The sequence below is a fragment of the Bradyrhizobium yuanmingense genome (assembly GCF_029167105.1).
Taxonomy (GTDB): domain Bacteria; phylum Pseudomonadota; class Alphaproteobacteria; order Rhizobiales; family Xanthobacteraceae; genus Bradyrhizobium; species Bradyrhizobium yuanmingense_A.
The window spans coordinates 1-111,608 of the sequence record NZ_JARFML010000008.1 but is presented as its reverse complement, the minus strand read 5'-3'; the positions used below and the strand labels follow the sequence as shown (position 1 = coordinate 111,608).

Annotated in this window: 108 protein-coding genes and 3 pseudogenes (1 of these 111 running past the window's edge); 51 read left to right on the top strand and 60 right to left on the bottom strand. The window is 63.6% G+C overall.

Annotated elements, in window-relative coordinates:
• From P0R31_RS12740 to P0R31_RS12695, 10 genes are all read left to right on the top strand, one after another.
• Positions 1–479: the 3' portion of an acylneuraminate cytidylyltransferase family protein gene (locus tag P0R31_RS12740; protein WP_275514367.1), read on the top strand. Its footprint begins 223 nt before the window's first position; the window shows 479 of its 702 coding nt (coding positions 224–702); its start codon lies off the left edge, out of view; the stop codon is at positions 477–479.
• Between the two features lie 13 nt (positions 480–492).
• Positions 493–1,314, top strand: a complete 822-nt coding sequence (locus P0R31_RS12735; protein ID WP_275514366.1) for an SDR family oxidoreductase — start codon at positions 493–495, stop codon at positions 1,312–1,314.
• 10 nt (positions 1,315–1,324) lie between these two features.
• The gene (locus tag P0R31_RS12730) at positions 1,325–2,851 is read left to right on the top strand and encodes a hypothetical protein (protein ID WP_275514365.1); all 1,527 of its coding nucleotides are present in this window, start codon (positions 1,325–1,327) and stop codon (positions 2,849–2,851) included.
• Complete coding sequence (locus P0R31_RS12725; RefSeq protein WP_275514364.1) at positions 2,848–3,738, top strand: class I SAM-dependent methyltransferase; 891 nt, start codon at positions 2,848–2,850, stop codon at positions 3,736–3,738. The genes P0R31_RS12730 and P0R31_RS12725 overlap by 4 nt, the downstream gene beginning before the upstream one ends.
• Positions 3,735–4,667, top strand: coding sequence for a hypothetical protein (locus P0R31_RS12720; protein WP_275514363.1), 933 nt, complete (start codon positions 3,735–3,737; stop codon positions 4,665–4,667). The genes P0R31_RS12725 and P0R31_RS12720 overlap by 4 nt, the downstream gene beginning before the upstream one ends.
• A gap of 25 nt (positions 4,668–4,692) precedes the next feature.
• A complete protein-coding gene (locus P0R31_RS12715; RefSeq protein WP_275514362.1) occupies positions 4,693–6,081 on the top strand; it encodes a surface carbohydrate biosynthesis protein in 1,389 nt (462 codons plus the stop codon).
• A 4-nt stretch (positions 6,082–6,085) separates the two neighbouring features.
• On the top strand, positions 6,086–7,489 hold the full coding sequence (locus P0R31_RS12710) for a capsule biosynthesis protein (RefSeq protein WP_275514361.1): 1,404 nt from the start codon (positions 6,086–6,088) through the stop codon (positions 7,487–7,489).
• Positions 7,490–7,500: 11 nt separating this feature from the next.
• A complete protein-coding gene (locus P0R31_RS12705) occupies positions 7,501–8,250 on the top strand; it encodes a glycosyltransferase family 2 protein (protein ID WP_275514360.1) in 750 nt (249 codons plus the stop codon).
• 155 nt (positions 8,251–8,405) lie between these two features.
• On the top strand, positions 8,406–9,368 hold the full coding sequence (locus P0R31_RS12700) for a UDP-glucuronic acid decarboxylase family protein (protein WP_036007439.1): 963 nt from the start codon (positions 8,406–8,408) through the stop codon (positions 9,366–9,368).
• A 117-nt stretch (positions 9,369–9,485) separates the two neighbouring features.
• Complete coding sequence (locus P0R31_RS12695; protein WP_275514482.1) at positions 9,486–9,812, top strand: hypothetical protein; 327 nt, start codon at positions 9,486–9,488, stop codon at positions 9,810–9,812.
• Here P0R31_RS12695 and P0R31_RS12690 read toward each other — a convergent pair.
• The gene (locus P0R31_RS12690) at positions 9,743–9,958 is read right to left on the bottom strand and encodes a GspMb/PilO family protein (RefSeq protein ID WP_275514359.1); all 216 of its coding nucleotides are present in this window, start codon (positions 9,956–9,958) and stop codon (positions 9,743–9,745) included. The two genes, P0R31_RS12695 and P0R31_RS12690, sit on opposite strands and share 70 nt — an antisense overlap.
• Positions 9,959–10,580: 622 nt before the next feature.
• Between P0R31_RS12690 and P0R31_RS12685 the strand changes: the two genes are divergently transcribed.
• On the top strand, positions 10,581–11,288 hold the full coding sequence (locus P0R31_RS12685) for an FkbM family methyltransferase (protein WP_275514358.1): 708 nt from the start codon (positions 10,581–10,583) through the stop codon (positions 11,286–11,288).
• 63 nt (positions 11,289–11,351) lie between these two features.
• Here P0R31_RS12685 and P0R31_RS12680 read toward each other — a convergent pair.
• Both P0R31_RS12680 and P0R31_RS12675 read right to left on the bottom strand, forming a co-directional pair.
• A pseudogene (locus tag P0R31_RS12680) lies at positions 11,352–11,552 on the bottom strand (hypothetical protein); the annotation flags it as partial.
• Positions 11,553–11,773: 221 nt separating this feature from the next.
• Positions 11,774–14,737 (bottom strand): M10 family metallopeptidase C-terminal domain-containing protein, encoded by a 2,964-nt coding sequence (locus P0R31_RS12675; protein ID WP_275514357.1) that lies wholly within the window; start codon positions 14,735–14,737, stop codon positions 11,774–11,776.
• 197 nt (positions 14,738–14,934) lie between these two features.
• Here P0R31_RS12675 and P0R31_RS12670 point away from each other — a divergent pair, with 197 nt between their 5' ends.
• Together P0R31_RS12670 and P0R31_RS12665 are read left to right on the top strand one after the other, a co-directional pair.
• Complete coding sequence (locus tag P0R31_RS12670; protein ID WP_275514356.1) at positions 14,935–15,237, top strand: hypothetical protein; 303 nt, start codon at positions 14,935–14,937, stop codon at positions 15,235–15,237.
• A 119-nt stretch (positions 15,238–15,356) separates the two neighbouring features.
• Entirely contained in the window at positions 15,357–16,550 is a 1,194-nt protein-coding gene (locus P0R31_RS12665) for a CaiB/BaiF CoA transferase family protein (RefSeq protein WP_275514355.1), read from the top strand.
• A 66-nt stretch (positions 16,551–16,616) separates the two neighbouring features.
• Here P0R31_RS12665 and P0R31_RS12660 read toward each other — a convergent pair whose 3' ends face one another.
• The 7 genes from P0R31_RS12660 to P0R31_RS12630 all read right to left on the bottom strand — a co-directional run bounded on the left by P0R31_RS12660 (position 16,617) and on the right by P0R31_RS12630 (position 24,317).
• Positions 16,617–17,489, bottom strand: a complete 873-nt coding sequence (locus P0R31_RS12660; protein WP_275514354.1) for an outer membrane protein — start codon at positions 17,487–17,489, stop codon at positions 16,617–16,619.
• 151 nt (positions 17,490–17,640) lie between these two features.
• Positions 17,641–19,167, bottom strand: a complete 1,527-nt coding sequence (locus tag P0R31_RS12655; protein ID WP_275514353.1) for a tripartite tricarboxylate transporter permease — start codon at positions 19,165–19,167, stop codon at positions 17,641–17,643.
• Positions 19,168–19,183: 16 nt separating this feature from the next.
• Positions 19,184–19,726, bottom strand: coding sequence for a tripartite tricarboxylate transporter TctB family protein (locus tag P0R31_RS12650; RefSeq protein ID WP_275514352.1), 543 nt, complete (start codon positions 19,724–19,726; stop codon positions 19,184–19,186).
• Between the two features lie 74 nt (positions 19,727–19,800).
• Positions 19,801–20,775, bottom strand: coding sequence for a Bug family tripartite tricarboxylate transporter substrate binding protein (locus P0R31_RS12645; RefSeq protein WP_244941565.1), 975 nt, complete (start codon positions 20,773–20,775; stop codon positions 19,801–19,803).
• A gap of 155 nt (positions 20,776–20,930) precedes the next feature.
• On the bottom strand, positions 20,931–21,728 hold the full coding sequence (locus P0R31_RS12640; RefSeq protein ID WP_275514351.1) for an enoyl-CoA hydratase/isomerase family protein: 798 nt from the start codon (positions 21,726–21,728) through the stop codon (positions 20,931–20,933).
• 56 nt (positions 21,729–21,784) lie between these two features.
• Complete coding sequence (locus P0R31_RS12635) at positions 21,785–22,984, bottom strand: pyridoxal-phosphate-dependent aminotransferase family protein (RefSeq protein WP_275514350.1); 1,200 nt, start codon at positions 22,982–22,984, stop codon at positions 21,785–21,787.
• Between the two features lie 130 nt (positions 22,985–23,114).
• Positions 23,115–24,317, bottom strand: a complete 1,203-nt coding sequence (locus P0R31_RS12630; RefSeq protein ID WP_275514349.1) for a pyridoxal-phosphate-dependent aminotransferase family protein — start codon at positions 24,315–24,317, stop codon at positions 23,115–23,117.
• A gap of 133 nt (positions 24,318–24,450) precedes the next feature.
• Between P0R31_RS12630 and P0R31_RS12625 the strand changes: the two genes are divergently transcribed.
• The 3 genes from P0R31_RS12625 (at position 24,451) to P0R31_RS12615 (ending at position 28,715) form a co-directional block, all read left to right on the top strand.
• Positions 24,451–25,197 (top strand): GntR family transcriptional regulator, encoded by a 747-nt coding sequence (locus P0R31_RS12625; RefSeq protein WP_275514348.1) that lies wholly within the window; start codon positions 24,451–24,453, stop codon positions 25,195–25,197.
• A 103-nt stretch (positions 25,198–25,300) separates the two neighbouring features.
• Positions 25,301–28,294, top strand: coding sequence for an FAD-binding and (Fe-S)-binding domain-containing protein (locus P0R31_RS12620; RefSeq protein ID WP_275514347.1), 2,994 nt, complete (start codon positions 25,301–25,303; stop codon positions 28,292–28,294).
• Complete coding sequence (locus tag P0R31_RS12615) at positions 28,287–28,715, top strand: GlcG/HbpS family heme-binding protein (RefSeq protein WP_036043888.1); 429 nt, start codon at positions 28,287–28,289, stop codon at positions 28,713–28,715. Before P0R31_RS12620 ends, P0R31_RS12615 begins: the two co-directional genes overlap by 8 nt.
• Before the next feature lie 133 nt (positions 28,716–28,848).
• On the opposite strand, the gene P0R31_RS12610 is transcribed toward P0R31_RS12615, so the two are convergent.
• Positions 28,849–29,631 carry an enoyl-CoA hydratase/isomerase family protein gene (locus P0R31_RS12610; RefSeq protein ID WP_275514346.1) on the bottom strand — a complete coding sequence of 261 codons (783 nt, stop codon included), beginning with the start codon at positions 29,629–29,631 and terminating at the stop codon, positions 28,849–28,851.
• Between the two features lie 166 nt (positions 29,632–29,797).
• On the opposite strand from P0R31_RS12610, the gene P0R31_RS12605 reads away from it, so the two are divergent.
• Entirely contained in the window at positions 29,798–31,177 is a 1,380-nt protein-coding gene (locus P0R31_RS12605; protein WP_275514345.1) for a caspase family protein, read from the top strand.
• Here P0R31_RS12605 and P0R31_RS12600 read toward each other — a convergent pair.
• The 5 genes from P0R31_RS12600 to P0R31_RS12580 form a co-directional block, all read right to left on the bottom strand.
• On the bottom strand, positions 31,150–33,276 hold the full coding sequence (locus P0R31_RS12600; RefSeq protein WP_275514344.1) for a molybdopterin oxidoreductase family protein: 2,127 nt from the start codon (positions 33,274–33,276) through the stop codon (positions 31,150–31,152). The genes P0R31_RS12605 and P0R31_RS12600 overlap by 28 nt on opposite strands.
• Before the next feature lie 162 nt (positions 33,277–33,438).
• A complete protein-coding gene (locus P0R31_RS12595; RefSeq protein ID WP_275514343.1) occupies positions 33,439–34,245 on the bottom strand; it encodes an SDR family NAD(P)-dependent oxidoreductase in 807 nt (268 codons plus the stop codon).
• A gap of 22 nt (positions 34,246–34,267) precedes the next feature.
• Positions 34,268–35,560: a TRAP transporter large permease gene (locus P0R31_RS12590; RefSeq protein ID WP_275514342.1), complete on the bottom strand. Its 1,293-nt coding sequence runs from the start codon at positions 35,558–35,560 to the stop codon at positions 34,268–34,270.
• Complete coding sequence (locus tag P0R31_RS12585; RefSeq protein WP_275514341.1) at positions 35,551–36,102, bottom strand: TRAP transporter small permease; 552 nt, start codon at positions 36,100–36,102, stop codon at positions 35,551–35,553. The genes P0R31_RS12590 and P0R31_RS12585 overlap by 10 nt, the downstream gene beginning before the upstream one ends.
• A 65-nt stretch (positions 36,103–36,167) precedes the next feature.
• Entirely contained in the window at positions 36,168–37,139 is a 972-nt protein-coding gene (locus tag P0R31_RS12580) for a TRAP transporter substrate-binding protein (RefSeq protein WP_271537246.1), read from the bottom strand.
• Positions 37,140–37,444: 305 nt separating this feature from the next.
• Between P0R31_RS12580 and P0R31_RS12575 the strand changes: the two are divergent.
• A pseudogene (locus P0R31_RS12575) lies at positions 37,445–38,222 on the top strand (cyclase family protein).
• Between the two features lie 10 nt (positions 38,223–38,232).
• Here the strand turns inward: P0R31_RS12575 and P0R31_RS12570 are convergent.
• The 3 genes from P0R31_RS12570 to P0R31_RS12560 form a co-directional block, all read right to left on the bottom strand.
• A complete protein-coding gene (locus tag P0R31_RS12570; protein WP_275514340.1) occupies positions 38,233–38,961 on the bottom strand; it encodes a Crp/Fnr family transcriptional regulator in 729 nt (242 codons plus the stop codon).
• 303 nt (positions 38,962–39,264) lie between these two features.
• On the bottom strand, positions 39,265–39,393 hold the full coding sequence (locus P0R31_RS12565) for a hypothetical protein (protein WP_275514481.1): 129 nt from the start codon (positions 39,391–39,393) through the stop codon (positions 39,265–39,267).
• A gap of 92 nt (positions 39,394–39,485) precedes the next feature.
• Positions 39,486–40,199 (bottom strand): helix-turn-helix domain-containing protein, encoded by a 714-nt coding sequence (locus P0R31_RS12560; RefSeq protein ID WP_275514339.1) that lies wholly within the window; start codon positions 40,197–40,199, stop codon positions 39,486–39,488.
• 151 nt (positions 40,200–40,350) lie between these two features.
• Here P0R31_RS12560 and P0R31_RS12555 point away from each other — a divergent pair, with 151 nt between their 5' ends.
• On the top strand, positions 40,351–40,668 hold the full coding sequence (locus P0R31_RS12555) for a c-type cytochrome (RefSeq protein ID WP_275514338.1): 318 nt from the start codon (positions 40,351–40,353) through the stop codon (positions 40,666–40,668).
• A 6-nt stretch (positions 40,669–40,674) separates the two neighbouring features.
• Here the strand turns inward: P0R31_RS12555 and P0R31_RS12550 are convergent, their stop codons facing one another.
• Genes P0R31_RS12550 through P0R31_RS12540 form a run of 3 tightly spaced genes read right to left on the bottom strand, consistent with a single transcriptional unit; the run spans position 40,675 to position 43,688 of the window.
• Positions 40,675–41,778 (bottom strand): ABC-type transport auxiliary lipoprotein family protein, encoded by a 1,104-nt coding sequence (locus P0R31_RS12550; RefSeq protein WP_036029008.1) that lies wholly within the window; start codon positions 41,776–41,778, stop codon positions 40,675–40,677.
• Between the two features lie 3 nt (positions 41,779–41,781).
• Positions 41,782–42,549: an ABC transporter ATP-binding protein gene (locus P0R31_RS12545; RefSeq protein WP_275514337.1), complete on the bottom strand. Its 768-nt coding sequence runs from the start codon at positions 42,547–42,549 to the stop codon at positions 41,782–41,784.
• A gap of 2 nt (positions 42,550–42,551) precedes the next feature.
• On the bottom strand, positions 42,552–43,688 hold the full coding sequence (locus P0R31_RS12540) for an ABC transporter permease (protein ID WP_275514336.1): 1,137 nt from the start codon (positions 43,686–43,688) through the stop codon (positions 42,552–42,554).
• 178 nt (positions 43,689–43,866) lie between these two features.
• Between P0R31_RS12540 and P0R31_RS12535 the strand changes: the two genes are divergently transcribed.
• Positions 43,867–44,142 carry a hypothetical protein gene (locus P0R31_RS12535; RefSeq protein ID WP_275514335.1) on the top strand — a complete coding sequence of 92 codons (276 nt, stop codon included), beginning with the start codon at positions 43,867–43,869 and terminating at the stop codon, positions 44,140–44,142.
• The gene (locus P0R31_RS12530; protein WP_275514334.1) at positions 44,143–44,631 is read left to right on the top strand and encodes a phage holin family protein; all 489 of its coding nucleotides are present in this window, start codon (positions 44,143–44,145) and stop codon (positions 44,629–44,631) included. It abuts the gene before it with no gap.
• A 9-nt stretch (positions 44,632–44,640) separates the two neighbouring features.
• Here P0R31_RS12530 and P0R31_RS12525 read toward each other — a convergent pair whose 3' ends face one another.
• Entirely contained in the window at positions 44,641–47,334 is a 2,694-nt protein-coding gene (locus P0R31_RS12525) for a bifunctional acetate--CoA ligase family protein/GNAT family N-acetyltransferase (RefSeq protein ID WP_275514333.1), read from the bottom strand.
• A gap of 63 nt (positions 47,335–47,397) precedes the next feature.
• Complete coding sequence (locus tag P0R31_RS12520) at positions 47,398–48,231, bottom strand: universal stress protein (protein WP_275514332.1); 834 nt, start codon at positions 48,229–48,231, stop codon at positions 47,398–47,400.
• A 178-nt stretch (positions 48,232–48,409) separates the two neighbouring features.
• Between P0R31_RS12520 and P0R31_RS12515 the strand changes: the two genes are divergently transcribed.
• From P0R31_RS12515 to P0R31_RS12505, 3 genes are read left to right on the top strand one after another with little or no spacing between them, the layout of a single operon-like run.
• A complete protein-coding gene (locus tag P0R31_RS12515) occupies positions 48,410–49,393 on the top strand; it encodes a zinc-dependent alcohol dehydrogenase family protein (RefSeq protein WP_275514331.1) in 984 nt (327 codons plus the stop codon).
• An 11-nt stretch (positions 49,394–49,404) separates the two neighbouring features.
• Positions 49,405–50,955 carry an AAA family ATPase gene (locus P0R31_RS12510; protein WP_275514330.1) on the top strand — a complete coding sequence of 517 codons (1,551 nt, stop codon included), beginning with the start codon at positions 49,405–49,407 and terminating at the stop codon, positions 50,953–50,955.
• Positions 50,955–51,938: a CHAD domain-containing protein gene (locus tag P0R31_RS12505; protein WP_275514329.1), complete on the top strand. Its 984-nt coding sequence runs from the start codon at positions 50,955–50,957 to the stop codon at positions 51,936–51,938. The genes P0R31_RS12510 and P0R31_RS12505 overlap by 1 nt, the downstream gene beginning before the upstream one ends.
• On the opposite strand, the gene P0R31_RS12500 is transcribed toward P0R31_RS12505, so the two are convergent.
• A complete protein-coding gene (locus P0R31_RS12500; protein ID WP_275514328.1) occupies positions 51,935–53,761 on the bottom strand; it encodes a PHA/PHB synthase family protein in 1,827 nt (608 codons plus the stop codon). The two genes, P0R31_RS12505 and P0R31_RS12500, sit on opposite strands and share 4 nt — an antisense overlap.
• Positions 53,762–53,981: 220 nt before the next feature.
• On the opposite strand from P0R31_RS12500, the gene P0R31_RS12495 reads away from it, so the two are divergent.
• On the top strand, positions 53,982–54,710 hold the full coding sequence (locus tag P0R31_RS12495) for a CBS domain-containing protein (RefSeq protein WP_275514327.1): 729 nt from the start codon (positions 53,982–53,984) through the stop codon (positions 54,708–54,710).
• Positions 54,711–54,722: 12 nt separating this feature from the next.
• Here P0R31_RS12495 and P0R31_RS12490 read toward each other — a convergent pair whose 3' ends face one another.
• From P0R31_RS12490 to P0R31_RS12480, 3 genes are all read right to left on the bottom strand, one after another.
• Positions 54,723–55,181, bottom strand: coding sequence for a RidA family protein (locus P0R31_RS12490; RefSeq protein ID WP_430516829.1), 459 nt, complete (start codon positions 55,179–55,181; stop codon positions 54,723–54,725).
• Between the two features lie 21 nt (positions 55,182–55,202).
• On the bottom strand, positions 55,203–56,894 hold the full coding sequence (locus tag P0R31_RS12485) for a benzoate-CoA ligase family protein (protein ID WP_275514325.1): 1,692 nt from the start codon (positions 56,892–56,894) through the stop codon (positions 55,203–55,205).
• A gap of 147 nt (positions 56,895–57,041) precedes the next feature.
• Complete coding sequence (locus tag P0R31_RS12480) at positions 57,042–57,560, bottom strand: MarR family winged helix-turn-helix transcriptional regulator (RefSeq protein ID WP_275514324.1); 519 nt, start codon at positions 57,558–57,560, stop codon at positions 57,042–57,044.
• A gap of 251 nt (positions 57,561–57,811) precedes the next feature.
• Here P0R31_RS12480 and P0R31_RS12475 point away from each other — a divergent pair, with 251 nt between their 5' ends.
• Both P0R31_RS12475 and P0R31_RS12470 read left to right on the top strand, forming a co-directional pair.
• Entirely contained in the window at positions 57,812–58,987 is a 1,176-nt protein-coding gene (locus tag P0R31_RS12475; RefSeq protein WP_275514323.1) for an ABC transporter substrate-binding protein, read from the top strand.
• 106 nt (positions 58,988–59,093) lie between these two features.
• A complete protein-coding gene (locus P0R31_RS12470) occupies positions 59,094–59,549 on the top strand; it encodes a cupin domain-containing protein (protein WP_197948733.1) in 456 nt (151 codons plus the stop codon).
• Positions 59,550–59,558: 9 nt separating this feature from the next.
• On the opposite strand, the gene P0R31_RS12465 is transcribed toward P0R31_RS12470, so the two are convergent.
• The 4 genes from P0R31_RS12465 to P0R31_RS12450 form a co-directional block, all read right to left on the bottom strand.
• Entirely contained in the window at positions 59,559–60,809 is a 1,251-nt protein-coding gene (locus P0R31_RS12465) for a flavin-dependent oxidoreductase (RefSeq protein ID WP_275514322.1), read from the bottom strand.
• 51 nt (positions 60,810–60,860) lie between these two features.
• On the bottom strand, positions 60,861–63,212 hold the full coding sequence (locus P0R31_RS12460; protein WP_275514321.1) for a bifunctional salicylyl-CoA 5-hydroxylase/oxidoreductase: 2,352 nt from the start codon (positions 63,210–63,212) through the stop codon (positions 60,861–60,863).
• Positions 63,213–63,314: 102 nt separating this feature from the next.
• On the bottom strand, positions 63,315–64,151 hold the full coding sequence (locus P0R31_RS12455) for an enoyl-CoA hydratase family protein (RefSeq protein WP_275514320.1): 837 nt from the start codon (positions 64,149–64,151) through the stop codon (positions 63,315–63,317).
• A 43-nt stretch (positions 64,152–64,194) separates the two neighbouring features.
• Positions 64,195–64,956 (bottom strand): SDR family NAD(P)-dependent oxidoreductase, encoded by a 762-nt coding sequence (locus P0R31_RS12450; RefSeq protein ID WP_275514319.1) that lies wholly within the window; start codon positions 64,954–64,956, stop codon positions 64,195–64,197.
• A gap of 211 nt (positions 64,957–65,167) precedes the next feature.
• On the opposite strand from P0R31_RS12450, the gene P0R31_RS12445 reads away from it, so the two are divergent.
• The 5 genes from P0R31_RS12445 to P0R31_RS12425 are packed head-to-tail and all read left to right on the top strand — an operon-like array spanning position 65,168 to position 70,886.
• Positions 65,168–65,965, top strand: a complete 798-nt coding sequence (locus tag P0R31_RS12445; protein WP_275514318.1) for an alpha/beta fold hydrolase — start codon at positions 65,168–65,170, stop codon at positions 65,963–65,965.
• 12 nt (positions 65,966–65,977) lie between these two features.
• Positions 65,978–67,267 (top strand): acyl-CoA dehydrogenase family protein, encoded by a 1,290-nt coding sequence (locus tag P0R31_RS12440; RefSeq protein WP_275514317.1) that lies wholly within the window; start codon positions 65,978–65,980, stop codon positions 67,265–67,267.
• A gap of 2 nt (positions 67,268–67,269) precedes the next feature.
• Positions 67,270–68,805 (top strand): class I adenylate-forming enzyme family protein, encoded by a 1,536-nt coding sequence (locus P0R31_RS12435; protein ID WP_275514316.1) that lies wholly within the window; start codon positions 67,270–67,272, stop codon positions 68,803–68,805.
• On the top strand, positions 68,802–69,890 hold the full coding sequence (locus P0R31_RS12430) for an NAD/NADP-dependent octopine/nopaline dehydrogenase family protein (protein WP_275514315.1): 1,089 nt from the start codon (positions 68,802–68,804) through the stop codon (positions 69,888–69,890). The genes P0R31_RS12435 and P0R31_RS12430 overlap by 4 nt, the downstream gene beginning before the upstream one ends.
• 3 nt (positions 69,891–69,893) lie before the next feature.
• Positions 69,894–70,886, top strand: a complete 993-nt coding sequence (locus tag P0R31_RS12425; protein WP_275514314.1) for a 3-hydroxybutyryl-CoA dehydrogenase — start codon at positions 69,894–69,896, stop codon at positions 70,884–70,886.
• Here P0R31_RS12425 and P0R31_RS12420 read toward each other — a convergent pair.
• The 6 genes from P0R31_RS12420 to P0R31_RS12395 all read right to left on the bottom strand — a co-directional run bounded on the left by P0R31_RS12420 (position 70,883) and on the right by P0R31_RS12395 (position 77,200).
• Positions 70,883–71,929 carry a peptidase M29 gene (locus P0R31_RS12420; RefSeq protein ID WP_275514313.1) on the bottom strand — a complete coding sequence of 349 codons (1,047 nt, stop codon included), beginning with the start codon at positions 71,927–71,929 and terminating at the stop codon, positions 70,883–70,885. The two genes, P0R31_RS12425 and P0R31_RS12420, sit on opposite strands and share 4 nt — an antisense overlap.
• Before the next feature lie 32 nt (positions 71,930–71,961).
• Positions 71,962–72,729: an ABC transporter permease gene (locus P0R31_RS12415; protein ID WP_275514312.1), complete on the bottom strand. Its 768-nt coding sequence runs from the start codon at positions 72,727–72,729 to the stop codon at positions 71,962–71,964.
• Positions 72,726–73,508 (bottom strand): ABC transporter permease, encoded by a 783-nt coding sequence (locus P0R31_RS12410; RefSeq protein ID WP_430516828.1) that lies wholly within the window; start codon positions 73,506–73,508, stop codon positions 72,726–72,728. The genes P0R31_RS12415 and P0R31_RS12410 overlap by 4 nt, the downstream gene beginning before the upstream one ends.
• Positions 73,508–74,353, bottom strand: coding sequence for an ABC transporter ATP-binding protein (locus P0R31_RS12405; RefSeq protein ID WP_275514310.1), 846 nt, complete (start codon positions 74,351–74,353; stop codon positions 73,508–73,510). Before P0R31_RS12405 ends, P0R31_RS12410 begins: the two co-directional genes overlap by 1 nt.
• Before the next feature lie 94 nt (positions 74,354–74,447).
• Complete coding sequence (gene ilvD, locus P0R31_RS12400; RefSeq protein ID WP_275514309.1) at positions 74,448–76,142, bottom strand: dihydroxy-acid dehydratase; 1,695 nt, start codon at positions 76,140–76,142, stop codon at positions 74,448–74,450.
• A gap of 74 nt (positions 76,143–76,216) precedes the next feature.
• Positions 76,217–77,200 (bottom strand): ABC transporter substrate-binding protein, encoded by a 984-nt coding sequence (locus P0R31_RS12395; protein ID WP_275514308.1) that lies wholly within the window; start codon positions 77,198–77,200, stop codon positions 76,217–76,219.
• A 160-nt stretch (positions 77,201–77,360) separates the two neighbouring features.
• Between P0R31_RS12395 and P0R31_RS12390 the strand changes: the two genes are divergently transcribed.
• Positions 77,361–78,278: an NAD(P)-dependent oxidoreductase gene (locus tag P0R31_RS12390; protein ID WP_275514307.1), complete on the top strand. Its 918-nt coding sequence runs from the start codon at positions 77,361–77,363 to the stop codon at positions 78,276–78,278.
• Positions 78,279–78,286: 8 nt separating this feature from the next.
• Here the strand turns inward: P0R31_RS12390 and P0R31_RS12385 are convergent, their stop codons facing one another.
• From P0R31_RS12385 to P0R31_RS12350, 8 genes and pseudogenes are all read right to left on the bottom strand, one after another.
• Entirely contained in the window at positions 78,287–78,850 is a 564-nt protein-coding gene (locus P0R31_RS12385) for a flavin reductase family protein (RefSeq protein ID WP_275514306.1), read from the bottom strand.
• 9 nt (positions 78,851–78,859) lie between these two features.
• Entirely contained in the window at positions 78,860–80,089 is a 1,230-nt protein-coding gene (locus P0R31_RS12380; RefSeq protein ID WP_430516827.1) for an acyl-CoA dehydrogenase family protein, read from the bottom strand.
• Positions 80,090–80,153: 64 nt separating this feature from the next.
• Complete coding sequence (locus P0R31_RS12375) at positions 80,154–81,422, bottom strand: CaiB/BaiF CoA transferase family protein (RefSeq protein WP_275514304.1); 1,269 nt, start codon at positions 81,420–81,422, stop codon at positions 80,154–80,156.
• Positions 81,423–81,639: 217 nt separating this feature from the next.
• Complete coding sequence (locus P0R31_RS12370; protein WP_275514303.1) at positions 81,640–82,068, bottom strand: GNAT family N-acetyltransferase; 429 nt, start codon at positions 82,066–82,068, stop codon at positions 81,640–81,642.
• Positions 82,069–82,133: 65 nt separating this feature from the next.
• Positions 82,134–82,433 (bottom strand): hypothetical protein, encoded by a 300-nt coding sequence (locus tag P0R31_RS12365; RefSeq protein WP_275514302.1) that lies wholly within the window; start codon positions 82,431–82,433, stop codon positions 82,134–82,136.
• Positions 82,430–82,639: pseudogene (locus tag P0R31_RS12360) on the bottom strand (hypothetical protein); the annotation flags it as partial. The gene P0R31_RS12365 and the pseudogene P0R31_RS12360, both read right to left, overlap by 4 nt.
• Entirely contained in the window at positions 82,635–83,456 is an 822-nt protein-coding gene (locus P0R31_RS12355) for a PBSX family phage terminase large subunit (protein WP_275514301.1), read from the bottom strand. The pseudogene P0R31_RS12360 and the gene P0R31_RS12355, both read right to left, overlap by 5 nt.
• Before the next feature lie 146 nt (positions 83,457–83,602).
• The gene (locus P0R31_RS12350; RefSeq protein WP_430516826.1) at positions 83,603–83,989 is read right to left on the bottom strand and encodes a hypothetical protein; all 387 of its coding nucleotides are present in this window, start codon (positions 83,987–83,989) and stop codon (positions 83,603–83,605) included.
• A gap of 281 nt (positions 83,990–84,270) precedes the next feature.
• Here P0R31_RS12350 and P0R31_RS12345 point away from each other — a divergent pair, with 281 nt between their 5' ends.
• Together P0R31_RS12345 and P0R31_RS12340 are read left to right on the top strand one after the other, a co-directional pair.
• The gene (locus P0R31_RS12345; RefSeq protein ID WP_275514300.1) at positions 84,271–84,765 is read left to right on the top strand and encodes a hypothetical protein; all 495 of its coding nucleotides are present in this window, start codon (positions 84,271–84,273) and stop codon (positions 84,763–84,765) included.
• A gap of 194 nt (positions 84,766–84,959) precedes the next feature.
• Positions 84,960–86,480, top strand: a complete 1,521-nt coding sequence (locus P0R31_RS12340; protein WP_275514299.1) for an FAD-dependent monooxygenase — start codon at positions 84,960–84,962, stop codon at positions 86,478–86,480.
• 137 nt (positions 86,481–86,617) lie between these two features.
• Here P0R31_RS12340 and P0R31_RS12335 read toward each other — a convergent pair whose 3' ends face one another.
• From P0R31_RS12335 to P0R31_RS12330, 3 genes are all read right to left on the bottom strand, one after another.
• Positions 86,618–88,318: an AHH domain-containing protein gene (locus P0R31_RS12335; protein ID WP_275514298.1), complete on the bottom strand. Its 1,701-nt coding sequence runs from the start codon at positions 88,316–88,318 to the stop codon at positions 86,618–86,620.
• 316 nt (positions 88,319–88,634) lie between these two features.
• The gene (locus tag P0R31_RS41060; protein ID WP_430516825.1) at positions 88,635–89,222 is read right to left on the bottom strand and encodes an imm11 family protein; all 588 of its coding nucleotides are present in this window, start codon (positions 89,220–89,222) and stop codon (positions 88,635–88,637) included.
• Between the two features lie 341 nt (positions 89,223–89,563).
• The gene (locus P0R31_RS12330) at positions 89,564–90,289 is read right to left on the bottom strand and encodes a DUF4261 domain-containing protein (RefSeq protein ID WP_275514297.1); all 726 of its coding nucleotides are present in this window, start codon (positions 90,287–90,289) and stop codon (positions 89,564–89,566) included.
• Between the two features lie 421 nt (positions 90,290–90,710).
• On the opposite strand from P0R31_RS12330, the gene P0R31_RS12325 reads away from it, so the two are divergent.
• The 3 genes from P0R31_RS12325 (at position 90,711) to P0R31_RS12315 (ending at position 91,779) form a co-directional block, all read left to right on the top strand.
• On the top strand, positions 90,711–90,875 hold the full coding sequence (locus P0R31_RS12325) for a hypothetical protein (RefSeq protein WP_275514296.1): 165 nt from the start codon (positions 90,711–90,713) through the stop codon (positions 90,873–90,875).
• Between the two features lie 482 nt (positions 90,876–91,357).
• Positions 91,358–91,558 carry a hypothetical protein gene (locus P0R31_RS12320; RefSeq protein WP_275514295.1) on the top strand — a complete coding sequence of 67 codons (201 nt, stop codon included), beginning with the start codon at positions 91,358–91,360 and terminating at the stop codon, positions 91,556–91,558.
• On the top strand, positions 91,555–91,779 hold the full coding sequence (locus P0R31_RS12315) for a hypothetical protein (protein ID WP_275514294.1): 225 nt from the start codon (positions 91,555–91,557) through the stop codon (positions 91,777–91,779). The genes P0R31_RS12320 and P0R31_RS12315 overlap by 4 nt, the downstream gene beginning before the upstream one ends.
• A 27-nt stretch (positions 91,780–91,806) precedes the next feature.
• On the opposite strand, the gene P0R31_RS12310 is transcribed toward P0R31_RS12315, so the two are convergent.
• Positions 91,807–92,055: a hypothetical protein gene (locus P0R31_RS12310; protein WP_109142991.1), complete on the bottom strand. Its 249-nt coding sequence runs from the start codon at positions 92,053–92,055 to the stop codon at positions 91,807–91,809.
• A gap of 337 nt (positions 92,056–92,392) precedes the next feature.
• On the opposite strand from P0R31_RS12310, the gene P0R31_RS12305 reads away from it, so the two are divergent.
• The 3 genes from P0R31_RS12305 (at position 92,393) to P0R31_RS12295 (ending at position 94,033) form a co-directional block, all read left to right on the top strand.
• The gene (locus P0R31_RS12305; RefSeq protein WP_275514293.1) at positions 92,393–93,163 is read left to right on the top strand and encodes an EAL domain-containing protein; all 771 of its coding nucleotides are present in this window, start codon (positions 92,393–92,395) and stop codon (positions 93,161–93,163) included.
• Positions 93,164–93,319: 156 nt separating this feature from the next.
• Positions 93,320–93,574, top strand: coding sequence for a DUF3551 domain-containing protein (locus P0R31_RS12300; protein WP_275514292.1), 255 nt, complete (start codon positions 93,320–93,322; stop codon positions 93,572–93,574).
• 114 nt (positions 93,575–93,688) lie between these two features.
• A complete protein-coding gene (locus P0R31_RS12295; protein WP_275514291.1) occupies positions 93,689–94,033 on the top strand; it encodes a response regulator in 345 nt (114 codons plus the stop codon).
• 34 nt (positions 94,034–94,067) lie between these two features.
• Here P0R31_RS12295 and P0R31_RS12290 read toward each other — a convergent pair whose 3' ends face one another.
• Both P0R31_RS12290 and P0R31_RS12285 read right to left on the bottom strand, forming a co-directional pair.
• Complete coding sequence (locus tag P0R31_RS12290) at positions 94,068–94,259, bottom strand: SANT/Myb-like DNA-binding domain-containing protein (protein WP_275514290.1); 192 nt, start codon at positions 94,257–94,259, stop codon at positions 94,068–94,070.
• Positions 94,260–94,460: 201 nt separating this feature from the next.
• A complete protein-coding gene (locus P0R31_RS12285; protein ID WP_024343260.1) occupies positions 94,461–94,688 on the bottom strand; it encodes a hypothetical protein in 228 nt (75 codons plus the stop codon).
• Between the two features lie 128 nt (positions 94,689–94,816).
• Here P0R31_RS12285 and P0R31_RS12280 point away from each other — a divergent pair, with 128 nt between their 5' ends.
• From P0R31_RS12280 to P0R31_RS12255, 6 genes are all read left to right on the top strand, one after another.
• The gene (locus tag P0R31_RS12280; RefSeq protein ID WP_275514289.1) at positions 94,817–95,014 is read left to right on the top strand and encodes a hypothetical protein; all 198 of its coding nucleotides are present in this window, start codon (positions 94,817–94,819) and stop codon (positions 95,012–95,014) included.
• 151 nt (positions 95,015–95,165) lie between these two features.
• Entirely contained in the window at positions 95,166–95,486 is a 321-nt protein-coding gene (locus P0R31_RS12275) for a hypothetical protein (protein ID WP_225175191.1), read from the top strand.
• A gap of 37 nt (positions 95,487–95,523) precedes the next feature.
• Positions 95,524–96,144, top strand: a complete 621-nt coding sequence (locus P0R31_RS12270) for a hypothetical protein (RefSeq protein WP_275514288.1) — start codon at positions 95,524–95,526, stop codon at positions 96,142–96,144.
• A gap of 220 nt (positions 96,145–96,364) precedes the next feature.
• Positions 96,365–96,550: a hypothetical protein gene (locus P0R31_RS12265; protein WP_036007759.1), complete on the top strand. Its 186-nt coding sequence runs from the start codon at positions 96,365–96,367 to the stop codon at positions 96,548–96,550.
• A 148-nt stretch (positions 96,551–96,698) separates the two neighbouring features.
• Positions 96,699–97,985 carry an NRAMP family divalent metal transporter gene (locus P0R31_RS12260; RefSeq protein ID WP_275514287.1) on the top strand — a complete coding sequence of 429 codons (1,287 nt, stop codon included), beginning with the start codon at positions 96,699–96,701 and terminating at the stop codon, positions 97,983–97,985.
• Positions 97,986–98,123: 138 nt separating this feature from the next.
• A complete protein-coding gene (locus tag P0R31_RS12255) occupies positions 98,124–99,338 on the top strand; it encodes a mandelate racemase/muconate lactonizing enzyme family protein (RefSeq protein WP_275514286.1) in 1,215 nt (404 codons plus the stop codon).
• Between the two features lie 298 nt (positions 99,339–99,636).
• Here the strand turns inward: P0R31_RS12255 and P0R31_RS12250 are convergent, their stop codons facing one another.
• The 3 genes from P0R31_RS12250 to P0R31_RS12240 all read right to left on the bottom strand — a co-directional run bounded on the left by P0R31_RS12250 (position 99,637) and on the right by P0R31_RS12240 (position 100,420).
• Positions 99,637–99,915 carry a hypothetical protein gene (locus tag P0R31_RS12250; protein ID WP_036028856.1) on the bottom strand — a complete coding sequence of 93 codons (279 nt, stop codon included), beginning with the start codon at positions 99,913–99,915 and terminating at the stop codon, positions 99,637–99,639.
• Between the two features lie 167 nt (positions 99,916–100,082).
• Positions 100,083–100,205: a hypothetical protein gene (locus tag P0R31_RS12245; RefSeq protein ID WP_275514285.1), complete on the bottom strand. Its 123-nt coding sequence runs from the start codon at positions 100,203–100,205 to the stop codon at positions 100,083–100,085.
• A 5-nt stretch (positions 100,206–100,210) separates the two neighbouring features.
• A complete protein-coding gene (locus P0R31_RS12240) occupies positions 100,211–100,420 on the bottom strand; it encodes a hypothetical protein (RefSeq protein WP_275514284.1) in 210 nt (69 codons plus the stop codon).
• 246 nt (positions 100,421–100,666) lie between these two features.
• Here P0R31_RS12240 and P0R31_RS12235 point away from each other — a divergent pair, with 246 nt between their 5' ends.
• Complete coding sequence (locus P0R31_RS12235) at positions 100,667–101,083, top strand: hypothetical protein (RefSeq protein ID WP_275514283.1); 417 nt, start codon at positions 100,667–100,669, stop codon at positions 101,081–101,083.
• A 259-nt stretch (positions 101,084–101,342) separates the two neighbouring features.
• Here P0R31_RS12235 and rocF read toward each other — a convergent pair whose 3' ends face one another.
• Complete coding sequence (gene rocF, locus P0R31_RS12230; protein ID WP_275514282.1) at positions 101,343–102,320, bottom strand: arginase; 978 nt, start codon at positions 102,318–102,320, stop codon at positions 101,343–101,345.
• 261 nt (positions 102,321–102,581) lie between these two features.
• Here rocF and P0R31_RS12225 point away from each other — a divergent pair, with 261 nt between their 5' ends.
• The gene (locus P0R31_RS12225) at positions 102,582–102,842 is read left to right on the top strand and encodes a hypothetical protein (RefSeq protein WP_036007657.1); all 261 of its coding nucleotides are present in this window, start codon (positions 102,582–102,584) and stop codon (positions 102,840–102,842) included.
• 830 nt (positions 102,843–103,672) lie between these two features.
• Here the strand turns inward: P0R31_RS12225 and P0R31_RS12215 are convergent.
• On the bottom strand, positions 103,673–104,644 hold the full coding sequence (locus P0R31_RS12215) for an ABC transporter substrate-binding protein (protein ID WP_275514281.1): 972 nt from the start codon (positions 104,642–104,644) through the stop codon (positions 103,673–103,675).
• A 665-nt stretch (positions 104,645–105,309) separates the two neighbouring features.
• Between P0R31_RS12215 and P0R31_RS12210 the strand changes: the two genes are divergently transcribed.
• A complete protein-coding gene (locus tag P0R31_RS12210) occupies positions 105,310–106,734 on the top strand; it encodes an APC family permease (RefSeq protein ID WP_275514280.1) in 1,425 nt (474 codons plus the stop codon).
• A gap of 1,195 nt (positions 106,735–107,929) precedes the next feature.
• On the top strand, positions 107,930–109,108 hold the full coding sequence (locus P0R31_RS12205) for a hypothetical protein (protein WP_275514279.1): 1,179 nt from the start codon (positions 107,930–107,932) through the stop codon (positions 109,106–109,108).
• A 295-nt stretch (positions 109,109–109,403) separates the two neighbouring features.
• Here the strand turns inward: P0R31_RS12205 and P0R31_RS12200 are convergent, their stop codons facing one another.
• The 3 genes from P0R31_RS12200 to P0R31_RS12190 all read right to left on the bottom strand — a co-directional run bounded on the left by P0R31_RS12200 (position 109,404) and on the right by P0R31_RS12190 (position 111,266).
• Positions 109,404–109,700, bottom strand: coding sequence for a hypothetical protein (locus P0R31_RS12200; protein WP_275514278.1), 297 nt, complete (start codon positions 109,698–109,700; stop codon positions 109,404–109,406).
• A 247-nt stretch (positions 109,701–109,947) separates the two neighbouring features.
• Complete coding sequence (locus P0R31_RS12195; protein WP_275514277.1) at positions 109,948–110,676, bottom strand: hypothetical protein; 729 nt, start codon at positions 110,674–110,676, stop codon at positions 109,948–109,950.
• Positions 110,677–110,975: 299 nt separating this feature from the next.
• Positions 110,976–111,266, bottom strand: coding sequence for a hypothetical protein (locus tag P0R31_RS12190; protein WP_275514276.1), 291 nt, complete (start codon positions 111,264–111,266; stop codon positions 110,976–110,978).
• Positions 111,267–111,608: the final 342 nt, after the last annotated feature.

Genomic DNA, 111,608 nt, shown 5'->3' with positions numbered 1-111,608 from the left:
CGACCGACACCGCGCCGAAGCTGCCGGCGATCCGGCACTGCCTCGAGCAGGCCATAGCGCAAATGGGTCGGACGCCGGAAATTTTCGTCGATCTCGACGTCACTTCCCCGCTCAGGCTGGCCTCGGACATCACTGGTGCAGTGGCGTTGCTGCGCGAGAGCGGCGCGCGCAATGTCATCACCGGTGCGCCGGCGCGGCGCTCGCCGTATTTCAACCTCGTCGAGCAGCGCACCGACGGCAGCGTCGGCCTCTCGAAATCCGCCAATCCGCCCATCACCCGACGGCAGGACGCCCCGCGCTGCTTCGACATGAACGCGTCGATCTATGTCTGGCGGGTCGCACCGTTCCTGGAGCACCCCGCGGTGTTCTATCCGGATACGCGCCTGTTCGAGATGCCGGAAGAGCGTTCGATCGACATCGATTCGGATCTCGATTTTGCATTGGTGGAACTGTTGCTCCGCCAGCGGCTGCCGACCTGAGGAGGCGCAAGCGATGACCACGAGCTTCAAGGCTCTGTTCGATCTGACTGGGCGGACGGCCGTCGTCACCGGCGGCTGCGGCATTCTCGGACGTCGATTTGCCGAGGGGCTTGCCGAGTTCGGCGCCAATGTCGCGATCGTGGATCTCGATCAGGCTGCGACCGAAGCGGCGGCGGCCGACGTCGCCTCACGCCATGCCGTCCGGGCCAAGGGCTACGGTTGCGACATCACCAATCCCGATGCGGTGCGCAAGACGGCCGATGCAATCGAATCCGACCTCGGAGTGGTCTCGATCCTGCTCAACAACGCCGCCAGCAAAACCCGCGATGTGGACGCCTTCTTCGCCCCGGTCGAGACGTTCTCGCAGGATATCTGGCGCGAGATCATGTCCGTCAATCTCGACGGCATGTTCACCGTGGCGCAGGTGCTCGGCGGCCGGATGGCCGAGCGCGGCTACGGCGCCATCGTGCAGACCGCCTCGATCTACGGACTGCTGGCGCCCGATCAGCGCATCTACGAGGGCTCCGAATATCTCGGCCGCGCCATCAACACGCCGGCGGTCTATACCGCCTCGAAGGCCGGTGTCATCGGCCTCACGAAGCACCTGGCGACCTATTGGGCGAGCAAGGGCGTTCGCGTCAATACCCTCACCCCCGGCGGGGTGGAGAGCGGGCAAAACGAGACCTTCAAGGCGCGCTATGGTGCTCGCGTCCCGCTTGGCCGCATGGCGCGGGCCGATGAGATGGTCGGGACCATGCTGTTCCTGGTGTCCGACGCGGCCTCCTACGTGACCGGGCAGAACATCGCCGTCGACGGCGGATTGAGCGCCTGGTAACAAAACACCAATGATCAAGCGCCTGATCCAGAACACGGTGATTTCGGCGTTTGCCTTCGGCTTGGCCGCCCTGCTGGGCCTCGCAGTCATTCCGCTGATCATCGGAACCTGGGGGGTCACCGAGTTCGGTCTCATCGTCATTTCGCGGCTTCTGCTTCCCAGCGGCACGATGGCGGTGCTGGACCTCGGTCTCTCCGAGGTCGCAACCCAGGTCGTCGCGCGCGCGCGCGAGCACCGCAACTGGACCCAGGCCAGCCGCCAGATCGCATTCTTGGGAGCGACCTCCATCGCCCTCGCCTTGATTCTCAGCGCCGCGATCTGGCTCGCGACGCCGCTGTTCGTCGTCGCAATGAAGGTGGACGCCGTGCACCTTGAGACGTTCGCCAGGATCATGCACTACACGGCTCTGGCGAATCTGATCTTCATTCCGGCGCTGGTGTGGGAAGGCATCGTCAAAGGCTTCGAGCGCTACAACCTGCTCCGCGCCGCAGAGGTCACGTCGACGGCGGCCTATGTCGGCCTGACATTCGCAGCATCGTGGGCGGGGGCAGGCTTCGAGGTGGTCGCCTACATCTATCTCGCCACCCTGGTGGCCCGCGCCATCGTCATCGGAATTGCCGCCTTCGTCGCCCTGCGGCACAAGCGCATGCGATTGCTGCCATGGACCCCGGACATCCGGAAGGACGTTCTGCATCGTTGCCTACTGCTGCTGCAAGGCAAGCTGATGGGCGGCATTTCTGGACCGCTTCAACCGTTCCTGATCGGATTGCTGTTCGGGCCGAGGGCCGTCGGCACCTACGACGCGCTGGTACGATTGTCGCGGCTCTCCAAGACGGTCGTCAGTCTCCTGACATCCGCGCTGCTTCCGGTTGCCAGTCGGCTCGACGAGCGCGGCAGCGCCGCGTCGTTCCAGCGCCTCGGTGACCTCGGCCTCGTCATGATGCCGATGTTTGTCGTGCCGCCGCTTGCCAGCACCGCTATCCTCTCGCCTGAAATCATGGAGATCTGGATCGGCCCGCTTCTTGCGCCCTACGCGTTCTGGATGGGCCTCAGCTTCCTGGTTCCGATCTGCGCGCAATATGTGGCAATCGGCAGCCTGATCTTCCTGACGCGGCCCGAGGTGCAGGCCAAGCTCAACCGGCTGGTGGCCGTTCAGCTTCTGATCTGGGCGGCGGTCTCCGCCGCGACACTGCATTTGTTCGCGGAACGCGCCCTGATACTTGGCCAGGTCATCGGCAGTATCGCCGTGCTTCCCTTGCAGTTGAGAGAGTTGCGCAGTGCACTCGAGCTCGATCGCAATCAGTTCGCGAAGATGATCGGAACCCAGTTCGCAATCCTTCTTCTGGCAAGCGTTTTTCTAGCAGCAATTGCAGGTTACATTCGGTTCGACAGCGTGCTAAAGCTCGCGCTCGGTTCCATGGTTTTCTGTCTGGTGACCTGGGTGCTCCAATACTTTCTGGTCCTCGAGCATCGGCACCGGACCGTATTTCCCGCAGTCGGACAACTGATGGGACTGACATCCAAAGCAGCTAAATGAACATCCACGCGACAGATACGAAGGCGGTCACCACAGGGTTCGCTCCGGCGTCGTTGTCGGACAAGGCCACGACTTATGCCATCGATGCGGCTAGGAGCATTGGCCGTCTTGCCTTGCGCCGCGTGAAGCGCACGGCCGACGTCGTCGATTCCGAGTACAATCTGACGCATTGGCAGCGAATGCTGTCCGAGAAGCGCTGGACCAAAGCCGCCAGCATCGACGAGTTCCTGATACCCAAGAATCCTGCGCGGGCTCTTCGCAAGGTGGACAATCAGATCTGCAGGATCGCGGCCGACGACTATTATCGCTACCGTGCCCGAGCCCTCGGCGACCTGCTCGCGCGGCATGCAGGCGGCGCCACGGAGATCGTCGAGCTCGGCGCCGGCTGCGGCATCAACCTGCTTTCGCTCCACCTCAATCATCCGGACTGGAAGCTGCACGGGTTCGACATTGCACCGAACGGAATCGCCGCAGGCCGCGAGATCGCGGCACACTATGGCCTGTCGGACCGGATTTCGCTCGACAGGATCGACCTGACCGACGGCAACGACCCGAATTATTCCGCCGTCGATGGTCAGGTCGTCTTCACCTATTTCTGCATCGAGCAGATCCCTTATGACGTGCGCAAGGTGGTGGACAACATCATTGCTGCGAGGCCAAAGCGCGTCATCAACATCGAGCCGACGACGGAGCTGCTGAATCTCTTGAGTCCGCGAGATATCGTCAGCTTCCTCTATATCCGTTCGGTCGACTACCAGACGCAGCTGTTCTCAACGCTCGACGAGTACGAGCGGCAGGGCCGCGTCCGCGTCCTGGCGCGCGAACGGATGCCGTTCGCGCCGACGATCCACAATGATGGTTTTTTGTATTGCTGGGAGCCCACATGACAACCATCAACACGACAGCTGTTCAATCAGCCCCGAAGAAGGCGAAGATCAGCCAGTTCCGCCGCCTGTTGTGGCACGTCAACCGCACCGACCTCGGATGGGCGGTGAAGGCGGGTCTGACCGCCCTGCAACTGCCTGCGCGCAGCAAGCGCGTCGCGCTGCTAAAGCAGCTTCCCACGAAGCCCGAGTGGTCCGAGGCGAGCCGCAAGCTCGCCGAGGATGGTTATGTCGACGTGTCCACGCTTGTGGAACGCAGCCTCGCGGAAGCCGTCGCCTCGTTCGCGGACGCCAAGGTGAAGCGCCTCAACGAGCTCGTCGGCCAGCAGAAGGAACGGCACAAATCATTCTGGGTCAGCCTGCTGGACGAAGATCTCGTCAACGGCTCCTTTGCAACCGACCATCCCTTCGTGCGCTACGCCCTGCAGCCTGCTGCACTGCGTATCATCGGCGACTTCATGCACGATCTTCCGCAATTGTCGGACGTCGTATTGACGTTGTCGCAACCGACTCCGAACCAGGCGCTGAGCTTCTCGCAATTGTGGCACCTCGATCACGACGACAAGCGCGTCTGCAAGCTCTTCATCTATCTGACCGATGTTCAGGACAGCGCGGACGGTCCGTTTACCTTCATTCCGGCCGGGCCGTCGAAGGCGTTCCGCAACTCGCTGAAGAGCCATATGAGCGACGCTCAGGTGTTCGCCAAGACCGGCCCGGACGCGGTCAAGGAAATGATCGCGCCCCGGCTGTCGTCCTTTATCGTCAACACGGCGCGCTGCCTGCACATGGGAAGCCGGATCCAGTCGGATCGCAGCCGCCTGCTGTACACAGCAACCTACATCCAGCAGCCGCGCATCTTTCCCGAACCGCCGCCGCGCTTCCGCGCGGTCGGTGCCCTGACGGAGCTCGAGCGCACCGTGATGCGGCTCTGACGCGGATCTGCCGGGAGCTCACATCTTGCGCATAGGCCTGGTGGTCGATCACCCCAAGCGTGACCTGCCTGGGGCAGTCATGCTCGCTTATCAACTCGCGCGGCGCGGCGTCTCGGTCGCGCTTGTGCCGATGTACGAGCAGGCCGTCGACGTCCCGCGGCTCGGGCTGGACGCACTGGTCGTCAACTACGCACGTGCCGTCAATCTCGACCTGATGCGCAGCTTTGCCAAGGCCGGCCTTGCGCTTTACGTGCTCGATACCGAGGGCGGCGTGCTCGCGGAGAAGGGCGGCAATTCGCCACCGGCAATGGCGGCCCACATCAAGAGCAGCGGCTACGCGGACATCCTGACGGGTTATTTCTTCTGGGGCAGCCGGCTGCACGACGCCTTCCTCGAAACCGGGACCATGAAGCCGGAGCAGCTTCACCTCACCGGATGCCCGCGCTTCGATTTCGCGGCCCCACGCTGGCGCACGCTGCTCGATGGCGAGCCGCGCGGCTACCTGCTCGTCAACGCCAACTTTCCGCTGGTCAATTCACGCTTCACCGGCAAGCCGGGCGGCGAGCGCGAAGCGATGGTGCGCGCCGGCTGGGACGGCACCTATGTCGATCGCTTCATCGCAGACCTGAAGCAGGTCTTCGCGAGCTATCTCGCCGAGATCGACCGGCTCGCCGCAGCGCGCCCCGACCGCAACATTCTCGTGCGACCGCACCCCTTCGAGAGCGAAGACGTCTACCGCAGCGCGCTCTCGCGCCACGCCAACGTCCTGATCGACGGCACCGGCAGCGTGCTCGACCGCATCCGCAATGCGGCCGCCGTCATTCATCTCAATTGCGGGACGGCCGTGGAATCGGTCCTGCTCGGCAAGCTCCCGCTCCAGCTCGAATATCTGAACACGCCGACGACCGCCGGCCATGCCGCGCTGCCCGCACGCGTGAGCCGGCCGGTCGCCTCGTTCGACGAACTGCTCAGCGCCATCGACCATATCGAACGCGAGACCGAGGCCTTCGATTTCGCCCGCGTTCACGCCGCCGATATCGAGGCATTCTTTCACCTGAACGACGGGCAAGCCGCCGAACGCGTCGCCGACGTCCTGACGCGCGCGCCGACCTCGCGCCGGCCCTACGTATCGCTGCTTGCCACCATGAAGGGCACGCGCGACGAGCCGAGCATCGGCCAGATCATCAAGGGCGCCGCCAGCGCGGCGCTCGGCTCGGCCGTCACCGAGCGGCTGCGCAGCCAGCTCAATCGCGCTCGTCGCGACAAGCGGATCGCACCGTCCATCGTCCAGCCCCTGCTTCAGCGCATCGCCGCGCACGATCAGGCGAGCCCGTCGCAATATACGGCAAGGCGCGCGCATTGCGCGATGACGGGCTTGCCGCTCGCGAGCATTGCGATCGAACACGCCCACTAGAGCCATGACAGCATCTGCGAAGACCATTCTCATCACCACGCTTGCCGAATACCAGACCCGGTTCTGGATTCCGGTGGCGCAACGCTTGCGCGCGGCAGGCCATGACGTGGAGCTGCTTGCCTTCGACGATCGCAGCGCCGAGATGTCGGCGGCCGAGGGCGTGCCGGTCACGAACATGTATCGCGAAGGCCTCAAGGCCGCCCCCTCACCCGACGATCGCGGCGCGTTCGATACGCGCGTCGCCGCCTACGGCCTCGACGGAACCAATTTCCTGTTCAGCCATGAACGCTTCACCTTCGGGATCCGCGATAGCGCCGCCTTGCGCCGCCGCTTCATGATCTACGCCAACGCGATGGAGACACTGCTCGACCGGCTGGAGCGGCAAGGCAAGCGCGCCGAGCTGGTGCAGGAGCTCGGCGGCTTTCTTTCGGTGATCGCGAGCTTCTACGCCGCAAGGCGCCGCAACATCCGCAACTGGTTCATCGAGCCGTCGTTCTTTCGCGGCCGCATGTACTTCACGCCCGACACGCTCGGCGCGCCCGACGTGATGCCGACGCCGGCGGACACGGTTTCATCAGAGGTCCGCGCCTATCTCGACGACACGCTGACGCAGCGCGCGATCGTCATTCCCAAGAAGGACCAGCATCATTATTCGGCGGCCTTCAAGAAGGTCGTCAATTTGCGCAACGCCAATCGTCTCGTCGAAAAGCTCTGGGACCAGTTCGCGCTGGGCAAGCACCAGGAATTCGGGCACAATCTGCGTCACGCTCAGGTGCATGCCGCGATGGCGCTCAACGCGACGCGGCTGCGCAAGCTCTACCAGCCGCTTCCCCAAACGCCCTTCGTCTACTATCCGTTCCACGTTCCGGCAGACATGGCGCTGACGCTTCGCTCGCCGGACTATCTCGACCAGGTCGCGACAGTCGACTTCCTGCTGCGCACGATCCCGGATTCGCATGTGCTAGTGGTGAAGGAGCATCCTGCCCAGATCGGAGCAATCTCGGCCGCCCGCCTGTTCGAGCTCGCGCGCCGGTTCGACAATTTCGTGCTGTTGCCGCCGCAGACCAACAATTACACCGTGCTCGATCGCGCCGCTGCCGTCGTCTCCGTCAACAGCAAGTCGGGCGCCGAAGCGCTGCTGCTCGGCAAGCCGGTGGTGGTGATGGGCGACGCATTCTACCGCTCCTGTCCGCTGGTCTATGCGGTCGATCGTCTGGCCGATGTACCTGCACGGTTGCGCGAGGCGCTCGCCGCCGGGCCGTTCGATCCCGCCAAGGGCGCGCCCTATTTCGAGTCGGCCTGGCGACGGTCTTATCCGGGCGAGCTCTATGTCAGCGACACCAAGCTGCTCGACACCTTTGCGGCCTCCTTGCGTGCCGCAATCGCCGCGCCTGCCCGCGCGAACTGAACGGACCCGTCATGCCGCTCGTTTCGATCATCACTCCATCCTGGAACGTCGAAGGCCTGATCGAGGAGACGATCCGCTCGGTGCAGAGCCAGACATTCACAGATTGGGAGCTCTTGATCGCCGACGACTGCTCGACGGACAAGACCCCGCAGATCATCGCCGGCATCGGCGAGCGCGATCCGCGCGTCAAGCTGATCCGGCAGGCGAAGAACGGCGGGCCGGCGCTGGCGCGTCAGGCCGCGATCGACGCCGCGCAGGGCCGCTATCTTGCCTTCCTCGACAGCGACGATCTGTGGCTGCCCGAGAAACTCGAGCGGCAGCTCGCCTTCGCAAAGGCAAAGCAGGCCGCGCTCAGCTACACCGCCTTTCGCCGCATCAACGACACCAACACGGTGACTGGCCGGCTGATCGAGGTGCCGGCCTCGTTCACCTATGGGCAGCTCCTGAAGAACACCGCGATCGCGACGCTGACGGCGATGGTCGACCGCGAGATCGCTGGTCCCGTCGCGATGAAGAACGAGGGCTACGACGATTTCTGCCTGTGGCTCTCGATCCTCAAGCGCGGCCATACCGCATACGGCCTCAACGAGGATCTGGCCCGCTACCGGGTCAGAGGATCCTCGGTCTCCAGTCGCCCGCTGCGCTCGGCCAAATGGGTCTGGCAGATCTATCGCAACGTCGAGCAGCTCTCCTTGCCCCGATCCGCCTGGTGCTTTGCCCATTGGGGGGCGCGGGCCTGGCTGAAGCGGCGGGAGTTCTAGACGTATGGCGGGATCCCACTGAAAAAAGTGCCAAAACAACCCCATGCACAGTAGGGGTACTTTAACACCTCCATCCAAACCCATTTCGCTATTGGCGAGTCCGGCCGTTGCCGATACCACTCAGCCTGCTCCCCGCGGACAATCTGGAACCGATCATGCCGTTTGAAAACTACAGGAACAGCCGCATCCTCGTGACCGGGGGCGCCGGGTTCATCGGTTCGCACCTCTGCGAGCGGCTGCTGGATGCCGGCGCCGAGGTGGTGTCCGCGGACAATTATTTCACCGGCAGCCGACGCAACATCGCCCATCTGATCGCAAATCCGCTGTTCGAGGCGGTCCGGCACGACGTCACCTTCCCGCTCTACATCGAGGTCGATGCGATCTTCAACCTGGCCTGTCCGGCCTCACCGATCCACTACCAACGCGATCCCGTGCAGACCACCAAGACCTCGGTGCACGGCGCCATCAACATGCTGGGACTCGCCAAGCGGCTCAAGGCGCGCATCTTCCAGGCTTCGACCAGCGAGGTCTATGGCGATCCGCTGATCCACCCGCAGACCGAGGATTACTGGGGCAACGTCAACCCGATCGGCATCCGTTCCTGCTACGACGAGGGCAAGCGCTGCGCCGAAACGCTGTTCTTCGACTACTGGCGCCAGCACAGCCTGCCGATCAAGGTCGCGCGCATCTTCAACACCTACGGCCCGCGCATGCAGCCAAATGACGGTCGCGTGGTCTCGTCCTTCATCGTCCAGGCGCTGAAGGGCGAGCCGATCAGCGTGTTCGGCGACGGCGGCCAGACCCGCTCGTTCTGCTATGTCGACGATCTCGTCGAGGCCATCATGCGGTTGATGGTGACTGGGGAAGACGTCACCGGCCCGATCAATCTCGGCAACAATTCCGAGTTCACGATTCGCGAGCTCGCCGAAAAGGTCATCGAGCTCACCGGCTCGCGCTCCAAGCTCGAGTTCAAGCCGCTGCCGCAGGACGACCCGCGTCAGCGCCAGCCCGACCTCGCCAAGGCGAAAGCCGTGCTGAACTGGGAACCGAAGGTTGCGCTCGAAGACGGGCTGAAGGAGACGATCGCTTACTTCAAGCACTCGCTCGAAATCGCCTGATCCCGCTCGCGGCGTTCAGCCTCCGCAGCGAGCTTCGGCAAGGAGCGCGCACGCCGGGCATGCTCAGAGCCCGTCCGACTCGCCGTTCTTCGAACGCGGCGCACCACCAACCGCACGGTGGCGCTCGCCGGCGTCGACCAGCTGCAGGGCCGCTTCAAGGCGGACACCTTCTCGGCTCCCTTCGACGGGGGCTATCGCTTCGCAACGCCGCTGATGGGCATCGCGCCTTACGCGGCGGCGCAGGTGACGAATTTCAACCGGCAAAGGCGTCTTCAAGTATTCTTGGTGAGCCGGTACGGGAAGCTATTTCCCCGCCGCCTGCCACTGGCCCGAGACGCCCAGGATCACCCTGACGCGGCCGGCGCTGGCCTCGTTCAACGCCGTGGTCTGCGGCACCTGGACATCGAGCTGAACAGGAACGGCATGCCAGCCTCGAGATCGTAGAGCAGTCTTTGCAGCGCGGATTGTTCCAGCTCGCAGCCGACCACGAGACCGACGAAGCCGTCCTTAGCTTGCGCCCCCGCTAGGTCGACCTGCGAGGATTGGACCGAGCCGCCGGCATCGCCGACCGCCGCGGCAACCCGCTGCAACAGATTGGCGCCCGCGCGCCGTCACCGTCGGACCTTCCAGGAACGGCTTGCCGGGGCGCTCGGCCATCGCCGCCGTGGCATTCTTGGCGCCGCACCCACACCTGTTTGAGCGGATCGTTCTGCCCCAGTTGCCGGTCCCACTCCGGCGGCCCGCACACTCGCGCACCGAGACCATGGCTACGAACATCACGGAACCGGCCGAAAGGCGTCCCTCCGCAGCCACACCTTCACGCCAACATAGCGCGCCTTGGCGGCCGGAGCGATTAGCCGCTGTGCCACGACGTCGAACGTCGGAACCCGCCTAGGGTCGACATGCATCGCCCCTCCAGCGCGCTTCGCTCTGAGTTTTGAGGTTCGTGAGATTGGCAGCCATGGAAGGGCTCCGAAGACATCGTCTACATATGTGGCCGCCCAGCCACGCACTCTCAACTAGCGGTGGACTGCCCTTGACCAGCATTCCCAGTCGTTTTAGCAGTGTTCATCGGCTTGCGCGGGAGATGCGGCGTGAATGCATATGCGGTTTTCCACGCGCTATTCGGGCTGATCGAGCGATTTTGAGCCACCTCGCCGATCGCACAAAGAAGCTGATCCAGATCCACGCATCAATTTAGCGTTTCCCGAAATGAAATCTCTGAACTCGCTTATCAAGAAGTCATTCTCTGCGCTTGGATTCAGCATCAGGCGAAAGATCCCGGCACTCGCCGGACTAAAACTCCTGCCGAAGGTGAAGACTATCATCGACGTTGGCGTCGCATACGGTACGCCAGATCTCTATGCCCATTTCCCAGATGCGGAACTGATCCTGGTGGAAGGGAGCCCGGAATTTCACTCTTTTCTTCAAAGCCAAGTCTTGGGCAGCAGGAAGGGACGGCTGGTGAAATTTGCTGTCGGCTCCTCGAGCGGCAGCGGCTATCTCCGACTCAACGGTCCTGGATCTAGTCTTTTGACCGCATCTAGGATGACGGGCCTTTATAATAAGGAGCTTGAGACGGTAGAGGTCCAAATCCGTAGGCTAGACGAGCTCGTGAGTGCCGATGAGCTGAAACATCCGACGCTCCTAAAGATCGACACGGAAGGCTTCGAGCTGGAAGTTCTGAAAGGAAGCGAGGCGCTTCTGCCAAACATCGACTTTATCATCGCCGAAGTATCTTTGATCAAGAGATTCCAAAAGTCTTATCAGGCCAGCGAGATTATCAACTGGCTGCAAGAGAGAGAATTTCAGATCTTCCAGATTATTGATTGCATCCCCGACAGTAAGGGCATCTTCCGATATGCGGATTTCGTTTTTGCCCGCAGGGAGTTTATAGATCGCTTCAATGCGACCGTTTAGAACCGCTGCGACATTCGCGGCTTCGGCGTCGTGACCATCACCAAAGCGATCTCCGCATATTGCGAAGCCGCCGGAGTCGAGGCAGTTGATCTCGTCTCCCGCCTCGGTCTTCGAGATTGCACCTGCGAATGTCGTGCAAGGCGCAGTCCGGCTACACGGGGTGGCGTCGTCGCCCACACCTGAAACCAAGTTTCTGGTCGTTTGGACGTAAGCCGGCTGCGCAAGAACTGACGAAAACCAGGAGTGCTCTTCGACGCATTTGATCGCAGGGCGACTAGGCGGGTCTGCAACGCTTCACAGGACGCGTACACACAAAGGCTCGCGGGCTACCGCGAGAGGGCAACGAGAAAGACCAGGGAACGCGTTGATCACCGAACCCAATTGCGATTCGTCGCTGGGCGAGAGGCAAGTCCGGCCTCGAGGCCCAACAGGTGGCTTTTCAGGCAACTGAAGCGCCAGCGCGAACGGACGCACCGGACACCTTGTCAGCTCAGCAGGAAACCGGAGCCGTGAGGGTTGTGGAGCACATCCATCAGGATGTCAGCGACAACGTTGTCGTGACCTGCCTGTTGGCTCCATTGTTGGGACGCGGTCTGCGGATCGGCTGGCGCAGGTATTGTATCGGGGAGTTCGGACGGGATCTCGGTCGACAACGCCCCGTTTTCGGTGGAGCCGAACGCGAAGTTATCATCGAACGGTGCAGCGCCGATGGCGCCATCGCCATTGAGATCCTGCTGAAGCGTCGGCTCCAGTGCTTTTAGCGACGCATCGGACCCGAGCACTTCCGGGGCCGCGGCCAGCGTGGTCTGGAAGTTGCCGTTGGCGTCCGTGCTCCAGACGGAATAATGAGCGTTCGCCGAGTTCTTCCACACCACGTCGTAGCCGCCGCCGGACACCCTCTCGGCGCCGATCACCGACCACGTGCTGTAATTGGCCGCGTTCACCGCAGCACCACCATATTTCAGAACGGGTCCCGTGCCGGCTGCGTCGTACAGATAATAGTTGCCAGTGTATAGAACCGAGCGGGTCGATCCGAACGCCTCGATGGTCACGCCGCTCACGGGAACGAGAGTGACGCCGATCGTGCCGTCGCCGTTGATATCCTGTTGGAGCGTCGGCTCCAGCGCCTGCAGGGACGGATCGGAGCCCAGCACTTCAGGAGCAGCCGCGATCGTGGTCAGGAAGTTGCCATTGCTGTCCGTGCTCCAGACAGAATAGTGGGCGTTGGCCGAATTCTTCCACACCACGTCGTAGCCGCCGCCGGACACCTTCTCGGCGCCGATCACCGACCATGTGCTGTAGTTGGCCGCGTTCACGACAGAGCCGCCATATTTCAAGGTCGGTCCGGTGCCGGTCGAAATGTCGTCGAGGAAATAGTTACCGCCCGACAGGACCACCTTGGTCGATCCAAGTGTTTCGATGGTGACGCCGCTGACAACCGGGGCGACGGGAACGCCGGTCGTGCCGTCGCCGTTGATATCCTGTTGGAGCGTCGGCTCCAGCGCCTGCAAAGATGCATCGGTGCCCAGCACTTCGGGCGACGCGGCCAACGTGGTCAGGAAGTTGCCGTTGGCATCCGTGCTCCAGACGGAGTAGTGGGCGTTGGCCGAGTTCTTCCAGACCACATCGTAACCGCCGCCCGAGACTTTCTCGGCGCCAATCACCGACCATGTGCTGTAATTGGCCGCGTTCACGACGGAGCCGCCATATTTCAACGTGGGTCCGGTGCCGGCCGCGTCGTAAAGATAATAGTTGCCACTGTATAGAACCGTACGGGTCGATCCGAACGCCTCGATCGTGACGCCGCTGACGGAGGCGACGAACGTACCGATCGTGCCGTCGCCATTGAGATCCTGTTGGAGCGTCGGCTCCAGCGCCTGCAGCGATGGATCGGTCCCCAGCACCTCGGGGGCTGCGGCGAGCGTGGTCAGGAAATTGCCGTTGGCGTCAGTGCTCCAGACGGAATAGTGCGCGTTGGCCGAATTCTTCCAGACCACGTCGTAACCGCCGCCCGACACCTGCTCGGCGCCAATCACCGACCACGTGCTGTAATTGGCCGCGTTCACGACGGAGCCACCGTATTTCAGGGTCGGCCCGCTGCCGGTCGAAATGTTGTTCAGGTAGTAATTGCTGTTCGTCAGCACCACGCTGGTCGATCCGAACGCCTCGATCGCGCTCGGCACAAGGCTGGAGCTGGCGAGCGTGGTGCTACCAAACTGAAAATATTCGACACCGGTGACGGTATCGGTGCCGTCAGGCGATCCGCTGCGCAGGTCGACGAGGGTGAAGGTCTGTGTCGCCGCGTTGTAGGAAATGGTGTAGTTGGCCCGGCTGCCCGAATACACTGCGGTGTCCGTGCCTGAGCCGCCGTTGATGGTGTCGCTGCCCGCACCGCCGGTGATCGTGTCGTTGCCGCCGGCGCCGTTCAGCGTGTTGGCGATGGCGTTGCCGATGATCGTGTCGTTGCCGGACCCGCCAGTGGCGTTGTCGATGTAGGAGCGTGCGTCGCCGTTATAAAGATAGGCGTTGTAGACGTTGCCCGATGCGTAGTGGCCGTCGCCGAGATAGGCCAGTTGCACGGAGGAGAACACCGACGAGGCACCGGGATTGAGGTTGATGCTCAGGTTCGTCGTGTAGTTCGACAGGTCGTAGGTATCGATGCCGCCGCCGTCCCAGACGGTCTCGTAGATGCGATTGGCCGAGCCGCCGACGCCTCCGCCCGGTGCGAGCTGGCCGACGCCATTGATGAACTGCTGCCCCGTGGTCGGATTCCAGGTGTAGACGGTGTTGCTGCTCTGCGTCGTGTAGTCCGCGCCGTACATCGTCTGGAGCGCGAGGATATCGTTGGCCATGTAGGTCTGCGAATATCCGTAGGCTTCGTTGGTGTAGCCGCCCGTGGTCGAAGCGCCGACATAGCTGCGATAGCTCATGACGGTGTATTCGCTGCTGTCATGCGCACTCGGCACCGCGACGTTGCCGGGGCCGCCGGCCTCCTGGCTGTGCTTGAGGCCGATCGCGTGTCCGAGCTCGTGCAGCGCAGTGGTGAAGTAGTAATTGCCGAGCTTGGCCAGCGAGAAATTGTATTGAGTCCCGAACCAGATGTCGCCGCCGGGTGCATAATTGCCGGGATAGTAGGCGTAGGCGGTCGGATTGGCGGCCGACGACTGCGCGATCATGAGGTCGGCGCCGTTGGTGCCCGCATATTGGATGTTGGCGTTGGTGTAGCCGAGGATCAATCCGACGGCGTAGTTGATCGCCGCCTGGATCTGGGTGGGCACCGAGGCAAAGCCCGAGGTGGTCGGCTCGCCGCTGCCGCCGGAATAAGGATTCGAATAGTCGCTCGGCGCGTCAGGAAAGCTGTAGGTGATCGTGCCCGACCATTTGACGCCGGACAGCAGGCCGTCAATCTCGGCGTTGTTGGTGGCACTGACATAAACGGCGGTGGCCAATTCACTCTCCAAGCAACGCGTCGTGTGATTCGCCGCGGGGGCACATGATTCTAGCTAGAGAGTTAAACGTTTGGTTTAAATGGGGCAGCAGCGTTTGCGCTGCTCCCATAAGGCTGTGTTAGCCATTAAATACCGTAGTCATACGGAACGCGAGCATAGAGTTTCGTTCCCGGAACGCCCGTGATTTGCAGGGTTTCATGAAACGACGCACACTCCTGGCCGGCCTGTTTGGCGCCTTGATTGCGCTTGCTGGACTGTCCCATCAACGTCTCGGAGGACTGCCTGCGATGGTGGAGAAGGCCAAAGCAGAGGACAGCAGCAAGGCAAGGCGCGCGCCCTCCATGCCGATGGCGCGAGATCCTGCCGCTGCGGTGGCGGAGGAATATGAAGCGGCCCGCCGGAAAGGAACGCGAGAGGCCCTCGAGCTCTTCATTGCGCGCCACGGCGATGATCCTCTCGCCGCGCAGGCGCGCGCCGAATTGAAGCGCCTGTCGCGCTGATCTCGCAGACACCGCCCTCAGGCAAGGCATTTCGGCAGGCGGGACCGGCGTCGGGCCGGCTTGTCGCGTGATCTCTGGGCACTATGGTAGGCCCGCAATCTGTCCCGGAGCCTTTCACGATGCCCTTCCCGCATGCCTCGGAAGCCCTGTCGCGCTTCACCGTGCTCGATCTGACCCGTGTCCGCTCCGGGCCGACCTGCGTGCGCCAGCTCGCCGATTGGGGCGCCAACGTCGTCAAGATCGATGCACTGACCGAGGATGCCGGCGGCGAGCAGCCGGGGGGACCGCGGCGCGGTTCCGACTTCCAGAATTTGCACCGCAACAAGCGGGCGATGACGCTGAACCTGAAGGACGAGCGCGGGCTAGCGGTGTTCAAGCGCCTGGCCGCCAAGGCCGACGTCGTGGTCGAGAATTTCCGGCCCGACGTGAAGAAGAAGCTCGGCATCGACTACGACAGCCTCGCTGCGATAAACCCGCGCATCGTGTACGGCAGCATCTCCGGCTTCGGCCAGGACGGCCCCTACCACAAGCGGCCGGGCTTCGATCAGATCGCGCAAGGCATGGGCGGGCTGATGTCGATCACCGGCGCGCCGGGCGGAGGCCCGATGCGGGTCGGCATTCCCGTCGCCGACCTCACCGCCGGGCTGTTCTGCGCCATGGGCATCCTCACCGCGCTGCTCGAGCGCGAGGTCTCGGGCAAGGGACAATGGGTTCAGACCTCGCTGCTCCAGGCCCAGATCTTCATGCTCGACTTCCAGGCCGCGCGCTGGCTGATGGAGAAGGAGGTCGCCCAGCAGGCCGGCAACAACCACCCGACCAGCATCCCGACCGGCGTGTTCAAGACCTCGGACGGCTACATCAACATCGCCACGACTGGCGGACGGATCTGGGAGCGCTGCGCGCAGGCGATCGGCGCACCGGAGCTGTATGCCCATCCCGACTACGCGACGGCCCCTGCCCGCTCGAAGAACCGCGACGCGCTCAACGCAGAGATCGAAAAGCGCACCGTGATGAAGTCGACCGAGGCCTGGGTCCGCGAGTTCAACGAGGCCGGCGTGCCCTGCGGGCCGATCTACGCCATCGACCAGATGTTCGAGGACGCGCAGGTCAGGCATCTCGGCATTGCGCAGGACGTGCCGAACGACGAGGGCCGGCATATCCGCCTGGTCGGCCAGCCCGTAACACTGTCGCGCACGCCGAGCAGGATGGTGGCGCGCCCGCCGGAATTCGGCGAGCAGACCGAGGAGGTGCTGAAGGAGTTCGGCTTCCGCACTGACGAGATTGCCAAGCTCAGGGACGCCAAGGTGGTGTGACCTCGGTCGGAAACGACAATGCCCGGCAGGATCGCCGGGCATCGAAGGCAGTTTGCACTGGACAGCTCAGTATTTCGCGACGACGGGCGTCGGAGTGAACGCATAGTTGAAGCCGGCGCGCAGCACGTGATCGTGGAAACTCACGTCCGCCTGGTTGGCGGTCCCCGCGAAGTAAGTCTTGCTCCCGAAATCCATGTAGAGATATTCGAGCTTGGCCGACCAATTCCGGGTGAACTTGCGTTCGACGCCCGCGCCCACCGTCCAGCCGACTCGGGTGTCGGTGCTGGTTGTCCCCGGCCCGATCGGAAAGCTGAACCCGCCGACCGGAGTCGTGCCGCCGAGACCCGGCCCGAAGACCTGGATTCCAAGGGTGGTCGCGGACGAATATTTGAACTCGCCTACAGCGAGACCACCGGTGGCGTACCAGAGTGTCTGCGGATCCGACAGGACGCCGACGCGGCCGCGGAACGTCGCGAACCACTGCAGGTCGTAGGAAAGATTTGCGGTGAGCGTCGCAATGGAGTTGAAGTCGGTGCCGATCGGGAGACCGAAGATATTCGAACCGTAGCGCGCGCTGGTCGTGGTCACCGTCCGCGACGACCGCTCGCCGGTCCCCTGAATGTCGCCCTCGAGGCCAACGACCCATTTCGGATCCAACTGCCAGTTGTAGCCCAGCTGACCGCCGGCCACCCAACCATCGACATTCTGGCCGAACGAGCCGAATTGCGTGGCCGGGAACGGCAGTGCGATCGGCGCCACCGTCGTCTCCGCCCTCCCCCAGCTGTACCCTGCGTTCAAACCGGCATAGAAGCCCGTCCAACTCCAGACCGGATCGACGACGGCTGGGGCCTTCACGTAGGGCTTTGAAGCCAGATCAGCGGCCAGTGCGCTGCTCGCGACCAGCGATGCCGCCACAATTCCCATTACAACCTGCTTCATTGCAATGCCCCGTCAAAAAGAAAGAAATCTACCGGAAGGATAAGCGCCAAGCCCGGCCCAGTCTGTCGCGCAACAGCAACATCTGGAAACAATCACAAGGCGTGAGCGACCGGACAGTGACGACACATCAAAACCAAGGCCCTGATAGAATTCAACTTTTCGTTGCGCCGTCGTTTTGCCCCGCGGCCCTCCGGCCAGTACGGCCGAGCAGGCCGTCGATCACCGGCCAGAACAGCAGCAGAAGCGCCAGCGTCGTGATCGAGCCGACCAGGCCGTTCGACCAGAACACCTTCAGGGTGCCGCCCGAGCCGATCATCGACAGGCGGAAGGCATCCTCGGCACGGTTGCCGAGCACGAGCGCCAGGGTGAACGGCGCCAGCGGAATGCCGATCTTCTTGAAGACGTAACCGACCACGCCGAAGCCCAGCATCAGCCAGACGTCGAACATCGCGTTCTGGATGGCATAGGCGCCGATCGCGCAGGATACCACGATCATCGGCGCCACCGCCGCGAAGGGCACACGCAGGATCGAGGCGAAGATCGGCACCGTCGTCAGCACCAGCACGAGGCCGACGACGTTGCCGAGATACATCGAGGCGATCAGGCCCCAGACAAAATCCTTGTGCTCGACGAACAGTAGCGGCCCCGGATTGAGGCCCCACACCATCAGCCCGCCGAGCAGGATCGCGGCCGTGCCCGAGCCGGGAATGCCGAGCGCCAGCATCGGCAGCAGCGCCGAGGTGCCGGAGGCATGCGCCGCCGTCTCCGGCGCGAACACGCCCTCGATGCGGCCCTTGCCGAAGCTCGCGGGCTCCTTGGCGAAGCGTTTTGCCAGATTGTAGCCCATGAAGGAGGCCGCGATCGCACCGCCCGGGGTGATGCCGAGCCAGCAACCGATGAAGGAGGAGCGCAGCAGCGTCACCCAGTATTTCGGCAGATCCTTCCAGACGCCGAGCACGACGCGCAGCGAGATGCTAGCCGCATGCCCACGCAGCGCAAGGCGCTCCTCCATCGTCAGCAGGATCTCGCTGATGCCGAACAGGCCGATGACAGCGACCAGGAAGTTGATGCCGCGCAAGAGCTCCGGCGAGCCGAAGGTCATGCGCAGACTGCCGGACACCGTATCCATGCCGATGCCGGCCAGCAGCAGGCCCAGCGACATCGAGATGACGGTCTTGTGCTTGGCTTCGCGCCCGAGGCCGACGAAGGAGCAGAAGGTGAGAAGATACACCGCGAAGAACTCGGGCGGGCCGAATTTCAGCGCAAAGGACGAGATCATTGGCGCGAGGAAGGTGATCAGGAGCACCGCGACCAGCGAGCCGACGAAGGAGGAGGTGAACGCCGCGGTCAGCGCCTCCGCCGCCCTGCCCTGCTGCGCCATCGGATAGCCGTCGAAAGTGGTCGCGACCGACCAGGCTTCGCCCGGGATGTTGAACAGGATCGAGGTGATGGCACCGCCGAACAAGGCGCCCCAATAGATGCAGGACAGCATCACGATGGCCGAGGTCGGGTCCATCGTGAAAGTCAGCGGCAACAGGATCGCAACGCCGTTGGGGCCGCCGAGCCCGGGGAGCACGCCGACGAAGATGCCGAGCACCAGCCCGACCATCATGAGCACGAGCGTCTTCCACGTCAGCAGGACGGCAAAGCCGTGGAGCAGGAGACCGAGAGCTTCCATCGCGCGGGGGCTCCGCCTAGCGGCCGAGGGCCGCTTCGAGCGGCCCCTTCGGCATGATGACGTCGAAGGCGACGTCGAAGGTGACGAACATGACCGCCGTGAACGCGAAGGCTGTGAGCAGGGACTTCCACAGCGCGATCCGGCCGACCAGCCGCATGAAGCCCGCGATCAGGAGAAAGCTCGCGACATAGAGGCCGAGGAACTGCGTCGCCAGGCAGAACAGCAGCGTCGGCACGAACACCGCCAGCACGCGGCGGCCTTGCGCGCGCGTGACGAAGGTTCCGGGCGAGGCGCGCCGCGCAAGCAGCGCGGCGATCAGGCCGTAGAGGCTGCCGCCGGCGAGAATGACGGACAGATAGAACGGGAAATAGCCGGGCTCCGGCCCGGTCGCATCCCAGGACGCGCCGGTGCGCCAATTGTCGTAGCCAAGCGTGACCGCGAGCGCGAGCAGCAGCAGGCAGACGAATATCTCGATCGTGCCGGAAGAGACGACGGAAGGGGAATCGTCTTCGGGCGCGGTGGGATCCTCGACGACGATCTCGATATCTGTTTGGGACATGGACTGTTTGGACAGACTGCGTTCAAATCTCCCTCTCCCCGCAAGAACAGGCAGAGGGAGAAGAGAAGAGAGAGCTACTTCGCGACGAAACCGGCTTCCGTCATCAGCGACTTGTTCAGCGCATCGTCCTCCTCGAGGAATTGCACCATGTCCTTGCCGGTGAGGAAGATCGGCTTCAAGGCCTGCTTCTCCATGTAGTCCTTGTACTCCGCGGTCTGCGTCACCTTGTGGAACAGATCGACGTAGAACGCCTGCTGCTCCGGCGTGACCTTGCCGGGCAGGAACATCGCGCGCAGCATCAGATATTGCACGTCGACGCCCTCCTCCTTGCAGGTCGGTATGTCGGCCCAGGACTGGGTGTCGGTCACCTTGGTCGTATAGGCAATGCGCTCCCTGTCGAACACGCAGAGCGGACGCACCTGGCCGGCGCGCCAGACCTCGAGATTTTCGGAGGGGTTGTTGACGTTGGCTTCGGTATGGTTGCCGACCAGCTGGGTCGCGGCCTCGCCGCCGGATTTGTAGGGCAGATAGGAGAATTTCGCGCCGGTCTTCTGCTCCAGGAACACGGTGAGCACGTGGTCCTCGCGCTTGGAGCCGGTACCGCCCATCTTGAACGGCGCGCTCGCAGCCTTGGCGGCCGCGACGAACTCCTTCAACGTCTTGGGGCCCGCGCTGTTGTCCCACAGCACGAACTGGTCGAGCGCCACCACGGAGACCGGCGTCAGCTCGCGCCAGTTGAACGGGATCTTCGCCGACAGCGGCAGCATGTAGATCAGCGAATAGGCGATCAGCACCTTGTTGGGATCGCCCTCGCTGGACTTCATGTACATCAGCGCTTCCGCGCCCGAGGCGCCGCCCTTGAGCGAGACCACCATCGGCTGCTTCATCAGATTGTTCTTCTGGATCGCGGCCTGCATCATCCGCGCCATCTGGTCGGAGGCGCCACCCGCGCCCGCCGCCACCACGATCTCCACCGGTTTCGTCGGCTCCCAGGCCGCCACGGCCGGCGTGCTCAATAACAGCGCCGTCGCAGCGCCGAGGGCTTTCACTGGAATTCGCACGAGTTTCGTCCCCTTGTGTTTTTTTGAGTTGTAGGTGCGGAAAGTTCTATCCCTGCATAGTGCGGAGTAATCGTGCGAAGTTCAAGCAGACGCGCAATTGCACGCATATGACTTTCGACTGACGAATCCGAAGTCCGCGAGAATTACTTGCCCTTCCAGACCGGCGCGCGCTTGTTGAGAAAAGCGTCCATTCCCTCGCGGAAATCTTCGCTCATATAGGCTTTCAGGATCAGGTCCTCGCCTTCCTCGCGCGAGAGCGTGCGGCGGATGCGGCGCACGGCTTCCTTGGTCGCTTCCAGCGTCAGCGGCGCGTGGCTGGCGACGAGCTTTGCAGTCTCGTCGGCGCGGCGTTGCAGCGTCTCAACGTCAGGCACGACCTCGTTGAGCAGGCCGAGCGCCAGCGCCTCCTGTGCCTCGACCAGGCGCGCCTTGAAGATCATATCCTTGGTGCGGGCGGGACCGATCAGCGCGACGATGCGGCTGATGTTGGACATCGACAGGCAGTTGCCGAGCGTGCGCGCGATCGGAAAGCCCATCCGCGTCGTCTCGGTGCCGATGCGGAGGTCGCAGCAGGCCGCGATCCCTGCGCCGCCGCCGGTGCAGGCGCCGGCGATCGCCGCGATCACCGGCACGCGGCACTGCTCGAGCGTGCCGAGCACGCGATCGATGCGCGCCTCGTAGTCGAGCGCATCCTGCGCGGTCTTGAAGGCGCGGAATTGCGAGATGTCCGTGCCGGAGGCGAACGCCTTGTCGCCCGCGCCGGTCAGGATCAGCGCCTTGATCGAACGGTCGGCGTTGATCTCCTGGCAGATCTCCGCCATGCGGTCATACATGGCGAAGGTCATGGCGTTGCGCGCCTGTGGGCGGTTGAAGGTGATCCGCGCGATGCCGTCCGTGACGGAGTAGAGCAGGTCTTCGTTGGCAGTCGTCGGTGCGTTCATCGCAGCTCACTTTCTTCACTACAGTTCAGCCAGGCCGCCCTCAGGCAACCTGAGCCTTAGGCGACTTGAGCCGTGGTCATCGGCACCACGTCGCGTCCCTTGAGGACGTCCATGGCCGCCAATACGCCGCCGCTCCGGTGCGGGATCTTTGCGAGGTCGAGGCCCATCTCGACGCCGGCGAGCGTGCCCATCAGCATCAGATCGTTGAAATGGCCGATATGGCCGATGCGGAACACCTTGCCCTTGACCTTGTTCAGGCCGGTGCCGAGCGACATATCGAAGTTTTCCAGCACCACCTTGCGGAAGGCGTCGGCATCAAAGCCCTCGGGCACGCGCACGCCGGTCAGCGCCGGCGAATGCGCGGCGGGATCGGCACATTGCGTCTCCAAGCCCCAGACCTTGACCGCAGCACGCGTCGCGGCGCCGTGGCGCTTGTGGCGGGTCCAGACGTTCTCCAAGCCCTCCTCCTCCAGCATCTTCACCGCCTCGCGCAGGCCGTAGAGCAGGTTCGTCGCGGGCGTGTAGGGGAAGGTGCCGAGCTTGTTGAAGCTGATGACCTCTTGCCAATCCCAGTAGGAGCGCATGCCGGGGTTCGCCTTGGCGACCGCGAGCGCCTTCTCCGAGACGGCGTTGAAGCCGAGGCCCGGCGGCAGCATCAGGCCCTTCTGCGAGCCCGCGACCGAGACGTCGATGCCCCAGGCGTCGTGCTCATATTCCATCGAACCGAGGCCGGAGATGGTGTCGACCATCAGCAGCGCCGGATGCTTAATGCGGTCGAGGATCTTGCGCACCTCCAGCGGCGGCGTCACGCAGCCGGTCGAGGTCTCGTTGTGCACGACGCAGACCGCCTTGATGGCGTGCTGCTTGTCGGCGGCAAGACGCTTCTCGATCTCGGCAAGATCGGCGCCGTGGCGCCAGTCGCTCGGGATGAAGTCGACATCGAGCTTGAACTTGTCGGCGATGCCGCGCCACAGCACGGCGAACTGGCCGGTCTCGCACATCAAGACCCTGTCGCCGGGCGCGAACACGTTGACCATCGCCGCTTCCCAGGCGCCGGTACCGGACGAGGGGAAGATGATCACGGGCTGCTTGGTGCGGAATACGCGCTGCATTGCGGCAAGCACGGCAAAACCGAGCTCGGCGAACTCCGGACCGCGATGGTCCAGCGTCGGCATGTCCATCGCCCGCAGCACCCGGTCGGGCACGTTGGTCGGTCCTGGAATTTGTAGGAAATGCCTTCCAGTATGCACGGTCATCGGCGTCCTTCCCGGTCTTGCCTTGGTTTGGTGGGCGCCGAATAGCACCATTTGACCGGCTTGTCCTCTCCTCCAAAGGGCCGTTCTGCATAGCGTGGCGACCCGCCCTCGGCCGCTCCATCCGACCACCTTACGTGCCGACGATCTTCAGATGCGGCGCCGCATTGCCCTGCGGGCGCTGCTGCAGCAGCTTCATCGCGACATCGACGCCGCCGGAGCGGTGCGGCACGCCGGCTACCGACAGGCCCATCTCGACGCCGGTGAGCGCGCCGAGCAGCGTCAGCGCGTTGCATTCGCCGAGATGGCCGATGCGAAAGACCTTGCCGGCGACCTTCGACAGGCCCGAGCCGAGCGACATGTTGTAATTGTCGAGCACGACTTTCCGGAACTGATCGGCATCATGCCCCGGCGGCATCAGCACCGCTGTGAGCACCGGCGAGAACTCCGAAGGCTCCTGGCAGAGCACTTCGAGGCCCCAATGGTTGACCGCGGCCCGCGTCGCGGCCGCCAGGCGCTGATGCCGGGCAAAGACATTGTCGAGCCCCTCCTCCAGCAGCATCGCGATCGCCTCGCGCAGGCCGTAGAGCAGATTGGTCGCTGGCGTATAGGGGAAGAAGCCCTTGGCGTTGGGCTTGAGCATCTCCTCCCAGTCGAAATAGGACCGTGGCATCTTGTTGGTCCTGGACGCAGCCAGGGCCTTGTCCGAGATCGCGTTGAAGCCGAGGCCGGGTGGCAGCATGAAACCCTTTTGCGAGCAGCTGACGCTGACATCGACCTTCCACTCGTCATGACGATAGTCGACCGAGCCGAGCGAGGAGATGGTATCGACCATCAAGAGTGCCGGATGCGAGGCGCGGTCGATCGCGGCACGGATCTCGGCGATGCGGCTGGTCGCGCCGGTCGAGGTCTCGTTGTGCACGACCATCACCGCCTTGATGGTGCGCGCGGCGTCTTCGGAGAGCTTGGCCTCGATCACCGCGGGATCGGCGCCGCGGCGCCAGTCGCCCGGGACGAAATCGACCTCGACGCCGAAGCGCCCCGCCATCTGCCGCCACATGGTGGCGAAATGGCCGGTCTCGACCATCAGCACCTTGTCGCCCGGCGACAGCGTGTTGACGATCGCGGCTTCCCAGGCGCCGGTCCCCGACGAGGGGAAGATCACGACCGGCCCCCTGGTCTGGAAGATCTGCTGGCTGCCTTCGAGCACGGTGCGGCCGAGCTCGCCGAATTCGGTGCTGCGGTGGTCGATGACAGGCATGTCCATCGCGCGCAGGACGCGCTCGGGGACCGGGCTCGGGCCCGGAATCTGTAGGAAATGGCGTCCCTGAGGCATGCAAAGCTCCCTTTCGGCGGGTTATGGCCGGCTCTGCCGGCCATTTTGCATTCATTTTTTGTCCCTTCAATCGAAATCTGGTATTCGATTGCGAGCGTCGACGCGATCAACCGGGCAAACTACTGTGCTGCAAATGAAATCCACGATTCCCGACACCGGGGTTCCGATCACCCCGTCCGCCGGCAATGGCGATCGCCAGGAAAACCGTCACGAGCCCTCGCTGCATGGCGAGATCCTGCTGCGGCTGCGCGATTACGTGGTCGAAGGCAATATTCCTGAAGGCGCGCGCGTTCCCGAGCGGCAGCTCTGCGAGATGCTCGGCATCTCCCGCACACCGTTGCGCGAGGCGCTCAAGGTGCTCGCCGCCGAGGGCCTGATCGAGCTATTGCCCAACCGCGGCGCACGGGTGCGCCAGCTCAGCCAGCGCGATCTCGAGGAACTGTTCGACGTCATGGCAGGCCTGGAAAGCCTGGCAGGGCGCCTCGCCTGCGAAGCCATAACGGATGCGGAAATCACGGCGATCGAGCAGCTGCACTACGAGATGTACGGCCATTACCTGCATCGCGACATGCACGGCTATTTCCAGGCCAACCAGCGCATCCACGAGAGCATCGTCGATGCCGCACGCAACGATACGCTGAAGATTGCCTACGCCAATTTCGCCGGCCGCATTCGCCGCGTCCGCTACTCCGCCAATTTCGCCCGCAAGCGGCAGCGCTGGGCGGAAGCCATGCGCGAGCACGAGGCCATCCTCGATGCGCTGCGCCGCCGCGCCGGGAGCGAGCTCAGTGACATCCTGTTCCAGCATCTGCGCAACAAACGGACGGCAGCGATCGAGCACCTGACCGAGCCCCAAGAGGGCGCGCCGGCATCGCCTTGAGGGCGCCCGGCTTGCCCATTTTGCATTCACAATATAGTCGGTCAGGAACCACAATGAATATCCCAGCAAGGCTGAGCCTCGCCGGGTCAGTCTGGGATCAGGGATGACGAACGCCTCCTCGCTCGAACGGCGCCTGCGGTCGGAATTGACCGGCGACGTGCTGTTCGACGGCTTCAGCCGCGGCCGCTACGCCACTGACGCCTCGTTCTACCAGATCATGCCATCAGGCGTGGTGGTCCCCAAGACCATGGACGAGGCCTTGCGGGCGCTGGCGATCGCGCGCGACGAGGGGCTGAAGGTCACCCCGCGCGGCGGAGGCACCTCGCAATGCGGGCAGACCGTCAATGACGGCCTCGTGATCGATCTATCCAAGCACCTCAACCGGATCCTGTCGCTCGATGTCGAAGGCCGCACCTGCGTGGTGGAGCCCGGCATCGTGCTCGACGACCTCAACCGTCAGCTCAAAAAGCACGGCCTGTGGTTTCCCGTCGACGTCTCCACGGCCTCCCGCGCCACCATCGGCGGCATGGCCGGCAACAATTCCTGCGGCGGCCGCTCGCTTCGCTACGGCACCATGCGCGACAACACGCTGTCGATGGAGGCCAGCCTCGCCGACGGCACGCTGAGCCGTTTTGGCGAGGTCGCGCGCGATCTCTCCGACCTCGAGGCCGGCAACAGTACCCGCGCCCTGTTCCGCGACATGCTCGACCTCGGCAGCCGCGAGGCCGACGAGATCGCCGCGCGCTTCCCAAAGGTGCAGCGCCGCGTCGGCGGCTACAATCTCGATGCGCTGGTGCCGCGCAATGCGCCGAACAACATGGCGCATCTGTTGATCGGCTCGGAAGGCACCCTCGCCTTCACCACCAAGGTCGAGCTGAAGCTGTGGCCCGTGATCCGCAACAAGGCGCTTGGGGTCTGCCATTTCGGCAGCTTCTACGAGGCGATGGATGCGGCCCAGCACCTCGTCAAGCTCAAACCGATCGCCGTCGAGCTGGTCGACCGCACCATGATCGCGCTCGGCCGCGACATCGCGATGTTCCGTCCGATCATCTCGGCGGCGATCAAGGGCGATCCGGACGCCGTGCTGGTGGTCGAATTCGCTGAAGAAGACCAGTCGGACAATCTGGTGCGCCTCAAACAGCTCAGCGAGCTGATGGCTGATCTCGGCTTCGGCTGGAACAACGAGCCGCGCAAATGGGGCGGCGTGGTGGAGATCACCGAGCCGGCGCTGCAGAGCGGCATCGCCGATTTCCGCGCGGCCGGCCTCAACGTGATGATGTCGATGAAGCAGGAGGGCAAGCCGGTTTCCTTCGTCGAGGATTGCGCGGTGCCGCTGCCGCACCTCGCCGACTACACCGCGCGGCTGAACGACGTGTTCGCCAGGCACGGCACCAGCGGCACGATGTACGCGCACGCCTCCGAGGGCTGCCTGCATGTGCGCCCCGTTCTGAACCTGAAGCTGGAGAAGGACGTCAAGGCGATGCGCGCCATCGCCGAAGAGGCCTTTGCGCTGGTGCGCGAGTACAAGGGCTCGCATTCCGGCGAGCACGGCGACGGCCTGGTGCGCTCGGAATTCCACGAGAGCATGTTCGGCGAACGTCTCGTCGCCGACTTCAGGGAGGTGAAGCAGCGTTTCGATCCCGCCGGCGTGCTCAATCCCGGCAAGATCGTCGATGCGCCCAGAATGGACGACCGCTCGCTGTTCCGCTTCAAGCCCGACTATCGCGTCGGCGAGCTGAAGACGAAGCTCGACTGGTCGGCTTACCCCGGCGCCGGCGGCGGCTTCCAGGGCGCGGTCGAGATGTGCAACAACAACGGCGCCTGCCGCAAGCTGGAGGGCGGGGTGATGTGCCCGTCCTACCGCGCCACGCGCAACGAGAAGGACGTCACGCGCGGCCGCGCCAACACGCTGCGGCTCGCGATCTCCGGCCAGCTCGGCCCTGATGCGCTATCGTCCGACGAGATGATGGAGACGCTGAAGCTCTGCGTCTCCTGCAAGGCCTGTCGCCACGAATGCCCGACCGGCGTCGACATGGCGAAGATGAAGATTGAGGTGCTGGCCGCACGCGCCGCCTCTCACGGGCTGACGCTCCGCGACCGGCTGGTCGGATATCTGCCGCGCTATGCTGGCCTTGCTTCGCGCTTGGCGCCGCTGGCGAATTTGCGCAACGGCAGCCCGCTGCTGCGAAGGCTGTTCGAGCGCTTTGCCGGCATCAGCGCGCGCCGGGCCCTCCCCGCCTTCCGCAGTGATGTGTTCGTGCCGCCGGCCGAAAGCGTCGGGCCTACGGACGGTCGCGAGGTCGTGCTGTTCACTGATACCTTCAACCGCATCTATGAGCGCGAGAATCTCGACGCCGCGCTGCACGTGCTCACGGCCGGCGGTTATCGCGTGCATCTGCCGAAGCCGGTGAGTGGGAGCCGCCCGCTGTGCTGCGGCCGCACATTCCTGTCAGCCGGCCTCGTCGACGAAGCCAAGGTCGAGCTCGACCGGCTGGTTTCGACATTCGCGCCATACGCGGCGCGCGGCGTGCCGATCGTCGGCCTCGAGCCGAGCTGCCTCCTGACGCTGCGCGACGAGCTCGCTTCGCTGCGCAAGGACGACGAAGCCAGGGCGGTGGGCGCCCACGCGCTGACCTTCGAGGAGTTTCTGGCGCGCGAGGCCGAGGCCGGAAGGCTGCAACTGCCGCTCGGCATCGTCGCGGACAAGGCCGTGGTGCACGGCCATTGCCATCAGAAATCCTTCGGCGCCTTCAAGCCGGTCGAGCAGGTGCTGCGCCTCGTCCCGGGCCTTGAGGTCGAGACCATCGAGTCGAGTTGCTGCGGCATGGCCGGCGCGTTCGGCTATGGTGCCGATACCTACGATGCCTCGATCGAGATGGCCGAGCTGTCACTGCTGCCGGCCGTACGACGCGCCGATCAAACTGCGCTGGTCGTCGCCGACGGCACCTCCTGCCGGCACCAGATCCACGACGGCACGAAGCGCGAAGCGCTTCACGTCGCCCGCGTGCTGGCCATGAGCCTCGATCGCGCCAAAAGCCTCGATCGCGTCAAGTCCAACCCCATTTCTCCAGCTGCAAAGGAAACCAGCCATGGCTGACCTTACCCTCGACACCGCCCGAAAAATCCTCGACGCAGCCTTCGCGAAGGCCGGCGAGCTGAAGCTGAAGCCGCTGGTCGTCACCATCCTGGACGCGCGCGGCGTGCTCAAGCTCGCGGCCGCGCAGGACGGCACCAGCCTGATGCGCGCCGAGATCGCGCATGGCAAGGCCTATGGCGCGCTCGCCATGGGCATGGGCTCGCGCGCGCTGTTCCAGCGCGCGCAGGAGCAGGCCTATTTCATCGATGCTGTGAACACGATTGCCAAGGGCGCACTGGTGCCGGTCCCCGGTGGCGTGCTGATCATGGACGGCGCGACTCTGCTCGGCGCGGTCGGCGTCTCCGGCGACACCTCCGACAATGACGAGGCCTGCGCGGTGGCGGGGATCCAGGCGGCGGGGCTGAAGGCGAACGCGGGGTGAGATTGTCATTCCGGGGCGCGCGCAGCGCGAGCCCGGAATCCATGGTGCAGCAGATTATGTCGACAAATGGATTCCGGGCTCGCGCGAAGTGGCGCGCCCCGGAATGACAGCAGAGAGCAGTGCCCCTGCCTCCTCACCTCCCCGTCCAGACCGGCTTCCGCTTCTCGCTGAACGCTTTCAGGCCTTCCCTGGCGTCCTCGGTCATCGCGAGCAGCGCGATCTGGCTTTCGGTGTAGGCGATGCTCTCGTCGAACGACATCGAGGCGATCGCGCGCATGGCGTATTTGCCGCGGCGGATCGCGGTCGGGGATTTGTCGACGATGCGGCCGATCAGCCAGTCGACCTTGGCATCGAGCTCGGCGGCAGGCACGACATAGTTGAGCAGGCCGGCGGCCAGCGCGGCCTTGGCGTCGAACGGCTCGCCCGTGAGCGCCCATTCGTTGATGAGACGGGGCGGAGCGATGCGCTGGAGCAGGCTCAGCACCTGCATCGGGAACACGCCGACCTTCACCTCCGGCAGGCCGAAGACGACGTGATCGGCCGCAACCGCCATGTCGGTCATGCATAGCAGGCCCATGCCGCCGGCCATGCAGACGCCACCGAGGCGCGCAATTGCCGGCTTGGTGGCGTTCTGTGACAAACGTAACAGATCGGCATAGTCGACATTTGGTTTAGAATGATCCATCGCGAAAGCCGCGCCGGAATTCTGCAAGTCGGCGCCCGCGCAGAACGCCTTGTCGCCCGCGCCCGTCAGCACGATGACGCGGACGTCCTTGTCCTCATGCGCGTCGCGATAGGCTTTCGTGATCCCGGCGATGACCTCGCCGTTCAGCGCGTTGCGTTTCTCCGGCCGGTTGATGGTGATCCAGAACGCCTGCCCGCGCTTTTCCGTGATGATTGCTGTGGTGTCGGTCATGGCATGCTCACTTGCTTGGTCCCGTTTTGCAGCCATTTGCGGCAGGACCGGCGGCGCGCGCAAGGGCAATCTGCAGGATCGCCTCACCATAGCGTGTGGGCGCAACTTCGCTTCGCGATTGAACTGGGGCTTGCGCGCGTTATCCTGACCGGAGATTTGATCACCGATGAGCCATTTCATGCGCGCCGCATTGATGTTGTTGCTGGCAGGATTGGTTGTGCTGAGCGGCGGCGCCGCATGCCATGCGGCCGACGCCGCGAAGATCGCGCTGGTGATCGGCAACGCGAAATATCCCGACAATGAGTTCGTCCTGAGCGAGGTCGCCAACGATGCCCAGGACGTCGCCGAGGAATTGAAGCGCGGCGGCTTTGTCGTCGACAGGCAGAGCAATCTCACCGGCGATGCCATGCGGCAGGTGCTGGGCCGTTTTTACGACCGCATCGAGCGCGGCGCGGTGGCGCTGATCTTCTTCGACGGCTTTGCCATCCAGTCCAACCGTCAGACCTATCTGCTGCCGGTCGACGCCCAGATCTGGACTGAGCCGGACGTCTCGCGCGACGGCTTCGGCCTCGACGCCATCCTCGCCGAGATGAACACGCGCGGTGCCGCCATCAAGATCGCGCTGATCGACGCCTCCCGCCGCAACCCGTTCGAGCGGCGCTTCCGCCGCTATTCGGCTGGCCTGGCACCGGCGATCGCACCGAGCAATACGCTGGTGCTCTACTCCGCCGCGCTCGGCGCGGTCACGGCGACCGGCAAGACCGATCGCAGCCTGTTCGTCGCCGAACTGCTGCGCGAAATGCGCGCGCCGAACATCAGCGCCGAGCAGGCCCTGACCAACACCAAGAACGGCGTGGTTGCCGCCACCAACCGCGAGCAAGTACCCTGGCTGTCCTCCTCGCTGACGACGGAGTTCTCGTTCGCAAGCCCGGCGACGCGGCCACGGGACGACACGGCCAAGCCGGAGGTGCAGACACCCGAGCCGCTAAAGCCGGTCTGCGAGGTACCGCAGGCGGAGCCCGCCCCGAATGCGGACGAACTGGCACGAGATCCCGTCATCGCCGATCTCAGCCGCAGGATCACCGCCAACGCCAACGACGTCACCTCGCGCTACAAGCGCGGCCAAGTCTACGCGATCAAGCGCGCCTATGCGCTCGCGATACAGGATTTCGACGCGGTGCTCCGCCGCGCGCCCAAGGACGCGGAAGCCCTGAACAACCGCTGCTGGAGCCGGGCTGCGACGGGCGACCCGCAAGGCGCGCTCGCCGACTGCAATCTGGCGCTCCAGATCAACCCCGGCTTGAGCGATGCGCTCGACAGCCGCGGCCTCGTCAACCTCAAGCTCGGGCGCAATGCCGAGGCGACCAAGGACTATACCGACGCGATCCAGCGCAACCCGCGCTCCTCATCCTCGCTGTTCGGCCGCGGCATCGCTGCGCGCAGAAGCGGCGGCGACGGCGCCACCGATATCGCGCAGGCGAAGTCGATGAACCCGAACATTTTGAAGGAATTCGCAGGCTACGGCGTCACGGAGTGCACGCCTTGAGCTGAGGCCGCCTTCCTGATCCAGACCTTGTTGTCGTGGAACGCCGCGCCGCCGATCGGCGCGATGGTGTCCGCGCCCGTCAGCGTGTTGATGCCGCGGCCGCCGATGTGGTTGCTGTTGGGGTGAACGGATTCGGCGATCAGGACACCGCGCCGCACGCCCTCGAACAGCGTCGCGATCAGCGTGGTCTCGCCGCGGCCGTTGCCGAGCGTCACCGCATCGCCATCGGCGATGCCGAGCGCGGCGGCGTCGAGCGGGTGGATCATCACGCTGGCCCTGCCCTCGCGTGCCTGCGAGGACGGCGTCTCGTTGAAGGTGGTGTTGAGGAAGCTGCGCGAGGGGCTGGTCGCAAGCCGGAACGGATGGGACTGGTCGGCGTGCTCGATCACCGCCCAATGGTCCGGCAGATCGGGCATCGCATCGACGTCGCCCATGGTCACGCCGAACGGCGGATGCGCCCAATCGGCCTTGAAATGGAATTTTCCGTCGGCGTGAGCGAAGCCGTCGAGATAATGCGAGGTGCGGAAATCCGGCTGCAGGTCGCGCCAGATGTCGGCTTCGAGGTCGGCGATGTCGCCGTGATTGCTCAGCTTCAGCGTGGCGTCGATCAATTCGCGCGGGCTCATCTCGAAGCCCGGATGCCTGGCGCCCAGCCGCGGTGCCAGCGCCTGCAACACCTCGTGGTTGGAGCGGCATTCGCCCGGCGGGTCGATCAGCTTCGGCCCGACCGAGATGTGCTGATGGCCGCCGCCGTAATAGAGGTCGTCATGCTCCATGAACATGGTCGCCGGCAGCACGATATCGGCCATCTGCGCCGTCTCGGTCATGAACTGCTCGTGCACCGCCACGAACAGATCCTCGCGCGCAAAGCCCTGCCGAACCAGCGCCTGCTCCGGCGCCACCGTCATCGGATTGGTGTTCTGGATCAGCATCGCCTTGACCGGGCCCTTGCCCTGCAGAGCTTCGGCATCGCCGGTGAGGATACGTCCGATCTGCGACTGGTCGAGCGCGCGGGTGGTCTTGTCGATCGCGTCGTGGCCTTCGATGATGGATTCGTTGAAGTGCCACAGCGCATAATTGTTGAAGAAGGCGCCGCCGCCTTCATACTGCCAGGCGCCGGTCACCGCGGGAATGCACAGCGCCGCATGCATCTGCGTCGCGCCGTTGCGCGAGCGGGTGAAGCCATAGCCAAGACGGAAGAAGGTCCGCTTGGTCTCGCCGACGGCCTTGGCGAACGCCTCGATCTCGGACACCGGGACGCCGCAAATCGCCGAGGCCCATTCCGGCGTGCGTGATTTCAGATGCGCCTCGAGCTCGTCCGGGCAATCGGTGTACTTGTCCATGTAGGCGCGGTCGGCATAGCCATCGCGGAACAGGACATGCATGACGGCGCAGGCGAAGGCGCCGTCGGTGCCGGGCCGCAGGATGATCCTGATGTCGGCCTGCTTCATGGTCTCGTTGTCGTAGATGTCGATCGCCGCGATTTTCGCGCCGCGCTCCTTGCGGGCGCGCGAGGCGTGCGTCATCACGTTGACCTGGGTATTGACGGGATTGGTGCCCCAGATCACGACGAGATCGGACAGCGCCATCTCGCGCGGGTCGACGCCGGCGATCTTGCCGGTGCCGATCGCAAAGCCGATGCGCGCGACATTGGCGCAGATGGTCTGATAGAAGCGCGAATATTTCTTCACATGGGTGAGGCGGTTGAGCCCGTCGCGCATCACGAGGCCCATCGTGCCCGCGTAGTAATAGGGCCAGATCGATTCCGCACCGAACTCGCGCTCGGCCGCATTGAAGCGGTGGCCGATCTCGTCCAACGCCTCGTCCCAGGAGATCCGCGCGAACTGACCAGAACCCTTGGGGCCGGTGCGGCGCAGCGGATAGATCAGCCGCTCGGGATGATGGATGCGCTCGGCATAGCGGGCGACCTTGGCGCAGACGACGCCGGCGGTGTAGGTCTGCTTCTTCGAACCGCGAACGCGGCCGATGCTGCGGCCTTCGACCACCTCGACATCGAGGGCGCAGGCCGAGGGGCAATCATGCGGACAGGTCGAATGGCGAATCTCGATCTTCGGGCTGATCTTGGCGTGCTGGTTCATGTCCCAGTTCGTAACACCAAAATACCGGCCAGCCGAGCGCATTTATCCGGCAAGCCCCATGCGATTTGCTCAAACCGCCCGCGTCCGCGTTCCTGCCGCAACCGCGAAGGGCACCCGGCAGTTCGCCATGACGTGCAGATGGAACCCGAGCTGCGCCTTTTGCTATTTGTGCAACTGGGTAAGACCGGTCGGCGGACCATCGACGGCGGTCCAGCCGCCGTCGACGAACAGCGTGCTGCCGCTGACATAGCTTGCGGCATCCGAGGCGAGATAGGCGACGGCGGTTGCGACCTCGTCGGCGCTGCTCCAGCGGTTGAACACGGTGTGGCCGGCGTAGAGATTGTAGATGTCGGGGCGCTGCTTGAACGGGCCGGTCAGCGCGGTCTCGGCGATGCTCGGGGCGATCGCGTTGACGCGCACGCCGGCGTGGCCGACCTCGGAGGCAAAGCCCTTCACCAGGAGGCCGATCGCAGCCTTGGTCGAGCCGTAGACGCCGAGACCGGGCTCGATGGTCACCGCGCGGACCGAGGAGCAGGCGATGATGCTGCCGCCCTTCTGCGCGACCATGATGCGGCCGAAGGCCTGGAAGAACCAGATCGTGCCCTTGACGTTGAGGTTGAGGACGCGGTCGAGATCCTCCTCGGTGTAGTCGAGGATGGTCTTGCGGATGTTGAGCCCGGGCGTCGTCACCGCGATGTCGAGCCGCGGAAATTTCTGCATCACAGTTTGGGCCAGCGCGTTGACGTCCGCGGCGCTCGCGGCGTCGCAGCCAGCTGCGTCCGCCCAGCCGCCCTTGTCGCGAATGCCGGCAGCGGTCGCCTCCGCTGCATCGCGCGCGCGATCGGCGCAGACGACGCGGGCGCCGAGATCCGCAAGCGCTTCGGCCGACGACCTGCCGATGCCGGATGCGGCGCCGAGAACGAGCGCGGTCTTGCCGGTGAGATCGAAGAGTTTGCGATAGTCCGTCACTGACAGAATCTCCCTGGTGCTGCTAGCCCTTGTAGCCCATCAAGAGGCGCGGCAGCCACAGCGAGAATGCAGGGACGTAGGTCACGAACATCAGTGCTGCGATCAAGGCGACGTAGAACGGCAGGATGGTGCGCATCACCGCGCCGACCGAGATGCCGCCGATGGCGCAGCCGACGAACTGCGTCGTTCCGACCGGCGGCGTGTTGAGCCCGAGGGCGCAATTGATCAGCATCAGCATGCCGAATTGCACCGGGTCCATGCCCGCCTTCATCGCGATCGGCAGGAAGATCGGGGTGCAGATCAGGATCGTTGCCGCCATGTCCATGAACGTGCCGAGCACGAACAGGATGATGTTGATGAGCAGGAAGATCACCCAGGGCTGCGTCGACAACTTGTTCATCATCGCGCCGGCGAGATCCGCCACCTCGTAAAGTCCCATCAGGTACTGGAACATGGTGGAGACGCCGATCAGCAGCAGCACCACCCCGGTCGTCTTCACCGCCTTGGCGGCGGCGCGCAGGAAGTTGCCCCAGGTCATGGTGCGGTAGATGAAGAAGGTCAGCAGGATCGAATAGGTGACGGCGATGGCCGCCGATTCGGTTGCCGTGAAGACGCCGGACAGGATGCCGGCCAGGATGATGCCGACGATCAGAAGCCCCGGTAGCGCGGCCGCCAGCGAGCGGACCACCTCGGCCCAGCCCGGGAACTTGCCGGCGGGATAACCGCGTTTGACCGCGACCGCGTAGGCGGCAACCAGCATGCAGACCATCAGCACCAGCGCCGGCAGGAGGCCGGCCGCGATCAGCGCGCCGATCGAGACCTTGCCGCCGGCCGCCAGCGCATAAATGATCATGTTGTGGCTGGTCGGCATCAGGGCTCCGACCAGCGAGGCGTGGGTGGTGACGTTGACGGCGTAGTCGGTGTCGTATCCCTCCTTCTTCATCATCGGGATCATCACCGCGCCCATCGCCGACACGTCGGCCACCGGCGAGCCCGAGACGCCGCCGAACAGCGTGCAGGCGACCACGTTCGACATGCCGAGACCTCCGCGGATGTGCCCAACGAGGTTCTTGGCGAGCTGCACGATCTTGTCGGCGACACCGCCATGCAGCATCAGCTCGCCGCTGAAGACGAAGAACGGAATGGCGAGGAAGGAGAAGATGTTCATCCCCGACATCATCTGCTGGAAGATGACGGCGACCGGCAGGCCTTCGTAGAGGATGGTGCAGATGGCCGCCAGGCCGATCGCGAAGGCGACTGGTACGCCGAGGATCAGAAAGCCGAAGAAGGTGGCGCCGAGGATGATCAGTTCCATGAGGGGACGACCTCTTCGCCGCGCAGGAGAGCAATGATGTGCTCGATGGAAAACGAGACGATCAGGATGCCGGAGGCGAACAGCGGCACGTAGCGGATCACCTCGGGCAGGCCGAGATTGGGGATCTTCACGGTGCCGACCGACGCGCCGAGGATCCAGCCGTTATAGGCCATGGCAAGGCCGAACACGGCGACCAGAACGTGGATCACGATCTCGATCTTCTCGCGCGCGTGATCGGGGAGCATGACCAGCAGGCTGTCCATGCCGATATGCCCGGCATCGCGTACGCCGACGGCGGCGCCGATCAGCGTGACGTAGAGGATCAGGACCAGCGCCAGGTTCTCCGTCCAGGTCGGGCTGGAGTTGAGCACATAACGTCCGAACACCTGGTAGAAGACGATGGCGACGATGACGAGCAGGCCGGTGACCGAAAGGTACATGCCAAGGCGCGCGATGGGGGCATTGACCCGTGACAGCAAGCCGGTGGACGGGCGTGTTGCTACGGCCCCCTGCTCGTGACTTGCGACGTGTGGGTCTGTCATCCCGCGCCTCCTCACGGGATCCGGTGCCGCTTGGCGGCGACGCCGGACCCGGTTCCCGAATTGTCTTACTTCGTGTCCTGGATGCGCTTGACGAGGCTCTGCAGCTTCTCGTTCCCGGCGAACTTCTGGTAAACCGGCTTCATCGCATCGACGAACTCCGCCTTGTTGCCGATCGTGACCACCTGAACGCCAGCGGCCTCGACGGTCTTGCGGGCGGCCTGCTCACGCGCGTCCCAGAGCTTGCGCATGACGGGCACCGATTCCTTGGCGGCCTTGCGGACCATCGCCTGGTCCTCCTTGCTCAGCGTGTCCCAGACCTTTTTCGAGATCACGAGAACTTCGGGCGCGAGGGAGTGCTCGGTGATGTTGTAGAACTTGGCGGCTTCGAAGTGACGGGAGGATTCGTAGGACGGCCAGTTGTTCTCGGCAGCGTCGACGAGGCCGGTCTTGAGCGCGGTGTAGACCTCGCCATAGGGCATCGGCGTCGGGTTGGCCCCCAAGCTCTGGATCATGCCGACCCACAGGTCGGATTGCTGGACGCGGATCTTCAGGCCCTTCAGATCGGCCAGCGATTTGACCGGTCCCTTGACGGTATAGACCGAGCGCGCGCCGCTGTCGTAATAGGCAAGGCCGACCAGGCCCGCGGGCTCCATGGCTGCCAGGATCTCATCGCCGATCGGACCGTCGAGGACGGTGCGCATGTGCTGCGTGTCCCTGAAGACGAAGGGCAAGCACAAGGCGATGGTCTCGGGCACAAAATTGTTCAGCGGCGATGCATTAATCCGCATCATGTCGAGCGCGCCGATCTTGAGTTGCTCGATCGTGTCCTTCTCCGAGCCCAGGGCGCCGTTCGGAAACACCTTCACGCCAAGCTTGCCGCCGCTCGCCGCCGCGAGCTGCTGGCCCATGAACTTGACCGCCTCGACGGTCGGATAATCGGCGGGGTGAACGTCGGCGGAGCGGAAATCGCGTGCGGTGGCCAGGGGCGCTGAGACCGCCAGTGCAACGGCTGTGATGATACCGGTGAGCGTCTTCATGTGGGCTTTCCTCCTGGGTTGATTGGATTGATTATATCGTTGTCGGCCCGGCTGCAGGCCGCCTTGGGTCGCTCCGCTTCAAGTGTGAAGTCAAGCGCCAATGTCGTCCCTAGGGCGGGCGGCATTCTCTGTCCAAGCCAAATCCGGCATCGATCGATGCAAGACTTGCATCGATCGATTTCTGGCGCAATTCGCACTATGGTGGGTATGGCGGGCTGGCTCGACGTCGCTGGCCTGTGACTTGACGCCTCCAATCGAGGCCCCTCAAGATGTCCCGAACATTGGACTGCCTTGAGGAAATGCCCATGCCGCGGAAGCTGGTCGATATCTCGGTCCCGCTCAGAAACGACGTGACCGCCGATCCGCCGGGCAATCACCCGACGATCCAGTATATCGATCACCAGCAGGGCCTGCCGCGCATGCTGCAGTTCTTCGACGGCCTCAAGGCGGAAGATCTTCCGGACGGCCAAGGCTGGGCGGTCGAGCAGGTGTCGCTATCCACTCACAACGGCACCCATCTCGATGCGCCCTGGCACTTCCATCCGACCATGAACCGCGGCGAGCGGTCATGGACCATCGACGAGGTGCCGCTGGACTGGTGCTTCCAGCCCGGCGTGAAGCTCGACTTCCGGCACCTGCCCGACGGCTACGTGGCGAGTGCAGAGGATGTCGAGAAGGAGCTGCAGCGCATCGGGCGCAGGCTATCACCGCTGGAGATCGTCGTCGTCAACACCAGCGCGGGCGCTAAATTCGGCAAGGCGGACTACGTCAATTCCGGCTGCGGCATGGGCTATGAGGCCACCATGTACCTGCTCGAGCGCGGCGTGCGGCTGACCGGCACCGACGGCTGGAGCTGGGACGCGCCTTTCGTCTACACCGCGAAGAAAATACGCCGAAACGAGAGATGCCGGCTTGATCTGGGAGGGCCACAAGGCGGGACGGCATATCGGCTATTGCCATCTCGAGAAGCTGCACAATCTCGACCAGCTGCCTTCGACGGGATTCACGATCTCGTGCTTTCCGGTGAAGATCGAGCGCGCCTCCGCAGGCTGGACCCGCGCGGTCGCCATCATCGACAGCTAGGCCAAAAGCGTCACTCGCCGCCGAGGCCACTCTCGGCGAGTTCGCGCAGCGCGTCGGTATCGAGCACGACGATGGCGCCGTGCTCGAGGCGGACCCAGTTGCGGCCGGCCCAGGCGCGCAATTGCTTATTGATGCTCTCGCGCGTCATCCCGACCATCTCGCTGATCTCTTGCTGCGTGATGGCGAGCGTGCCGCTGCCGGAATCCAGCTTGCGCTCTTCGGTGAGACCGAGCAGTGCACTGGCAAGCCGACCCGGCAGATTCTGCAGGATCACCTGCTCGACCTGCTGACTGGTCCAGCGCAGACGCGCGCACAGCAGCTCGATGAACTTCATCGCCAGCGCCGGCTGGCTCTTTACGAACGGCAGGAAGTCCCGGCGATCGATGACGTAGAGCTCGCAATTGGTATTGGCGGTCGCATCCGCCGACCTGGGCGCGCCGTCGAGCACGGCGATCTCGCCAAAGATTTCTCCTGGGCCGATGAGATTGAGAATGGCGTTCCGCCCATCAGGCGATGAGGAGGAAATCTTGACTGTCCCTGCGATCACCGCGAACAGGCTATTGCCGGGATCGCCCTTGGCAGCGATCGTCGCGCCACGCTTGACGGTGGTGTGCTTGGCGTAGCGGCAGAGTTGGTCGAGCGCTTCCGGCTCCAGATCCGCGAAGATCGGATGCTTTCGCAGGACCGATAGTTTGTTGCCCGCTTGTTGTCGGGGATCGCCGGTCTTGTCCTGAGGCACGCCGCGGGGCTCCTAAGACTACGAGGCACTGAGTTCCTGCGTAGTCAACGTTACCAGGCATTTCAACCGGAAAGCACGCGCGCGATTTGAGGCAAATGCCACGAAAAGGCCGCAACGTCGGAAGTCAGCAGCCGAAAGCTGCGGCGATGCGTCTTCTTCGACGCAGAGTTGCGGATTACGCAAACCGCGATTGCGTCGAGACGCTGCCGAGGGCCCGCGCCCGCCTGGGCGAATATCGGCCCTGGCGCGCCGGACTCAGACCTGGACCTGGACTTGGACCTGGACCTGGACCTGCAGAAGGCTTCAGTGCCTGGAATCCGGATCGAGCCGGCCCGCCCTGGTTTGCCGGTCAGCCCAGGCCAGAACTGCGCCGAACACGACAAAGATCGCGACGACGACAACGGTCACCAGTAACGCGTCAGCAGGCATCATCCCCTCCCGGATTTGTCTCCGGCACTATTTTGCGGGGCATGGCCGCCGTCATTGATCGGGATCAAATTGCCGAGAGAGTCCCGGAGATGAGGTCAGGCTGCGGCCATGGCCTCGACACGGGCCGGATCGAGCAGGCTGATGCCGCCGTGAATGATCTCGATCACGCCGAGACGCTCAAGCTTGGTAAAAGTGCGGCTGACGGTCTCGATGGTCAGGCCGAGATAATCGGCGATGTCCTGACGGCTCATCGGAAGCGCGACCATGTCGGACGGACCGTTGAGCGCGACCAGCCGCTCACGCCAGCCGAGCAGAAAGGTCGCGACCTTCTCGTCGGCCGAGCGGCGTCCGAGCAGGACCATGTGGTCGCGCGCCTGGCTCAACTCGCGAATGGCCAGCTCGTTGATGCGCCTGAGCAGTTGCGGCCGGTCTTCGATGAAACGGCCGAAAGGCCCTTTTGGGAATTGACACACTTTCACCACGCCGATCGCATCGGCCGAAAAATTGTGCCGGCCGGACAGATTCATCCCGAGGAAGTCACCGGGCAAGGCAAAGCCGACGATCTGCCGCCGGCCGTCAGGCAGCAGCTTGTACAGCCGCATGACGCCTTCGAGGACGTTGTAGAACGAGGTTGTGATGTCCTCCTCGGAAAACACGGTCTCGCCCGAAACGAAATGGACGCGGCGGCCGAGATGCTCGAACTCCCGGAGTTCGGCTGCATCGAGCGACGAGCAGACCGCCGCTCCACGCACGGCACAATCGTCGCAATAATGTCCGTTCGGCTCACTCGTGACCACGGAAGGCTTCATCCATCGCTCCCCATGCCGGCCGCGCCCGACGTCAGGCCGAGTCCACCGCGCGGCTGCATTTTACTGCACCGTGCCGCAGCCGATTGACCCAGATCAAATTTGGCTGGCATCCCGCTCTTATTCTACGCCCACGGTTCGACGGGATGATTCCATGCTGCAAAGCGCACTGCTTCACGGCCTGATTGGGCTGCTTCTGATCGCGCCTGCGCTAGCGGCCCCGACCGCCGAACAACGCGGCAAGGCCTTCGCCCGAGCCAATTGCGCACGCTGTCACGCGATCGACCGCGCCTCCAAGAGCCCGCTGGAGATCGCGCCTCCGCTACGCACCCTGCATCGGCGCTATCCGATCAACAGCCTTGGCGAGGCGCTGGCCGAGGGGATCTCCACCGGACATGCCGACATGCCGGCCTTCGCGCTCAGCCCGGACCAGATCCACGACCTGCTGTCCTATCTGAAGACGCTGGAATAGTCGGCCTCACACCGCCTGCACGGTCCATCCGATCAGCTCCTTGGCGATGCGCGCGAAGGCGGCATCGAAGGCGGCGACTGATGCGGCCGGCTCGACCTTGTCGAGCTTTTCGCTGGCCTCGATGAGCCGCGATGCGATCACCTTGCCATTCTTGTCGACGATCCGCGCCGACAGTCCGATCTCGGCCCGAGCCTCCCCATCCGTCGCGATCCGAAAGCGCCGGATGTCGAGCAGGAGCTGGTAGTCCGCCGGCCCGAGATCCGTCGTGCGCAGCGGGGCGTGGGCGATGTCGTAGTTCTCGAAACTGTCGATCAGGCGCGCCTGCACCAGTTTCGGAATGCTGTCAGCCCAGAGGAAGTCCGCAAAGCCCGGCCTGTCGCCACCAGGCGCGAACAGCATGCGCTGGGTCTGCAGCATCGCCACCGCCGTCGGCTCGGGAATGGCCAGTGAGGCCGATAGCGTCTTGCCGGCCGGCCCGAGATTCTGCGGCGTGCGCAGGTCGTAGGTGACCTTCTGCGCGGGCGTGCCGCCGCCGGTCATCTTGTCAAGGCCTGCCAGGATGCCGTCGATCTTGCCGGTGTTGCGCGCGAGCCCATCGGAGAAGGTCTTGAAATTGGCAATAGTGTCCTTCAGCGGGCCGGAATTGTCCTGGAGCACCGTGTCCACCCGCCGCAGCGCATCGCGCGCCGCCTGTGTCATGCTCTGGCCTGCGCCGGCCTCCGCGATCAAGGTCGGCAGCTCGCCGGACTTGGCGACGATCACGCCCCCCTCCAATGTCACCACGGGAACGCCGGTCAGTCCCTGAAATTCGAGGCCGACCTTGGTGTCGGCACGCACCGGCGTCGCCGTGGCAACCGAGATCGTGGCATTGACGAAGCGCGGGTTGTCAGGCGCGAGCCCGAGCTGGGTGACCTCTCCGACCCGAATGCCGTTGAACAGCACGCCGGCGCCGACCAGCAGGCCGGGCACCGGCCCCTGGAATTGCACGTGGTAGCTGGTGCGCGGCCCGATGCCGCCGGTGTTGTTCAGCCAATAGACGAAGCCGAACACCGCGACGATCGCGGCCAGCACGAAACTGCCGATCAGCACATAGGGAGCGCGGGTTTCCATCTCTCATCTCATCTCGTGTTGCAGCATCTGTGAGCGCTTACCGTGGAAATAGGCGCGCACCCAGGGATGCTCGGATTGCAGCAATTCGCGCATCGGGCCGATCGCCACGATCTTGCCGTCGGCGAGCGCGGCGACGCGATCGCAGACCGTGGTCAGGCTCGCAAGGTCATGGGTCACCATGAACACGGTGAGCTCAAGCGTCTTTTGCAGCGTCTTGATCAGCGCGTCGAACTCGCCGGCGGCGATGGGGTCGAGGCCCGAGGTCGGCTCGTCCAGGAATAGGATCGGCGGATCGAGTGCGAGCGCGCGCGCCAGCGCCACCCGCTTGGTCATGCCGCCGGACAGCTCCGCCGGATATTTGTCGGCGTCCTCGGCACGCAGACCGACCATTTCGAGCTTGGCGATCGCGATCTCATCCATCAGCTCCTGCGACAGGACGAGATTTTCGCGCAAGGGAAACTGGACGTTCTGGCGCACCGTCAGCGAGGAGAACAGCGCGCCGTGCTGGAACAGGATGCCCCAGGCCATCGCTGCGCCGCGGCCGTGGCCACCGGCGGATTGTCCCATGACCTCGATGGTCCCGCTCCGGCGCGGGATGAGGCCGATGATGGTCCGCATCAAGACCGACTTGCCGCCGCCGGATGCGCCCACCAGCCCGAGGATCTCGCCGCGGCGGACGTCGAGCGACAGATGGTCGAGCACGGTCTGACGACCGAAGCCGACCACGAGATCGCGGACGCGGATCGCGAACTGATCTTGCGATTCTTCCATCGTCACATTCCGATCGAAGCAAAGAAGATCGCGAACAGGCCGTCGAGCACGATCACCAGGAAGATCGATTTCACCACCGACGTCGTGGTCTGCCGCCCCAGCGACTCCGCGCTGCCCTTGACGCGCAATCCCTCGCTGCAGGCTACGATCCCGATCACCAGCGCCATGAACGGCGCCTTCAGGATGCCGACTTCGAAATGGGTGACGGAAATGGCCTCGTGCAGGCGCGCGATGTAGATCGCCGGCCCCATGTCGCCGTAGAACTGCGCGACCAGCCCGCCGCCATAGAGCGCGGCGATCGATCCGATGAAGGTGAGGATGGGCAGCGCAACGACCAGGGCCGCAACGCGCGGCAGGATCAGGACGTCGACCGGATCGAGCCCCATGGTCGAGAGCGCGTCGATCTCCTCGCGCATCTTCATCGAGCCAAGCTCGGCGGTGTAGGCGCTCCCCGACCGTCCTGCGACCATGATGGCGACGATCAGTACGCCGAGCTCGCGCAGCACCAGGATGCCGACCATGTCGACCGTATACGATTCCGCGCCGAACCTGCGGAAGTGGAAGAAGCCCTGCTGTGCGATGATGGCGCCGATCAGGAAGGTGATCAGCGTGACGATGGGGATCGCCTGCCAGCCGATGCGGTAGAGCTGATACACCAGAGAGGTCAGCCGCAACGAACGCGGCCGGCGCAGCACACCGATGACGGCCATGAACAAGGCGCCGAGCATCTGGAGGAAGATCGTGATGTCCTCGCGCGCCCCGACCGTGGACTTCCCGAGATCACCCAGCCGCGCCAGAACCGGATTGGGCGCGGCCGCCGGAGCCGGCGTGCGGCGGTTGACCTGGCGCACCTCGTCCATCAGCCCGCTGAAATGATCGGCGACGCCGACGAACTCGGCTGGCCTGCCTGACGAGGCGGCCTTGCGCGACAGCTTCTCCAGGACCCAGGCGCCGAGCGTATCGAGCGCGCTGATGCCCGACATGTCCAAGGTTACGGCGCGCGAACGATCGACGTCGGCCCCGACCGAGCGGGACAAGATCTCAAGCGTCACCACGTTCGCGGCGGTCCAGGGCCCTTCGGGGCGCAATTTCAGCACGTCGCCGGACGGTGTCACGTGCAGCAGCGGTTCGTGGTTCACGCTTTCCACCTCATCGGGACAATCGGTCCCCATTCAGCCGGCATTTCTAGGCCAGCATGTGGCGGCCGGATTGACCTGTCTCAAGCCTCCGGACGGGCTCCCGCCTCTTGACGCAAATCAAGCGCGATCGCGCGGGCCGGTCTTAGGCTGGGTCGGATGCAATGAGGACACCAAATCCATGTTCGACAGTGACAGGATGAGCGAGGAATTGCGCGGGCTAAAGGTCGACGTCACGCGCCTGTTGAGCACCGCCGGCGAACAGATGTTCGAGAGCTCGAAAGCTCGCACTGATGCGCTCGCCGATCAGATCAGGGCCGCACTCGCCGAGCTCGGCGAGACCGTTGAACAGGAGGGGGAGCAGCTCCGGGGCCTCGTTGCGGAGCGTCCGATTGCCTCGCTCGCCTCCGCCTTCGCGCTGGGTGTGGTTGTCGGCTTCATGCTGAGGAGACACTAGGTGAATACCGAGAATGTCGTCAAACATCTGCGCGTGCTATGGCGCACCGACAGGATCATCGCCGACATCAGGCTGCGCCATTTGCTGATCGGCCTCGGCCTGCGCGCCTTCGCGGCGCTGATCGCCGCGTTCGGGCTGCTGATGCTGGAGCTGTCGGCCTATTTCGCGCTGGTGCAGATCTGGAGCGCGATTGCCGCGGCTGCCATCCTCGGCGCCGTCAATTTCGTCATTGCGGCCGCTCTCTTCCTGATCGCCGGCCGCGCTCCGTCGGGGCGTGACATCGAGCTCGCCAACGAAATTCACGACACCTCCATCGAAGCCCTCCAGCTCGAGGCGCGTGCGCTCCAGGCCCAGGTGTCGGGCGCGGTGCATCATCCGCTCAGCACGATCGTGCCGGTGCTGCTGCCGCTGATCGCGGTCATCATCAAGACTCTGCGGGCGACGACCAGGACGTCCGATGATGCAAATTCGGCCGAGGCGCGCTCGTAGCTGACGCGATCAGAGCTTCAGCCTGACGTCGCAGATCTCAGGCTCGGCCGGGTCCGGCTTGACCTCGAAGCCGAGCTGCCGGCACATGTCCAGCATGACGGTGTTCTCCTGCAGCACGTCGCCCGATATGGTCTTCAATCCTTCCGACCGCGCGTAATCGATGATCAGCTGCATGAGGGCCCAGCCGAGTCCCCTGCCCTTGAGGTCAGACCGCAGCAGGATCGCGTATTCGCCGGTCTCGTAGATCGAGTCGGAATGGAGCCGAACCACGCCGACCATTTCGCCGCTGGCCTCCTCGAATGCGATGAAGGCCATCGCGCGCGCATAGTCGAGCTGGGTCAGGCGTGCGATGAATTCATGGGTGAACTCCTTCATCGGGGCGAAGAAGCGCAGGCGAAGGTCGTGCGCCGTGACGTGACGCAGGAATTCGTGGATGGTCGGCTCGTCCTCGGGACGCATGGGCCGAACGAAGATGCGCCAGTCCTCCTTGAGCTTGAGGCGGCGCTCCCATTGCGACGGATAAGCGCGAACGGCGAAATTGGCCGGGCCGGAGCCGGCGAACTTCCGCTGTGGCGGCCCGACCGCGACGCGGGCATCCACCGCGGTCACGCCGGTTTCGTCGGCCAGCAGCGGGTTGATGTCGAATTCGCGGATCTCGGGAATGTCGGCCGCCATCTGCGCCAGCTTGACCAGCACCATGGCGACGGCGTCGTGCTTCACCGCCGGCACGTCCCGATAGGCCTTAAGCAGCCGCGACACGCGCGTGCGGTCGATCAGATCGCGGGCCAGCTGCAGGTCGAGCGGCGGCAGCGCCAGCGCCTTGTCGTTGATGATCTCCACCGCCGTGCCGCCGCGGCCGAAAACCACCACCGTGCCGAAGGTCGGATCGTCGGCAAGGCCGAGGATCAGCTCGCGCGCCTTTGCCTTGACGACCATGGCCTGGACGATGACGCCGCCGATGCGCGCCTCGGGCCGCAGCTTTCGCGCTCGCGCAAGAATGTCCGTCGCCGCCGCACGCACGGCCTCCGGCGTCGTCAGGTTGAGCACGACGCCGCCGACGTCGGATTTGTGGGTGATGTCCCGCGACATGATCTTCAGCACGACGGTCCCGCCTTGCGCGAAGATGTCCTTTGCATAGGTTACCGCCTGCTCGACATCGGCTGCCGCATAGGTCGGCATCATCGCGATATCGTAGGCTTCGAGCAGGTGCTTGATCTCGACGGGTTCGAGCCACTGGCGGCCGTCCGCGATCGCGGCTGTGACGATCTCTCTCGCCCCCCTGGCATCCGGAACGAACGTATCGGGCATCGCGGGAGGCACCTGGGTCAGCTCCTCCACCACTTCGCGGTGCCGGACCAGATGCATGAAGCCGCGCACGGCGTCGTCCTCGGTCGGATAGTTCGGCACGCCGGCGCTGGAGAGTGCCTGGATGATGTGCTGATCGGCGCCGACCCAGGCCGCCAGCACGGGCTTTGCCCATCGCCGGTGCTGCTCGCGATACTTGGCCACGAGCTCCGTCACGGTCCTGGCGATCTCGGCGGCCGATGCGATCGCCGTCTGCACGTTGAGGACGAGGACTGCGTCGTTGTCGCGATCGGCCAGCAGCTCCTGCAGCGCCGCTGCGTAACGCGCAGCGTCGGCGTCACCCACGATGTCGACCGGGTTTGCACCGGACCAGGTCGGCGGCAGCGCCGCATCGAGCTTGCTGCGCGCATCAGTCGAGATGGTTGCCGGAATACCTCCGAGCTCGACCAATCGATCGACGGCGAGGACGCCGATGCCGCCACCATTGGTCAGGATGGCGAGACGCTTTCCCGTCGGCGATTCCACCCGGCCGAGTGTCTCGGCACAATCGAACAGCTCACGCAGATCGGATACCCGCAGCACGCCCGCGCGGCGGAACGCCGCGTCATAGACGGCGTCGGCACCGGCGAGCGCCCCGGTATGCGTGGCAGCGGCCTTCGCACCCTGCGCCATGCGGCCGGACTTCACCACCACGACGGGCTTCACGCGCGCGGCGGCGCGCGCCGCCGACATGAACTTGCGCGCGTCCTTGATCGCCTCGATGTAGAGCAGGATCGCGCGGGTCTTGTGATCCATCGCGAAATGGTCGAGCAGATCGGCAATGTCGACGTCGATCTGATCGCCGATCGAGACGATGCCGGAGAAGCCGACACCGCGCTGCGCGGCCCAATCCACCATGCCGGCGGCAATGGCGCCCGATTGCGAGATCAGCGCGAGGTTGCCGGCCCCCGGCATGTGCGCGGCGAAACTGGCATTCAGGCTGACGCCGGGCATCATGATGCCGAGGCAGTTCGGCCCGATCAGCCGCATGCCGTGTTTGCGGGCGGCAGCGCTGGTCGCCTCGTGCAGCGATCCCGGTCCCTGGCCGAGCCCCGCCGAGACGATCAGCGCACCCGCAGATCCGCGACGGCCGGCCTGCTCGACGATGCCTGGAATCTCGCCCGCGGGCGCGGTGACGACGACGAGCACGGGCACGAAGTCCAGCTTGTCCAGGCTCTTCACCGCCGCGAGGCCGCCGATCTCGGCATGGCGCGGATTGACGAGGCCAAACCGCCCCTTGAATCCCGCTTTCCGAATGTTTTCCAGGACCGCGCGTCCAACGGACGCCGGACGCGCGCTCGCGCCGACGAGCGCAACCGAGCGCGGCGACAGCAGGTTGTTCAGACGATAAGTCGACATGAAAACAAATGCGCCGCGCCGGCGGCGGTTCCGATGATTGAGGATCAGACTGGAAGAAGACGCCTAGTGCGACATCATAATCCAGCATGGTGGCTGGCCAATGACGGTCTTTGTCACACCGCCCCACACGATCTCGTTCAGGCGAGAATGATGATAGGCGCCCATCACGATCGCATCGATGCCATGGGAATTCGCCCAGCTTCCCAATGCTTTGCCGGTCGAGCTGCCGCCCCTCTTCGTGGTTTCGAACGAGGCAAAGACGCCGTGTTCCCGCAAATGGTCGACGAGTGCCGTTCCGGATCGGACGACCGCGTCCGTCTTGTCCTCCGCCACGGTCAGCACACGAACCGAACTGGCAGCCTGAAGGATAGGCAACGCATCGCCGACCGCACGCGCGGCCCGTGCAGAATGATCCCACGCAATCACGACGTCCTCGAACTCGGGCCGGAGCTCGTCGGCGCGATGTTCAGGACAGAGCAGAAGCGGTCGGCCGGATTCGAACAACAACGCCTCCACGATGGTCTCCGTTCGACTGTCATGCGGTTTCACGGGGACCAGCGTGAGGTCGCTGAAGCGGGCGTGCTCGGCCAGGATCGCTCCGATCTGATCCGCAGGCACCTTGCCCGACCGGCTCTGGGCGCGGACGTTGGCGCAGCAAGCCGCATCGGTGAAGGCATTCAGCAGCTGCTGCATGTCGCTTGCCTCGAGGCTGGCCTGCGCAAATTCGCGATCGTCAGGCAGCATCACCTTCGGTCGCTCGAAAACATCTTCCTCGAGCGCGAGCGCGGTGATCCTGGCGCCGAGATCGGCGGCGACAGAAACGCACTTCTCGATCGCAACCAGGGCTGGCCCACGCGGCTGGCCGACAAGCGGCAGAAATACGTCCTTGATGGGCATCGGAATTCTCCTCAGCCACCATGATAGGCCGGCTGTCGTCGAGACCCTTGATCCGCGTCAAGACCGGGGGAAACTCCGTCCGATCGACCCCGGGGACGGGCGTTGACTGACGTCAAGGACTGGCCACCTGGTCATTCTATGGATAGTCCAATCGGAGCGGTTCGCCCCGGAGACAGACATGCGTGCGATGGTGTTGCCGACCCCGCGAGCGCGGCTCCAGATGGAGGAGCGGCCTGATCCGATGCCAGGCGAGGGTCAGATCCGGGTGAAGATCAGCGCCTGCGGTGTCTGCCGGACCGATCTTCATCTCGTCGACGCCGAGCTGCCCGGCATCCGCTATCCGATCGTGCCTGGCCACGAGATCGTCGGCCGGGTCGACCTCATCGGTGCGAATGTGACGACACATGCGCCTGGTGACCGCGTCGGAATTCCCTGGCTCGGCTTCACCTGCGGAAGATGCCGGTTCTGCCGGGAGGGCATGGAAAACCTCTGCGACACACCGCTGTTCACCGGCTACACGCGCGACGGCGGCTACGCGACCCACATTATCGCCGACGCACGTTACGCTTTTCCGCTCGGCGAGGCCGGCAGTGATGTGGAGATTGCGCCTCTGCTGTGCGCGGGGCTGATCGGCTGGCGCTCGCTGGTCCTGGCCGGCCCCGCCGAGAGGCTCGGTCTCTATGGCTTCGGCGCGGCCGGCCACATCATCGCGCAAGTCGCGGCTTGGCAGGGGCGCTCCGTCCATGCATTCACGCGGTCTGGCGATACCGCTGCACAGGATCTTGCTCGTCGTCTCGGCGCCGTCTGGGCGGGGTCATCGGACCAGCTGCCGGATGAGCCGCTCGACGCCGCGATCATCTACGCACCAGCCGGCGAATTGGTGCCGGCGGCGTTGCGCGCCGTGCGCAAAGGCGGCCGCGTCGTCTGCGCCGGCATCCACATGAGCGACATTCCGAGCTTTCCGTACGATCTGCTGTGGCAGGAACGGCAGCTGGTCTCGGTTGCCAACCTGACCCGGCAGGACGGCCTCGATTTTCTCAAGGTCGCGCCGCGAGCCGGCGTTCGCACCGAGACCACGGCGTTTCCGCTCGAGCAGGCCAACGAGGTCCTGTCCATGCTGCGGAATGGCCGGATCCTCGGCGCGGCCGTGCTGACGCCCTGATGGTGCTTTGAATGTCCGCTTCGAGGAACGATGACACGGCGGCTCAGGAGCGCATCTTTGCGATGCTGACCGACCGTCATGGCGTGACGCGCATCGACACGCATGCTGCCTCGGTGTTCCTGGACGCAAAGCGCGCGCTGAAGATCAAGCGCGCCGTCCGGTTTCCCTTCCTCGACTATTCGACGCTGGAGAAGCGCAAGGCGGCCTGCGAGGAGGAGATCCGGATCAACCGGCCCCTGGCGCCGCAGATCTATCATGGCGTTGTGGCGATCACGGAAGAGCCGGATGGATCGGTGAAGGTCGAGGGCGCCGGCCGGCCGATCGAATATGCGGTCGACATGTCGCGCTTCGACGAAAGCAGGACGTTGGATCATCTGGCAGAGGCGGGCCCGCTCGACGCGAAGCTTGCCTCGGCCGCCGCTGACGCCATCGCGGCTTCGCACCTGGCGGCGACACGTGGCGACGGAGAAGCATGGGTCTCCTCCATCCCGGCCCTGATCGACGGCAACGCGAATGGTCTGCGGGCCGGCGGCCGTTTCAACGCCGACGAGATCGAGCAACTCGGCAAGGCTTCGCACGCGGCCTATCTGCGTATCCGTCCCCTGCTCGCAGAGCGCGGCCGCCGGGGCTTCGTGCGCCGCTGCCATGGCGATCTGCATCTGGCAAACATCGTCATGATTGGCGATCGGCCCGTGCTGTTCGACGCGATCGAGTTCGACGCACAGATGGCGACCGTCGACGTGCTCTACGATCTCGCATTCACGCTGATGGACCTGCTGCAGCATCATCAGCCGGGCGCGGCAAACATGGTCCTGAACCGCTATCTCGCCGCGACGCCGGCCGACAATCTCGACGGGCTCTCGACCCTGCCGCTATTCATGTCGATCCGGGCGGCGATCCGCGCCCAAGTGACCTTGGCGCGGCTCAAGCGGCCGCATTCCGACGGCCCCGGCATTCTCGACCTGGCACGACGTTACTTCGACCTCGCCGGCACGCTGATCCGTCCTCCCGCTCCGCGCCTGATTGCGGTCGGCGGGCTGTCGGGCACCGGAAAGACCGCCCTGGCGCACGCGCTCGCGCCGGTCGTGGCACCGGAGCCAGGCGCCGTCGTGCTGCGCAGCGATCTCGTGCGCAAGCAGATGCTCAGGGTCGAGGATACCCATCGCCTGCCGCCTTCGGCCTATACGCCGGAGGTCACGGCCCGGGTCTACGACACGCTGGTGCAGCAGGCCCGGCGGGTGCTGGCGCAGGGCCATTCGGCGATCGTCGACGGCGTATTCGCGCGCGAGGACGAACGCGATGCGATCGCGGCGCTGGCGCGCGAGCGCAACGTGACGTTGAATGGGCTTTTCCTGGTCGCAGACCTTACAACCCGGCGAGCGCGCATCGGCAGCCGCCGGGGAGACGCATCGGACGCCACGCCGGAGGTTGCCGCGCTGCAAGAGCACTATAATATCGGCCATGTCGGCTGGGCGATCATCGATGCCTCCGGGACACAAGAGCAGACGCTTCAGAGCTGCCGGAAAGCCATCGCTGAGGGGCAAACAAGGCAAACTGATTGATGCGAAGGAAGTCGCGACCCACCACGCGCTCGACAGCGACCAGCGACGCCAAGCCGGCGGCGCGGCGCAATGCCCTGCCCGCCCGTCTGAGCCCCGGCATGGCCTGCGACACGGCCTTCCGCATCATCGCCCGCCGACACCTCGATGCGGTGATCGCTCAGCACGACGGCACCTGCCGCGGCGATCCGGATGCGCTGCACCAGATCCGGATCGCACTGACCCATCTGCGGACTGCAATCCGCTTCTTCTCGCCCATGGTCGACGATGCCGTGCGACCGGAAGTCTGGGCCGAACTGAAATGGCTGAACGGCCAGCTCGGCATGGTGCGGGACCTCGACGTGGCCATCGAGCGGATCGTCGCAGAGAGTAGCGACGAGCTCGCCGTGGTCGCCGAGCTTCAGCGCTGGGACGAGAAGCGCGCGGAGAGCCATCGGCTGCTGGCGCGTGCGCTGCAGTCGGCGCGGTATCGCCGCCTGGTCGAGCAAACCTCAACGTGGATTGAAAGCGGCCCCTGGTCGACCCGCCGCAGCAAGGAAGCGATCCGGTTGCGCCGCCGCACCCTCGCCGACCATGCGACGGAGCGGCTGACCGAATGGGAGACGACGCTGCTCAAGAAGGCACGGAAGCTGAAGAAGCTCGATGTCGAGAAACGTCACAAGCTGCGGCTGCTCAACAAGCGGATGACGTACTCGGTCGAGTCGCTTGCGGATCTGTTCGCCGATGGCGTGGCGACGAAACAGAAGTCCATCCTCAAGCAATTGCGCAAGGCACAACGCTCGCTGGGTCAATTGAACGACGATGCCCGCGGACAAGCGCTGGCGGCGTCATTGAATGGAGCCGGGATCGATGCCAGCCGCCGCTTCCTCAACCGCAAGCGCGAGAAGAAGTTGTTGCGGAAGGCGTCGACGGCCTATCGCAAATTGGACAAGGCGAAGCCCTTCCGGTCCTCGGATCTCGCCCCGAGCTCGGAGCCGGAGGCTTAGGTATGCACGTAGTCCCCCGGCGCATCCGGCAGGCCGAGGGCGTCGCCAAGTCCGATCTGCGGGGGAGCGCAGGGCGCGCCGGAACGTGCCGCCAGCCAATTGGTCCATTCCGGCCACCACGAGCCTTCAAAGCGCGGAGCCAGCTTCAGCCATTCGTCGGCACCGACATAGGGCGCATCGGCAGCCTTGGTCAGCACCTGGTAGAAGTGGCCCTCCTCTTGCGGAGGCGCCACGACACCCGCATTGTGACCGCCGCTGGTCAACAGGAACGTCACATCGGCATCGACCTGATAATGGATCTTGTAGACGGATCGCCAGGGCGCCACGTGATCAGCGAGCGTGCCGACCACGAACATCGGGGTATGAATGTCGGACAGCGAGACGTTTCGGCATTCGACGCGGTAGCGACCTTCCGCCAGATCGTCGTTGAGGAACAGCTTGCGCAGATACTCCGAGTGCATGCGATAGGGTAGCCGCGTGGCGTCGGCATTCCAGGCCATCAGGTCGCTCGGTGGCGAGCCGTCGCCCATCAGATAGTCACGCGAGAGCCGCGACCAGATCAGCTCGTTGGAGCGCAGCAGCTGGAACGCGCCCGCCATCTGTGTGGTGTCGAGATAGCCGCGCTGCCACATCATGTCTTCGAGGAAGGCAACCTGGCTCTCGTTGATGAAGAGCGTCAATTCGCCGGCCTCGGTGAAATCGGTTTGTGCGGCGAGAAGCGTGACGGTGCCGAGACGGCTATCGCCGTCCCGCGCCATGGCCGCCGCGGCGATCGACAGCAACGTCCCGCCAAGACAATAGCCGAGCGCATGGATCTTCCGGCCCGGCACGATCTGGCCGATCATGTCCAGTGCCGCCATCACGCCCAGCTTGCGGTAGTCGTCGAAGGCAACATCCCGATCGTTCGCATCCGGATTGCGCCAGGAAATCGCGAAGACGGTGAAGCCCTGAGCGGTCAGGTAACTGACCAGGGAATTCTGCGGCGACAGATCGAGGATGTAGTACTTCATGATCCAGGCCGGCACGATCAGAATCGGCTCCGGGCGCACCTGCGCAGTCGTCGGATGGTACTGGATCAGCTCGATCAGGCTGTTGCGGTAGACGACCTTGCCAGGCGAAACCGCCACCGTCTTGCCGACCACGAACTGCGCATCGTCCGTCAACTTCGAGCCGGAGAGCAGGCGCATGAGGTCGCTGCACCAGTTCTGCCAGCCGAACACGAAATTCTCCCCGCCGCTCTGGAACGCTTTTTCCAGCACCTGCGGATTGGTGACCGCGAAGTTCGAGGGCGCCAGCATGTCGAGCATCTGGCGCATCGAGAACTCGACGATGGCTTCATTTGCGTGCGACACGCCGCGTATGCCGGTCGTGGCATCGTGCCACCAGCGCTCGGTGAGCAGAAACGCCTGCGCAAGCAGATTGAACGGCGCGGCTTCCCACTGCCGGTCCTTGAAGCGGCGATCCCGCCCCTGCGGCCGAATGACGGACCATGGTTCTTTGGATGTCGCGTGAGCGGCAGCTTCCAGGAAGCGGCCTGAGTCGCGGAAGATATTGCGGGAGAGCTCCATCTGGTGCTGAGGCGCCGCCGCAAGATGCGCGCCCCAATCGAGCCAGGCGAGCGACAAGGCCACGGGCGAGATTCCGCCCGTGAACCGCGCCAGCATGGCATGAAACGCACGATCTAACGGATACGAATCCGTTGTTTGCGGGCAAGTGCAGTCAGCCGGCGTGCCTGCGCCCCTTTCGGGAATTTCGGCAGCCGGCCTGGTAGCGGGAGCTTGCAGCGGCGCTTCGGCCCGTGGGAAGATCTTTACGACGCTCATCACTCATTGTTCCTGCGGGCTTCTGTTCTACGCCTGCGGCAGGATATGGCGACGCTTCCGCCGCGCGTTGAGCTGCATCAAATCGCGGGCACGGATCAAAATCGGTCAATCAAGGTAAGCTTTGTCCGCTTGAGCTTTGTCGCTTGACCTGGGTCAAACCATACCCCGACGGATTCACTAGGCTTTGTCCATTGAAGTTGACATGCCAGCGGAGTTGTCCATGCGCGCCCACCAGATCATGACCCGGTCGGTCATCTCGGTCACCCCCGACACCAGCATCGTCGAGGCGGCCAACATCATGCTGAAGCGACATGTGAGCGGCCTCACGGTGGTCGATGCTACCGGCAAGCTGGTCGGCGTGGTGTCGGAAGGAGATTTCATCCGCCGCAGCGAGATCGGCACCGGCCGCAAGCGCGGGCGCTGGCTGCGGTTCATCCTCGGTCCGGGCAAATCCGCCAGCGACTTCGTCCATGAGCACGGCCGCAAGGTCTCGGAAGTGATGACCGACCTGCCCGTAACCATCACCGAGGATACCGCCCTTGCGGAGATCGTGGACCTCATGGAGCGGAACAACGTCAAACGGCTGCCGGTGGTGCGCGGCGACAAGGTCGTCGGGATCGTGTCCCGCGCCAATCTGCTGCAGGCCGTGGCCGGGCTCGCCCGCGAAGTGCCGGATCCAACCGCGGATGACGACCACATTCGTAGCCGCATCATCGACACCATGGAGAGGAACGACTGGTGCCCGTTCGGGCTGAACGTCATCGTGCGCGACGGTATCGTTCATCTCAGCGGCGTCATCACCGAAGAGCGCGCACGGCAGGCCGCAATCGTCGCCGCGGAGAACGTCGACGGCGTGAGGAAGGTGCACGACCATCTCTGCTGGGTCGACACCATATCCGGCGTCTATCTCAACTCGCCCGAAGACGACGAGCTCGCCAAAGCGAGCTGATCGCGGCGGAGTTCAGCTCGGAATGACGGCGGTGGCCTCGATCTCGACGCGCGCCGCCTTCTCGACGAGGCGGACGACCTGAACCAGCGCCATCGCTGGATAGTGCGCTCCGAAGACATCGCGGTAGATCTTGCCGAGCTCCTTCAGATTCGCCAGGTACTCGTCCATGTCGACGACGTACCAGGTCAGGCGAACGAGGTGCTCAGGCCGGGCACCGGCCTCGGCCAGGATCGCGGCGATGTTATCCAGGGTCTGGCGCACCTGCGCGACGAAGCCCTCCGCGAGACGCTCCTCGGCGTCCCAGCCGATCACCCCGCCGGTGACGACGATGCGTCCTTCGGCAGCCATGCCGTTGGCATAGCCCTTCGGCAGCGGCCAGCCTGACGGCTGCAGGATCTGCGCCTTGATACGCGTTCCATCCTCGGCTGCGGTCGGCAGCACCGCGAGTTGCGGGCTTTTCGGCGTCGTCACAGACAATTCTCTATCCTTTTCTCATTCCGCGGCGACGCCTGAGGACGTCACTGCAGCCTGCGCCAGCTGCCGCAGGGCAAAGCGCTTCAGCTTGCCGGTCTCGGTCTTCGGCAATTGCGCCACGAACTCGATGGCGCGCGGATATTTGTACGGCGCGATTTCGCGTTTGACATGCTCCTGCAACTCGGAGACCAGCTGAGCGTCAGGCGTCACGCCGGGCGCGGCAATGACATAAGCCTTGACGATCATGCCGCGCGCCTCGTCGGGCGCACCGACCACACCGCACTCGGCGACCGCCGGATGCGTGAGCAGCGCCGCTTCGACGTCAGTTCCTGCGATGTTGTAGCCGGCCGACACGATCATGTCGTCGGAGCGCGACTGGTACCAGAAATAGCCGTCGCTATCCATCAAATAGGTGTCGCCGGTGATGTTCCAGCCGTTCTGGACGTATTTCCGCTGCCGCTCGTCGGCCAGATAGCGGCAGCCGGTCGGCCCGCGCACGGCGAGACGGCCCATCGTTCCGGGCGGAACGTCGCGACCCTCATCGTCGACGATCTTGGCTTCATAGCCCGGCACGGGCTTGCCGGTGGCGCCGGGGCGGATATCTTCCTCGGTCGCGCTGATGAAGATGTGCAGCATCTCGGTCGAGCCGATGCCGTCCATCAGCTTGATCCCGGTCGCCTTGAGCCAGGCATCAAATGTCGGCTTGGGAAGGGTCTCGCCCGCGGAGACGCATTTGCGGAGCGAAGAAATGTCGCGGCCTGCGAGCTTGCCGAGCATGACGCGGTATGCGGTCGGCGCCGTGAAACAGACCGTGGTCTTGTACTGCTCGATCGCATTCAGAATGTCGTCCGGCGTCGTCTTCTCTAGCACGACGAAGGAGGCGCCGATATGCATCGGAAACAGCACGCCGCCGAAGCCGAAGGTGAAGGCGAGCGGCGCCGAGCCGATGAAGCGATCGTTTTGCTCGGCGCGCAGAATGTTGCGCGCATAGCCGTCACAGACCGCGAGCATGTCGCGGTGGAAATGCATGGTGCCCTTGGGATCGCCGGTCGTGCCCGAGGTGAAGGCGATCAGGCAGATGTCGTCGGCGGCGGTATCGACCGCCTCGAACTCCGGACTGGCATCGGCGATCAGCGCTTCGAGCGAATCCGACGCGCCATTGCCCCAATAGACGGCCCGCTCGAGACCGGGCGCCGCAGCTTTCGCCTTCTCCATCTCCTCGGCGAGCTTTCCGTCGCACAGCGCCAGCGTGATCTCCGCCTTCTGGATCGGATAGGACAGCTCCTTGGCGCGCAGCAGCGGCATCGTCGCCACGCAGATTCCGCCGGCCTTGATCACCGCGAGATAGGTCGCAACCATCATCGGATTGTTGGCCGAGCGCAGCAGCACACGCCCGCCGGTAACGAGACCGAGCTTGCCAACCAGCACATTGGCGATGCGGTTCACCAGCGCCTGCAACTCGCGATAGGTGTAGCTGACGCCTGGGCTGACGACGCAAGGGGCATCGCCATGGCCCTGCTCGACCCAGCGATCGAGGAAATAGCTGACGCAGTTCAGTCGCTGCGGATAGTTCAGCTCCGGCCGCGTGAAGATGAATTCAGGCCAGAGCTCGCGCGGCGGCAGATGTTGCCGCGCGAACGTATCGACATGGGCCGTCGCGGCGCTGCCGTCAGACGAGCCCGTCACTTGAATCTTGGCGGCGTTGGCCATCGCACGCTCCTTTCAGCATGGATTGCACCCGGCAGCACGATCTGGAAAACATTTTAGGCTTAAAACAATTCGGCGCAATAGGGGATTTTGGGCATCCCGTGCTTTTTCATGCGGCAAAAGGGTTGGCGGGCTGTCGCGCCCGCACAGCTACGGCCGGCGGCGGGCGGCCGATTTCTGCGCGGACCCCTTGGTCTTGGCGAGGAGGCGCATCAATTCGCGGACGTCCTTCGGCGAGAGGTCGGCGAAGAGATCGGCGATCCAGGTCTCGTGCTCGGCGGCCATCCTGCGGAACTCGGCACGCCCGAGCTTGGTCAGCCGGATCACCTGGACGCGGCGGTCGGTCTCCGAGGTGCGCCGGTCGAGATGGCCTGATTCAACCAGGCGCTCCACGAGGCCGGTCACATTGCCGTTCGACACCATCATGCGCTTGGAAACATCGGACAGGGTCATGCCGTCAGGCGCCTTGTCGAGCTGTGCCATCAGGTCGAAACGCGGCAGCGTGACGTCGAACCGCTGCCGCAGCCGGCCGCGCACCTCGCCTTCGATCAGCGTCGTGCAGGTCAAGAGCCGCAACCACAGCCGAAGCTCCTCGGCGTGGTCCTCCGGTGTTTCGACAGCCTTGGTCTCGGAATCGAGCATGTCGATGCAGTCACTCACGGCCGGCATTGGCGCGGGCACGGATTCCCCAACGTTTTGAGCTTCAAATAAATCCGAGCCGGCCGCAAGTCCAAAGCTGCAACAATCGACCGCACGCCGATTTCTTTAGGCTTCAAATAATTGGCGCGCAGCTTGCATGCATCGCTGCCCGAAGGATGCGAGGCTGCGCGCTCGGCTTGCCGCCGCGGCCATCATCGGCATAAGCTTTGGATTGGAGTACGTGGCTTGCAGCGCAAGCCAATCGTCACGAGGGACAGATCATGAAGACGAAAATGACCGTGGCCGCAGCCGCAATGCTACTCGGCACCGTGGCGAGCCCTGCCCTCGCCCAGGAAAAAATCAAGCTGGGTGTGATCGTGACCCTGTCGGGGCCCGCCGCAGCGCTGGGCCAGCAGGTTCGCGACGGCTTCGCGCTCGCCGTGAAGGATCTCGGCAGCAAGATGGGTGGCCGCGATGTCGAGGTCGTCGTCGTCGACGATGAGCTGAAGCCGGATGCTGCGGTGACCAAGGTCAAGGGCCTTCTGGAACGTGAGAAGGTCGACTTCGTGGTCGGGCCGATCTTCTCCAACATCCTGCAGGCCATTCACCGGCCCATTACGGAGTCGAAAACCTTCCTGATCAGCCCCAATGCCGGTCCCTCGACCTTCGCCGGCAAGGATTGCAACCCGTTCTTCTATGTGACCTCGTATCAGAACGATCAGGTGCACGAGATCCTCGGCAAGGTCGCGCAGGACCGCGGCTACAAGCGGATGTACCTGATGGTGCCGAACTATCAGGCCGGTAAGGATTCGGTGGCGGGATTCAAGCTGGACTACAAGGGCGAGATCGTCGAAGAGTCCTACATGCCGCTGAACACGCTCGACTTCCAGCCGGAGCTCTCCAAGATTTCCTCACAGAAGCCCGATGCACTGTTCACGTTCATGCCGGGAGGCCTCGGCGTCAATCTCGTCAAGCAATACCGGCAAGCCGGGCTCGCCGACACTATTCCGGTGCTCTCGGCCTTCACGGTCGATGAATCGACCCTGCCGGCGCAGCAGGATGCGGCCGTCGGCATGTTCGGTGGCGCGAACTGGGCGCCCAATCTCGACAATCCCCAGAACAAGAAGTTCGTTGCCGCCTACGAGGCCGCCTACAACGGCGTTCCCGGCACCTACGCCTTCCAAGCCTATGATGCTGCGATGCTGATCGACAGCGCCGTCAAGGCCGTGAAGGGGAACCTCTCCAACAAGGATGCCGTTGGCGCCGCCTTGAAGAAGGCCGACTTCACCTCGCTGCGCGGGGCCTTCAAGTTCAACAACAACAATTATCCGATCCAGGATTTCTACCTGACCAAGGTCGCCAAGCGTCCGGACGGCAAGTTCCAGACCGAGATCGTGCAGAAGGTCTTCGAGAACTACGGCGACCGCTATGCCAAGGACTGCAAGGCGGCGAACTGAGCACGATCCGGACCCGAAGGGCCGCGGTAGCGCAAAGTGCGCAGCGGTTTTCCGAAAAAGATCATGCTCTGATGATAGCCGCGCAGCGCGTTACGGGAGGACTGCAATGAAGAGCGAAATCACCGGTATCACGCGGGCCAATGAAGGAATCCAGGGGATCTCCTGGAATATCCTTGGCCAGACCTACGTGCCGAAGAGCTACGCGGAGAACAGCTTTTCCTGGCACGCGACGCTGCCGCCGGGCACCTTCGTGCCGCCGCACATTCATCCCGACCAGGATGAATATCTCTACATGCTGGAGGGCAAGCTCGATTTCGTGCTGGGCAATTCGGAGGCGCAGGCAAGTGCGGGCGACCTGATCCGCCTCGGCATGGGCGTGCCGCACGGCATCTTCAACAAGTCGGAGCAGACCGCCAAGGTGCTGTTCTGGGTCTCGCCGAGCCGCAAGCTGTTCGACCTGTTCTGGGGCCTTCACAACATGAAGGAGCAGAAGCCGGAGGATGTCGTGGCGATGGCCGCCGAGTTCAACATCCACTTCCTGCCGCCGCCGCCCGGCGGCTAGCGGCGCGCCTCAGGCGCGCACCGCCGCGAGTCCCGGCACCGCGGCGAAGCCTGCCTTGGTGGCATAGCCGCGCACGATCGCTTCGCGCTGCGAATAGCTCAGGACGTTGTCGACATTGTCGAAGCCGTCGGGCGCGAGCTGCTCGACGGCGTCAATGACGCCCTCCGGCCCGCCGCGCCGGTTGGAGCGAACGATCTCGGCCGTCATCGGCAGACGCTTCTTCTCGTATTCGAGCAAAGCCTGACGCGGGTGTTCGGCGCGCATCAGCACATCAGCAAGACAGCGCGCGTCGAGAATAGCCTGCGAGGCGCCGTTCGACCCCACAGGATACATCGGATGCGCGGCATCGCCGAGCAGCGTGACCCTGCCCGATGACCAATACGGCAAGGGATCACGATCGCAGGTCGGATACTCGTAGAATTCAGGCGTTGCCGAGATCAGGCTCTTCACGTCGATATAGGGCACCGAGAAGCGCGCCACGTGCGGCATCAGCTCTTCGCGGCGGCCCGGCCGCGACCAGTCTTCCTTCCGCGGCGGCGGCGCGTTGCCCTCGCCCACCTTGACCAGCACCGCCCAATTGGTCAGGCGGCTCGCCGGGCTCGATCCTTCCGCGATCGGATAGATCACCACCTTGGCATTGAGACCGCCGGCCACGATCATCGATTTTCCGGTGAGAAACAGCGGCCAGTCGCGCGCACCGCGCCACAGCATGAGGCCGTTCCAGCACGGCGGCCCTTCGTTCGGAAACAGCGTCTCGCGGACGCGAGAGTGAATGCCGTCGGCGCCGATCAGGATATCGCCGCGCGCGGTGTGGACATGGGCGCCGGCGCGATCGAAGAAGTAAGCGGTGACGCCGCCCTCGTCCTGCGAGAAGGCGCCGAGCCGGCAGCCGGTGTGGATCGCCTCGCGGCCCAACCGCTCCTCGACTGCACGATGGATGACGCCCTGAAGCCGGCCGCGATGGATCGAGAATTGCGGCACGTCATGGCCGGCGTCGATGCCGCGAGCTTCGCGCCAGACCTCCTGGCCATGGCGGTTGAGATAGTAGAGCTGATCGGTGCGGATCGCGACCTCGTCGAGCTTCTGCAACAGGCCGAGCCCGGCCAACTCCCGCATCGCGTGCGGCAGCGTGTTGATGCCGACGCCGAGCTCGCGAATGGTGTCGGCCTGCTCGAAGATCTCGCAATCCAGGCCGCGCGAGCGGAACATCAAAGCCGTCGTGAGACCACCGATACCGCCACCGACGATAATCGCCTTCATCGCCCTAACTCCACTCGAACCGCAGGCAATGGGTTAACGTCGCACGGGCGGTCACTCCGCCGCAAGCGGCTTTGTCGCCTCCGCCTTGAGCTCGGCCCGGGTCTTGGGCTTAGCCTTAATTCTCAGCTCCTCGAGATCCTGCCGATCGCGCACGCTGTTGCGGAAAATCTGGTCCTTTCCGGGCAGATATTGCGGGGGACAGAAGGCGTCGTTTGCTCCGTACCAGGCGGCTGCCTTCATGGTGAAAAAGGGATCGACGAGATGGGGACGGCCGAGAGCGACGAGATCAGCCCGGCCCGCGGCCAGAATGGTGTTGGCCTGGTCTGCGGTGGTGATGTTGCCGACGCACATCGTGGCGACGCGCGCCTCATTGCGGACCTGGTCGGAGAAGGGCGTCTGGAACATGCGTCCGTAGACCGGCTGCGCATCGCGCACGGTCTGCCCGGTCGAGACGTCGACGAGATCGACACCCGCCTCGGCAAAGGCGCGCGCGATGGCGACGGCATCATCGCCTGTGATGCCGCCGTCAGCCCAATCGGTCGCGGAAATGCGCACCGACATCGGCTTGTGCGACGGCCAGACCGCGCGCAGCGCCTCGAAAATCTCGAGCGGGAACCGCAGACGGTTGGAGAGCGAGCCGCCGTACTCGTCGTTGCGGGTGTTGGTCAGAGGGGAGATGAAGCTCGCGAGCAGATAGCCGTGGGCGCAGTGCAATTCGAGCATGTCGAAGCCGCAGCGTTCGCCGCGCTCGGCGGCTGCGACGAAAGCGTCCCTCACCGCATTCATGCCGGCGCGGTCGAGCTCGCGCGGCACCTGGCTGTCGGGGAAGTAGGGCAGCGGTGATGCCGAAACGACCTCCCAGCCGCCCTGCTCCAAGGGACGGTCCATGCCGTCCCACATCAGCTTGGTCGCACCCTTGCGGCCGGCGTGCCCCAGTTGCAGGCAAATCTTCGCGGCCGAGTTGCCGTGGACGAAATCCACGATGCGACGCCAGGCGGCCTCCTGCTCGTCGCTCCACAGGCCGGCGCAGCCGGGCGTGATCCGGGCGTCGCGGCTGACGCAGGTCATCTCGGTGAAGATCAGCCCGGCGCCGCCGATCGCGCGCGAGCCGTAGTGCACGAGGTGAAAGTCGGTCGGCACGCCCTCTTTGGCCGAATACATGCACATCGGCGACATCACCGTGCGATTGGCAAGTTCCATCTCGCGCAAGCGGAACGGCTGGAACAGCGGCACCATCGGCCGGTCGGTGTTGACATCGAAGCCGCTGCTTCGCACCTGCCTCGCGAACGACTTGTCGACCTCGGCCACGAAATCCGGCGCGCGGAGCTTCAGATTGTCATAGGTGATCGCCTTCGAGCGCGTCATCACGCCGAAGGCGAACTGGACGGGATCGAAATCCCAGAAGCGGTCGACATGCTCGAACCAGACCAGCGAGACGTCGGCGGCATGCTGCGTCTTCTCGACCTCCTCGCGACGGCCGTGCTCATAAATCTCCAGCGCGGCCTTGATGCTGGGCGCCTTCTCCATGGCTTCGGCCAGCGCGATGGCGTCTTCCATCGCGAGCTTGGTGCCTGAGCCGATGGAGAAATGTGCGCTCGCCTTGGCATCGCCGAGCAGCACCATGTTGTCCTTGACCCAGCGTTTGCTGCGGATCATCGGGAAGTTGCGCCACATCGAGCGGTTCGTCAGCAGCCTGTGCCCACCCAGGAACCAGCCGAAGATGTCGGCCATCCGCGCGGCGGACTGAGCCTCGTCCAGACACGTCAGCCCCGCGCGCTCGAACGTTTCAGGATCGGTCTCGAAGATCCAGGTCGAGTGCCCGGCCTCGTACTGATAGGCGTGGGCGATGAACGGCCCCCACTCCGTCTCCTGGAAGATGAAGGTGAAGGCATCGAGCGGCCTGGTCGAACCCATCCAGGCGAACTTGTTGGCGCGGAGGTCGACCTCCGGCTGGAAATGATCGACGTATTTCTCCCGGAACCGGCTATTGATGCCGTCGGCGAGTAGGACGAGATCGGCGTCGGCGAAGCGGGATTCGTCGTCGATATCGACCTCGAAATGCAAGGTGACACCCAGCTCGCGCGCACGCTCCTGAAGGATCAGAAGCAGCTTCTGCCGCGAGCAGCCGCAGAAGCCGTTGCCGCCGACGCGGTGCACGGTGCCGCGGAAGTGCACGGCGATGTCGTCCCAGTAGGCGAACTCCTGGGTGATGCGGCGATAGCTCGGAAGATCGTGCTTCTCGAAATTGTCGAGCGTCGCATCCGAGAACACTACGCCGAAGCCGAAGGTGTCGTCGGCCCGGTTGCGCTCGTAGACCGTGATGTCCGCGCCCGGACGCTGCTTCTTGAGCAGGATCGCAGCATAGAGACCCGCAGGTCCGCCACCGATGATCGCGACTTTCATGGGAGCCTCGCCACTTCACCCGGGCCACGAAACTATTTTAAGCCTAAAATAATCTCCCGCAAGTCCCCCTCGCTGGATTGGCTGCAGATAATTGCGACCGGCTCAGTCGCCCCTGAAGACCGGTTTGACCTTATTGGCGAAAGCCTCGAAGGCGCGCTCGAAATCCGCCGTTGTCATGCACAAGGCTTGAGCCACGGCCTCTGCCTCGATCGCCTCCTCGACGGACATCGCCCATTCCATAGCCAGCATCCGCTTGGTCATGGTGTTGGCGAAGGTCGGGCCTTCCGCGACCTGCTTGGCCAGAACCTGCGCCTGGGGCAGCACCTGCTTCGGCGTGACGATGCGGCTGAAGAATCCCCAACGCTCGCCTTCTTCCGCGGTCATGAACCGGCCGGTGTAGAGTAGCTCGGAGGCGCGGGACTGCCCGATGATCCGCGGCAGGATGGCGCAAGCGCCCATGTCGCAGCCGGCCAACCCCACCTTGTTGAACAGGAACGCCACCTTGGCTCCGCTCGCCGCAAGGCGCATGTCCGATGCCATGGCGATGATCGCTCCCGCCCCGGCGCAGATACCTTCGACCGCGGCCACGATCGGCTGCGGACAGGCTCGCATCGCCTTGACGAGGTCGCCGGTCATGCGCGTGAAGGCCGTCAGACCCTTGGTGTCCATCTTCACCAGCGGGCCGATGATCTCGAACACGTCGCCGCCGGACGAGAAATTGCCGCCGGCACCCGTGACGACAATGGACTTGACCGCGTCGTCGAAGGCGCAGGCGCGGAAGAAGTCGGTCAGTTCCCGATAGCTCTCGAACGTCAGCGGATTCTTTCGTTCGGGGCGGTTGAGCGTGACCGTCGCAACGCCGTCGACCACGGCCAGCAGGAAGTGCTGCGGCGAGTAATCCGCAAGCGGCAAGGTGACGGGATTGGCTGGTCTGCTCATGGGATCTCCTTGGCTTTCTTGTTCCGTGCCTGTGCCCGGCAGGCTAGACTTCGCCACCGGCCACCGCGATCGCCTGCCCGGTGATCGCGCTCGCGCCTTCCCCGCACAGCCAGAGAACCGCGTCTGCGACCTCCTGAGGCGTCACCAGGCGCCCTTGCGGATTGTGCTTCGCGAGCTCGGCGATTGCCTGCTCGCGGGTTCGGCCTGTCTTCTTCATGATATTGTCGATACTGCCGGCGACCAGATCGGTGTCGGTGAAGCCGGGACACACCGCATTCACGGTGACGTTGCTTCCGGCCATCTCGAGGGCGAGCGAACGTACCAGGCCGATGACGGCGTGCTTGGCCGCTGCATACGCGCTGACATAGGCGTAGCCCTTGAGGCCTGCGGTGGACGCTATCGCGACGATGCGGCCGTAGGGACGATCCTTCATGCCCGGCAGCACGGCCTGGACGGCATGCACGACGCCCATGAAATTGACATCCATCATCCGGCTGAAGAGCGCGCTGTCCGATTTCGCGAACGGCGCCGATTCAGCGCTGCCCGCGTTGGCAACCAGAATGTCGATCGGCTTGCGCGCACTTGCCGCGGCGATCGCGGCCTTCAGCGACGCTTCATTCGAAACGTCAGCGACAGCCGCAAAGTGCGCGGCGCCTGCATTGACCGCCTCGTCGAGAACCGCCGCGCTCCGGCCAAGCACGGTCACGGTCGCACCGGCGCCGACGAGAGCGGACGCGATCGCTCGGCCGATGCCGCGCCCACCACCGGTGACCAGCGCGTGCGGCGAATGCGGCAATCCGGACATGCGCTGGCTCCCTCGGATCTCGTGACCAGTGTTCGATATATTTTAACCTTCAAGTTATTGCAATGAAAGCGGCGCTTGGGCGGCGAATGATGCGGCATGAGTGGCGGCCCGAAAATTGCTTTAAGTATAAAATTATCGCTTTCCATCCTCGAAAGGCCTGTTAGCATCGAGGGGCCCAGCAGAAGGACGTCGCGTGTCGCAGCCTGTGCCAATGACAACAAAGGACGGACGCTTCGCCTACGAAGCCGCGGGCGAACCGGACGCGATACCGCTGATCTTCCTGCACGGCATCGGCGGCGCGGCGCGGGCCTGGCGGCGGCAGCTTGCGACATTCGGCGACCGCTTCCGCGCGATCGCCTGGGATATGCCCGGTTATGGAGGATCGGCGCCGCTTGCGAGCGTCAGTATCGCTGCCCTGGCGGAGGCGCTGCAGCAATTCATCGCGCAACTCGGCGTCAGCAGGCCTGTTCTGGTCGGCCATTCCATCGGTGGCATGATCGTTCAGAAGTGGCTGGTTCAGTCCCCCAAGCTGGCCCGCGCAGTCGTGCTGGCGCAGACCAGCCCTGCGTTCGGAAAGGCGGACGGCGATTGGCAGAAATCGTTCATCGCAGCGCGGTTGGGACCGCTCGATCGCGGGGAGACGATGAAGTCGCTGGCGCCTTCGCTAGTGAAGGAGCTCGTCGGCGACGATCCCGATCCGAATGGGATGGAGGTTGCCCGCGAATGCATGGGGAGCGTACCCGAGGCCAGCTATCGCGCCATGATGCTGGCTCTCATCGGCTTCGATCAGCGCAGCACGCTTGGAAGTATCTCCGTCCCCACGCTGCTGCTGTCGGGCTCCAAGGACAACAATGCGCCTGCGCCGATGATGGCAAAGACGGCGACCTATATCCCAGGGGCCGAATATGTCGAGCTGCCTGGCGTGGGCCATCTCGCCAATCTCGAACGCCCCGGGGCCTTCGACGAAGCTCTCGCCCGGTTTCTGAACTCTCTCGCGACCAAAGCCTAAGGTAACTGCGCGATGACCATGCAAGTCAGCAAGGCGATTGGCACGACCAACAAGGTCGTGCTGGATGCGCCGATATTCGATCCTGTCGCATTCCGCTTGAGCGACGAGCAGGTGGGCATCGTTGCGCGCGCCCGCGAAATCGGCCAGAGCGTATTCGCCGCGCGCGCCGCGGCCTATGATCGCGAGGCCACATTCCCGACTGAGAATTATCGTGACCTTCATCGCGTCGGCCTGCTCGGCATCGCCGTGCCCAAGAGGCACGGCGGCCTCGGCGCGAACTACCAGACCTATGCACTCGCGGCAGCCGAGATCGGCCGCTATTGCGGCGCGACCGCGCTGACCTGGAACATGCATGTCTGCTCGACGCTGTGGTCGGGTCCTCTCGCCGACGATCTGGATATGGATGCGGAGACGCGCGCCCAGCACGAGCGGCGGCGCGCGGTCCATTACAAGCGCATCCTCGAAGACGGAGCGATCTACTCGCAGCCCTTCTCCGAGGGCGGCGCGGCGGCTGCGGGCGGGGTCGCATTCGGCACGGAAGCAAAGCCGGTCGAAGGCGGCTGGGTCGTCAACGGCAAGAAGATCTTTGCATCGCTCTCGGGCCACGCCGACTATTACGGCGTGCTTTGCACCGAGATCGAGCAAGGCGAGAAGGCGTCGCGCCGCAACACGCTTTACCTGGCGATATCAGCCAAATCAGAAGGAGTCTCGGTCGTCGGCGACTGGGATCCGCTGGGCATGCGCGGCACGGTTTCGCGAACGCTGCTGTTCAAGGACGTGTTCGTTCCGGAAGATTCGGCGCTGATGCCGCGCGGCGTGTATTTCCAGGCAGCTCAGCGCTGGCCGCACATGTTCCTGACGCTGTCGCCGACCTATATGGGCCTGGCGCAAGCCGCCTACGACTTCACCGTGCGTTACTTGCGCGGCGAGGTCCCGGGCATGCCGTCGGTCAAGCGGCGGATGTACCCGACCAAGCAGATCGCGGTGGCGCAGATGCAAATCAAGCTGGAGCAGATCAAGGCAATCTGGTTCCAGGCCGTGACCGAGGCGCGCGCCAATCCGAGCAAGGAGCAGGTGCTGCGCGCCTACGCCGCGCAATATTCGGTGATGGAGGGCGCCAATGAGCTCGCCGCGCTCGCGATCCGTACCTGCGGCGGTCAGGCCATGCTTCGCTCGCTGCCGCTGGAGCGGATCTATCGGGACAGCCGCTGCGGCTCGCTGATGCTGCCCTGGACCGCCGAGCTCTGCCTCGACCGGATCGGGCGCGAAGCGCTGTACGAGGCCGGTGAAACGGACGACTGACCGTGGACCTCTGTAGCCTGATCGACCGCAACGCGGCGTTCGCGCCAGACAAGACGGCCATTGCCTTCGAAGGGACGCGGCTGAGTTATGCGGCATTCGCCGCACGCATCGAGCAAACGGCCACGGCCTTGAAGCAGGCGCTCGGCGTCGGCCCCGGCGACCGCGTCGCGATTCTAAGTCTGAACCGACCTGACTATTTGGTTCTGCTTTACGCCTGCGCACGGCTCGGCGCGATGCTGGTGCCTCTGAACTGGCGACTGGCCGTCGCCGAGCAGCTGTTCATTCTCAGTGATGCCGGTGCCAAGGTCCTAGTGCTGGAGCAGGCGTTTTCCGGAATGCTTGCCGAGCTGGGGAAGACCGCGGTGGGGGCATCCGTCGTCGGCCTCGACTTCACGCCGCCTCGCGGCACGTCGTTCGAAGATTTGCTGGCCCGCGGTGACGGCACGAGCCGAAATCCGCACACCGATCTCTCCTGCCCGCTGCTCATCGTCTACACGTCCGGCACGACGGGGCGACCAAAGGGCGCGGTGCTGCGCCAGGAGGCGCTGCTCTGGAACGGCGTCATGAGCCAGCATATGCACAACATGACGTCCGACGACCACGTGCTGACCGTGCTGCCGTTCTTTCACGTCGGTGGCCTCAACATCCAGACTACGCCGGCGTTGCAGCTGGGCGCGACCGTCACGGTCCATGCGCGCTTCACGCCGGACGCCGCGCTTGCGGCTATCGAAGGGGAACGGCCGACACTCACGGTGATGGTTCCTGCGATCCTTCAGGCGGTGAGCGAGCATGCTGCCTGGGCGACCGCTGATCTTTCCTCACTCAGGGCCATCGCCACCGGCTCGACCATCGTACCGCCACACCTGATCGAGCGCTTCGTCGCGCGCGATGTCCCGGTGCTTCAGGTCTATGGCTCGACCGAAACCTGCCCGATCGCCGTCTACACGCGGCTTGGCGGCGATCTTTCGCGCGCGGGATCGACCGGCCTTGCCGGCCTGTGCTGCGAGGCAAAGGTGGTCGACCAGGCCGGCGAAGAACTGCCCGCGGGCACGCCGGGCGAAATCGCGGTGCGCGGTCCCAACGTGTTCGTCGAATATTGGGGCAACGAGGCCGCGACGCGCGAGGCGCTGCACGACGGCTGGTATCGCACCGGCGATATCGGCTTGTGCGATTCCGACGGCTATTTCTGGGTCCGCGACCGAAAGAAGAACATGATCATTTCAGGCGGAGAAAACGTCTACCCGGCCGAGGTCGAGCGCGTCCTGCTCGAGCACCCCGACGTCAGCGAATGCGCCGTGATCGGCCGGCCGGACCCGCGCTGGGACGAGGTACCGATCGCCTATGTCATTGCGAGATCCGGCTGCCGGCTCGAGGCGGACGAATTGAGAGCGCATCTTCAGGCGCAACTCGCGCGCTACAAGATTCCGCGCGAGATCGTCTTCGTCAACGACCTGCCGCGGACGGCGCTGGGCAAGGTCCAGCATTTCCTGCTGAAGCAGCTTGATGCGCAGTCACGGGCGCTAGGAGAAGCATCTTGAAGATCGCAGTTCTGGGTGGGGGAAACGGCTCTTTCGCGGCCGCGGGCGATTTTGCACTGTCGGGACACGAGGTGCGGCTGTGGCGCCGCGATGCCGATCAGGTCGCGGCGCATCGCGCCGCCGGCTCGCGCATCCTGGTCAAGGATCACAACGGCCGTCATGACGTGAAGCTGCCGCTGGTCACGACCGACATGGCGGACGCCGTCGATGGCACGGAGTTGATCCTGTGCCCGGCTCCGGCCTTCGCGCAATCAGATATCGCTCGCCTGCTCGCGCCGCATCTGCGCGACGGTCAGGTCGTCTTTCTGCCGCCGGCGACGTTCGGCTCGATGATCTTCGCCCAGGCAGCGCGAGATGCCGGCAACCATGCCAAAGCCAGCTTTGCCGAAACGGGCACGCTTCCGTGGCTGACCCGCAAGCACGGCCCCTTCGAGGTCGCGATCACCATTCGCGCCAAGCGGCTCCCGGTCGGCGTGTTCCCGCTTGACCAGGCGCCCCACGCGCTCGCAGTGATCGGACGTGCTTTCCCAGACGCGATCGAGGCGTGCGGAGACGCGCTGTCGGGCGCACTGATGAACGCAGGCCCGATCATTCACCCGCCGTTGATCGTGATGAACACAGGGCCGATCGAGCATTTCGAGCGCTGGGACATTCACAAGGAAGGCACGCAGGCCGCGATCCGCCGGGTCACTGACGCGCTCGACGCAGAACGCATCGCGGTGCGCGAGGCACTCGGCTACGGCGCACCACATTTCCCGCTCGCTCACCATTACGCGAGGGAAGGCGAGATCTGGATGTATGGCCGCGGCTCGCACGACCGGCTGACCGATTCCGGTGACTGGCGAGAGCGGATCGTGCTGACAGAGCACCGCTACATGCGCGAGGATCTGCGGCTCGGGCTGTCGCTGCTGGTGTCCGTCGCGGACCTGGCTGGCGTGGACACACCGCTGGCCAAAGGGTTCCTGTCAATCGGGGGCGCGATCTGCGGAGAAGATTTTGCTCGCGGCGGCCGAACGCTCCAGACGCTGGGACTCGGCGATCTCAGCAAGACTGAATTGCAGACGCTGCTCCGCAATGGATTCTGATCGATGACCAATCGTGTCAAAATCGCCTGTCTCGGCGCTGGCCGCATGGGCCGCGGCATCGCCGTTGCCTTCGCTTATGCAGGGCACGGCGTCACGATGATTGATATCAAGCCGCGGTCCGCGGAGGACTTTGCCAAGCTCGAGGCGGACGCACTCGGCGAAGTCAGGAAGACCTTTGCCAGCCTGTCGAAGCTGGGGATGCTGACCGAGGCAGATGTTGATCCGCTGATCGCGCGGGTCTCGGTGGTACCGGCGAACGAGAGCGGCGTCGCGTTGGCCGAAGCCGGAATGGTCTTCGAAGGGATTCCTGAAGTCGTCGAGCTCAAGCGCGAGGTGCTGGGGGCGGCGTCAAAGCAAGTCGGCCCGGACGCCATCATCGCGTCGACCACATCAACGATCCTCGTCGATGATCTCTCCGGAGCGATCGTGAACCCGCGTCGCTTTCTCAACGTGCATTGGCTCAATCCAGCCTATCTGATCCCGCTCGTCGAAGTCTCGCCCGGCAAGTCAACCGATCCTGCCATTGTCGCCGAGGTCAAGACGCTGCTCGAAGGCATCGGCAAGGTACCGGTGGTCTGTGCCGCCACACCGGGTTTCATCGTTCCACGTATCCAGGCCCTGGCAATGAACGAGGCGGCGCGCATGGTGGAGGAAGGCGTCGCCAGCGCAGAAGAGATCGACAAGGCGATCCGCTACGGCTTCGGCTTCCGCTACGCCGTGCTCGGGCTGCTCGAATTCATCGATTGGGGCGGCGGCGACATCCTCTACTACGCAAGCAGGTATCTGGAAGGCGCGCTCGGCAGCGAGCGCTATCGGGCGCCGGAGGTCATTTCACGCAACATGCATGAGGGCCGGATCGGCCTGCGCACGGGCGCAGGCTTCCTCGACTATTCCGGCCTCGACGTCGATGCCTACCGCGCGAAGCGCCTCCAGGCCATGGTCGACCTGCTCCGGCACTTCGAACTAGCCCGTCCCCCGGTGCTCGACCGCAGCTAGCCAAAGACGTCCTGAAGCACACCTTCCCGGACCACCGCAACGCCGTCGAGCTCGATCGTCGTTCCCATCATCGGCAGGTCGAAATGTCCTGCCGTGTAGCGCCCTGCGAATTCATTCGCGCCGGTCGAGAACAGGAAATTGCCGGAGACGGCCCGAATCTCGGTGCCGTTGGTGTCGCGCTGGTCATACATAGAGAGCGCCTCGTAGCGCGCACCCGGATTCATGCCGAAGCCGACATGCGACACGGCATAGGCTTCGCGATCGCCCCAAGCGGCGAGATAGGCGCGCATCATCGCGGCATCCGTGCCTTCGCCTTCCAGCTCGACGACATAGTCGTCCTTCAGAGTCATCTTCACCGGCGAGGTCAGGTAGCGCTTGAAGGTCAGGTTGATGTCGCCCGGCGCCATCACCAGCGTGCCGTTGATCGTCCCGCTCTTGGGGAAACTGACGACGATACCCCCCGGCCAATGCGCCAGCGTGCCAGGCTTGTCGGTCCAACCCCACACACCGACTGTCGACGCGCCGACCATATCGACCTCGAGTGCCGTGCCGGCCTTCGAGGTCACACGCATGCGCTTCGTTCCGCGCAGCATCTTGGCCGCGGCACGAACGCGTTTCTCGAGCGCGGAATCCGGCACCATCCGCTCCAGCGCCTCGGGATGCTCGTTGGAGATCACCAGGATCCGCGCGCCGGCTTTGAGGATCTCCGGCGTCTCCACCGCATGCATCAGTCCTTCGATGGTGCAATCCACCACGAAGCCCGCCTGCTGAAGCGCGGTGATCACCGGGCCAAGCTTTTGGATCGCCTCGCTCGCTCCGGTGGAGCGAACCGGAACGATATGCCGGTTACGCGGCGTCGGCATCACCACATGAAACGGCCGCGCGCCCATCCGCAGCAGGGCCAGTTCCGCAAGATGCACGTTCAACGCACGCGACTGTGTCTCCGAGAGAATCGCGGCGGTATCGCCGGCCTTGACCGCGCATCGCTCGAAGATCTCGCAAAACGCGTCGATCCATTTTGCCTCGATACGATCAGCCAGCATGGTCCTCTCCCGGTCTTCAGGTTTCTTGTTAGCTACGCTTCGGGGAAGCCCCGGAGCAAGTACGAGCGCACGACTCCCAGGAGCCCGTTCAGGACCAAGCCCAGCAGCGAGATCGTGATCAGCGGCACGAACATGTCCACGGCCTGGAAGGTACGAGCCGCCGTCACCAGCGCGTGCCCCAATCCGTCCGTCGACGTGATCATTTCGGCCAGGAACACCACGATACAGGAAATGACAAGGCCAATCCGGCACCCGGTCAGAATCGACGGCATCGCTGCCGGCAGCACTACCTTGAAGAGGATTTCGTAGCGTGACGATCCCGCAGCCATAGCCGACCAGATCAGCTTCTGCTCGACGGTCGAGGCACCGTAATAGGTCGACAACAGGATCGGGAAAAGAGCATCGGCAGCTACTAATGTGATCTTCGATCCGTGGCCAAATCCGAGCAGCAGCAGCAAGGCCGGATAGAGCGCGACCTTGGGCAAAGGCGCCAATACGCGCACGATAGGCCGAACCACGGCGTTGATCGCTGGACTAGCGGCGGCGGCGATTCCGATGCTGACACCGAGCACGACAGCAATCGCGAAGCCGGCAAACAGCCTGATCAGGGTCGCCGCGATCTCGTGCTGGAACGTCGAGGTTACGAGTTGCTGGAGCAGCCTACCGAAGACGAAGCCCGGCGGCGGCAGCAGAACTGCCGGCGCGAAGCCGAAAGACACCAAGCCTTGCCACAGCGCGATCACCAGTAGGATCGGGGCGATCCCAAGAACGAGATTTGGAGAGAAAAACCGCGACATCATGAGAAGCTCAGCGGCATGTCAAACTGAGGTTCGGACCAGCGCACCAGTCTGGCGCGGACCCTTTCAAAAATCGCGTCGAGGCAGATTCCCATCGCTCCCACGATGATGATCATCGCAAAGACGGTTTCGTATTGGCCCATGTCGAGCGCGTTGAACAGGATGTTTCCGGCACCGGACTGACGGGCAATCATCTCGCTGGTGATCATTGTGATCAGTGCCAGCACCAACCCCGTACGGCACCCCGTCAGAATTTCAGGCAGCGCCGCCGGTAGCACGATCCGCACCAGACGCTGCACCGGCGAGAGCCCCATCGCAGCGCCCGACCACAGCATCTTCTCTTCGACCGCCTTGGCGCCTTCGAAGCTGTGATAAATCACGGGCAGGCTGACGCCGAGGAAGATCACGAGCGTCTTCGTGATGTCACCGACGCCGAGCCACAGCATGATGATCGGCATCAAGGCCGCCTTCGGCACGGGATAGATCACCATCAGGAGCGGATTGAAGAAGGCCGCAACTGCGGCGCTACGTCCCATCAAGAGGCCAAGCGGAATCGACACGAGCACGGCCGCGCCAAATCCCATCGCCATGCGCCGGAGCGAGGCCAGAATATTGATCAGGGACTCCTTGTCGCCAAGGATGTCCGGAATCGCTCTCATCGCTCCGATCGCGGTCGGAAAGCTGTCATTCTTCAGCGCCAGTGACGCGACCTGCCACACCACCAGCAATCCGATGCAGGCGAGCACCGGGGCAGCGCGCTTGGTCATGCCGGCCGCTGACATCACGCGGGCGCTCCGGCTTGGTCGCTCTCGTCGAACATGCGCTCGATATCGACGACGTACTTCTGGTAACGCGGATCGAGCAAAAGCTCGTTGCGGCGGCGCGGCCGCGGCAGGTCGATGTCGATGACCTGCCGGATTCGCCCGGGCGATTTCGACATCATGACGACTTTGTCCGAGAGGAAGACGGCTTCGTCGACCGAATGGGTGACGAACAGCACCGTCTTGCGGTCACGCTCCCAGATGTTCAGAAGATCGTTCTGCAGGCGCGTCCTCGTGTGCGCGTCAAGCGCCCCGAACGGCTCGTCCATCAGCAGCACTTCGGGATGGTAGGCAAGCGTCCGCGCCAGCGCCACGCGCTGCTTCATGCCGCCCGACAGCTCCTTGGGATAGAAGTTCTCGTAGCCCTTGAGGCCGACCATCTCGATCAGCGCCCGGCTCTGCGCTTCGGCCTCGGCGGCGCGAACCCCTTGCTGACGCGGCCCATACATCACGTTGCCGAGCACGGTTTTCCAGGGAAACAGCGCAAACTCCTGGAACACCGGTCCGCGATCCGGACCGGGCCCCGTGATCGCCTGCCCCTTCATTCTCGCCGCGCCGCTGGTCGGACTGACGAAGCCGCCAACGATGTAGAGCAAGGTCGACTTGCCGCACCCGGACGGGCCAAGGATGGAGACGAAAGCTCCCTCCTCGATCGTCAGCGAAATGTCCGAAAGCGCAACATGATCCTTGCGTGCCGAGGTCTGAAAGACCTGCGAGACGCGATCGATCTCGATGATTGCGGAAGCCGGGTCTTGTTGCGTCACCGGTCTCACCCATTCACTCGATCTCGCAGATACTACCGTCATCCCGCCTTCCGTCCCACTCGCACGAGGATTCAGCGGCATGAGCTTAGCAAGAAGCCTGCCAGACAGGCTGTCATTTGCGCAGCCGTGCGGTGCGTCATTCGAACCACGGCCATTCTGCCGGGCCTTCATGCGTCACGGCTCCGCCTGGCGCCTGCCCAACCAGCCGCGCATATTTTGCCAGCGCACCTGCACGGTGGCGTGGCTGGCGCGGCTTCCAATCGCGCCGCCGCGCGGCGAGCTCCTGTTCCTCGAGCAGGACGTCCATCCGCCGATTTGCGGCATCAATCCGGATTCTGTCACCATTCCGGACGAGCGCCAGCGGACCGCCAACAAATGCCTCGGGGGACACGTAGCCGATGCACATCCCGCGGGTCGCGCCGGAGAACCGGCCATCGGTGATCAGCGCCACTTTTTCACCCATGCCCTGCCCGTAGATCAGTGCGGTGACGCCGAGCATCTCCCGCATGCCGGGTCCGCCGACCGGCCCCTCATTGCGGATCACGAGAACCTCACCCGTTTTGTAGCTGCGGTCACGAACAGCTGCGACGCAGGCTTCTTCATCCTCGAAGACGCGCGCCACGCCTTCGAAGAACTGGCTCTTCAAGCCCGCGACCTTGATCACCGCCCCATCGGGACAGAGATTACCCTTCAGCACCGCGACGCCACCGTCAGGCATGATCGGCGCACGAGCGGCGTACACCACCTCTCCGTCGGGCGCGTTGGCCACACCGTACTCTTCGGCAAGTGTGCGGCCGGTAATCGACAAGCAGTCGCCATCGATATGACCGCTCTGGATCAGCTCGCGAATGATGACCGCAGCGCCGCCGATATCGTAGACGTCCTTCGCCGTATACTTGCCTCCGGGGCGCAGATTGCCGATCAACGGCGTCCTGGCAAAGACCTCCCCCACGTCATCGATGCTGAATGCAATTCCGGCCTCATTCGCGATCGCCGGCAGGTGCAGCGCGGCGTTGGTCGAGCCGCCCGTCGCTGCCACGATCGCCGCTCCGTTCTCCAGGGATTTCCGCGTCACGATGTCGCGCGGCAGCGGCCCGCCGCGGTCCAGCATCTCCATGATCAGTCGGCCGGCACGTCGCGAAATCTGCGCACGCTCGGAATAGACACCGGGCACCATCGAGACGTTGGGAATGGTCAGCCCCATCGCCTCCGATACCATGCCCATGGTGTTCGCGGTGAACTGGCCGGCGCACGCGCCGATCGTCGGCAGGCAGGCGCGCTCGATCCGCTCGAGCGTGGCGCCGTCGATCTCGCCAGTCATGAAGCTGCCGACAGCCTCATAGGAATCGAGCACCGTCAGCGTACGTCCCTCCACGCGCCCGGGCAGCGAGCTGCCGCCATAGATGAAGATGGAGGGCACGTTGCAGCGGACCATCCCCATCATCACGCCAGGAAGGGTCTTGTCGCACCCGCCGTATCCGATCAGCGCATCGTAAGCCAACCCATGGACCACGGCTTCGATCGAGTCGGCGATCAGCTCACGCGAGAACAGGGAGAACTTCATCCCCTCGTGATTCATGCTGATGCCATCGGACACCGAAACAGTCGAGAACTCACGCGGTGTACCGCCGGCCTCCTCGATCCCGGTCTTGGCTGCGGCTACCTGGAAGTCGTGGGTCATGTTGCAGGGCGTCTGCTCACCCTTCATGCTGACGATGCCCACCATCGGCTTGGCGATCGCAGCGTCGTCGAGCCCCATGGCGCGCATGAATGCACGATGCGGCGCTCGGTCGAGGCCGTCTGTGGTGACTCGGGATCGTAACTTCTTCATATATGCATCTTCTTCGTGCAGCGTCCCGGATGATCCGGAACGCCACGATGTTAATTCGGTAATTCGCCCCGCTTCTATTGCAGCGGCGCGACGATCGACGGATGCTTGAACTGTGCGACATCCAGCTTCGGCAGCATTCCTGTCTCTGCATAGATATCCAGCATCTTCTGGATCGCCGGGAAGTTCGGCGCAGCACCGGGATCGCGGCCGAAATCATTGTCCTTGAGCAGGTAGGTCTCAAGCACCGGGATGGGGGCTTTCAGCACTTCATTGACGACCTTGAGAGTCTCCTCGCGGTTCGCGAGTGCCTTCTTCATGCCAGAGGTGATATCGCGGACATAGGCCTTGACCAACTCGGGGTTCTTGTCGACGAAATCGGCACGGCAGGCTTCCAGGATGTGCACGATGTTCGGCATGGCCTGGGAGAGCGAGAACAGCTTCCTTGTGCCGCCCTTTGCCTCCGCGCGCGCAGCAAACGGCTGATTCATGTTCACCGCGTCGACGCGGCCTTGGCGCAGCGCGTCCTCGGAGACGGCAAAGCCGACCTCGACCAGCTTGATGTCCTTGGCCGGATCGACGCCATTCTGCTTCAAGAGCAGATTGAACGGTCCTTGCGTGCCGCCACCGATCACGGAAATGCCGACCGTCTTGCCCTTGAGATCCGCGATTGTCTTGATGGGCGAGTCATCCATGACGGCCCAATAGACAGAGAAACCGCCGGGCATCTCGAAAACGTGTTGCGCGACGATGTAAGCCTTGAGATTGCCGCCGACGACTCCGTTCGAGAGCGAGAGCGGCGCCTGCGTCGCACAGTCCAACGCACCGGCGGCCAAGGCCTGCGTCATCGGCGCGGTGCCCTGGAACTGGGTCCATTCGATGTTGTAGGCCTTGCCGAGATTGGGGAATTCGGCCGGCCTGCGCATCATCCAGTACTTGGACTCCTCCGCAGGGATGGTCCAGCCGACGCGGATCGTCTGCTGCCCCCATGACGGGCTTGCGCCCGCGCTCACGGCTGCTGCCGCCCCCAAAGCCAGGATCCACTTCGAAACGGTTCGCATCGTGCCACTCCGCTGCTCCGGCGCCGACTGGCGCCCCCAACCCGACCGCCTCAAATGTTTCATGGTTCAAACAATCAGGCAAGCCATGCGAGGTGGGCGGTCTTGCCGGCAGATAGGCAATGTATGGTAAAGCGGCGTCTGCGACAGAAGGAGGCAACCTATGGCTGATGACAGCAAGGCAAACCCGCAAGGCTTCGAGAAGCTCGGCTATCTCGGCCTGGGCCTCATGGGAACGCCGATGACCCGACGCCTGCTGAAGGCCGGCTATCAGGTCGCCGTCTGGAATCGCTCGGAGGGCAAGATGGCGCCGCTGGTCGAGGCTGGCGCCAAGCGCGTGATCACGCCCCGTGATCTCCTGGCGAGTTCGGACATCGTCTTCATGTGCGTGACGGACGCGGCAGCGGTCGAGGAGGTGATCTTCGGGCCCGAAGGTCTGGCAGCAGCCCTTGGCGCGGGCAAGCTTGTGGTCGACTTCTCGTCGATCCATCCAGACGCAGCGCGCGACCTTGCAACGCGATTGAAGGACGCGAACGGGGCGGGCTGGATCGATGCGCCGGTGTCGGGGGGCACGAAGGGCGCCGAAGAAGGCACGCTCGCCATCATGGCGGGTGGAGAAGCTGGCGACATCGAGAGGGTGCGGCCCTATGTGCTCGCCATGGCGCGCAGGTTCACGCACATGGGCCCGATCGGCGCCGGCCAGACCACAAAGCTGTGCAACCAGGTGATCGTCGGATGCGCGATGGCCGTGCTTGCGGAAGCAACGCGCCTTGCCGTGAACGCCGGAATTGACGCCGACCGACTGCCCGAAGCGCTCGCCGGCGGATTTGCGGATTCCATCCCGCTCCAGCTGTTCGTGCCGCGAATGGTCAAGGGCATTCACAGCCCGCCCCTCGGCCACATCGCCACGATGCTCAAGGACCTCGATACGGTCGCCGATGTTGCACAGGCAACCTCGACGCCGGTGCCGATGGCCGCGCTTGCCGGACAGCTTTTCAGGCTGGCGAAGGCCGCGCGAGGTGCGGACGCGGACGCGTTGGAAATCTACAAGCTTTCGGCGGCAGAGCGCAAAGCTCTCTAAGGGGCGCGTTACCGCCCGCTCTTGCGCCCATCGTCGGCCATGAAGCGACCGAACGCCCCTCGCGCAAAGAGCAGCGGCTCCTTCGCATTGTAGGTATATGCCTCGACGGCGCCGAGAAAGATCACGTGGTCACCGCCATAATAGCGATTCACGGAGCGGCATTGAAAGTTGGCGACGCTTTCGGCGAGCACTGGCGCGTTGCCGAGGCCAGGGGTCCAGTCGACGCCGGTGAACTTTTCGTCCGACGATTTTGCGAATTTGTTCGCAAGCGCCTGTTGCGAAGCGCCGAGAACATTGACGCTGAAATGGCTGGCGTTCTGGAAGACGGTCAAACTCGAGGAATAGACGACGAGGCTCCACAAAACCAGCGGGGGATTCAGCGAGACCGAGGCGAAGGAATTGCATGTCAGCCCGTACGGCCTGCCGTCGGGCGCCGCCGCCGTGATGATCGTCACGCCCGTTGCATAGGTTCCGAGCGCGTTGCGAAAGTCGCGAGGATCGATCTGCGAGCTGTCGCTCGCTAACTCGTTGGCGGGATCGGGAGCGCGAGGCTGCTTCGGCAGGTCATTCATCGGCCGACCTCACAGCGTGAGATTCTCGGAAGGCAGGCCGAGGGCCACCCGTCCGTAATTGGTCCCGGCCGCATCGAAGTTGAACGCGAGATGTGAGTTGATCGCGTGCGCATCGCGGAACTGCCGCTGCAGCACGCCGCTCGTGAACAGACCGCGCGCGCCGCTCGCGGCAAACAGCATCGAGACCGCGTCCGTGCACAAGTTCACGGAAAAGGATCCGTCGCGGCGATATCTGGTTTTGGTCGCCATGTCAGGAATACGGCCGCGCCGTGCGTCCTCCATGGCATCGAGACAGGCCGATCGCATGATCAGGCGCGCAGCGTCGATCTTGGCCGAGGCCTCGGCGATCTTGATCTGCGTGCTTTGGAAATCGCTCAGCTTGGCACGGTTGTAAGTCGAAATGCGATGACGTGCGACCTCCGTGTAATCGTCCAGGCACGCCTGCGCATTCCCCAACGCGACACCGGAGAGGACGTAAGGAAATAGTGAGAAGACAGGCAGCATGTACAGAGGATTCGGATTGACCGTGCTTCCCGGCGTCGGGCCACCCGAGAGGTCCCCTACGGCAACCGTCATGTGGTCAGCCACGAAGGCATCCCTGACCTCGACGTCGCAAGATCCTGTCCCCCGCAGCCCGGCGACGTTCCAGGTGTCCAGCACCTTGTAATCGGCGCTCGGCAGCAAAAAGATCCGATACTCAATGCCGTCGGCTTCGTCGTCGGAATAGACCACGCTCGCAAGCATGTTCCATTCGCAGGAGGCAACGCCCGAGGAGAATGGCCAGCTGCCATGCAAATGGTATCCGCCCTTGACCCGTGTTGCGCGTCCAGCGGGAAAAATGAACGAGGACGCGATCAAAGCATCCGGATTGCGGCCCCAGACCAGATCCTGCGCGCGTCGCTCGAACATGCCGAGCATCCAATGATGGCTCGCCAGATTGGCGAGATTCCAGGCGACCGACGCATCCGCCTGCCCGAGCAGTTCAGCGCAATCGACCAGAGCGACATAGTCGAGCTCAGCGCCACCAATACGGGCCGGCTGGAGCATCCGGAACAGGCCGGCGTCGTGGAGATCCTTTTCGGTTTCCGTCGGAAGATGCCGCAGTTCCTCCGTCCGCGCCGCCCGCTCGCGGAGTCGCGGCAGAAGCGCCCGGGCCTCCGCGATCATTGACGCATAGACCTCCCCGCCGGCTTGCAGGCCTGCGGGCTCGGTCATGCTCGGCTCCTGGCCAGGCGCCATTCGTGTCCCTCGCTTTCACACATTTATGCGGCGGGACCTTCGTCAAATCAAGCCGAGCCGTTGCTCAAGTCGACCTCGGAGGCTTGATCGACCCAAAGGCGCCCTTCTCGCCAAAATCCGCGATCCGACGTTCGTCGTAGCCGAGCGCATCTTGCAGGATCTGCTTGGTATGCTCGCCCAACAGGGGTGCCGCGACGGGATCGACCGCGCCTGTCAGGCTCATCGTAATCGGCGGCTCGATGTTGGGCACCCACTCGGCTGTCGGATGCGGAATCCGGTTCAAACGATGGCGCTCGCGAGCCTCGGGGGCATTAAAGCCCTCCTCGACGGTCCGAAGATAGCCGACCGGAATATTGGCGAGCTTCATCTTTGCCATCCAGTTTTCGAGCGTATCGCTGGCGAACACTTCGGCAATGGCTGCCCGCAGGAGCTCCTTGTTCTCCGAACGGGCTTTGCGCGTCGCAAACTGCGGATCGGTGATGAGATCGGGCCGATTCAGCACCTCGACCACAAGCCGGCGGTAGAGCCGGTCGTTGGCGCAGGCCATGTAGAGCGGCCCATCTGAGGCCTCGTAGACGCCGACGGTGGGAGACCCGCTCGGCGAATTGCCGAACCGGCCGGGGTTTTCGCCGTTGATGAGATAGGCCATGCCGTAGAAACCGGTCATTCCCATCGCGACGTCGAACAGGGCAACTTCGACATGCTGACCCCGGCCGAGCCGCTCCCGCGCGAGCAGCGCCAGCAGGATGGCATTGCAGGCCGACATCCCCGTCGCCATGTCGACGATGGGCGGGCCGGTGCGAACCGCCGGGCCGTCGGCAAATCCATTGAGCGACATGAAGCCGCTTTCCGCCTGGGTGATCGGATCGAAGCCTGGCCGGGAAGCAAACGGTCCACTGCGTCCGTAGGCGGAGATCGAGCAATAGACCAGCCGCGGGTTGAGCGGCGCGACCGATTCATAGTCGAGCCCGAACTTCTTCATGACCCCGCTCGAAAAATTCTCCACGACCACGTCTGCCTTGCGGATCAGGTCCAGCGCGATCTCGCGCGCCTCCGGCACGGCAAGATCGAGCGCGATGCCGCGCTTATTGCGGTTCAGGCTGAGAAAGGCGGCGCTCTCGCCTCCAATCTCCGCGTGCTCATAGGCGCGCGTGTCGTCGCCGCCATCGGGATTCTCGATCTTCATGACGTGCGCACCGTAGTCGGCGAGCGTCTGGGTGCAGGCCGGGCCAGCGACGACGCGCGTGAAGTCGACGACCAATAGACCATCGAGCGCGGCAGGGCCCCCCGTCCCTCGCGAGACACGTACCGGCAATTCAGGCTTGGTGGGCATCGATCGCGCTCTCCCTTACATCGGCTTATTGCCGCCGAATTTCCTGCAAGGGCAGACTTAAAGCCCGCCGCCGTCGACTTCGCAAGTCCCACGCCGGAATCGCTTCAAAACGCAAAAAGGACCCGGCAGCCCTCAGGCTGCCGGGTCCTCGAACATTCCAGGGACGCCCTCGCCATTCGACCGACAGACGCCGCGTTCCGTGCGGCGGCAAACCTGCTCAGTGCAGCCACTTCCGCCAATAGAGCGTATGCACCCAGGCCCAAGGGGTCTCGGGCTCGAACAGCCGATAGCCCGCCTGAATGAAGTTGTTCGCTGATACCGGGTTGTCCGTCGTATCGGAGACAATGCTGTCCCATCCGATACGCCGCGCCCTCGCCTCCACCGCACGCATCAATCTGCGCTGAAGGCCGCGCCCCCAATGCCGTTGCAACACGCCAACTCTGGAGAAATAGCCGCCATTTCGAACGTGGGTCGAGGGCACAACCCCAGCAAAGGCGACTGCTTCCTCGTCGTGATAAGCCAGCCACCAGGCGCCAAGGTCGAACGTGGGCATCGCCGCGGCATCGAAGAACGTCTGTCGATGCAGATCAGCGAGGGTCTCGGCAACGTCGTCATCGGACGCATCGACGATACGGATTCTGTACATGAAGTGGCTCTTTGCGTCGGAAGAGCTTGATCGGGCGCCGGTGACCTCGCCGCCGCCGCGAAGGCTCACTTGCCCAGTACGACCTTGACGCCGAGCCAAACCGCTCCCATCAACCCGGTGGCAATGACGGTGATCACTGCCTTAAAGGTATAGCTCTGGGCCTGCTCCACGCTCTTTCGCCACCTCCGCAGGTGCTGGAAATCGGCTCGCAGCTCCTTTCGATCGTCATCTTCGATGCCAAAAGAAGCCAGCACCGAGGCGACCGCCTTCAACATGATCGCATCGATGCTCTCCTGCTGGAGCCTGTGCTGCTCGGCCAGCGTCTCGGCCACAATGGCCTTGATCTCGTCGTCCGGAATCTTCATCGCTTGATGATCCTTGCGACATTCTCGAAGCCGCGCTTGGCGAAATAGAATGAGACCACAAGATTGGCGGTAACCGCTGCAAATCCCGCCAGGGCGTCCGTCGAGCCCAATCCGAGAACCTTGTCCCAGACCAGAAGCTTTGCGAAATAGAGCGCGACGCAATAGCCCATCAGCTTGTCGGGCTCGTACCAATGCCCGATCTCAGCTCTCGCTGCCGACCCACTGCACGATCCAGATCGTGAAGGCATCTGCAGCAGCGCCGGCGCCGCCGATGTCGATGAAGGCGCGCAGCGGCAGCAGCGGATCCGCGGCAACCTTTGCAATCCGCCCCTGCGCGCGCGCTTCGGAAAGCAGCGATGCGAAATAGGCGCCCTCGAAGGCGCGCGCATAGTCTCCCTCCCAGATGTGGTCGTAACGCTCCGGATAGAGCTTCCGGTCGAGCACCCGCTCCTCCTCGAGCACATCCGGAAACCAGGGATTGTCGCGCCAATTCGCCTTCACCACCATTGCGCCATCCGGCTGTCGCCCGCGCAGAAAATCGTCGATCGCATCGCTCTTGCGACGCGGATTCCAGCTCGCCCATAGTTCGGAGTCCTTGGCGCGGATCGTCGGCCGCAGCAGCGCGAGGCTGCGCGCGCTCAGGGATTGCGCCTCGTCGATCCAGGCGATGCGAAACCCCTCCAATGATTTGATGGAGTCGGCGGTGTGATCCTGCATCCCGCGGAAGATGATCAGCCCGTCCCCGGGCGTCTCGATCTTGTCGCTGAACAACTTGAAGCCATGCCCGAGACCGAGGCTTGCGATCTTGCCCTCGATCAAGCGCTTCGACGATTGCGCCAGCGTGCGCTGCGCCTCGCGGATGCAGACCGCGAGCGTGCCGCGCTCGGCCTGGCAGGTCTCGACCAGGAGCTCGCCGAAGAAATGCGACTTGCCCGAGCCGCGTCCGCCATAAACGCCCTTGTAGCGCGCAGGTTTCAGCAGCGGCTCGAAGATTTTGGCCGTCGGGATTTTCAGGATGGACATCAGATGCCCTCGTTCGCCAAGACATCAGCCAAAACGCCCATCAAACAAGACGCTTATCAAACGAAAAACCCGCGCCGGATTGCATCCGCGCGGGCAACACCAACTTCTGTCGATGATGCCATTCTGCCAGTGTTTTGCCCGACGGGTCAACGCTCAATCGCGGCGCGATTGCAGATCGGAAGCTCCGCCATCTCGAGCGTCGTGACGGCATCGCCGCTGTTCGAGCTTGGCGGATGCACGATGATGCGCTCGATCCGGTGAATCAATTCCAGCACGCCGTCCTGGCCGTTCTCGACCGGCTGTGCGGCCTTGCCCCAGCCGCGATCGAGGATGGCGTTGGCGGCCGAGACGCGTGCCGCGGGCGTTGCATCCTCGCTGCGCATGACGCCGACGAGCACCCGGATGGCGGTTCGGGTGTGGCTGCGTGCGAGCGAGCGGATCTCGGTCAGGCTGCGCGCCCGCGACGTCTTCCCACGCGCGGGCAAGCGGGCCGGCGTGAGCTCGGGCTCACCTTCGATGATGTCCTCGCTCAAACGAACGTCTCCCACAGCACGATGGCGACGAGGCCCGCGAGGGCCAGCGATATCAGATACGCGGTCATCATCTCTCCCTACAAAAGAAATGCGCGGCAGATCGCGCGGCGAGGCGCGATCGTTTCGGGCGCGAACCCTATCTCCGTTGAACCCGGAGGCCGCAGCGGCGCGAGCAGAACGCCCGGCGCCGCGGGCCGGCACGTTCGCGCGTGCACGGCCAGCAATGGTTCGGACGACGGCGCGCCGATCGGCGCTCTCTCAACGCGTTATCAAGCGAGTGCGTGGCCGCGATGCGCCGCCGCCGTCCGATTCCGAAATCGAGAACGAAAAAACCCGCGGCGGATTGTTCCGCGCGGGTGAACCAAGCTCGTCTCGATGATGTCATTATGCCGGTGTTTTGCCCGACGTGTCAAAACCTTCCGCTGAATTGGAAAAGCCCGCTGCGGATGCTTCCGCGCGGGCCAACTCAAACTCGTTTCGATGATGCCATTCTGCCAGTGTTTTGCCCGACGTGTCAAACGAACGAATTCGCACAAGCCGCGTTGGACAATCAGGAGCGACCGGCCATGACCAACGAGACGCGCGCACCCGGCACATTGCAAGACGTCACGTCGCGAGATCGTCCGCCCTCAAAGCCGCGCATCGACAAGGAACACTCCACGCAGATCGTCGAAGACGCCGGCGCGACGGCGGATGACGGCCGCGATCTGGCGCATGGCGAGGGCGGCAGCATCGATCTGCCCACACAACCCGGCGATTTGGCGAAGGACGATTAGGCCGCTGCACAAGCGGCGCGCATCTCGATGATGCCATTTACGAAGGTGACTTGCCCGACGCGTCAATCGACAGCGCGCAAAAACCGCAAAACCCCTGCTCCCAGCTCGATATGTGGTGCGCAAGGGGCTTGCTTCAAGCCCCCGGTGTTCGCGTAAGACCCTCGACCCGAACAACAGGTCAAGGGGGTCACGCCATGCCTTTCCCGATTCCGACGTCCCGGTCGCGCAGCCGACCCAGCGCGGAACGCGCACCAGCCGGCCATACGGTCATCATCGTCGGTGCCGGCCCGACCGGCCTGATGCTGGCCGCCGAGCTCGCGCTCGCGCATGTCGACGTCGCCTTGGTCGAGCGGCGCGCGAGCCAGGACATCGTCGAGACGCGCGCCGGCGGACTGCACGCGCGCAGCATCGAGATCCTCGATCAGCGCGGCGTCGCCGAGCGCTTCCTGCGCGAAGGGCAGATCACCCAGCTCGCCGGCTTCGCCTGGACCAGGCTCGACATCGGCGATCTCCCCACCCGACATCCTTACGGCCTCGCGCTGCGGCAGAACCAGATCGAGCGCCTGCTGGCCGAATGGGTCGCCGAGCTCGCGGTGCCGATCTATCGAAACCGCGAGGTGACGGGCTTTGCCGAAGACGAGTCCGGCCTCGACGTCATGCTGTCCGGCGGCGAGCGGTTGCGCGCGCTTTATCTCGTCGGTTGCGACGGCGGCCGCAGCCTGGTGCGCAAGCGCGCCGGCATCGACTTCCCCGGCTTCGAACCCACGCTCAGCAACCTCATGGCCGAGGTCGAGATGCGCGAGTCGCCGGCATTCGGCCTCCGTCACGACGCGCTCGGCTTTCACGGCCTCAGCAAGACCGAGAGCGGGCGCGTGCTGGTCGTGCTGACGGAGGCAAGGCTCGCGCAAGATGGCGAGCCCTCTTTAAGCGATCTCAGCGAGGCCCTCGTCGGCGTCTACGGCACCGATTTCGGCGTGCACAACCCCGCCTGGATCTCCCGCTTCACCGACGCGGCGCGGCAGGCCGCCTCCTATCGCAAAGGCCGCGTGCTGCTCGCCGGCGATGCCGCGCACATTCACCATTCCGTCGGCGGCCAGGGCCTCAACCTCGGTGTGCAGGACGCGGTCAATCTCGGCTGGAAGCTGGCGCAGGTGGTCCATCGCATCTCGCCCGAGAGCCTGCTCGACAGCTATCACGCCGAGCGCCATCCCGTGGCCGCGCGCGTGCTGAAGAACACCATGGCGCAGATCGCCCTGCTCCGCCGCGGCGACGACGGCCGCAAGGCCGCCCGCGAGGTGATCGCCGAGCTGCTCGCCATGGACGAGCCGCGGCAACGCTTCGGCGCGATGATGAGCGGGCTCGACATCGCCTACGATCTCGGCGAAGGCCACGCGCTGCTCGGCCGCCGCATGCCCGATCTCGATCTCGTGGTCGACGGCCGACCGCTGCGCTTGTTCACGCTGCTGCACGGCGCGCGCGGCGTGCTGCTCAATTTCGGCAAGCCGGGCGGCATCGACATCACGCCCTGGGCGGATCGCCTGGAGTTCGTCGATGCCGATTACGACGGCCCGTGGCTGCTTCCGGTGATCGGCGCGGTCGCCGCGCCGAGCGCCGTGCTGTTGCGGCCCGATGGCCATGTGGCCTGGGTGGGCGACGAGAGCCAGCACGGACTTGCGGAGGCGCTGACGCGGTGGTTCGGGCCGGGTGGTGCGTAACGCACGAACGTCTCTGCGCCGCCAAAACAAACAAGCCCGCGGCAGATCCGCGAGCTTGTTCCGAATTTTTCGATGATGCTATTCTGCCAGTGTTTTGCCCGACGTGTCAAATGACGGCTCTCGCTTCACCACAGATGTCATTCGGACCGAAGCAAAGGTCGTATCCAGCGCGAGAACCATTCCTCACTATCGGTCTGCGGATTGACGGGGCCATCCACTCCAAAGATGGGTGGAGGAATGAGGTAGCTCGGCTCGTCTGCAAACACGCCGATCGGCTTGCTCGGTTGCGGCTGCTGGCCGCCAGCGGTCGGGACGGTCCAACTGCCAAACCGCCCATCGAATTCGGTGAATGGTAGATGCGGGACGGGCGCGCTGCCCGTCGTGAACACGTTGCCCGCATTCGTCTCATTCACACGGGCGAGACGCCGGACATCTTCGGGCGCGACTGATCCTGCGGCAGATGTGGGCGCGACTGGGGGATCATTCGCGGGCACGGTGCCAGCCGGGGTGGTGGTCCATTCCCCGAAGCGATCTGCAAAAGTGCCAGCGGGCGCCTCCGGATCAAACGAGGAAGCTCCGCCAAGCTGCTGCCTGAGGTTCAACGGCGCCAAGACGCCCCTGGCGCCGGCCGTGTTGTCAGCGTTGAGTCCATTGTTCGACGTGTTGTACACAGGCGATCCTGTCGAGAACACTCCTCCGCCAGGAGCGGCAGCCCCCATCGTCGCGCCGGAACGACTTTCCTCCGCGTTGGCAGCGCGCGTAAACGCCAAAATGCCTCCAATGCCAAGCAGCCAGGGAAGGATAGAGGGAGCTAGGGCGGCGGTGGCGGTCCCTCCAGCCGTCAAAGCAAGTGCATTGATTGCATTACGCACGGCAGGCGTGCCGCCTGCCAACGGATTGTCGTAATATTGATACGTCACTCCTGAGTGCGGATCGGATTGGAGCACCAGCGGATCTGCCGGAGCGGCCGTTGTCGGAGGCAACTGACCGAACCGTTTTTCATCGGGGCCCGGTGCCGGAAAGGGTGGAAGCGCGCCTGTGAAACGTGGATCACTTCGCGTGAACCCTTCCGACTTGTTCAGCCACTGGAGGGAAGGAGGAACGAGAGGTGGAGGCGAAGGAAGGTCAGCCGGGTTGGCTGAGGTCGTCGGTGGGATCTGAAAAACATCGTCGACAGGTGCAAATCGGGAGTACGGCGTTCCGCGCAGATGTTTATTCTCCGACGTGATATTGACGTTTGGATTCCGCTCAATTGCCTCGCTGAGCAACTTCTCTCTTTGAGCATCGCCTAATATTGCAGACCAAAGCTGTAGATGGTCTTGTCCGGCCTGCAAATTCCTCCGTTCACTCTCCCGAAGATCTTGATGCAGGTCGGCATAGCGCTCAACATACAACTCGTTTTCCTTGATGACTTTATTGATACCCTGCTTAACCTCTTCCAGAGTTTTGCCGATGGGCAAGTTTGTGTAGAGATCACCGTTGGCGAAGCCAATGCGCATTGCATCCATGAGTGTTCTTATCTTCACCGCACGAATTTCCCTCTTGGGCTCATTGGCGATTCGATCGAGGACGCATTCGATGGCGTCGTAATAAAGCGGCGTATGCCCACCCGGATGGGGCGATATGTTCATACCGGCGGCGAGCTGATAATCCACCGGCAGATAGATCCCATTCGCGGGGGAGTAAACTCCCAGTGTTTTCTGATCGACTCCATCAAACGCAGGATGATCGTTGAACCTTTGCGAGATCATGTGGTGATAGGCTAAAATCGACATGCTGCCCCGATGCGGATTGCTTGTGTGATTTGCGCTTGATCGGATTGCTCGAAGCCTGATCAAGTCTCAGATGCGGTTCAGCCACCGCATGCGACGCACGGGCGCCGGCTGCGCTCGCAGCTTCGGCGCCGTTAGGAGGCTGAATGAAATGCTTGTGAGGGTCTCGGCGACCTTCGCCGCCGTTTGGCCGCGCTTGGACGGCATCGAGCGCGGATCGGCACAGGCCGACCAGCGTCTAGAGCAACGCAGCGCCATCGAGGACGAACGACGGCGGATTGCTAAATCTCAGTCGGAGGTTGCGTTTGACTTATACGTCGCGGGTGCCTTCTTCCTCGAAAGGCATCCTGGCTCGGTAAGCGACGATCTGCAGAGAGCGCTCCTAAGATCTTCGGCGCGGGATCAGCGGGAGATCGGAGGCGTCTTCGAACAACATGCCCCTGAGGCCCGCCGACCTCCAGGCATCCTTCAGAGCTTGATCACATATGAAACATCGTAAGGTGTACGCCATTCGGAATATGTGCGCATTGCCAACCAGTTCGTCCTTGAAAACGAGTTCGACATCATCGCAAAGATCGTAGACTTTCTGACCAAACTTTACAGAGCCTGGATCGTCGCGAATCCCGATGCTCAACCGCGATCGCTCCTCATCCAATGCGTCGAGAGAACGGCGCACCTCGCAGAACCAGTAGCGAGGTCCGTCCCAGACCCTGCCTGGAACCTGGACCTCGCAAGCAAGAAAGGAAAACGCCTCGGGATCTATGGCCTCGAACACGGTCTTGGCCCGATCAGAGATGAGCCAGAACCAATACCAGGGCTCACAATCCCAAGGCCGACGCCGTTGCGGATTGAATGTGGCTCGTGGCGTCGACCTTACGAAATCGGACAAGTGCCTGGGCTTGAGCAGAGAGGGACCGTCCTCCTCAGTGATCTCGAGACCACTCGGGTTGCCTTTTCGATAGAGCGTCATTCTGTAGAATCTGCGTTTCCGCGCCGAGAAACGTTTGTCCTGGTTTGCCCGTTCGTGGCTCATCTGAATGGCCCTTTATTCGGGGTTTGGGCGGATATAGATCTCGGCTCTGTCTTCCGAACAATAGCGTGGCGTGTTGCCACACGAGGTCCAGACCCTTTCCACGTGGACCAGCAGCACGCCTCCGGAAGCGAGGCCATATAGAACCCAAAAATAAAGCCCGCATTATCGCTGCGGGCCTTATTAGACTTCATCTTCATTATGCCATTCTGCCAGTGTTTTGCCCGACGTGTCAAAGCCATTGGGACGGTGCAACTGCTCTTCGACAGAAACTCAGGAGACTAGTGCTCGAACTCATCCGTACAATAAAACACGGGCAGACCTCCAAACACGTCGGAGTTCTTGTAGCGAACCGCAATCCGTTCGCTCGCACTTGCTCCGATCGTATCGCCGTCCTTCACCACGTTTCCGTTTTCGATCAGATACACCGAAAGCCCTGCAACTTTGTCGAACAAAGCCGGAAGCGTGAGCTTACCGGTCACGAATTCGATCTCACGGCCGACAAAGGCGGACAATCCCATCGTGATCGCTCCGATCTTTGCACCTGACCGGAACGGAAGAATGTCAACCCATAGCCTGAAGGGATAGTCCGGATACGGTGCGAGCGACCAGCGAGACGCATCGAGCCATAGATCGGCCGGCAACGCCACCCGACCCGCCCACACCACGCCGCAACATTCCGGCACGGTGGCGATCAACGCACCGATCACGGCTGTCGTAAGACGGGCGGCGACGAGCGGCCGCTCACCATTTCCAAGCATAGAGACGATGATGTGACCTTGATGGTCCGATGCTACAGCCTCGCTTTCCGGCCAAGTTCGCGCAGCGCGCGCCCATAGCCCCGGGTCCTGCGGAATAGGTGCCGGCATCGGCATGACCGCAACAAACTCGTTGCCGCAGCGGATGAGCGGCGAATTCCCTCGAGCTGTTTGCGGCTCTTCATCGTCCGCCGTCTCTGTTGCCAACTCCGGATGTCGGACGTGGAGGGCCTTGGCGACGGCTGACATGTCAGGCGTCACCGGTCTGCTCAACAGAACCAAAGAGAGAAGCGAGCTACTCATCAACGACCCCGCAAAAATTCCAGTGTGGGTCAAACTTCGGCTGTTCGCCCAGAGGTTGAAACAGAAACTTCATTAGAACAAATAGGGAACAATGTCAATCGGCGTTTTCGCTCACGCCGGATGAGCGCAACATGGCTATGCCCGAACTGTGGACCGGCGGCCAATCGGCAGTGACGCCGCACTGCAAGGACGGCGTCGGCAATAGCTCTGGCCCGAGAAATGGGTACGCTCAACATGACAACGAACACCGCGCGGTAGTTGCCAGAGTCGCCGCGACATTCGCCATAAAGCCGCCCGCCCACTCCCAGGAACAACCGGCACCCTCCGCGTTGCACCCGCCATGCACGGATCAACCGACGATCCCCTGTTGGCGCGCGCCGACGACGTCCTCCGCGAAGCCGAACAGCTTCGCCTCGCCCTGATACGTGAGCGTGCGATCTGTGCCGACGCCACCCAAACCCGCACGCTGCAAGCCGGCCTCTCGCCAGCGATCGCGATCGCGCTGACGGTCACCGCTCCTCGTTCGGCGTAGTGTCAGGGGCGCTTGGGAAAGGCTCGTGCGTCTTGCGTCCCAGAAACGCATCGGGTAGCGGCTGCTTCAACAGCTCGCGGCATTCCCGGATGATCTGACGCATGTATTCAGCCTGGTCGTGGTCGACAGCAACGGCCGAAACACCGGCATGGTGCGGCACCCTTCGCCTTGCAGGGCGGGAGCGCGCTCGGTCCCTCAGCCGCCGACGCCTACGGACGAAGCCTTTGGTCGGTGATGCAACATCAACTCCCACAGATCGATGTTGTTCAATAGTGAACGCAAGACAGCGCCGGTGCGCGAATTGAGTAAGCCGCTCAAATGGCTCAAGCTTCGCCCGAAAATAAATCCGGCGGAGTCTATCAAATGATGTGACGGGCCACTGCAGAAGGCATAAGTTAATCCATCAACGCAAGGCCCGTGGCAGAGATCGGTGATGAGAACGCCCATTGCGCTCCCGCCCTTCTCTAACGAGGGAGAACGCCATGCAAAAGCGGCGTCGTTTCAAACAGACCACCACCTTGAGCGAGAGACTCGCGGACGAAGCCGAGCGCTGCCGCGAGGAAGCGCGCAAGCTGACCCCTGGCCCCCGCCGCGACATGCTGCTGCGCCAGGCGCGCCGCGACGAAACCGCCATGCAGATCGACGCCTGGCTGCGCTCGCCAGGCCTGAGGGCGCCGACATGATGCAATATCGCGCTTATCTCGTCGGCGAGAACGGGGTCTTCCGCTCCGCCGAAGCGTTCGAAGCCCCGTCCGATTCCAGCGCGCTGGATTTTGCCAAGCGGTTCACGCGGCTCGGCAAGGTCGAGGTCTGGCAGCTCGGCCGAAAGATCGCCGTGCTGGACCCCGAGCAGCTCTGCCCGCCCCTGCCCGAGCCGTCCCGCCCGACGCTGACGCGTCAATGACCGCGTGACTGCAGCTGGCGGCTCCCCTTACTCCTCCGCAAGCTTGCGCTCGATGTAGGCGTCCACCGTCTCGGCGAACGAGCGCTGCACGCCGACCGCGGCATCGTGCTGGTCGAGCGCGTCGCGCTGCAGCACGCGCAGGCCACGCCCGCGCATGCTCAACGGTGCGGTGTTCAGGTACTGGTCGATGGCGCCCTTGGCAAGCGGGATGGCCTTGGGATCGCCCCTGGCGATCAGGAGCCTGAGCAGGCTCTGGCATTCGGCCAAACCGGGCATGGCGTCACTCACCTCGCTTGCGATTTCGGCTTCGGCCGCTGCGCCGGCTGGGTGTGGGTGCCAAACAGCGCCAGCAGCAGCGCGACTTCTTCCTTCGAACCGATCTGGATCATGATTGTCTCTCCGTTTCGCTTCGTTGGTCGGCCCCGGCGGGCGCCGAGTTCAGGACGATCTGGTTTCAGCACTGTTTCAGGTGTGTTTCGTCTGTGGGCTGCACCGCAGCCTCCAGGCTTGTGTGCACAATTGAACGCTGTGCCGCTTTGGCCGGTCACGACCCGCTTCTTCCTTCCTTAACTCCGCGGCCTGTAGGCTCGCGGCGGCAAGGATGGGGGAGGCGATGGCGGTGACATGCGCGGGATGCAGGGACGGTGCGGAGCTGCCGTTCGCGTTCAAGATGGCCTTCCAGCCGATCGTCGACGTCACGGCGTACCGCGTCTGGGGTTACGAGGCCCTGGTCCGCGGCCCCAACGGCGAAAGCGCGCACAGCGTGCTGAGCCAGCTCACCGATGATCAGCTTTACCGGTTCGACCAGGCCGCGCGCGTCATGGCGATCGAGACGGCCGGCAGGCTGTTCAGGGATCCCAAGGCGCGCCTCTCCATCAACTTCATGCCGAACGCCGTGTACGAACCGCGCGCCTGCATCCAGCAATCGCTCGCCGCGGCGCGGCGCGTGAACTTTCCGGCCGAGAACCTGATGTTCGAGTTCACCGAAAACGAGCGGATGAGCGATCCGGCGCATGTCGAGAACATCGTGCGGGCCTACAAGGCGCTGGGGTTCTGGACGGCGCTCGACGATTTCGGCGCCGGCTATGCCGGCCTCAGCCTGCTGGCGCGGCTGCAGCCGAACCTGATCAAGATCGACATGGAGCTGCTGCGCGGCATCGACGCCAGCCATCCGAAGCAGGTTATCGTGTCCGCGCTGGCCGCGATCGCCCGCGAGCTGGACATCACCCTGCTCGCCGAAGGCGTCGAGACCGAGGCCGAGCTCGACTCCCTGCGCACCGCCGGCATCCGCCTGTTCCAGGGCTATTATTTCGCCAAGCCCGGCTTCATGTCGCTGCCGGAGGTCGCGGGATTTCAGCCGCTCGAGGTCGCGCTCGCCGGTTGAGGAACGCGGCGAGCATCCGTTCACCGTTGCGACAGCATCGCGAACAAAACCGCCATCTCCTTGGTTGATGGCTGGCGGCCTTCGGCTCGCCTTTGAGGCTCCATTCCTTGCCGGGATGTTCTACAATCCGCCGGCTCTAAACGATGGGAGGATCGAATGCGGCTCGCTTTGCTTATCGGAGTCCTGCTGGCGGGGTTGTCTTCAGCAGCAAACGCCCGCGACTATCCCTGGTGCGTCTTAGGTGGTCATGCTGGCCCTCCCGGCGAGTGCATGTACGAGACGAGAGAGCAGTGCCTGGCTGCGGCATCCGGACGGTGGACCAGCTATTGCGATATCAATCCGCGCGTGAAATTCCAGCAGCAGGCGCCGCAGCCGGCCCGTCCGGCGACGAGACCAAGGTCCGATCGGTGAAGTAAGTCCAACGGACCTTTGTACCTTGGCAGTCAACGCGATCGGAGTGCCAAAGCGCCTTTGCCAGGGAACGTATCGGATTTGCCTAAGTTGACGGGCAAGGAGTTCCTGCCCATGAGTCACACGGTCTTGCTTGTAGATGATGATCCCAACGTGCGCGACGTACTCGCAAGCATGTTGGAGGACCTCGGCTGCAAGGTCGTTTGCGCCCAGAGCGGCGGCGAAGCACTCGACGCCTTACGGGACAATGAAAGCATTTCCATCCTGATGACGGACATCAACATGCCGGGCATGGATGGTCATGAATTGGCCGAACGCGCTCGACGCCTGCGTCCGGCCGTGAAGGTGCTGCAGGTATCCGGCCGGGAGCCGCGACGAGGCGGCCTTCCATTGCTCCGCAAGCCCTTCACCGAAGATGACCTGGCGCGCGTGATGCAGCAAACGACCGGTCTTTGCTAGGGCGGCGCGTGATGATTATACGCCCCAGCGCGCGCTACTTGCCGCGCTTGGTCGGGGCGGAACCCAGCGCGATGCCGTGCTGCCAGGCGCGCACCCGCACCGCCGCTTCGGTCCGATTCAGCTCTGCGGCAATCTCGTCGGGCCGGCCTCCGGCTTCGGCCAGCGCTTTCAGCCGCTCATGCTCGTCCGCCGTCCACCTCTTCAGCAAGGGATAGCGTGATTGCATGGCCGGAACTGGCTCACCCGTCATTCAAGTGCGACTATAATCGGCCGGGAGAAACGAAGTTCCTATCCCAAGCCGCGTGTGGCGGACCGGCCATAGCACGGGCTATGCGACATGGAGTTAGCAAAAGATAAGCCCGCGACGGATCGCTCCGCGCGGGCTTTGTTTCGAGCGCAGGCTCGGGTGAGACCTTCGCTCAGTGCATCAGTTCGAGGTGCAGACCTTGACGGTCTTCATGCCGGCCTCGGCTTCAGATCTGGTCTTGTACACGGTGTCGCCGCTGACGACCGTCGTTTCCGTGGTCGTCGGCTTCGACTCGGTGATGGTGCACTTCTTGGTCTTGACGTCCTGCACCACGTAGAACGATTGCGCAAACGCGGGAGCCGCAACCGACGTCAGCACGGCGGCGGCAATGATCGCTTTGATGTTCATCGTGTCCTCCTCCAGCAGCCCGGGCATCCAGGCTCGTTTTCTACAAACCCGATATATTGCCACTTGTTCCCGGTCACCCCTCGAACCAATTCCGGCGGATCGCGTTGATGCGCAAACAGGAGGCTTCGATGCTGGACGTGCGGCTGGTGACAACTTCCCTGGCGCTGCTGGTTGCACTGATGAGCGTGGCGCTGGCTGAGCCCGTCAAGGATCAGGCTGCACCCGTGGTTCAAAGCGCCGCTGAAGCCCGCCCCATCCGCGTGATCCTTCCGGCGCCGTGGGAGCCCACCAAGGGCCAGGCCGAGTCCGTGCAATCTTCGAAGTAGCGGAGAGAAGACGGGCGACGGCCGCACCTGCTCGACTTCGTCGCGACCAAATCACCGCGACCAAAGAGCCGCAGCGAACTCCTCAAACGATAGCAACCATTTCGAATCTCACCTGTTGTCGCCGGCACAATCACTTGCAGGAGACAACAACATGAAACGTCTGACAGTTCTGGCCGCAACCTTGGTGCTGCTCGGTTCGGTGCCCGCGGGCGCCCAGTCGCAGCCGGCGCAAAGCGGGCCGGGCAACAACGCGGTCAACAGCTCCGACCAGAACAACTCCAACGCGCCGGTCGCGGGCCGCAACAGCTTCACCGAAGGACAGGCGAAATCGCGGATCGAGGGCGCGGGCTATTCCAACGTCTCCGGCCTGCAGAAGGACGACAACGGCGTCTGGCGCGGCAAGGCCGACAAGGCCGGCACCAAGACCGACGTCAGCGTCGACTTCCAGGGCAACGTCAACCCCGCCAAGTAACTCGCGCAAGAAATTCGCGAAATCAGGAGATCCAGACATGACGACGACCATCTCTCGCCTGTACGACAATTACGCCGATGCCGAGCGGGCCGTGACCCGACTCGAAAGCGCCGGCGTGCCGCATTCCGACATCAGCCTCGTCGCCAATAATTCGGACAATTGGTACGGCTCACGCTCCGGCAAGGTCGATCGTGACCGCGACGGCGTGGACGATCGCGCCGAAGGCGCCGGCACGGGTGCCGGCATCGGCGCGGGGCTCGGCGGCGCTGCCGGCCTGCTCGCAGGTCTTGGCCTGCTCGCCATCCCTGGCCTCGGCCCGGTGGTCGCGGCCGGATGGCTCGCCTCGACCGCGGCTGGCGCCGCTGCTGGCGCGGCCACGGGCGGAATCGTCGGCGCCCTGACGCAGGCCGGCGTCTCCAAGGAAGACGCATCGCGTTATGCCGAGGGCGTCCGCCGCGGCGGCACGCTGGTGTCCGCGAGGGTGCCAGACCAGGACCGCGCGCGCCTTGATGCGCTTCTGCACGAACGATCGGTCAACCTTCAGGAGCGCAGCGCCGCCTGGCAGAAGTCCGGCTGGAACGACTTCGACGCGGCGAGCCCGCCCTTGTCGCCGGAGGATATCGTCCGCGAGCGCGAGCTCTATGGAGTGCGGCGATAGGCAGCAGAGCCCCGACACGACAAAGGCCCCGCGATGCGGGGCCTTTTTATGTCGACGACCAGCCATCACGCCGGCACGGTCGATGGTGCTATCTTGCCAGTGTTTTGCCCGACGGGTCAAACTTTATCTCAAATGCCGCAAAGCGAATTGGGCGAAGTGAAATCTCTTCGCCTCATGCTGGGACATGTCGAATGGACGGGGCAAGCCGGAGAGACCTTCGATGTATTACGTCGCCGCTGCATTGCTGGTGCTGTCGGGACTGTTCTATTCCGCGAGCCGTCATGAGCTCGGCCAATTCGGCGCGGACGTGTGCAGATATGGCGGCACGTTCTGCGACAACCCGGTGGTTCTCTTCACCGGCGCGGCGCTGGCCGCCGCCTGGGGTATGTTCGTCAGCATCAGGTAGGCCGATGATGGCAATATAGCCCTGTTTTGCCCGACGGAGCAAACGCACTTAGCATTTTCGGAATCAGCCGCCCGCTTCCGTAGCGGGAACTTATGGCATTCGATTCGCATTTGCTAAAGACGACGTCCGCCCCCGTTCGAGCCAGTTCATGAGCGACAGCGCCCTCACCCCGACGAAATCCGCGCCGACGCTGTTGCAAAGGCTCGGGCCCGGCCTCGTCACCGGAGCTGCCGACGACGACCCGTCGGGGATCGCCACCTATTCGCAGGCCGGCGCGCAATTCGGCTTCGGTCTGTTGTGGACCGTGTTTCTGACCACGCCGTTCATGATCGCGATCCAGCTCGTCAGCGCGCAGATCGGCCGCGTCACCGGCAAGGGGCTCGCCGCCAACGTCATGCAGGTCGCCCCGCGCTGGGCGGTGCTGGCGCTGGTCTCCATGCTGGTCGCCGCGAACACCTTCAACATCGCCGCCGACATCGCCGCGATGGCCGAGGCGCTCTCGCTCGTCATCGGCGGCCTCAAGCACGAGCACGCGCTGATCTTCGCGGCCGGCTCGACCCTGCTGCAGGTGTTCGTGCCCTATCGCCGCTATTCGCCGGTGCTGAAATTCCTCACGCTGGCGCTGTTCGCCTATGTCGCGACCGCCTTCACGGTGCAGATCCCCTGGAGCACGGCGCTGCTCGCCGCGGTGTGGCCGAAGGCGAACGTCAGCGCCGACTATCTCCTGATGGTCGTGGCCGTGCTCGGCACCACCATCAGCCCCTATCTGTTCTTCTGGCAGGCCTCGCAGGAGGTCGAGGAGATGAACCAGGGCGAGCGCGACAAGCCGCTTCGCCAGCTCAAGCGCGGCGGCGACCACGAGCTCGACCGCATCAAGACGGACACCATCTCCGGCATGCTGCTCTCGAACGGCATCGCCTTCTTCATCATCCTGACCACCGCATCGGTCCTGCACGCCAACGGCATCACCAATATCGGCTCGGCGACTGAAGCGGCCGAAGCGCTGCGGCCGCTCGCCGGCGATTTCACCTTCGCCCTGTTTGCGACCGGCATCATCGGCACGGGCCTGCTCGCGATTCCCGTGCTGGCGGGCTCGGCGGCCTATGGCGTTGCCGAGATCTTCGGCTGGCGCGCCACGCTGGAGGCCAAGCCGGACGAAGCGGCCGGCTTCTACACCATCATCGCCGCGGCAACCCTGATCGGCTTCGGCCTCGGCTTCACCGGCATCGACTCGATCAACATGCTGGTGTGGAGCGCGGTGCTCAACGGCATCGTCGCCGTCCCCATCATGGCGATGATGATGCTGATCGTCTCGAACCGCACCATCATGGGCCGCTTCAGGGCCCGCTCCTGGCTGATCGCGCTGGGCTGGCTCGGCACCGCAATCATGGCCCTCGCCGTCCTCGCCCTGCTTGGCTCGTCCGTGATCGACTGACGCAAGGCCTGCTTCCAACGCGCTGCCGCGCCGCATCGCTGCATCTTCCCGCCGCCCCGCGCTTGGCTTAACAATGCGGTCCGGGCCCGGCTCAAGATCGGGCGACAAGAAAAGCCCGGCCGGGCGACAGGGAGCGACATGACCAAATCATCAAAAGCAACAAGCCTCGAGATCCTCGCCTGCGATGCCGGCTGGAGAAACTATCATTTCGTCAAGCTGACGACAGAGGACGGCATCGTCGGCTGGAGCGAATTCGACGAAGGCTTTGGCTCGCCCGGCGTCGGCGCCGCGATCCAGCGGCTCTCGGCGCGCGTCATCGGCAAGAACGTCTTCCAGCACGAGCGCATCTTTGCCGAATTGTTCGCCGCGACGCGTCCTGCGGCCGGCGGCGTGGTGGCGCAGGCGCTCGGGGCGATCGAGAATGCGCTGCTCGATGCCAAGGCGAAATCGCTCGGCGTCCCCTGCTATGAGTTGCTCGGCGGCAAGATCCGCGACCGTGTCAGGGTGTACTGGTCGCATTGCGCCACGTGGCGCATCAACCACCCGTCCTGGTACAAGCCGGCGATCGAAAGTCTCGACGGCGTCAAGGCGATGGGGCGCGAGGTGCGCGAGAAGAAATTCACCGCGCTCAAGACCAACATCTTCTCCTATGACGAGGGCAAGCCGACCGGCTGGCGCCCCGGCTTCGGCTCGCCCTTCGCGCCCGAGATCAATGTCGACCGCAAGATCCTGCGCGACCTGCACATGCATCTGGAAGCGATCCGCGACGGCGCCGGCCCCGACGTCGACATCCTGCTCGACTGCAACTTCAACGCCAAGACCGAAGGCTACTTGAAGATCCTGCGTACCATCGCCGACCTCGACATGTTCTGGGTCGAGATCGACAGCTTCAATCCGGAAGCGCTCGGCTATATCCGCAAGCAAAGCCCGCACCCGATCTCGTCCTGCGAGACGCTGCTCTCCTTGCGCGAATTCCTGCCCTATTTCCACGCGCAGGCCATGGATGTCGCGATCATCGACACGCCCTGGAACGGCGTCTGGCAGTCGATGAAGATCGCAGCGGCGGCCGAAGCCTTCGAGGTCAACGTCGCCCCGCACAATTTCTACGGCCACCTCTGCTCGATGATGAACGCGCATTTCTGCGCCGCGGTGCCGAACCTGCGCATCATGGAGATCGACATCGATCGGCTGTCCTGGGACCGCGAGTTGTTCACCCACGAGCCCGAGATCGAGAACGGCCATCTCATCATCCCGAACCGGCCCGGCTGGGGCACCGAGCCGAACGAGGAAGCCTTGCGGGCCCATCCGCCGAAGACGAGTGCCGGGCTCCTCAACTACGGCCGCAAGAGCTGAGAAGCTGGAGCATGATCCAGACCCGGAGGGCCGCGTTAGCGCAAAGTGCGTTGCGGTTATCCGAAAAGATCATGCTCAAACAAGAACCTCAAGCGGAATGGCTTCAGGTCGAGCCGATTGCCGCGGGCTCTCACCTCTCCCGCTTGCGGGAGAGGTCGGCGCGTCCGGGGGATGCGAAGCATCGTCCCGCGCGCCGGGTGAGGGCTTTCTCCACTTGGGGATTGTGCCATTGCGGAAACACCCTCACCCCTCTCCCGCAGGCGGGAGAGGGAGCGCACCTCCCTAATCGCATCACGCTTTAGGGCGTCACGGGATTGACGGTTGGAGACGTCTTCGGCCGCTGCGGCTCGATCGGCGATTTCGGATCGGTCGGGAGCACCAGGGCGCCAGCGGCCCGTGCCGCCTCGCCTGTGGTCGCGTACATCGCGACGTGGGCCGGCTGTGTCTTGGCCCGGCTCCACGGGCCGTGGTCGACGATCAGCATGGCCGCAATCGTCACGCCCGCCACGATCAACGCCATCACGCCGGGGTGACGCAGGGCTCTGGACATGGAGTACGCGAAGCGACCATATGTCATCGAAGGGTCCGCAATTTTCCTATCGCAGGTTAATTCGGTCGAGCACCCTCCGGTTCCCCTACTGTTGCGGCTTATAGCGTTGGGCGATGCCGCGCCGGTCGTGGTCTCGCGCGAGGCGACGGGGTTGCTGGGTGGAGTTCCCGGCTCGGGCACTCCGGGCGCAAGCTCTATTCCTCGAACACGACGCGCAAAACCGTCACGATGGTCGCCGAGATGAGAAACGAGATCGCAAGCAGGGTCCAACTCGGCCTCGTGCTCGTGCGGGCCACACGGACAACGAGCATCTTCATGCACGTCAACATTCATCCCTGGGAAGGCGGTGCAGGTAGGCTATCCCGAAAGAGGCGAGCTCTTCGGTATCGCTTGGGTGCTCTTCCCACCTCCTCTGCAGATGGCGTTCCAGCAGACAGCGCCTTGTGTCGTGCGCGGCGACCTCGGGGTGCCGCGCCCGGTACACCGTCCATGCGGTGTCCGCGGCGTTCTTCAAGACAATGTCGTCGTCCATGCCTGCACTCCCGAAAAGCCGAACCTCTTCGCGTGCCAACTCAGGGCCACGTTCCAAGGTTTCCGCTTTTTCCCGATCTTCGACTATTTAATGATTCCAGGCGATTTGATCAGATTGCATTGGGTCGGCGCGCGTCACGTGCCGTGCAAGATTCAAATGCGATTGTCCTGCCGCGGCCGCGGCCGCAGCAACCATTGCTTATTTTTCCCGTTGTTGCTGGGGCAATGTGATGTAGGAGGTATGTCGATGAAGAAGATTGCAATGTCCGCCCTGATGGCCGGCGCTCTGGGCCTGAGCTCGATCGCAGCAACGTCTCCCGCCGAAGCGCATTGGCGAGGTTGGGGACCTGGCATCGCCGGCGGCCTGGTCGCAGGCGCCGTCATCGGTGGCCTTGCCTCCTCCGCCTACGGCTGGGGACCCGGCTATGGTTACTATGGCCGTCCCGGCTACTACGGTGTCGGGTATTACGGCGGCCCCTACGCCTACGACTACGGATACGACGAGCCCTATCGATGGGGCGGTGGCTACACCACCACTTACTACACGGCGCCCGTTTCCTACGGCTATCGCTACCGCCGCGTCGTGCGCCCCGCCTACGCCTATTACGGGGGGTCCTATCCGGTCGTTCGGCACCACTGGCATCGGCACCACCGCCATTGGTGAGAGCAGCCGATCAGGCACCACGAAGGCCGCGCTCGATGGACGCGGCCTTTCCTCTTGAAGCCGGGCTATCGCATCTGAGTTTTCCCTGCCGCCATCCTTCGAGACGCCCGCTTTGGGCGGGCTCCTCAGGATGAGGACGGAGTGCGCGGCCACAATTTCAACGGGCACTCGCGCCGATGAGCCTGATCCTGAGGAGGCGCGTAAGCGCCGTCTCGAAGGACGAGGCGTGCGCACAGGCCGCCGTCTCAGACGCGCCGCGTCACTCGCCCGGTGCGATCGCATTGCTCGGCGTCGGCCGGTCGGTGATCTGCTGACCGAACAAGCTGCCGATCAGCTCGACCGCCGTGCGCGCAGTCCGGCCGCGTTCGTCCAGGAACGGATTGAGCTCGACGATGTCGACCGATCCGACCACGCCGGAATCGTGCAGCAGCTCCATGATGAGGTGCGCCTCCCGGTATGTGGCACCCCCCGGCACGGTGGTGCCGACCCCCGGCGCTACGCAGGGATCGAGGAAATCGACGTCGAAGCTGACGTGCAGCACGCCATTGCTCGCCTTGACCCGTTCGATGACGCGGCGGATCAGGACGGCGACGCCGAACTCGTCGATCTGGCGCATGTCGACGATCCTGATCCGGCGCGCGCGCATCAGCTCCTTCTCGAGCTTGTCGATCGAGCGCGCGCCGAACAGATCGAGCTTGTCCGGACCGATCGAAGCGCGTGGATCCTCGCCGAGCAGACCGTCGAGCCCGGGCTCGCCGCACAGGAACGCGGCTGACATGCCGTGCATATTCGCGGTGATCGTCGTCTCCGGCGTGTTGTAGTCGGCATGGGCGTCGAGCCAGAGCACGAACAGGTCGCGGCCGCGCTCCTGCCAATGACGCGCCATCGCATTGACCGACCCCATCGACAGCGTGTGATCGCCGCCGAGAAAGATCGGCAGCGCACCAGTCGTCGCGATCTCATAGCCTTTGCGGCTCAGAATGCGGGTCCAGCGCTGGATTTCGCGGTAGTGATTGGCGTTTTCGGGCGGCCTGTCGGTGAGGTCCCGGACTTCGGCGACCGACAGATCGCCATAATCGACGACCTCGAGATCCAGGCTTTCCAGCAATGTCGCAAGGCCCGCGGTGCGCAGCGCCGCAGGCCCCATCAAGGTGCCGCGCTGCGAAGCGCCCATGTCGATGGGAGCACCGAGCAAGGCGATGCGCCGGGCTCGATCCGTCATGGTCCGATCGGTCACGGCCGTCTCCTGACATCAGCAAAGGCCACCCCAGCCTAACAGAGATTCGCACCCGTCGTTTCACGGGGAGCCGGGACCATCGGCTTATCATCAGGAACAAAATTCACTGCGCTGAATTGCCCATCCAAGGCCGGCACCCGCCGTCAATCACGGCGCCTGTCGCGGATAGCCAAAGGTCACCAAGACCCGCTGTTCAAAACGAGCGCTCGCGCGGATAGCCAAAGGTGCCGGCTTCGATCATCACGCCAGGAGGTCGCGTCCTTGAGCACGGAGATACCGCAATCCTCGTCCCAGCCCGGCATGGCCGAGCGTGCCATCGACACGGCCGCGGACGTCTCCCGCACCATCGGTGAAGTCGCCGGAGGCCTGCACGCGGCGGTCGATCGCCTCACCTCCGCAGTCGAGGAATCGCGCAAGCCCGGCGGGGCACTCGCGACGGTTTCCGCGATCACGCGCGAAGCACCGCTTGCCAGCCTGTTCGTCGCCTTCCTGTTTGGCGTCGCGGTGGCGCGCCGGCGGTAAAGGGTGGTTGCCCGATGTGGTCGCGGCGCTGCCGGCCGTGCCGCTGTTGACGAAGCTCAGCCCTCCATCGTTGGTAGTGACAGCGTTGGGCCACGTTTCTCATCAGCTAAAGGCCAGTGCCAGAGAGCTTAGCGCTGGCATTGCCTATGCGGTCGAGAAGGGCTGGCTGATGCTTCACGAAAGCGGGGCTTATGCGAAGCTCCCCCGGCGAAGATCTCTGCGCGAACGTCCCTGAGCTCTTCTTCATTGGCTCAGATCAAACCCACGATGATCAATACTCCGACCTCAATCAGGAGGAGCGTACCCGTTGCTGCGGAGATGAGAAACAAATCACCTAGTGACAGGTGCATGATTTGCCTCACAATTTTGCCCTAGAAGCGGCCCTTCCATCCCTGGAACAGGGCGGCAGGGCGGGATGACGGGGGCCGCTTCTAGGAGGTCCTTGACGCGTTCATCCGGCGCCAAGCGGTTCTCATTCTAATCCAAATTTAAATCTGGTCCAGCATTTAATTTATTTAAAATAGCCGATCACATTAATATTTAATCGAGCCGCAGGGCGGAGCTGCTTGAGCCGCTGCGCTCCATACTCGGGAGCCGCGCGCGCCGACTATAACCAAAGCCCGGGCGGTCGAAGCATACCAAGCGATTGCTGCGGGCAAGAAGATCGACCAGCCCACCGATCATGAAGTCCAGGATCATGGATCCGGTGCCATGAAGCAGCACGACGCAACTAGGGGTCAATGTGAGCAAACTGCTCTCGAAGTCCTGCTGAGGGGCCTCGTGAGATGCGCCGCCACTTCGCAGCGACCCAATGAGCGACGTCGGAAGTGCTACTCGATCACGACATCGGCCCTCGTCAGCAGGGACGGTGGCAGATTGATGCCGAGCGCTTTGGCGGTCTTGAGGTTTATGACAAATTCATACTTGGTGGGCCGTTCGACCGGCAGATCGCCGGGTTTCGCACCCTTGAAGATCTTGTCGATCAGCATCGCAGACCGGCGAAACTGATCGGGCAAGTCGGTTCCGTAGCTCAAGAGCAAGCCAGCTTCCGCGTATTCTCTCACCGCAGAGATTGCAGGCAGCCGATGTCTGACGGCGATGACGCCAATCAGCCCGCGATGGTTGAACAGCACCCCATCGCTCAGCACGACGAGCACCTGCGCGCGCGCACTCACCATCGTCGCGAACGCTCGTTCAAGTGTACCCGGGCCGCGCGCCTCGGCCGGGACCAGCGTCAGCCCCAACGTTGTGGCAGCGTCGCGCAGCGACGCCAGCCGGTCCTGGTTGGGCGCGAAGTCTGGATTCCACAGAATGCCCACATGCGAGAGGTGGGGCAGAGTGTCCTTCAGAAATTCGAGCCGCTTGCCGTTGATCTCGTCGCCGGGCTCCGAGCTGAACCCGGTGACATTGCCACCCGGGCGCGCCAGACTGGCGACGAGTCCTGCGCTGACCGGCTCTGCACTGTTGGCCATCACGATCGGGATCGTCCGGGTCGCCTTCATGGCCGCAACCGTGGTCGCATTGGTTCCGGAAACGATGACGTCCACGCCGAGACCGGCCACCTCCGTGGCGAGCGCCGCCAGTCGCTCCACGTCCCCGTCGGCAAAACGGTACTCGATGGCGACATTCTCGCCGACACGATAGCCAAGGCTGCGAAGGCCGTCTTCGAAAGACTGCACATTACGAAGGGTTTGCTCCCGCGACGCGCTCGCGAGATAACCTACCCTGTAGACCCATCTTCCCGGTCGCTGCGCACGCGCGCCGAGCGGCCACGTCGCTGCCGCGGCGCCAATCATTCCCATGAACTCGCGTCGTCTCATTGAGCACCGCGGAGGAACGCCGATCTATTCCAATGCCTAGCACTTTGCCACAAGACGGCTAAGCGAAAATGGGCAATTCATATTGCTCCGAAGCCGCGTCTCGTTGTCCGGGAACGGGCCAAGCGGAATGTTGTTTGTCGCGGCTGTGTACTCCCTTTTGTTGCAACATCGTCAGATCCCAAGTGGCGCACTCGGGGCAACACTCGGAAACCAATCCGTCCTGCGCAAGACCCGCTAAGGACCACAAGCCGACGCTTGGCTATGGGTCAAAATGCGAAGAGCTCAACTAGAGCAAATCTTGTCCGCCATGCCTCAATAAGCGGACCTTGTGGAGCGATGCTGCCACTTCGCCGAAGGTCAAAAGCGGAAGCAGGCAAGCGTTACCCGATCCTTCTTCGGCTTCGATTACCGTCCCAATTGCCCGCCACTGAAATGCTTCGAAACGGCGCGGTGCGGGTTCCATTTCGCACCCGCACGCGCTTTCCACATCGCAGATCGATCATCCCCACAATAAATCTTGGCCGCGCGGCGCGAAAGCCAATACGCTGTGTGGTGGCAATGACGCCAGACGCACTCGTGAGTCGCAACAGCGGGTATCAGCATTGCGGACAAGAGTGCGTGCGCGAGATCCGTTGAGAGGCTGCGCGATGACCGATCTTTCCTTGAAAGCCGCGACACCTGCTCCACCTGCCACCGATGCCGAGCCGAGCCTGCACCGGGTCATGGGCCCGTGGCTCCTCCTGCTGTTCATCGTCGGCGACATTCTCGGTACCGGCATCTATGCGCTCACCGGCCAGGTGGCCAACCAGGTGGGAGGCGTCGTCTGGCTGCCGTTCCTCGTCGCCTTCGTCGTGGCGCTGATCACTGCGCTGAGCTATCTCGAACTCGTCACCAAGTATCCGAAGGCCGCAGGCGCCGCGCTCTACACCCACAAGGCGTTCGGCATCCATTTTTTAACGTTCATCGTTGCGTTTGCGGTGATGTGCTCGGGGATTACCTCCGCTTCCACTGCCTCTCGAGCTTTCTCTGCAAACATGTCGAGCGCGCTTGGCCTGGGCTTGTCGGGGTTCGGCATCACCATGACTGGTCTCGTCTTCATGGCGGTAGTTGCCGCGGTCAACTTCCGCGGCGTCGGCGAAAGTGTGAAAGCGAACGTTGTTCTGACTTGCGTCGAGCTAACCGGCCTGCTGATCATCATCTTCATCGGCCTGTGGGCGATCGGCCTTGGCCAGGGTGACGTCTCGCGTGTCATGCAGTTTAAGGTAAGCGATACCGGTCTGGTCTGGCCGGTGATTGCCGCGACCACGCTCGCCTTCTTCGCCATGGTCGGCTTCGAAGATTCCGTCAATATGGCCGAGGAATGCAAGGAACCGACACGGGATTTTCCAAAAGTGCTGCTCGCCGGCCTATTCATCACGGGCGCAATCTACGTGCTGGTCTCGATCTCGGCGATTACGCTGGTTCCGCCGGAGCAGCTCGGCGCAGGAGAGACGCCGCTGTTGAAAGTGGTGCAGGCCGGCGCGCCGAACTTTCCGGTCTGGATCTTCGGCTTCATCACCATGTTTGCGGTCGCCAACTCCGCGCTGATCAACATGCTGATGGCGAGCCGACTCGTCTACGGCATGAGCCGCGAGCATGTGCTGCCGCCGTTGCTTGGCAAGGTGCATGCGCGTCGGCGCACGCCCTATATCGCGATCGGCTTCACCACGCTGCTGGCGTTCGCACTGATCACCTTCGTCGGCGAAGTGCCTGCGCTCGGCGGAACGACCGCGCTGCTGCTGCTCTGCGTGTTTACGGTGGTCAATATCGCGGTGTTGGTGCTGCGCAATGATAGCGTCGCGCACGGCCATTTTCGCACGCCGACGATCCTGCCGGTGCTGGGGGCAATCTCCTGCGCATTCCTCGCCGGGCCATGGACCGGACGGGCGATGGTTCAGTACCACGTCGCGGGGGTCTTGATCGCCATCGGTGTCGTGCTCTGGGCGATCACCACGATGGTCAACCGCGCCCAAGGCGTCAGGCCCGAGGAGCCAGACATGGAGACGATCGGCGGCCGGGGACCTGTGAACTAGCTGCAGCTCGGGTGGTGCGATGCTGTCCGACGCGGCGAGGTCGGCTATAGGGCAAAAGCTGACGGTCGGCTGGCAGCGTGCCAAGGTCGGCTAAGGGCCAGAAGCGATCCTCAGCGAGCATCGCCGGGAAGGTCAGCTACGGGCCAGAAGCGGAAGTCCCAAATTGCTCCATCACGCACCCGGCCGATATCGGTCATCGGGGCAATCTCCTGAAATCGTCATAACTGAGATGTCTGACCTCTCGAGCATCTGGCGGCGGTTGATGGGTCGGATTGGGAAACAAATACTCAGCAACTTTGCTCGACCTCAGCCAAGGCAATCGATCTTCGATACCATGGGTGATCGGATCGTCGGTGATCTCGATAGTAGCGCCTTTGAGGATCACACCTCGACCAAAGCTCGCAGCGAGATCGTGTGGATCGACGAGCGTGACACTGATCGTTCAGATCACCGAACCGGATCAATGCGGGCATGGCTTCAGGCAACAGGGCGGACTTCGGTTTGAGACGGTTCAGCTGCGTACTTTTCATTTAAGGGCGCGTTGGAGACATAATTGCCGCGAAATTTCTCCTGCGGGAACGGCGCCAACGAACCATTGTAGGCGTCACGTCCTCTGCGAGAAAGAACTGACGGTCTTTCGAAGCTGCGGCGTTTCCTTGTAGAGAAGTATCCCGAGCTGCCGCGCCTGGCGACGCACCGAACCAACTCGCCGATCCAGCAGCCTAGCTACCCGCGCGGCGGTTGCCTTGCTTCTAGCGAGCTGAACCAGTCGTGCCAGCTCTTCCGCTGTCCAGTCGGAAATTTTGGCACTTCCGCTGCTAGCCATGACGACGCAGCCTAATGATGTTAAGCAAAGCTTGACGCGCATTAAGCACGTTGTCGCTCGGTGGTCGTAACGGCCCCCGACCTTCAACGTTCTGGTGGGTACTGATTGGTTCTTCGCTCCGAGAAGCACAGGAACGAAGCCGGAGACTTGGGCCCCGAGCCAGTCAGCAGCCAGGGAGAGGAGCCCGGTCTCCAGTTTCGTCGAATGACGAAAGACTGGTTCCCCGCGAGCGCTTGGTCGTCGCATTCATGTCCACATATCGGCAAATCTCCGTCATCTACCCGGGTTAGCGTGGACCACGAAGCGCGGTTGCCGTGCTTCGCAAGCGAAACTCTTTATGACCGCTTTGCACAATGAATCGGAGTTGCCATGCGCCGTTTGCCCAACGACACGATCACGCTGTCCGTCCCGGATATCAGTTTCGAAACCCTGTTCGGCGATCCTGATTTCCCCGCCAACGCGCATGGCGGCAACGATATCATGACAGTCAGCGTCGAGAGCATGACGTCCCTCAATCTGGTGGGCGATACTGCGACCTTGCTGGATCATTCCCGAGGCGGCAACGACACACTCAGGGTGAACATCGCGGGCTCGCTCAACACCGTCATTGTCGACGGTGATGCGCAATCCATGTCTGGCCATGCCAAAGGCGGTAACGACACGGTCATCGGCGACAGCACGAACTCGATTCGCAACGGCTTCTCGCTCTACGGCGATGCGGAGGGCGCCATGTCCGACCACGCGCAGGGCGGCAATGATACCGTCATTGGCGTGTTCGGCGGCAGGTCATTGAACACGCTGGTCGGCGATGGCGGCAGCATGTCCGGGGACGCTCATGGCGGCAACGACACGATGGCCGCTCATCAGACCAGCCTGACCGGTTCGGCAGTTCTGTACGGCGACGCTCTCGGCCTAGCCGACCATGCGCAGGGCGGCAATGACGACCTCACCTTCACGATCGGGAAGGAAGCGCAGACCGGAGGCGGAAACCTGTACGGCGATGCGCATGAGCTTTCAGGAGATGCACGTGGCGGGAACGATACCCTGACCGTCGTCGATCTCCACGGCAACCTTCACTTCTATTCCTTCCTGATGGTCGGCGATGCCTTTTCCATGTTCGGCAACGCGCATGGCGGCAACGACGTCCTCACGGGCGGATCGCACGCCGACATTCTGGTTGGTGACGCCCGGCACTACTATCCAGCCGCGCCGGGTTCGATCACGGGCGGAAGGGACATCCTGAACGGCAAAGGCGGCAATGACGAGATGTGGGGCGGACCGAACAGCGACACCTTTGCGTTCGACAAGGGCTCAGGCCAGGAGCTGATCCATGACTTCAATCAAGGCAATATCATTGTCGGCAGCGCAGCGGTCGAGCACGATCTGATCGACGTGCGGGATTATGGATTTGTGGACTGGACCGCGCTGAAAAGCTTGATCAGCGACAACGGCTCCGGCAACGCTGTGATCCACCTGACCGCCAGCGATACGATAACGCTGCAGGGAGTCCAAACGGCGGACCTGCATGCGACGGACTTCATCGTCTAGCGTCATATTGTGGCTGGCGCGAAGGCCGTGCCCGACGTATTCGAAGCGCCCTAGCCCGCAGGCTGCACAACATCATGCAAGTCTAAGCAGCCCGACGGTCGCCGACGAGTCAACGGAAGACACATCGAGGGTCGCCGCGCTGCTGAGTTGGTCTGCTTTGGGTCAAAAGCGCGCGGTTCGGCCCCCGCACGGCGAGGTCCGGTCTGTCCCCAGCGTCGGACAGAACGACGTGGAGGCAGCCTGACCCGAAGGGCCAACAACGGACAATGCCAAGATCATGGGAGCTTGTCGGCCGTCAATCAATCCAGCCAATGATGCCAAGAAACCAACCACCAAAGAAAGAGCTGACAAGCAGGAGAAGCATGAGGAGATAGTCCGTTTCGAGGGGACCGGGTTCGTGCCAGCCTCGAACATGGTGAAGTCCGAGCAGCCCCAGTGCACAAATTGCTGCACACATAGCGGGCCAAATCGCCGCAAGCCGCTGCTGGCGGTCGAGCCGTCCCTGAAGGTTTCGTGGCAGCGATCCAGCTCGACGGTACGCCACTGCGGCACTCAAAACGACCACCATCAGGCAAGCAGTGAGGAAATACATGGCCACAGTCCTTTGCTCCCTAGTTGGTACTGGCCAGGTCCTAGAGAAGGGCTTGCCGCTTAGATCGAAGTTTATCGATTGCGATATTGGTTTCCTAACTGGGCGCGATGCGCACGAAATCCGCTTCGGGTCAAAGGCTGCTCTCGGTACCCGGCATGACCCTGCCGGGTCAGCTGCATGAAGCGGACATCCCAGAGCTTTCAGCTGAGGTCAGCCGCGGGCCACAAGCGGAAAGCCGACCCGAGCGTTAGGTCCCATTGAGAGCGTCGATAACGAACTTGACTTCCTCGGGACGCCGCGTGTGACCCGCAGCAACGGAAACCTTAAACCACCCGTCAAGGTTCAAATTCGGCGGGAACATTGGAATTGTAAAGTACGGCGTCTCCCAGAAAGAGACCAGCTGATTGGCCTGATCTGAAACCAGCCTAAGCTCCAGAGTGTTAGTCGTATCGTTTGGGTAATGCGACGGCGCGTCTCTATCTGCGAACAGCAGCAGGCGGGGCTCGGCGAGCTCGGGAATATTTAACTTCCGGAGGTCCACCCGCCGGCCGGTCTTTGTAGCTGACACGCACGTTAAGGGCTTGCGCATTCGATCAAGCATGCGGGCGTCGTAGTGATCTTCAGCGCATACGGTACCTGGCGTTCGCTCAAAATAGTACCACTCGTCGCCAAGGCGGCCGTACGCCCGTTCGAACCGGCCGAGTGCGACCAAAGCCTTTGGCACATGGCTATCGGTGCTCCACGTATCGACGAAAACACGAGGCCTATTGTCTCGGGTGATGGTCACTCGTCGCCAAGACGCGACCTCCGACTTGCGTAAAGCGGGAGCCACAACAGTCCCGTCAACAAAGTGATAGAGGTAGCTCAAAGCCGGAAAACCAACGGTCGCAGCCAAAAATAGCGCCGGCACATACAGCCGCCAGCGGAGAGCTAGATAAACCGCGTAGACCGAGCCACCGATTGAGCCATAGAACACGAGCTGAGATATCAGGAGAGATGTCGCAAGGTAAGCGCTATAGATGTTTCTGCTCCCGCGTCGGCGTAGAATGATGTTGCTCTACCTTAACTAGAACGAGTTGCGAAGAAAGAAACTGATTGCATCAATTTTGGCCAAATGGCCGCGCGGCACTACAAAGCCATGTCGGCTTCGGGTCAAAGGCTGCCCTCGGCCCCGATATGAGCTTCGTCAGCTCACCTCTCGGAAGCGGACCTGGCTGCGCACTGGGCAGAGGTCAGCCACGGGCCAGAAGCAGATTTGTAGGATGCCGAAGACTGTCAGTGAAAACCATCAATGTAGGCTCGCGCCAGGGCTATGTCACCATCAGCGACGGCGAGGATAGCGATCATGTTGACTTCGTGAGGCGCTTCGCAGTCCGGATACTTCCGCATGGCCATCATCATCGAGGCGACCGCTTCCTGTATCTGGCCGGCTCTGAGAAGCGCGAGCGCACTCTCCTTGCTCCGCTGAACATATTGCGCTCGTGTCGTTGCCGATGGGACGTGAGCAACGTCCGCCTGCTCGCTTGCCAATAACCGTCCCCGTTGGCTTGCCCAACGATCGATCATAATGAACTTCTCTTAAAGGATGTGTTATCTAATTCACACAACCGCGACGTCCGCTGCACTTCGGCTAAGGACAAGTAGCGGAAGTTACGAGAGGCCGCCCTAGTGAGGCGGCTTCTCCAGATTCAACGGTCATCTACCGGCGCGGCCCCACCGTCCGCATAGGTCAGCTACGGGTCTTGGTCGTGTCAAAACGCCGGTCGCTAGGCAGTCGAGCGGGAAGTCATGATCGCTTGGTGTCAGGCCGCGATCGCAGCCATCAGCGGCTTGATCCCGACGATGTTCATGACCCGTGTCAGATTGTAGGCCAGGACGGAGAGCGCCATTTCGGCCGCCACTTTCGGA

What these genes read in the sequence shown, in the direction of transcription:
- P0R31_RS12660 (WP_275514354.1), bottom strand. Translation starts at nt 17,489, where the DNA reads ATGAAGCAGGTTGTAATGGGAATTGTGGCGGCATCGCTGGTCGCGAGC.
- P0R31_RS12310 (WP_109142991.1), bottom strand. Translation starts at nt 92,055, where the DNA reads ATGCCCGGTTTGGCCGAATGCCAGAGCCTGCTCAGGCTCCTGATCGCC.
- P0R31_RS12550 (WP_036029008.1), bottom strand. Translation starts at nt 41,778, where the DNA reads ATGGAAACCCGCGCTCCCTATGTGCTGATCGGCAGTTTCGTGCTGGCC.
- P0R31_RS12475 (WP_275514323.1), top strand. Translation starts at nt 57,812, where the DNA reads ATGAAGACGAAAATGACCGTGGCCGCAGCCGCAATGCTACTCGGCACC.
- P0R31_RS12710 (WP_275514361.1), top strand. Translation starts at nt 6,086, where the DNA reads ATGACAGCATCTGCGAAGACCATTCTCATCACCACGCTTGCCGAATAC.
- P0R31_RS12260 (WP_275514287.1), top strand. Translation starts at nt 96,699, where the DNA reads ATGAGCGACAGCGCCCTCACCCCGACGAAATCCGCGCCGACGCTGTTG.
- P0R31_RS12375 (WP_275514304.1), bottom strand. Translation starts at nt 81,422, where the DNA reads ATGCCCACCAAGCCTGAATTGCCGGTACGTGTCTCGCGAGGGACGGGG.
- P0R31_RS12395 (WP_275514308.1), bottom strand. Translation starts at nt 77,200, where the DNA reads ATGCGAACCGTTTCGAAGTGGATCCTGGCTTTGGGGGCGGCAGCAGCC.
- P0R31_RS12240 (WP_275514284.1), bottom strand. Translation starts at nt 100,420, where the DNA reads ATGGACGACGACATTGTCTTGAAGAACGCCGCGGACACCGCATGGACG.
- P0R31_RS12545 (WP_275514337.1), bottom strand. Translation starts at nt 42,549, where the DNA reads ATGGAAGAATCGCAAGATCAGTTCGCGATCCGCGTCCGCGATCTCGTG.
- P0R31_RS12635 (WP_275514350.1), bottom strand. Translation starts at nt 22,984, where the DNA reads ATGACCGTGCATACTGGAAGGCATTTCCTACAAATTCCAGGACCGACC.
- P0R31_RS12405 (WP_275514310.1), bottom strand. Translation starts at nt 74,353, where the DNA reads ATGACGGTAGTATCTGCGAGATCGAGTGAATGGGTGAGACCGGTGACG.
- P0R31_RS12665 (WP_275514355.1), top strand. Translation starts at nt 15,357, where the DNA reads ATGCCCTTCCCGCATGCCTCGGAAGCCCTGTCGCGCTTCACCGTGCTC.
- P0R31_RS12450 (WP_275514319.1), bottom strand. Translation starts at nt 64,956, where the DNA reads ATGTCCGGATTGCCGCATTCGCCGCACGCGCTGGTCACCGGTGGTGGG.
- P0R31_RS12320 (WP_275514295.1), top strand. Translation starts at nt 91,358, where the DNA reads ATGCAAAAGCGGCGTCGTTTCAAACAGACCACCACCTTGAGCGAGAGA.
- P0R31_RS12455 (WP_275514320.1), bottom strand. Translation starts at nt 64,151, where the DNA reads ATGAGCAGACCAGCCAATCCCGTCACCTTGCCGCTTGCGGATTACTCG.
- P0R31_RS12670 (WP_275514356.1), top strand. Translation starts at nt 14,935, where the DNA reads ATGAAACGACGCACACTCCTGGCCGGCCTGTTTGGCGCCTTGATTGCG.
- P0R31_RS12535 (WP_275514335.1), top strand. Translation starts at nt 43,867, where the DNA reads ATGTTCGACAGTGACAGGATGAGCGAGGAATTGCGCGGGCTAAAGGTC.
- P0R31_RS12725 (WP_275514364.1), top strand. Translation starts at nt 2,848, where the DNA reads ATGAACATCCACGCGACAGATACGAAGGCGGTCACCACAGGGTTCGCT.
- P0R31_RS12280 (WP_275514289.1), top strand. Translation starts at nt 94,817, where the DNA reads ATGCTGGACGTGCGGCTGGTGACAACTTCCCTGGCGCTGCTGGTTGCA.
- P0R31_RS12630 (WP_275514349.1), bottom strand. Translation starts at nt 24,317, where the DNA reads ATGCCTCAGGGACGCCATTTCCTACAGATTCCGGGCCCGAGCCCGGTC.
- P0R31_RS12290 (WP_275514290.1), bottom strand. Translation starts at nt 94,259, where the DNA reads ATGCAATCACGCTATCCCTTGCTGAAGAGGTGGACGGCGGACGAGCAT.
- P0R31_RS12330 (WP_275514297.1), bottom strand. Translation starts at nt 90,289, where the DNA reads ATGTCAGCCGTCGCCAAGGCCCTCCACGTCCGACATCCGGAGTTGGCA.
- P0R31_RS12565 (WP_275514481.1), bottom strand. Translation starts at nt 39,393, where the DNA reads ATGATGCCTGCTGACGCGTTACTGGTGACCGTTGTCGTCGTCGCGATC.
- P0R31_RS12735 (WP_275514366.1), top strand. Translation starts at nt 493, where the DNA reads ATGACCACGAGCTTCAAGGCTCTGTTCGATCTGACTGGGCGGACGGCC.
- P0R31_RS12605 (WP_275514345.1), top strand. Translation starts at nt 29,798, where the DNA reads ATGAGCCATTTCATGCGCGCCGCATTGATGTTGTTGCTGGCAGGATTG.
- P0R31_RS12515 (WP_275514331.1), top strand. Translation starts at nt 48,410, where the DNA reads ATGCGTGCGATGGTGTTGCCGACCCCGCGAGCGCGGCTCCAGATGGAG.
- P0R31_RS12500 (WP_275514328.1), bottom strand. Translation starts at nt 53,761, where the DNA reads ATGAGCGTCGTAAAGATCTTCCCACGGGCCGAAGCGCCGCTGCAAGCT.
- P0R31_RS12440 (WP_275514317.1), top strand. Translation starts at nt 65,978, where the DNA reads ATGACCATGCAAGTCAGCAAGGCGATTGGCACGACCAACAAGGTCGTG.
- P0R31_RS12410 (WP_430516828.1), bottom strand. Translation starts at nt 73,508, where the DNA reads ATGTCAGCGGCCGGCATGACCAAGCGCGCTGCCCCGGTGCTCGCCTGC.
- P0R31_RS12460 (WP_275514321.1), bottom strand. Translation starts at nt 63,212, where the DNA reads ATGAAAGTCGCGATCATCGGTGGCGGACCTGCGGGTCTCTATGCTGCG.
- P0R31_RS12425 (WP_275514314.1), top strand. Translation starts at nt 69,894, where the DNA reads ATGACCAATCGTGTCAAAATCGCCTGTCTCGGCGCTGGCCGCATGGGC.
- P0R31_RS12600 (WP_275514344.1), bottom strand. Translation starts at nt 33,276, where the DNA reads ATGAACCAGCACGCCAAGATCAGCCCGAAGATCGAGATTCGCCATTCG.
- P0R31_RS12415 (WP_275514312.1), bottom strand. Translation starts at nt 72,729, where the DNA reads ATGATGTCGCGGTTTTTCTCTCCAAATCTCGTTCTTGGGATCGCCCCG.
- P0R31_RS12590 (WP_275514342.1), bottom strand. Translation starts at nt 35,560, where the DNA reads ATGGAACTGATCATCCTCGGCGCCACCTTCTTCGGCTTTCTGATCCTC.
- P0R31_RS12420 (WP_275514313.1), bottom strand. Translation starts at nt 71,929, where the DNA reads ATGCTGGCTGATCGTATCGAGGCAAAATGGATCGACGCGTTTTGCGAG.
- P0R31_RS12215 (WP_275514281.1), bottom strand. Translation starts at nt 104,644, where the DNA reads ATGGGAATGATTGGCGCCGCGGCAGCGACGTGGCCGCTCGGCGCGCGT.
- P0R31_RS12495 (WP_275514327.1), top strand. Translation starts at nt 53,982, where the DNA reads ATGCGCGCCCACCAGATCATGACCCGGTCGGTCATCTCGGTCACCCCC.
- P0R31_RS12625 (WP_275514348.1), top strand. Translation starts at nt 24,451, where the DNA reads ATGAAATCCACGATTCCCGACACCGGGGTTCCGATCACCCCGTCCGCC.
- P0R31_RS12685 (WP_275514358.1), top strand. Translation starts at nt 10,581, where the DNA reads ATGAAATCTCTGAACTCGCTTATCAAGAAGTCATTCTCTGCGCTTGGA.
- P0R31_RS12235 (WP_275514283.1), top strand. Translation starts at nt 100,667, where the DNA reads ATGAAGAAGATTGCAATGTCCGCCCTGATGGCCGGCGCTCTGGGCCTG.
- P0R31_RS12200 (WP_275514278.1), bottom strand. Translation starts at nt 109,700, where the DNA reads ATGTATTTCCTCACTGCTTGCCTGATGGTGGTCGTTTTGAGTGCCGCA.
- P0R31_RS12390 (WP_275514307.1), top strand. Translation starts at nt 77,361, where the DNA reads ATGGCTGATGACAGCAAGGCAAACCCGCAAGGCTTCGAGAAGCTCGGC.
- P0R31_RS12510 (WP_275514330.1), top strand. Translation starts at nt 49,405, where the DNA reads ATGTCCGCTTCGAGGAACGATGACACGGCGGCTCAGGAGCGCATCTTT.
- P0R31_RS12340 (WP_275514299.1), top strand. Translation starts at nt 84,960, where the DNA reads ATGCCTTTCCCGATTCCGACGTCCCGGTCGCGCAGCCGACCCAGCGCG.
- P0R31_RS12525 (WP_275514333.1), bottom strand. Translation starts at nt 47,334, where the DNA reads ATGTCGACTTATCGTCTGAACAACCTGCTGTCGCCGCGCTCGGTTGCG.
- P0R31_RS12285 (WP_024343260.1), bottom strand. Translation starts at nt 94,688, where the DNA reads ATGAACATCAAAGCGATCATTGCCGCCGCCGTGCTGACGTCGGTTGCG.
- P0R31_RS12615 (WP_036043888.1), top strand. Translation starts at nt 28,287, where the DNA reads ATGGCTGACCTTACCCTCGACACCGCCCGAAAAATCCTCGACGCAGCC.
- P0R31_RS12720 (WP_275514363.1), top strand. Translation starts at nt 3,735, where the DNA reads ATGACAACCATCAACACGACAGCTGTTCAATCAGCCCCGAAGAAGGCG.
- P0R31_RS12385 (WP_275514306.1), bottom strand. Translation starts at nt 78,850, where the DNA reads ATGAATGACCTGCCGAAGCAGCCTCGCGCTCCCGATCCCGCCAACGAG.
- P0R31_RS12650 (WP_275514352.1), bottom strand. Translation starts at nt 19,726, where the DNA reads ATGTCCCAAACAGATATCGAGATCGTCGTCGAGGATCCCACCGCGCCC.
- P0R31_RS12520 (WP_275514332.1), bottom strand. Translation starts at nt 48,231, where the DNA reads ATGCCCATCAAGGACGTATTTCTGCCGCTTGTCGGCCAGCCGCGTGGG.
- P0R31_RS12580 (WP_271537246.1), bottom strand. Translation starts at nt 37,139, where the DNA reads ATGAAGACGCTCACCGGTATCATCACAGCCGTTGCACTGGCGGTCTCA.
- P0R31_RS12370 (WP_275514303.1), bottom strand. Translation starts at nt 82,068, where the DNA reads ATGTACAGAATCCGTATCGTCGATGCGTCCGATGACGACGTTGCCGAG.
- P0R31_RS12205 (WP_275514279.1), top strand. Translation starts at nt 107,930, where the DNA reads ATGCGCCGTTTGCCCAACGACACGATCACGCTGTCCGTCCCGGATATC.
- P0R31_RS12560 (WP_275514339.1), bottom strand. Translation starts at nt 40,199, where the DNA reads ATGAAGCCTTCCGTGGTCACGAGTGAGCCGAACGGACATTATTGCGAC.
- P0R31_RS12655 (WP_275514353.1), bottom strand. Translation starts at nt 19,167, where the DNA reads ATGGAAGCTCTCGGTCTCCTGCTCCACGGCTTTGCCGTCCTGCTGACG.
- P0R31_RS12610 (WP_275514346.1), bottom strand. Translation starts at nt 29,631, where the DNA reads ATGACCGACACCACAGCAATCATCACGGAAAAGCGCGGGCAGGCGTTC.
- P0R31_RS12255 (WP_275514286.1), top strand. Translation starts at nt 98,124, where the DNA reads ATGACCAAATCATCAAAAGCAACAAGCCTCGAGATCCTCGCCTGCGAT.
- P0R31_RS12245 (WP_275514285.1), bottom strand. Translation starts at nt 100,205, where the DNA reads ATGAAGATGCTCGTTGTCCGTGTGGCCCGCACGAGCACGAGGCCGAGT.
- P0R31_RS12270 (WP_275514288.1), top strand. Translation starts at nt 95,524, where the DNA reads ATGACGACGACCATCTCTCGCCTGTACGACAATTACGCCGATGCCGAG.
- P0R31_RS12250 (WP_036028856.1), bottom strand. Translation starts at nt 99,915, where the DNA reads ATGACATATGGTCGCTTCGCGTACTCCATGTCCAGAGCCCTGCGTCAC.
- P0R31_RS12355 (WP_275514301.1), bottom strand. Translation starts at nt 83,456, where the DNA reads ATGTCCATCCTGAAAATCCCGACGGCCAAAATCTTCGAGCCGCTGCTG.
- P0R31_RS12640 (WP_275514351.1), bottom strand. Translation starts at nt 21,728, where the DNA reads ATGAACGCACCGACGACTGCCAACGAAGACCTGCTCTACTCCGTCACG.
- P0R31_RS12505 (WP_275514329.1), top strand. Translation starts at nt 50,955, where the DNA reads ATGCGAAGGAAGTCGCGACCCACCACGCGCTCGACAGCGACCAGCGAC.
- P0R31_RS12445 (WP_275514318.1), top strand. Translation starts at nt 65,168, where the DNA reads ATGACAACAAAGGACGGACGCTTCGCCTACGAAGCCGCGGGCGAACCG.
- P0R31_RS12480 (WP_275514324.1), bottom strand. Translation starts at nt 57,560, where the DNA reads ATGCCGGCCGTGAGTGACTGCATCGACATGCTCGATTCCGAGACCAAG.
- P0R31_RS12295 (WP_275514291.1), top strand. Translation starts at nt 93,689, where the DNA reads ATGAGTCACACGGTCTTGCTTGTAGATGATGATCCCAACGTGCGCGAC.
- P0R31_RS12465 (WP_275514322.1), bottom strand. Translation starts at nt 60,809, where the DNA reads ATGAAGGCGATTATCGTCGGTGGCGGTATCGGTGGTCTCACGACGGCT.
- P0R31_RS12275 (WP_225175191.1), top strand. Translation starts at nt 95,166, where the DNA reads ATGAAACGTCTGACAGTTCTGGCCGCAACCTTGGTGCTGCTCGGTTCG.
- P0R31_RS12315 (WP_275514294.1), top strand. Translation starts at nt 91,555, where the DNA reads ATGATGCAATATCGCGCTTATCTCGTCGGCGAGAACGGGGTCTTCCGC.
- P0R31_RS12300 (WP_275514292.1), top strand. Translation starts at nt 93,320, where the DNA reads ATGCGGCTCGCTTTGCTTATCGGAGTCCTGCTGGCGGGGTTGTCTTCA.
- P0R31_RS12485 (WP_275514325.1), bottom strand. Translation starts at nt 56,894, where the DNA reads ATGGCCAACGCCGCCAAGATTCAAGTGACGGGCTCGTCTGACGGCAGC.
- P0R31_RS12305 (WP_275514293.1), top strand. Translation starts at nt 92,393, where the DNA reads ATGGCGGTGACATGCGCGGGATGCAGGGACGGTGCGGAGCTGCCGTTC.
- P0R31_RS12380 (WP_430516827.1), bottom strand. Translation starts at nt 80,089, where the DNA reads ATGGCGCCTGGCCAGGAGCCGAGCATGACCGAGCCCGCAGGCCTGCAA.
- P0R31_RS12470 (WP_197948733.1), top strand. Translation starts at nt 59,094, where the DNA reads ATGAAGAGCGAAATCACCGGTATCACGCGGGCCAATGAAGGAATCCAG.
- P0R31_RS12555 (WP_275514338.1), top strand. Translation starts at nt 40,351, where the DNA reads ATGCTGCAAAGCGCACTGCTTCACGGCCTGATTGGGCTGCTTCTGATC.
- P0R31_RS12265 (WP_036007759.1), top strand. Translation starts at nt 96,365, where the DNA reads ATGTATTACGTCGCCGCTGCATTGCTGGTGCTGTCGGGACTGTTCTAT.
- P0R31_RS41060 (WP_430516825.1), bottom strand. Translation starts at nt 89,222, where the DNA reads ATGACGCTCTATCGAAAAGGCAACCCGAGTGGTCTCGAGATCACTGAG.
- ilvD (WP_275514309.1), bottom strand. Translation starts at nt 76,142, where the DNA reads ATGAAGAAGTTACGATCCCGAGTCACCACAGACGGCCTCGACCGAGCG.
- P0R31_RS12730 (WP_275514365.1), top strand. Translation starts at nt 1,325, where the DNA reads ATGATCAAGCGCCTGATCCAGAACACGGTGATTTCGGCGTTTGCCTTC.
- P0R31_RS12620 (WP_275514347.1), top strand. Translation starts at nt 25,301, where the DNA reads ATGACGAACGCCTCCTCGCTCGAACGGCGCCTGCGGTCGGAATTGACC.
- P0R31_RS12190 (WP_275514276.1), bottom strand. Translation starts at nt 111,266, where the DNA reads ATGATCGATCGTTGGGCAAGCCAACGGGGACGGTTATTGGCAAGCGAG.
- P0R31_RS12210 (WP_275514280.1), top strand. Translation starts at nt 105,310, where the DNA reads ATGACCGATCTTTCCTTGAAAGCCGCGACACCTGCTCCACCTGCCACC.
- P0R31_RS12705 (WP_275514360.1), top strand. Translation starts at nt 7,501, where the DNA reads ATGCCGCTCGTTTCGATCATCACTCCATCCTGGAACGTCGAAGGCCTG.
- P0R31_RS12365 (WP_275514302.1), bottom strand. Translation starts at nt 82,433, where the DNA reads ATGAAGATTCCGGACGACGAGATCAAGGCCATTGTGGCCGAGACGCTG.
- P0R31_RS12700 (WP_036007439.1), top strand. Translation starts at nt 8,406, where the DNA reads ATGCCGTTTGAAAACTACAGGAACAGCCGCATCCTCGTGACCGGGGGC.
- P0R31_RS12585 (WP_275514341.1), bottom strand. Translation starts at nt 36,102, where the DNA reads ATGACAGACCCACACGTCGCAAGTCACGAGCAGGGGGCCGTAGCAACA.